Raw genomic sequence first — 113,607 nt, forward strand, 5'->3', positions numbered from 1 at the left:
GGCCGCCGCATGCGACCGGAAGAAATGAACGCCCTGCTGCGGCAGATGGAAAACACACCGGGCTCCGGCCAGTGCAACCACGGTCGCCCGACCTATATCGAGCTGAAGCTCGCAGATATCGAAAGACTGTTCGGCAGAAGCTGAAGAAAACGTGCTGGCATTTTTCAGGCGGCATCAGTAAAAAGACAGGCGTCAGGAGAGCACAGAGATGAACAGATTTGAAGGCGGCGGCAACCGCGAGGCGAAGGTGGAATACCTCGATGGTGATATGCGCATCGTCCAGACCGGCTCCCACGTCATCTGTGCCATGACTGGCAAACACATCCCAATCGATGAGCTGCGCTATTGGAGCGTGTTGCGTCAGGAACCCTACGTCGATGCGGCAGCGTCGGTGGAAGCCGAAAAACGCGCGGGGGCTTTGCCCAATCAGAAGCGGAATGCCTGAGACGTCGTAAACAAGTTTGGGCGGTGGTCTGGAGGTGGTTGATTACTCTTCGGAACGCACCGAGAATATCTCTTTGGCGTCTTCTTCGGAAATGACATGGGCTTCACGTTCATTTTCTTGCCAGTATCCCCCGCATCTCTGGCATCGCCTTAAGTGCGAATGAGCCACAAGGCTAGTCGCGATGCGTTGTGGCTGATCAACGCTTCCAGACAATATTCCTTGGCGACACACCTCGCAGCCGCCTTCGCCCCAATCACTCATGCCTCAGTCTCATGCTCACACCGTTTTTCGCAAACGTCGTAATAAGACGGCCTCGAAGGTCGAGATAGCCTACGATTGAACATCGAGCAAACAAAAGCGCTTCCCTAAACGGGAAACGCTTGGAACGGCTCATCAAGGGGCGGGTGTATTCGTCGAGCTAGGGTTTCTGTCCGTGCCTTCGGTAGGGGGCGTGGTGCCGGATGGCGTGTTGTTGTCGAAGGTCTGGCCACCCTGTGCACCGGGGTTCGCCGTTGGCGCGGATGTCGCTGGGCCAGGTGCTGGCTGTGTCTCAGTGGTCGCAGGTGCGGTGCTTTCACCCCAGGTTTCGGCGACGATCCAGACAGCGCCAGCCAACAAAAGGCTGATGACAAGAATGATCAGCACCGGGCTGCCTTTAAAACCCTGTCGGCTTTCGCGCGGTGTAAACACCTTCTTTTCCGTATTTTCCTGCGGCATTGGATCCTCCTGAAACCAGAGAACGCACAAATGTGACGCTCATCTCTCATCAGGAAAGTGTGCAAAAGCCATATAGTTCCTTCGCCGTGCGATATTCGCGCTCTGCGCGCAAGTCTAGGCCTGCGCCAGTTTCCGCTGACGGCAGTTGCGGATCGCTGTGTCGATGATGGCGCCTGCTGCATTGGGGTCATCGAAGACCATGTCGATATCGATGACCAGTGTGCTCGAAAGCAGTTCGGAAGCACTGCCGTGATGGCCTTTCAGGCGAACGGCATCCTTGGCGGTGGTAACCAGCATGAGGTTGAGCCGGTTGGCCTCATCCGTCAGATCGCGGATTTCCTCATCGCTGAAATTGTGGTGATCCGGGAAAGAACGGCGCGCAGCGATCTGCCCGCCCAGTTCTTCGACCGTGCGATAAAACTTGGTAGGATCGGCGATACCAGCATAGGCTAGCACGCGTTTATCCGCGAAATCCGGCTGCGGCCTTGGCTTGATGGAGGAGACGAAGATGGGCTTTCCGGCGCGTGCGGCGGTGCGAACGATGGCTTCCGCCGCCTGCCCGCTGCCGACTTTCAAAATTGCGGTCAGTTGCCGCATCTGTTCGGCAAGCGGTGCGCGGACCGGTCCACCCGGCACCAGATGGCCGTTGCCAATGCCACGTTGGGTGTCGATCACCACCAGCGCATAGTCCAGCGTCAGCCGCGCACTTTGAAAGCCGTCATCCATGATGATGAGATCGACGCCTTCCGCCACCAGACGGCGCGCGCCCTCCACCCGCCTGCGGGAAATGACGGTGATGGCCTCACGGGCCAGCAACAGCGGTTCATCGCCAACATCCACGGAGCGGTGATGATCGGCATCGACCAGCGTGGTGACATCCAGTGTGCCGCCATAACCGCGGCTGAGAAAGCCGGGCTTCAGCCCTTTCGCAAGAGCGGCTCTGGCAATGGCAATGGCGGTGGGCGTCTTGCCCGCACCACCGACGGTGAAGTTACCGATGCAGATGACCGGGACCGGAACGGAGGCACGCCTGGCCTTTTTCATCGTGCGTCCGGCAACTTTGCCGTATACGAACGAAAACGGTGCCAGAGCCCACGCCTGCCAACCAGCCTTTTCCCACCAGAATGGCGGCGCTTCCGAAACCATCAGTCCCCCGAACTCCTGCGTTCCTGTCCAAGCACGTCGCAGCGCAGATTTTGCGCGACAAGCTTTGGATCAGACCAGCTATCTGCCAGAAAGGTAAGGATTTTGCAAAGAATGGCGGCGCGCGTGGGTCGCCGCTAAACCGTGACCTGCTGCGGCAGCAGGGTCTCGAGACCGGTGATGTCGTCTAAACAATAATCACAATCTGCAGCAAGGCTTTCTCTTGAGCCCGTGCCCGTGAGCACGGCGATGCACAGGCCAGCACCCGCGTGCCTGCCCATGTGGAGATCGTGATTGTTATCGCCCACCACGGCCACGCGTTCCGGCGGCAGGCCGGTGGCAGCGCAGAAGCCCAGGACCATGCCGGGCTGCGGCTTGGTGCCATGGCTGCTGTCATAGCCCGCGACGAAATCGAGATCGGCATCGAAGCCGAAACGTTTGGCGAGTTCGCGGATGGAAGCTTCATTGTCACTGGATGCTATGCCGAGCTTGTACCCCCTGCCCTTCAACCGCGCGAACAGGGCCTTGAGATCGGTCACCGCGACGGACTTTCCCGCCGCCTGCGTGAACAGCAGATCGAGACGCTGGGTAAGGTCCACGATTTCGCAGGGCGAACCGGCGGCAACGAGGCCCTCGGCAATTTGCACCGTGTTTCCAGCGGCCAGCAGGCTATCGGGTTTGACGTGTCCAGTGACGGGGTCCATTCCACAGGCGAAAAGCAACCGGTCTGCCAGCGCGGCATCCCCCTGCGAGGCAATGGCCGCCAGCTCCCGGTTGACCGGCCCCCAGCTCGCATCATAACCGATCAGCGTTCCATCCTTGTCGAACAGAATGGCCGCTATCGCAGCGGGCGATCTTACGGCACTGCCTGCCTGCATCATCAGCCAACCGCGCTGCGGGGCTGGAGTTTCGCTGTTACCGTCAATGGGTTGATGTAGGGTTCCAGAGCCTTCACAGTGCATGACAGCGCGCCGCGCATGTCCTGAATGACCCTGCCGCCAGCATCGATCATCTTGTAGCGTTCATTGTCGTTGACCAGCAGGTAATGCACGGCCTTCGCCAGCATTTCCACATCGCGGATAATGCGCCCGCCACCGGACCGCAGCAATTTCTGATAGGCTTCGCGGAAGTTTTGCACATGCGCACCTGACAGTACCGCGCAGCCCAGCATGGCTGGTTCCAGCGGGTTCTGCCCACCTTCGGCCAGCAGGGAGCGACCGACAAAGGCCAGTTCGGTCAGGCGCAGATAAAGCCCCATTTCACCGATGCTGTCGCCCAGAAACACATCCGTCTGCGGCGTGATCACATCGTTGCGGCTGCGGCGTGCGACGTTGAGGTTCATGCCTTTCAGCATGGCCTCGATATCATCGCACCGTTCCGGGTGACGCGGCACGATGATCGTCAACTGTCCATCGCGGGATTTGATCGCGTTGTGAACGGTGGCCGCCGCCTTCTCTTCCCCTTCGAAGGTGGAGATGGCTGCCCATGTCTTGCGGTTGCCGATCTGGCGGCGATAGGTGTCCAGCACTGTGGCATCACACGGCGGAGGATCGGTGTCGCCCTTGAGGTTGCCCGATACGACGACAGGCCACGAGCCGAGATCACGGAAACGTTCGGCATCGAGATCGGACTGGGCGACGACGAGAGCCAGCTTGCTGAACAAGGCCTCGGCAAAATCGGACCGATTGTGCCAACGCCCAAAGGAGCGATCCGAAAGGCGCGCATTGACGCGGATTTGCGGAATGTGGCGGCGTTCGAGCTCCATCATCGTCACCGGCCATATCTCAGACTCGGCAGTGATGGCCGCATCCGGCATCCAGTAGGTGAGGAAGCGATTGATGGAAATCTTGATATCGAGCGGGACATACTGGTGGATGACATCGTCGCCGAGGCGGGTCTTGCTCAACTCCGCGGACGTCACTGTGCCCGTGGTCAAAAGAACGTGAATATCGCGCTTGCGTATCTCGCGAATGAGCGGCACGAGCGCCAGCGTTTCACCGACACTGGCTGCGTGGAACCAGACAAGAGGTCCGCGCGGACGATCGGCACTGGCATGACCGAAGCGTTCCATGCGGCGACGCTTGTCTTCCTTGCCCTTGGCGGCGCGGTACATGAGATAAGGCCGGGCGAAGGGATAGGCGGCAATGCCCGCAATTCTATAACCCGAAAGGGCGAAACGTGCGATTCGGCTGTTCATGACATGCTGCCTTCGATCATTTCGCGCAATGCTTTCCCCTGTGAACCCTGCCAGAGCGTAGCGTCAAACAACGGGATGACCCGCGTTGCTCTATCTTTTTGTTTGGCATCGCATCTTTCGAAAACGTCTCTGCGTTTTCCCTTCGATGCCTGAAGGCCTACTTCATATAAAAATGCGTCTTTTTTGTTTCAGAACACAAACGGGCCTGCGAAAAATCCGCCGCGGTCCCAGATGTTGTGCGTACCCTTGAGGGAGCCGCACAACCTTTTGCTCTGTCTGGTATAGTACAAAGGAAGTAGGAAAGCAGCGATTATTTGCTTTGAGGATCAAGCAGACGGTGCATATGCACTATAAAATAACGCATATGGGCGTTATCCACAGTCTGCTGGGCCTTGGACTTCCACGCCGTCAGTGCCGTTGCATAATCCGGGAAGATGCCGACGATATCCAGCGCCTTCAAATCGCGAAACTGAACCTCTTGCAGATTTTCAAGTTCGCCGCCGAATACGAGGTGAAGAAGCTGTTTCTGGTCGCCCACTGCCGTCATTTTGTATCTTCTTTCTAATGGTCAATTGCCCGCAGAGCCCCTCATTTGCGGGATTTCGTCGTGAAAATCAACCTCTGTCAGACAGGTTGAGGGGATTGAGGAGAACAGGCAGCGCATGGTCGGCGGCTGCGCATAATTCGGGATGCGTTACATCACGCTGGTTGTATATCAATGGCTGTCCAGCAAGATCCACCAGACGACCGCCAGCGCGCTCCAGAATGAGATCGGCAGCGGCCAGATCCCAGTCATGGGAATTGGCCTTCACCAGCGTACCGTCAATGCGTCCATCGGCAACCATGACCAGCCGGTAGGCCAGAGATGGCACATGCGCAATGCGGTGCACCCGCGCCTTTACCGTCTGCGGAAGCCGCGCAATCACGTCTTCAGGCGCGGCAAGTCTTATATCCTCGCCAGCTAAGGTGACAGACAGGGGCTGACCATTCTTCATGGCCGGACCGACAGTGAGCGCACTGAACTCTTCGTCAAAGGCAGGTGCTACCAGCGCGGCTGCGACCGGCCTGCCACGATGAACCAAGGCAACGCTGACGCACCATGTGTCCTTGCCGCCAATGAAGGCGCGCGTGCCATCGATGGGGTCCACAACGAAAAGCGTCTCTTTAGACAACCGCTCCTCGTCGTCATCCGTTTCCTCCGAAAGCCAGCCATAATCCGGTCGCGCCTTGCGAAGAACGGTTTCCAGCAATTCGTTGGCAGCGTAATCGGCGGCACTGACGGGAGAGTGGCCTTGTTTCCACCAGACCTCCGGGTCCTTGCGGAAAAACTTCAGCGCCACCTGCCCCGCTTGCCGCGCGGCATCCAGAATGAGGTCAAGGTCGGAGCGCCAGTCGGCTCCCGTTGCATCGGTCATATCGTCTTCGTTTGTCATTCGACCTTTAGAAGGTGCGTTTTCCATGCCAGAACATGCGCATGGCATGGCGGTCAAATCAACCGTCGAATGCCGCTATCAGCGTCCCGCTATCGTCATGCCTTCGATGGCAAGCGTCGGTGCGGCTACACCATACTTGCGGTCTATGTCGTTGGCGGGAGTGACCCGCATGAACATGTCCTTGAGGTTGGAGGCAATCGTGACCTCCGACACCGGGAACGCCTTTTCGCCATTTTCGATCCAGAACCCGCTTGCGCCACAGCTATATTCGCCGGTCAGCAGATTGGCACCATGGCCGATCAGTTCCGTTACGTAAAAGCCTGTGCCGACCTGCGCGATCAAATCCTTTGGCGAGATATCGCCCGGCTCCAGCGCCAGATTGGTGGAGGCCGGAGAGACTAGATTACCGCCACGAACGCCACGGCCATTGGTTTCCAGCCCGATTTCGTGGGCGGTGGATGTGGACAGAAACCAGTGTTTCAGCACGCCGTCTTCGATCATCACGAGCTTTTCGCCCCGCACACCCTCACCATCGAAGGGACGCGACGACGGGCCGCGCACGATCTGTGGATCGTCGGTGATGACGAGGCCTTTTTTCAGCACCTGCTGGCCCATCTTGTCACGCAGGAAGCTGGTCTTGCGGGCAACCGATGCGCCGTTGATGGCACCGGCAATGCTGCCGACGAAGCCGCGTGCGATGCGCGGATCGAACACGACGGTGATATTGCTGCCGGTATCGACCTGACGCGGATTGATACGCTTGACCGCCTTCTCGCCTGCGCGGCGCCCGATATCGTCGGGCGTATCCAGATCGGCGAAGTAGAGACGGCTGTCGAAATCGTAATCGCGCTCCATCTTCGTGCCCTCGCCCGCGATGACGCTGACCGAACGGCTGAAACGGCTGCCCATATAGCTGCCCGAAAATCCGTGCGACGTGACAAGCACAAGACCGCCCATGCCGCTGGACGCGCCCGCACCCGACGAATTGCTGACACCGGCAACCGCAAGCGCCGCTTCTTCCGCAGCCAGTGCCGCCTCGCGCAATTGATCCGTGGAGACCTCCGTTGGGTCGAACAGTTGCAGGTCGTCATAGGAATTGGCGAGACGCTCCTTGTCCGCAAGGCAAGCGAAGGGGTCTTCCGGCGACACTTTCGCCATCGCCACGGCGCGTTCGGCCAGCGTCTTCAAGTCGAAACCGGGATTGGCCGAAACACTGGCAACCCGCTTGCCGACAAAAACGCGCAGGGAAAAGTCGTCGCTCTCAGACGATTCCGTGCTCTCGACCTTGCCCAGGCGCACGCCGACGGATTGCGAGCGTGACCGCACGATCACGGCATCCGCCTCATCTGCACCCGCACGACGCGCGAGGTCTACCAGTTCGCTTGCACGGTCGAGAAGATTGGAGGAATCGATTTCTGAGGACATGGGCTAAGCCTTTCGTTGACCTTCATTTATTGCGGCGCACCTGCCGCATCAAGGCCAAAGCGGCATTTCACCTGGATTTGAGGCGTTTACCTACGCCTCTACCCCATGACCCCTGTGATAAAGCTCCACCTGCATCTCGATCTGCCGCTTGAGATCGTCCTTGCTGACCTCGGATTCGGCCAGCACTTCATGCGCCTTTCTGAAATCCAGCACCCGGAAGCGATTGACCGGTGGCCGCAGGAAAATATGGGGCGGGTGCATACGCAGCTTCAGCGAAATGACCGATTGCATCATCAACTGGCTGGCACCGAACAGGCTTTCGAAGCGGCTGGGCATCGTCGTGCCATCGCCTTCCGGCCCGCCGACGACATCAACACCGATGACGATATCCGCCTTATCCAGCAGATGATCATAGGGAACCGGGTTGAAAATGCCGCCATCGATCATGATCCGGCCATTCATGCGGATGGGCATGAAGAGAGCCGGAATGGCAGACGATGCCGCAAGCGCTTGGCGCAGATCGCCCGTTTCTACGACGACTTCGGACTGGTCGTAATAATCCGTCGCGGTCACCTTGAGCGGAATGGACAGCTCTTCGAAATTCTTTGGCAGTGCTGCGGGCAGGAGAGCGTCGAGGATGAGTTCGAGATTGAACTGGCCCAGACGAAACCCGAAGGCCGTGTGGCGCATAGCAGCGGGCCCGAGGCTCCAGAGCCGGTTGGCGACGCTGCCCTTTTTGCCCATCAGCTCCAGCATGTAATCGCGGATATCGCGCCCGCGCATGCCGGCTGCCATGCCCGCGCCGATGATGGAGCCGATGGAGGACCCGGCGATGGCGGTGGGGCGAATGCCCAACTCGTCCAGTGCTTCCACGATGTTGATATGGCAGATGCCGCGTGCACCGCCGCCGCCCAATGCGAGCGCGAATGTCGGGTCGCGGACCTCTTTGACCAACGCATCGCGTTTGCGCTTCTTTTCGGAAAGTTTCTTTTTCTTAGCAGCCAAGAGAGGGGCCTCTCCTTCATGTCATCAGATGCCCCGCTCTATGACACAAAGACGACAGGAGAGTGACGGCGCGCAGCACAGGCATGCGCGCCGTAAACGAAGACGCGCGTTAAGCGCTGTAGCGATAAAAGTGCATGCGGGAATCGCCAAAGGTGCGGCTTTCCAGATGCGTGAAAGCCGGATCGACCGTCACCAGCACATCGGCACGCTCTTCAAGAATGACGAGTGCACCCGGCGCCAGCCAGCCGCCCAGATGCGCCGCCAGAAGCGCCTTCTCACCGTGACCGAAGCCATAGGGAGGGTCGGCAAACAGCACATTGAAGGGTTCGATATTGTTGACGCTGCCAAGCTTGGTGGCATCGCGGCGCAAAATGCGCGCGCGGCCATGCAGGCCCAGAGCATCGATATTCTCCCACAGGAGACCCCGGCCTTCTACGCCATTTTCAACGAACAGCGCCACGCGGCAACCGCGCGACAGGGCTTCCAGACCCACCGCGCCGGTGCCCGCGAAAACATCGAGAATGCGCGTGCCATCCAGACTCTCGGGATAGGCATGGCTCAGGATGTTGAAGAGGCTTTCCCGCGTACGGTCGATTGTCGGTCTGATTGCATTCGATTTCGGAGCGGCCAAGGAACGGCCGCGAAACTCACCGCCTACGATCCGCATTACGCGTCATTCCCCTAGCGCCAGAAGGTTTGCCACCGGGGCCTTTGCCACCGGGACCATTGCTTGGGCCGTTTCCGCCCGGACCTTTGCCACCAGGTCCCTTATTGCCGGGGCCCTTGCCGGAAAAGCCGCCTTCGGAACGCTCGCCGCGCGGCTTTCCAAATGCAGGCTTGCCGCCGAAGCCACCCGGCTTGCCACCGGAAGGCCTGCCTTCACGCGGCTTGTCGCCAAAAGGTCTTGCACCGCGCGGCTTATCGCCGAACGGGCGGTCGCCACGGGGACGGTCACCCTCCTCGCGTGGCTTGCGATCGCCGTAAGGCCGCTCGCTGCGCTCACCGCTGCGGGCCGGACGATCACCGAATGATCTCTCTGCACGCGCTGGGCGATCACCACGGTCTGGGCGATCCCCGAAGGAACGTTCGCCAGCATCACGCGGCTTGCGGTCGCCATATGGGCGGTCGCTTCGTTCGCCACCACGGGCCGGGCGGTCGCTGAACGGGCGCTCGGAACGGTTGGGGCGGTCTCCAGACGGTCTGTCACTGCGGGCCGGACGGTCACCGAAGGAGCGTTCGCCGCGCGGGCGGTCGGAACGTTCACCCACGACACGCGGTTTGCGGTCGCCGGATGGCCGGTCACCGCGATCACCACCGCGGGCGGGACGATCGCCGAAGGATTTGTCTCCCCGCTCGCCTCTGCCGCGTCCACGGCTTTCGTCCTGCGCAGGCTTATCGGCGCGGATCCATTCGCCGTCCACATCCCTGTGTCTGACGATGGCGCGACGGGCATCGGCTTCTGCCGATGGCTTGAAGACGCTTTCGGCTTCGGCGCGCACGGACTTGCGCTCCTTGCCATCGCGCGTTGGCCGTGCACCCGGCGCCATCCACACATTGGCGGTGCGGTTGCTGCCCATCTGCGGACGCTTGGGGCGGTCGTCGTCGCGCTCTTCTTCACGACCCTTGGCGAAGGGTTTGCCGGGACGTTTTGCGTCTGGCTTGCCCTGCGTGCGGTCGCGGGGATTGTCACGTTTTTCAGCGAAATTGCCGCCGCGCGGGTTCTGCTCCGCATCGCCGCGCTTCGTCCATTCGGACTTCACGGGACGCTGGGCAGGCGCTTCGTCATCATTGGTGACGGCATCGTAGATCGGCGCATCGAAGTTCGCACCGGCGGCCTCGATGAGGCGTGGGCCGAGCTGATCGCGCAGCATGCGACCGCGCACTTCCACGACCTGGCTTTCCGGCAGGTCACCTAGCTGGAACGGACCATAGGAAATGCGGATAAGGCGGTTGACCTCAAGGCCGATGGCGCCCAGCACATTCTTGATTTCGCGGTTCTTGCCCTCGCGAATGCCCATGGTGATCCAGACATTATGGCCCTGGGTGCGGTCGAGCGTTGCCTCGATGGCACCGTAGAGCACGCCATCGACGGCAATGCCGTCCTTGAGCTTGTCGAGAGCAGCCTGATCGACCTCACCATAGGCGCGCACGCGGTAACGGCGCAGCCAGCCGGTTGTCGGCAGTTCCAGAACGCGCGACAGGCCGCCGTCATTGGTTAGCAGCAACAGGCCTTCGGTGTTGATGTCCAGACGTCCGATGGACAGAACGCGGGGAAGCTCCTTCGGCAGATTGTCGAAAACGGTCGGGCGACCCTCGGGATCGGAATTCGTCGTCACCAGGCCGGATGGCTTGTGATAGAGCCAAAGCCGCGTGCGTTCGGCACCACGGATCGGTTCGCCATCGACCTCTATCTTGTCATCCAGGGTGGCGTTGACCGCAGGGCTTTCCAGCTTGACGCCGTTCAGCGAAACGCGACCTTCCATGATCATGCGCTCGACATCGCGGCGCGAGGCCACGCCTGCGCGCGCCATGATCTTGGAGATGCGCTCTGGTTTCGTCGGCGCGGTCTCCGAAACGACGGTCTCCGTCTTCGCGACGAAAGGCTTTTTCTCACGCGCCGCATCGGGCTTGCCAGTGGAATTCGGCTTCCGGTCCCGGTCGAATGTCTTGGCCCCGCCGCGCGGCGGCTTGTCTTTGAATGTCATTTGTTGTTTGCCTGTTGTTTGCCGTGTCCTATCAGTTCGTGCGGCACTGGTTAAGAGGAAATTGCAAGAACGATGGCGGAAACGACGCATTTCATGGACTTTGCCCTCTCGCAGGCGCGTGCTGCTGCCCAGCGCGATGAAGTCCCTATCGGTGCCGTGCTGGCGCTGGATGGTCGCATCATCGCCAGTTCAGGCAACCGCACCCGCGAATTGAACGATGTGACCGCCCACGCCGAAATCGCCGTCATCCGCATGGCCTGTGAAGAACTGGGGCAGGAACGGCTGGCGGGGGCGGACCTTTACGTGACGCTGGAGCCCTGCACCATGTGCGCCGCTGCCATTTCCTTTGCCCGCATCCGCCGCCTGTATTATGGCGCGAACGACGTAAAAGGCGGGGCTGTCGAGAGCGGGGTGCGGTTCTTCAACCAGCCCACCTGTCACCATGCGCCGGAGGTCTATTCCGGCCTTGGCGAGACGGAGAGTGCGGAGATTCTACGGGAGTTTTTTCAGGGGAAGCGTGGGGAGTGACGCTGTGGTCGTTGACCACAGATGCGACGTCACCCTCGGGCTTGTCCCGAGGGTCTGCCCGCGTTGGATGTTGGGGTTCGTCAGATCCTCGGGTCAAGCCCTGATATGACGGAGGTCGGGGCTTGCGCTCCTACGAAGCCAATAGCGTTCAGCGATAAATAATCGCTGCCGTCAGCCCCAACCCTTACTGGAACGGGTTCCACCAGCTCTTGCCGGTGTTGGCCATGGCCGCATTCTTCTTGCGTTCTTTTTCTTTTTTCGCTTCCGGCGTGCCGAGATCAGCCAGCTGATCCTGCGGCACGTTGCGGTATTCGACCGGTGGGTCGGTGAGGAACTTGCGCTGGTTGGTGTTGACGACCGAGCCGCCCTTCGCGTCAGCCTTGGCCTTGCGGAAGGCTTCCCATTTCTGGGTTTCGGTCATCTGACCGTTGGTGCCGTTACCGGCCAGCAATGGTGAACGGTAATTCGGGTTGTCGCGGTTTTCGTCGGCTTCCTTGCGCAGGCGTTCACGCGCCTCTTCCGGTGTCTCGGGCCATTGCGGGTTCGTCTCGCGGTTGGCAAGGCTCTGCTGCGGCTGCGTCAGCTGTTCGCCACGCGCCTGTGCAGGCACGACAAGGCCCGGACGGGGATTGTATTTCACACTACGCTTGGACTGATCGCCGGTAATGGACGTCGCGTTGCCGAGGTCGTCTACCAATTGCTCAGCAGCAGTCTTGCCCGTGCCATAGGTTGGGCTGGTGCACGCGCTCAGTGCCAGGCTGACAGATATTGCGCCCGCAATGGTGCTGTACATGCGAAAACTCTGCGTCATGCTCATTGAAACCCTTCCGCCCTAGCCGTCCCGACGACCGGCAGCCCGCATTGATGCTAAAATTCCGGCCAATTTCAGGCAGGTTTACCGGATGAACGGCCAAAGTGCAATTCACCCGGTACTTTTCTTAGAGCGCCACACCCAATTCGCGAAGCGCAGCGGCGTCGCGCGCCGAAACGTCAGGAAACGCCGCGTCGGAGCCGACATCGGTGGTGATGCGCCAGGAACGGGCGCATTTGCGGCCTTCAGCAAGCTTCTGCTCAACGGAAACCTTCTGCACTTCGTTCAGACGGAAGCCATCTGCCGGGCCTTCACCCGACACAACGGAGATGGCCGAGGTGATGCAGATTTCCGCAAAATCCTGACCATCCAGTGCTGCCATCAACTCGGCATCGGCAATGTGCACGACAGGAGCCGCTTCCAGCGACGAACCGATGCGCTTTTCGCGGCGTTCGACTTCCAGCGCGCCGGTTACCACCGTGCGAACCTTGCGGATCTTGTCCCACTTGGCTTCCAGTGCCTCGTTCTTCCATTCCGCGGGAACCTCCGGGAACTGAACGAGATGAACTGATTCCGCATCAGGGTAACGCGAAAGCCACGCCTCTTCCGTCGTAAACGGCAGCATGGGGGCGAGCCATGTAACGAGGCAATCGAACAGCTTTGCGATGACCGATAGCGAGGCACGGCGCTTCAGCGACGACGGCGCGTCGCAATAAAGCGCATCCTTGCGGATATCGAAGTAGAAGGCCGACAGTTCGACATTGGCGAAATCGATCAGCGCGCGGGTGATCTTCTTGAAGTCGAAGGCGTCGTAACCGTCGCGCACGACCTGGTCCAGCTCGGACAGGCGGTGCAGTACCAGCTTTTCAAGCTCCGGCAGATCGGCATAGGCGATCTCTTCGCCCTTGTCATGCGCCAGCGTGCCTAGCATCCAGCGGATGGTGTTGCGCAGCTTGCGATAGGCATCGATATTGGTCTGGATGATGGCCTTGCCCAGACGCTGGTCTTCCCAGTAATCCGTGGTCATGACCCACAGGCGCAGAATATCCGCGCCGGACTCTTTCATCACATCCTGTGGAGCGACCACGTTGCCAAGCGACTTGGACTGCTTGCGGCCCTGCTCGTCCATGGTGAAACCGTGGGTGACGACGGCGTTGTAAGGCGCACGACCACGCGTCGCGCAGCTTTCCAGCAGCGACGAGTGGAACCAGCCGCGATGCTGGTCTGAGCCTTCGAGATAGACATCCGCAGGCCACTTCATATCGGGGCGGTCTTCCAGCGTGAAGGTGTGCGTGCAGCCCGAGTCGAACCAGACGTCGAGGATATCGCGCACCTGCACCCATGGTTCACCGGCACGGTTGCCAAGGAAGCGCTCGCGTGCGCCATCGGCAAACCACGCATCGGCACCTTCGGCCTCGAAGGCTTCCAGAATGCGGGCATTGACGGCGTCATCCAGCAGCACTTCGCCATGCTCGTCGGCGAACACGGCGATTGGCACGCCCCATGCGCGCTGACGCGAGAGAACCCAGTCCGGGCGGTTCTCGATCATGGCGCGCAGGCGGTTCTGGCCAGCGGCGGGTACGAAACGGGTGTCATCGATGGCCGACAGCGAACGCGAGCGCAGGGTGGTGCCATCGCCCAGTTCCTTATCCATATAGACAAACCATTGCGGCGTGTTGCGGAAGATGACCGGCTTCTTGGAGCGCCAGCTATGCGGATAGCTGTGCTTCAGACGGCCACGGGCAAACAGGTTGTTGGCGCCGATCAGCGCCTTGATGACACGCTCGTTTGCATCACCCTTCTTGCCGTTATCGTCCATGACGCGTGCAGCGCCACCCTCGGCGGATGGGCCGAAACCTGGCGCGTCTTCGGTGTAGAACCCGTCGTCGCCAACCGGGAACGGGATTTTGGACGAGATGCCCCGCGCCTCGATTTCACGAGCCTTGGACGTCCACGCGTCAAAGTCTTCGCGACCGTGGCTTGGTGCGGTGTGCACGAAACCGGTACCGGCGTCATCGGTGACGTGATCGCCATCGAAGAGCGGGACATCGAAGTCATAACCGAGATCGACCAACGGATGAGCGCAGGTGATCGCGCCGAGTTCTTCTGCCGTGACAGGCCGAACCAGCTTGAATGTCAGCTTTGCTTTCTTCGCGGCTTCGTCAGCCAGCTTCGTTGCGAAGATGAGCTTTTCACCGGGCTGCGGGCCGAAGTCGTTCTCTGCCGTTTCAACTTCGAACAGGCCATAAGGGAAGCGCGAGGAGAAGGAGATGGCTCGGTTTCCGGGGATGGTCCAAGGAGTGGTTGTCCAGATTACGACCGAAGCGTCATACAAATCCAAATCCACAAATGGTGCATCTACCTTTTCGACAGGTGCATTTTGCTTGATCTCTGAAACGGCCATATCAGGATTTACAATCGGGAACTTGACCCAGATCATGTCGCTCTCGACATCCGCATACTCGACCTCGGCTTCCGCCAGAGCCGTGCGCTCGACAACCGACCACATGACCGGCTTCGAACCGCGATAAAGCTGGCCGCTCTTGGCGATCTTCAACAGCTCGCCAGCGATGCGCGCTTCCGCGTGGAAATTCATGGTCGTGTAGGGGTTTTCGAAATCGCCCTCGATGCCGAGACGTTTGAATTCCTCAGACTGCTTCGCGATCCAGCCAGCGGCGAACTCACGGCATTCCTGACGGAATTCGTTGATCGGAACCTCGTCCTTGTTCTTGCCCTTGGCGCGGTAGGCTTCCTCGATCTTCCACTCGATGGGAAGGCCGTGGCAGTCCCAGCCGGGGACGTAATTGGAGTCAAACCCGCGCATCTGGAATGAGCGGGTGATGACGTCTTTGAGGATTTTGTTCAGCGCGTGGCCGATGTGGATGTTGCCGTTGGCATAGGGAGGGCCATCATGCAGCACGAATTTTTCGCGGCCAGCGGCGGAGGCGCGCAGCTTCTTGTAAAGGCCCATCTGCTGCCAGCGGGCAACCGTCTCGGGCTCTTTTTGCGGCAGACCGGCGCGCATCGGAAAATCCGTCTGCGGCAGGTACAGCGTGGTGGAGTAGTCGATCGTCTGTGCGGTGTCGTTCATGATCATACCGTTATGCGGCGCCCCCTCATTCACGCTGAGAGGCCGCGCCGTCTTGAGTGCAAGAGGGCAGAAGCGGAAGGCGCTCAAGGCAAGCGCCGAAATCCCGGACCTTTCGGCTGCTTACTGCGCGCGAAAGGCCGGGCCGATAATTCGGGAAATGAACGTCAACCGAAATTGGTACATGGCGGTTGTTTATGCGTTTTTCCGGCAAAAAGGAAGAGGCTTGTCGGCTTGAGTGCGCGTGTCTTTCGACAAATCCGACAACAACCATCAAAAAGCAATGCGCGCATCCAGTTCGCCCAGCGGAGTGACACCCGACAGCAACACCCTCGCCTCCTCCTCATCCCGTTTGATCTGGGCGACGAGCGGCTCGAGGCCGTCGAATTTCAGCTCGTCGCGCAGATGGCCGAAGAAGGAAACCGAGCAAATCTCGCCATAAAGATCGCCGGAAAAATCGAACAGGAAGGTTTCGAGAAGGGCAGCGCCATTGTCCGTGACCGTAGGGCGGTAGCCGAAGCTGGCGACGCCATCATACAGGCTCCCATCCGCCCGGCGGAAACGAACCGCGTAAATACCGGGCTTCAGCTCCGTTTCCGGCGGCAATGCCATGTTGGCGGTGGGATAACCCAGCGTGCGACCCAGCTTCTGCCCGCTGATCACCTCGGCCTCTACCGTATAGCGGTAGCCCAGCAGGCCAGCGGCACCGGCGACATCGCCCTGCGACAACAGTTCCCTGATACGGCTCGATGACACGACCTCGGCCCCCTCATCGCGGAAGGCATCCACCAGCGTGACATCGAAACCGTTGCGGCGACCGGCCTCCATCAGAAACGCCGGGCCGCCTTCACGACCCTTGCCGAAATGGAAATCGAAGCCGGTGACGACAGCACTTGCGCCCAGCCAGTCGACCAGAACCGATGTCACGAAATCCTCGGCAGAGCGCTGCGAGAAATCACGGTCGAAAGGATATTCGATGACGGATTGAAACCCTTCCGCCTCCAGCAACCGCGCCTTGATGGGTGCGGGCGTCAGGCGAAACACCGGCGCCTCCGGGCGAAACACCGTTCTGGGGTGCGGCTCGAATGTCAGTGCGAGAACCGGAATGTTGCGCGCCTGCGCCAGTTCCAGCGCGCGATCCAGCACGGCGCGGTGGCCGCGATGCACGCCATCGAAATTGCCGATGGCGACAACGCCGCCCTTGAGATTGTCGGGCAGCGGCTCTTTCTGCTCATTGCGATGAAAAACGGTCATGGGCAAACCCTGCTTTAAGCCAGACGTGGCATCCACCAGCCGGGAGCGGCGTTCTGACTTTTGAGATAGGCATTCAGCAGCGCCTCGTCCGTCTCACCGTTCAGCGTATATTCCGCCGCATGAATGCCGCCGCTGATATAGAGAAGCTGGAGGCCTGCATTGATGGCACCCTTTACATCCGTCGGCATACCATCGCCGATGGCCAGCACCCGGTCTTTCGCAAAATCGCCGCGCACCTCTTTGGCCGCTGCCATGCAGGCCTCGTAGATCGGCGAATGCGGCTTGCCCGCTATGCGAACCTCACCACCCAATTGCTCGTAGTAAGCGGCGACGGCTCCGGCACAGGGAATGATGCGTTCGCCGCGCTCTACCACGAGATCGGGGTTGGCGCAGATCATCGGCACACCGCGGGCAACGAAGCCTTTGAGCATATCCGTATAATCTTCCGGCGTTTCCGTCTCGTCATCGAAGAAGCCGGTGCAGACGACGGCGGTCGCCTCTGCTTCCGGCGCGATCTCGACATCGAGACCGTCCATCAGCGGCAGGTCGCGCTCCGGCCCCAGAAGGAAGACTTTTTTCGGACCCTGCACAATCAACTCGCGCGTCACATCGCCTGAGGTGATGATGCGGTCATAGGCGCTATCGGGAACACCCAGCGCCCGCAACTGCGGGATGACGCCCGGTGCCGGGCGCGGAGAATTGGTAATGAGGACGACCGTCTTGCCCGCCTTGCGCGCGGCTTCCAATGCAATGGCGGCGTGGGGAAACGCGACAACACCGTTGTGCAACACGCCCCAGACATCGGACAGAACGACATCGAACCGATCCGTGATTTCGCCAAGGGTGGAAATGCGGTGGGCCATGAGCTGCTTCCAGACTTTCAAAAATGCCAGATTTTCCAAAAATGCTTGGGCGTGACATGGCAAACCGGCACGCCGATTACAAGCAAAAAGGTGTCTTAGCGCCCAAGGCGTAAAAACGAAAACTCGCCTTATTGCACTGCAACATATTGCGATCACACGCCTGACGTGTTTTAAAGCAGTGGGGCTGGCTTACTCAACCGAGGAGCCATCGATGAAGAGAATTGACCAACTCGAGGGTCTTCGCGGTCTTTTGGCCGCATGGGTTGTTCTGGTTCACCTGCTGCCTGCGGCTGGTATCGATCCAGACAGCATGGGTGCGCTGAAACCCCTGATCAACGAGAAAATCCGGGTGCAAATCTTCTGCATCATGAGCGGTTTCGTGATTTTCGTCATGATGTCCTCGTTGTCAGAAGACTATTCCACCTACATCACGCGCCGCATCAAACGCATTTATCCCGTTTATATTTTCGCGTTTTTTCTGTCTATCGCTTTTGCCTGGGTCGCCTATCAGGCGCTGCTAACCGCTGATTTCAACAGTGCGCGCAATGCAGGCCGCATCGCCATTCTCGACAGCAGTTTCGACAGCTGGGAAATGCACACGCTTGCTCATATGACCATGCTGCACGGCATCATTCCCGATAGCTGGTTGCCGCTGGGGGCCTATGCATTTCTGGGTCAGGCGTGGAATATTTCCACCGAGTTCCAGTTCTATCTCATCGCGCCGCTGGCCTTCTGGTGCCTTCACCATTCCAGCAATCTTGTACGCGCAGGCTTCGTTGTCGCCTCCGTCATGGGCGTCTGGTATTTCCGCCATTGGCCGAACGGAGCGATCCTCGCCAATTACGCAATCTATTTCGCGGCGGGCATTGCCAGCTATTATCTTTGGAAAATGCGCTGGGACGAACAGCCCTTCATGTCGCCACCCGTGGTCCTGCCACTGGCGGCCATCGTCGGCTATTTCGATCTGGCCATCGGCGCATGGATTTTCGTCTTCACCAGCGCCATCATGGTGCGCGACAAGGGCCGCAAGAAGGGTTTCGTAGCAATGTTCCTCGAGCATCCCGTCATGATGTTCCTCGGTACCGTCTCCTATTCGCTCTATCTGCTGCACATGATCCCGCTCTATGGCTGGATGTATGTGCTGAACGATCAGGGGTTCAGCCAAGGCACCTATTTCGCCATGCTGGCAGCGCTGACCTTCGCCACCGCCATTCCCTTCTCCTACCTTGCGCACAAATATGTGGAGCGGCCCTTTTACACGTCGAAAAGCCAGCGCACGTCATCCAACGCCGGTGGCAAGGCGACGATGAGGCCTGCTGTCGAGGGCAAATAATCGTTGGTGCCGCCGTGCTCGCGGCGGCACATCACATCAGCCAGAGGCGAAGAACGCCGCCTGCGATGCCAAGTGCCAGCACCGGCACCATGCCGACTTTCCAGCGCATCAACATCAGCAGAGACAAGGCGAGAAGCCCGGTCGCGAAGGGATCGAGCGTATTCCAGACCGGCCAGGACATGCCGGGGCCGAAGCTCGGCACGATGGAGAGGCGGATGACCTCGCCAAACAGCACGTGCAGCCCAAACCAGATGGACAGGTTGAGGATGACACCGACGACGGCTGCCGTGATGGCTGAAAGGGTTGCCGACAGCGCGCGATTGTTGCGCAGCTTTTCGACATAGGGTGCGCCGAGAAAAATGAAGATGAAGCTGGGCACGAATGTCGCCCACGCGGTTACCGTCGCGCCGAGAATACCTGCGACCATCGGGTCCAGCCACTCCGCATGACGGAAACCGGCCAGAAAGCCGATATAGGGCAGTACCAGCACCAAAGGACCGGGCGTGGCTTCGGCCAGCGCCAGACCGTCCAGCATTTCGCCGGGGCTGAGCCACCCATGGGTTTCCACCGCTACCTGCGCGACATAGGCCAGCACCGCATAGGCACCGCCGAAGGTAACCACGGCCATGCGCGAGAAAAAGCTTTGCAGGGTCGCAAGCGTCTCTGGCGCGGAGAAGAGAAAGATCAGGGCCAACGGTATCTGCCAGATCACCAGCCCCAACACGAGACCCCTCACCCGCGACAGCAGCGTGACGGGTGTGGCCTCCGCGTCGTCCTCAGTCTCTGCCTGTTGGCTCTGATTACCCCGTCGCGCTCTCAGAAAACCGAGCAGACCGGCGGCAAAAATGACGAGCGGAAACGGCAGGCCGAACACGAACAGCGCGATGAAGGCAGCAGCGGCGATGGCCGCCAGAAAGCGGCTGACCAGTGCCCGTTTCGCCACCCGGATCAAGGCTTCGATGACGATAGCCAGCACGCAGGCTTTGAGGCCAAACAAAAGGCCGGGCAGCCAATGTGTATCCTGATACAGACAATAGGCGGCGGCGAGCGCCACTATGGCGAAGAAGCCCGGCAGGATGAACAGCGTTCCGGCAATGATGCCACCGCGCACGCCGTGCATGAGCCAGCCGATATAGGTGGCCAGTTGCTGCGCCTCCGGTCCCGGCAGCAACATGCAATAGTTGAGGGCATGCATGAAGCGCGCATCCGACACCCAGCGTTTCTCATCCACGAGAACACGATGCATCATGCCGATCTGGCCTGCAGGTCCGCCAAAGCTGAGGCAACCGATGCGGGCGAAGACCGATGTGAGTTCGGCAAGAGATGGTTTGGCAGTTGATGGCGGGGTTACAAAATCTGTCATGAACCGCTGATAACCATTTTATGTGAAATATTTCCGACAGGCCGTTCTTGACTCGTCACAGCGGCACCCCTATCTCTGCCTCGCTAGCACTCTCCAATGAGGAGTGCTAACAATCATCACGCGGACCTGATATATGGGTCCGTACAGGTCATTTGATCGAGGGATTAGACAATGACAAGCACAACTTTCCGCCCGCTGCATGACCGCGTCGTTGTTCGTCGCGTTGAGTCTGAAGCAAAGACCAAGGGCGGCATCATCATTCCTGACACCGCAAAGGAAAAGCCACAGGAAGGCGAAATCGTCGCTGTTGGCACCGGCGCTCGCGACGATAGCGGCAAGCTCGTTCCTTTGGACGTGAAGGCTGGCGACCGCGTTCTGTTCGGCAAGTGGTCCGGCACAGAAGTCAAGCTCGACGGCGAAGACCTTCTGATCATGAAGGAATCCGACATCATGGGCGTTATCGGCTGATCTAGCCGGTTTTTCTCCATCCTTACATGACAACCAATGGGCATGAGCCCGGGAGTTTTCTACAATGGCAGCTAAAGAAATTAAATTCGGCCGCACAGCGCGCGAAAAGATGCTCAAGGGCGTCGACGTCCTCGCAGACGCAGTGAAGGTTACGCTCGGTCCAAAGGGCCGTAACGTCATCATCGACAAGTCCTTCGGCGCACCGCGCATCACCAAGGACGGCGTTTCTGTCGCCAAGGAAATCGAACTCGAAGACAAGTTCGAAAACATGGGCGCACAGATGGTCCGCGAAGTTGCTTCGAAGACCAACGACATCGCCGGTGACGGCACCACGACTGCGACCGTTCTTGCACAGGCCATCGTTCGCGAAGGCAACAAGGCAGTTGCTGCCGGCATGAACCCGATGGACCTGAAGCGCGGTATCGACCTCGCTGTGTCCGAAGTCGTCAAGGACCTTCAGTCCAAGGCCAAGAAAATCTCCACATCTGAAGAAGTTGCACAGGTCGGCACGATCTCTGCAAACGGCGACACGCAGGTCGGCAAGGACATTGCCGAAGCCATGCAGAAGGTTGGCAACGAAGGCGTTATCACCGTCGAAGAAGCCAAGACCGCAGAAACCGAACTCGAAGTCGTTGAAGGCATGCAGTTCGACCGCGGTTACCTCAGCCCTTACTTCGTCACCAACCCTGAAAAGATGGTTGCTGACCTGGAAGACGCCTACATTCTTCTCCACGAGAAGAAGCTTTCGAACCTTCAGGCCATGCTGCCTGTTCTCGAAGCCGTCGTTCAGACCGGCAAGCCACTCGTCATCATCGCTGAAGACGTTGAAGGCGAAGCTCTTGCAACGCTCGTCGTCAACAAGCTTCGTGGCGGCCTGAAGATTGCTGCTGTCAAGGCTCCTGGCTTCGGCGATCGCCGCAAGGCCATGCTCGAAGACATCGCGATCCTGACCGGCGGCACCGTTATCTCCGAAGATATCGGCATCAAGCTCGAAAACGTCACGCTCGACATGCTCGGCAAGGCGAAGAAGGTTTCGATCTCCAAGGAAAACACGACGATCGTTGACGGCTCCGGCCAGAAGACCGACATCGAAGGCCGCGTTGCCCAGATCAAGGCTCAGATCGAAGAAACATCTTCCGATTACGACCGCGAAAAGCTGCAGGAACGTCTTGCTAAGCTCGCTGGTGGCGTTGCCGTTATCCGCGTTGGCGGCTCGACGGAAATCGAAGTGAAGGAACGCAAGGACCGCATCGACGACGCTCTCAACGCGACGCGCGCTGCTGTTCAGGAAGGCATCGTCCCAGGCGGCGGTACTGCACTTCTGCGCTCTTCCACGAAGATCACCGTCAAGGGTGCAAACGACGACCAGGAAGCCGGCATCAACATCGTTCGCCGTGCTCTTCACTCGCTGGTTCGCCAGATTGCTGAAAACGCAGGCGACGAAGCCTCCATCGTTGTTGGCAAGATCCTCGAAAAGAACGAAGAGAACTGGGGCTACAACGCCCAGACCTCTGAGTATGGCGACATGATTGCCATGGGTATCGTCGACCCGGTCAAGGTTGTTCGCACAGCCCTGCAGAACGCAGCTTCGGTTGCTTCCCTGCTGATCACGACAGAAGCCATGATTGCAGAACTTCCTAAGAAGGAATCTGCAATGCCTCCAATGCCAGGCGGTGGCATGGGCGGTATGGACTTCTAAGAAGTTTTGACCCTCTGGAATACGGAAAGGCGGTCCTCACGGGCCGCTTTTTTGCTTGTAGACGTATTGCGATTAAATCCGTAGTGATGCACCACCGGGGCGCGCATTTTAGACGCACCAGGAGGGACTATGACAAAGGTCGAAGACGTTGCTGAACAAGAGCCATTCCGCCGTTCAGAAGTGGTCCTACGCCTCGTGTGTCTGTGCCTTTGCCTCGTGTTATATAGCTTTGGTTATGCCGCGGGCGTTATCCTATCATTGCCGCTTCCTGTGCCAGATAATATGGTTTCGCTTCTATTCGCTCTCACCAAGGACGCATTCTTCAGCAAACAGACGATGGTTTTGTTTGCGGTCGCAGCGTCCTGCGGCAGGCCACTCGAACGACCGTCGCCATCGAAGGGCCCGTATCTGAAATTTCCCGGCTGGCTTTTAAAACAGCCCTATGCCGGAATAGGCCTTGGCTTGACGATCTTCATCTCACCTTTGCTGATTGCCATCGGCTTTTCCGGCATTTCCTACATACTTGCGGTAGGCTTCATTCTCTATTTCACACCGACACTGCTGTCCCTTAGGCTTGCGGGCGCGGCACCTCTTTTGACCGCATCGGCGTTGGCCGGTTTCTTTCTCGCCAAGCTGGCTTTCTTCATCCCAATCGTCAAAACCTGCGAAGGCGACAAATCAGTCGAACTGTACTCCGGCGCTCTCGTCCCATGCGAAGATTACGTCTATCTCAAGGGAATCGAGGGCTTTGTTATTCGCCATGAGAACGCATCCGTTTTCGTGCCGCAGGAAAATCTTGCGCCATCCGCCTTTGACGTTGTTGAAACGGGTCTTCTAAGCTTAATTGATTGAGCGAGATGGCTTTCAACGACTGTCTTCAAATAGTGAACAATATGTCTTCATTCGTTTATCTTTCTTAGCCCTCTGAAATCCGGCAGAAGTGTTTCCAGAATTTATAACGGGCTTGAGAAACCGCCCGTCAACCGGAGACGCCCCAATGTCCAACACTCAGAACGCACTCGTGCTCGTCGCGCGTATTCTTCTGTCCTTCATCTTTATCTTCTCCGGCTTCGGCAAGCTAACGGATCCTGCCGGTACGGCTGGCATGATCACCGGCGCTGGCCTGCCTGCCGCAACCGCTCTTGCTTATCTCGCTGGCGCATTCGAGTTGGTCACAGGTCTTGCCATTCTCGTCGGCTTCCAGACCAAGATTGCTGCTTGGGCACTGGCCGTATTCTGCGTGTTCACCGGTCTCGTTTTCCACAGCGGCACGGTTGCTGTTCCGGGCTGGCCTGATGCCGCTCTGGGCTGGATCAACACGCTGAACGGCATTATGCTGATGAAGAACATCACGCTGGCTGGCGCTTACATCCTGCTCGCCACCTTCGGCGCCGGTGCTTACTCGCTCGACGCGCGCCGTGGCCTCAGCCTCGCCCGCGCATAAGCTGCTCGTCATTCATAAAAAAGGCCGTCGGAGCAATCCGGCGGCTTTTTTTCATCCTGTGTAGTCTTTCTCATAGGCTGGTAGATGATCGATATTCGATAGCCAGTCCACGGCGGAGCGAGTCCATATCTGCGCCTTGGGAACCAGCGCATCACGCTCATTGATGCTGCCCCAGCGAACGCCCCACATCTTTGCGTCATCGCCCTCGCCGCTGGTGAATAGTGGTGAACCGCATTCGCCACAGAAATACTGGTTGCGCACACGGCCATTATCCGCCGTCTTGCGATAAACCTTCGGCTCGTGGCTGGTGATCTTCAACGCTGACCGTTCCACCATCACAGTAACGCGAAAGGGGGAGCCGGTCAGCCGCTGGCAATCCGTGCAATGGCAGATGCCCACCCGGCCCGGATCGGTCTCCGCCTCGAACTGGACATGCCCGCACTGGCACTGGCCGGTAATACGCATGGTAACGCTCCCTATTGAAGAACGTCATCATAAAGCAATCTCTGATCAAACCAAGGATCAAAGGGCGGCTTGAACCCGCGCGATAATATCGGCCACCACAGCATCGCCCTCGTGCTCCGGCTTGCGCGCCCGCACGAAGCAGGCTTCCGAGCGCAGAATGATGCCGTCGGTAAGGATTTTCAAATGGTTTGCCTTGAGCGTCGAGCCGGTGGAGGTGATATCAACGATGATATCCGCCTGCCCTGCTGCCGGTGCGCCTTCGGTGGCGCCTAAGCTTTCCACGATGCGGTAAAGCTGGATGCCGTGCTGGCGCGAGAAGAACTGCTGGGTCAGCCGCCAGTATTTGGTGGCGATGGCAAGGCGGCGGCCATGGCGGGCGCGGAATTCGGAGGCGACATCACCGAGATCGGCCATGCTGTCCACATCCAGCCAAATCTCGGGCACCGCGACGACAACATCGGCATGGCCGAAGCCCAGGCGGGCGCAGAATTCGACGCGGTTTTCGACATCGCTCAAATCCTCGCGCACGAGGTCTTCGCCGGTGACGCCGAAATCGACCGTGCCATTGCCGATTTCGCGGGCAATTTCGGAGGCCGAGAGGTAAGCGATCTCGATATCGTCACGCCCCTCGACCCGACCGCGATAGGAGCGGTCATTGCCGATGGCGACAACCTTGAGGCCTGCGCGCTCCAGAATAGCGGAGGAATCTTCCTTCATGCGGCCCTTGGAGGGCAATGCGATGGTGATGGTCATGGTTTGGCCCTCACGGCTTCGATACGATCCAGCCAGAGCGAGAACCCGACCGCCGGTATTTTGTCCTTGGCGCCGAGCAAGGTCATCAGCCGGTCGAACCGACCGCCACCGGCCAGAACGGCACTCTCGCCTTCCACGCCGACTTCGAAAACGAGGCCGGTGTAGTAATCCAGCGGGCGACCGAAGGCAGCGCGGTAGTGGACGCTGTCAAGATCGATACCGCCATTGGCAAGTGCTGCGACGCGCGCGTCAAAGGCAGAGAGGGCGCCATCCAGTTTCAACTTTGCCTTATCGGCAAACTCCGACAGCGTCTGCGATGCCTGGGACAGCGGGGCTTGCAGGCTCAAAAACTGTTTCAGCAGTTCGAAGCTCTCATCCGGCAGGCGCGTGGCGGCCAGCGCCAGCTTTTCCCGCAGACGACGAGCGATTTCCTGCGGCGCGCGGCTGGCATTGGTGGAATAGCCGGTGTCCTGCATGACGCTGTCGATGTACTCGACCAGCACCTTTTCCTCACCCGTTGCCAGCAGACCGGCGACGCGCGCGTCGAGCCCTGTCATGGGTTTGGGGCTGACGAGACCTTGCAGCAGTGCTTCCAACTGCTTCGTATCACCAAAGGCCTGCACCAGCCGCTTCTGCCAGCCTTGCGGCAGGCCAAGGGCGGCGACGACTGCTTCGAACACCTGCTGGTCACCCAGCGTGACCGTCAGCTTGCGACTAGGCAGAAGCCGCGCCAGAATTCCGATGGCATCGGAAACGGCGCGCGCATCGGCGCTGGCGACATCGGTATCGCCCAAGTCTTCGATACCGGCCTGATAAAACTCGTTTGCACCTTCCCGGCGCTGGCGAAACACTTCGCCGAGATAGGAGTAGCGCTTGGGCGTGCCGGTGGCGGTTTCGATGTGGCGCAGGCAGACGGGAATGGTGAATTCCGGGCGCAGGCACAGGCTCTCGCCCGTTTCACTCTCCGTCAGAAAAATTCGGCGGCGCAGGTCTTCTCCGGCCATATCCAGAAACGGTTCGGCGGGTTGAATGACCGGCGTGTTGACGCGCGATGTCTTGCGGGACGCGAATTCATCCAGAAGTTCTGCGGAGAAGTCTGGCATATCGATCAGAGGCATGGACGATCTCCTGCGTAGAGTGCGGGATACCCCCCTCTGCCCTGCCGGGCATCTCCCCCACAAGGAGGGAGATCGGCAAGACGTAAGCTCCTTGCCCCTTCCGCAGCGTTAAAGATGGCCGAGACGGCGCTACGGTTCGATCTCCCCACCTGTGGGGGAGATGCCCGGCAGGGCAGAGGGGGGCTGGCTAGGCTCATCGCTTAATTGCCTTGCGCCCGCTGGCGATCTTCCGCCTGCGCCGCCAGAATCTCCTTCACCTTGGCCACAAGATCGGCCTCCGATACGGTTTCCTGTGCCACACGGGCTTCACGCCAGGCAACATTGTCCTCGATCTCACCGGACAGGCGCTTGCCCTCGATGAGGTCCTTGATCTGCACGACGTTCTCGGCACGCTCGTCGCCGCCCTGAATGATGGCGATGGGGGCGCCCATGCGGTCGGCATATTTCAGCTGGTTGCCGAATTTCTTCCAGTTGCCCTGATACATTTCGGCGCGAATGCCTTCCTTGCGCAGTGCCTGCGTGAAGCGCTGGTAGCGTCCCATGCTCTCCACATCACCATCCATGACGGTGACGAGGACGGGTGCAAGCGGCTTGACCTGACCCAGCTTGCCAAGGTTCTTCAACGCCGTCATCAGGCGGGAAACGCCGATGGAAAAGCCCGTGGCCGGAACCGGCTGACCCATGAAGCGCGACACCAGACCATCATAACGACCACCGCCGCCGACAGAGCCGAAGACGACCTTTTCGCCCTTTTCGTTGGTCACGTCGAAGGTGAGTTCGGCTTCGTAGACCATCCCGGTGTAATATTCGAGACCGCGGACAACCGACCTGTCGATAAATATACGATCCGGCCCGTAACCGGCAGCTCCCACCAACTTCTCAAGATCACTCAGCTCATTCATACCGCTCTGGTATGTCTCGTTTTGCCTGCTTCCTCCAAGGACGCCTTGCGAAGGCAAGTTCAGCGACTGTCGGACTTCTTCTGAAGCTTGGGCCTGCCTGATCGATCCGCTTTCGTTTGTTTTCAAAAACAAATTTGTTACGGAATCAATTTGCTTTTGTTCTAGCCCTACACCCTTTGTGAAGTCACCCGACTCGTCTTTACGACCCGGTCCAAGCAGAAGCTTCACACCTTCGATTCCGAACTTATCAAACTTGTCGATGGCGCGCAGCACGTTCAGCCGCCGCCCTGCATTCTCCTCACCACCAAGCCCGATGGCTTCCATCACGCCATCCAGAACCTTGCGGTTGTTGACGCGGATCACATAGTCACCACGCTTGATGCCCAAGGCTTCCAACGTATCCGCCATCATCATGCACATTTCAGCATCGGCCTGTACGCCGGGCGCGCCGACGCTATCAGCATCGAACTGCATGAACTGCCGGAAACGGCCGGGGCCTGGCTTTTCGTTGCGGAAGACGTAACCGGCGCGGTAGGTACGGAAGGGTAGCTGTATCTCGTTGAAATTCTCAGCCACATGGCGGGCAAGCGGGGCGGTGAGGTCGTAGCGCAGGCTCATCCACTGGTCGTCATCGTCGGTCAGCGAAAACACGCCTTCGTTGGGGCGGTCGCTATCGGGCAGGAACTTGCCGAGCGCATCGGTATATTCGAACAGCGGCGTCTCGATGGGGTCGAAACCGTAGAGTTCGTAAACGCCACGGATTTTCTCGATCATCTCGTTGGTGGCATGGATATCGGCGCTCGAGCGGTCCACGAAGCCGCGCGGCAGGCGGGCTTTCAGTTTCTGAGGCTTTTTTGCTTTTTCGCTCATGGGGCCGGTCCAATTATCTCTTGAAATCAAGCCGGTGTCATAGAGGACGAAGCCCTGTGCGGCAAGGCCGCAGCGGTGCAGTTTTACTGGCGTGGCGACGGAAAAGATGCTAGCTGGGATACACGCATCCCACTCCACTGCCGGGAGAAGAACTCAATGAGCAAACAGACCGCCATTCGCCTGCCCGATGACACCTATGAGCGCCTGAAAGCGCTGTCCGAACGCACAGGCCGCACATCCACCTATTACATCCGAGAGGCCATCGAAAAGCATATCGAGGATATGGAGGATTTGTATCTGGCTGAAGAGGCGACGCGGCAGATACAGCGCGGTCAGTCCAAGATCATCAGCGCGGAGGAGATGTGGCGTGACTTGGAAAATTGAGTACCACTCGGATTTCCGAACGAAAGTCGCAAACATCGATCCAAGTCTTCGCCACCGCATCCGCTCGTTTTTGCATGAGCAGGTGGCGGTCTTGGACGACCCGCGCAAAATCGGCGTAAATCTTGGCAACTACTGGCGATATTGGGAAGGCGGCTTGCGTTTCATTTGCGACATTCAAGATCAAAAGCGGTCCATACTCGTCATCGAAATCGGCCACCTGCCCAAGAAGTCTATCGCTGAACCATGATCCTCGAAGCCATCAACTACGCCGCGACATACCGCAAGACGCCGCCTGAATTTCGGCCCTATATCCGCTATTCCGTCAATCTGTGGGCGCGGGCCAACCGGTGTGGAAAAGCCTGGGCCGAGCATGAGGACAACAGCAAGCGCTTCATTTTGTCTGCTGCGGGCAAGCTGAAACAGCGCCGCACGGCTGTCGTGCTGGGTTCCGGCCTGTTGCGGGATGTGCCGTTGCAGCAACTGGCTGCGGCCTTCGATACCGTTGTTCTGGTCGATCTGGTGCATCTCGCCAGCCTTCGCGCCAAGCTTTATGCCCGCCACAGCAGAACCGTGGTTCTGAACCACCGCGATCTCTCCGGCTATGACGATCTGAAGGCAGGCAAACCGCTGGAGCCGTTAGGTTTTCTGCGGCTGGTGCCCTATCTCGACTTCGTCGTATCGGCCAATCTTCTCTCGCAAATCGGCACCGGTATTCGCAACCGGCTGGAAAAGCACCCTGATCCCGCGATGCCGCAGGATGCCTTGCCGCAGTTCATTCAGGCGCATCTGGATGGTCTGTCGAGTCTTCCCTGCAAAGCTTGCATCATCACCGATACCGCCTTTGAGGTCATCGATAAAAACGGCACGCGACATCAGCAGGAAGACCTGTTGCATGGCGTGAGCGTTCCGAAGATTGCACGCGGCTGGGATTGGCCGGTGGTGCCGTTTGGTGAAGAAAGCCGCGATTATCAGATCATTCACACGGTCGTTGCCAGCGAACTGACATGATTGTCCTATTTTCTTGATATTCCGCTGGATTGAACAAGGACCCACGATCACCATGAAGACCCTTTCCCTCGCCGCCGCAATTGTCGTCTCGCTCATCATGCCCGCCTATGCGCAGGACAGCGGCAACCATGCTGGCCACGACATGTCAAAGCCCGCAGCCGCAGAGAGCCCTTCGACGAAAGCCTTCATGGAAGCTAGCAACAAGATGCATGGCGATATGGCCATGGACTATACCGGCGATGCCGACGTGGACTTCGTGCGCGGCATGATCCCGCATCATCAGGGCGCGATTGAAATGGCGAAGGTGCAATTGCAATACGGTAAAGACCCCGAAATCCGCAAGCTGGCGGAAGAGGTCATCAAGGCGCAGGAAGCCGAGATCGCCATGATGAAAGAGTGGCTGAAAGCCAGAGGTCACTAGAGAAAGGACGAGAACAGCTTACGGCTGCCTCTCAACCGTAATCGTATAATTCGCCCCAAGCCCGCGGCGGGATGCGCTGAGAACGAGGATGGGGCGGATCAGCCATTCCGTGTCGGCCTTGGGTGTCAGCACCGCCGTGTTCTTGCCCGCATCGCTGAAGAAGATGGCGTCGTCCTCCGGCTTGGCGAAATCGAAGATCGCCATGACGACGAATTCGCTGCGACTGGTCAGCGTTACCTTCAGCGTTTCGCCCGTCTTGACCTTGACGCGGTAGACATCGCCCCTGCCCTGCCGCGTCCAGCCGTTGAGTACCAGCGGGCCGGAGGCGGGAAGCGCCGCCTGTTTCAGCGCCTCGCCATCGTCAAGCCAGATACCATCGACATTGCGGCCTTCCGCATGGGCGCGAGCCGTCGCCGAGATGATGAGAAGAGACGCCAGAAGAATGTGTAAAAATCGGGTCACGGGCGTGAAAACTCCAGCCGTTGAGCATCGATGCGGGGGCGGCAGTGGCAGCCTTCGATGTGGTCGTTGACCATACCCATGGCCTGCATGAAAGCATAGACGGTCGTTGGACCGACAAAGCTCCAGCCGCGCTTTTTCAGGTCTTTCGACAGGCGAGTGGAGGCGGGCGTGATGGGGTTGGCGCGCAGGGTGGCGTAATCGAACACGGGCGGGCGCTCATCCGGCTGCGGCTCGAAGCGCCAGAAATAGCGGGCGAGCGACCCGAATTCGTCGCGCATCTCTATGGCGCGGCGGGCATTGTTGATGGTGGAGACGATCTTGCCGCGATGGCGGATGATGCCCTTATCGGCGACGCAACGCTCGATATCCGCTTCGTTGAATTCCGCGACCTTTTCGAAATCGAAACCGCAGAATGCGGCGCGAAAGGCTTCACGCTTTCGCAGCACCGTCAGCCAGGACAGGCCGGACTGGAAGCCCTCAAGGCAAATCTTTTCGAACAGGCGTCTGTCGTCATCGACGGGACGGCCCCATTCCTCATCATGGTATCTGGCATAGTCCTCCAGGCCCTGCTGCCAGAAGCAGCGGACCTTGCCATCTTCGCCCGTCATAAGGCCGGTTTCAGTCATGGAGCAGATGCCTTTGTGGTTGGTGACGCGGTGATTACCATTGATTCACTCTGTTTCAAAACCGCGCGCTAACCTTATTAAAAGGTTTCATCCAAATCGCGCCTTTTCATGATGTGCCATTTACCATTCGCTGTCTCCTAGGTGCGAACGTGATGATTATTTTCCGGTGTCATGTAGAGAGTCCACCCGATGTCGATGAAATCCGTTGTTCTGGCGCTGAGCTTTCTCTCCGCCATCTCCGTGCCAGCCCTTGCCAATGACCGTTACCGGGAGCGCCCGCCGGTCGTCGTCAGCCCAGACCTGACCGCGCCATGGGTCATGCAGCTTGGCGGCGGGCAGGTTCGCCCCGTCGTTTATCCGCAGCGCCCAGCATCTCGTTCGCTGTTCCAGCGTCCGGTGGCCCACCCGCGCCCGCAGGCTGCTGCCGCCAGAACCGGGGACCCGCGCCTGCGCATCGCCCCGCAGTTTCTGCCGCAGATGGTGCGATATGATGGCAAGGAAGCGCCCGGCACCATCGTCATCGATACGCCGAACCGCTTTCTTTATCTTGTCATGGCAGACGGCAAAGCGCGTCGCTACGGCGTCGGTGTTGGCAAGCCGGGTTTCGAATGGGCCGGTACGCACAAGATTACCCGCAAGAACGAATGGCCGGATTGGACGCCGCCGAAAGAGATGATCACCCGCGAAGCCGCCAAGGGACACTACCTGCCCGCCTATATGGAAGGTGGTCCGCAGAACCCGATGGGTGCGCGCGCCATGTATCTCGGCTCCACGCTGTACCGCATCCACGGCACCAACCAGCCATGGACCATTGGCAGCAACAATTCCTCAGGTTGTATCCGCATGCGCAATGAAGATGTGACCGATCTCTACGAGCGGGTGAATGTCGGCACCCGCGTGATTGTGATCTGATAGCAACGGTGAAGTCATTCCTTACGCCCAAAAGTAGAAAACGGGCGTAAAGAAAGTTGCTCTCTGAAAAAGATAGGTTAAGGTCCGGCCATCGACTTTGGCGGGGGACGTCAAGGGGGCCGGACGCGCTTTACAGCAGCAGACCGGACATTGAAAAACGGGCGGCTCAAACCGCCCGTTTTTTATGGATCGCTTCGATCACGGCAGGCTTTTCTCCACTATAGGCCCAATCCAGCAGTTGCACCGTGTGCAGAATGGGCATGGCCGTGCCGGTGGCGATCTGCGTCATGCAGCCAATGTTACCGGTGGCAATGATGTCGGCCTTCGTCGCCTCGATATTTTTGACCTTGCGGGCCTTCAATGTCGCCGATATCTCCGGCTGAAGAATATTGTAAGTGCCCGCCGAGCCACAACAGAGATGTCCTTCCGCCGGGTCGCGTACGGTAAAGCCTGCCGCTTTCAGCAACAGCTTGGGAATTGCCGTGATCTTCTGGCCGTGCTGCATGGAGCAAGCGGAATGATAGGCGACCGTCAGACCGTTTCGCTCCAGCGGCGCGAGATCGAGGCTGGCAAGATATTCGGTGATGTCTTTTGCAAGCGCCGAGACCCGCGCTGCCTTTTCCGCATAGGCCGCATCCAGCCGTAGCATGTGGCCGTAATCCTTGATCGTGGTGCCGCAACCGGACGCGGTGATGATGATCGCATCCAGACCGCCGGTCTCGATTTCGCGCATCCAGACATCGACATTGCGCCTTGCAGATGCCAGCGCCTGTTCCTCTCGCCCCATGTGGTGCACCAGCGCGCCGCAACAGCCCTCGCCTTCCGGCAGCACCACCTCCACACCAAGCCGGGTCAAAAGCCGAATGGTCGCGTCATTGATGACGGGATCGAGCACCGGCTGCGCGCAACCGCCCAGAATGGCAACCCGCCCGCGTTTTTCGATCTGGGGTGAATAGGTGCCCGGGTTTGACAGGGCGGAAGCGGCAGGAATTGTTTGAGGCGCGAGTTCCAGCATCGCCGCAAGCGGCTTTAGCGTCGCGGTCTTACGAAACAGGCCAGCGAACGGCCTGCCGAAGCGCGCAAGCTTCAGCGCCAGGCGAAACCGCGACGGGTGCGGCAGCACGAAGGCCAGCAGGCTGCGCATCATCCGATCCACAAGCGGGCGGCGATAGGTCTTTTCGATATGGACGCGGGCGTGATCGACCAGATGCATATAGTCGACACCGGACGGACAGGTGGTGGTGCAGGCCAGACAGGACAAACACCGGTCTATATGCGTTACCACCTGCTTATCCGCCGGGCGGTCGTTTTCCAGCATATCCTTGATGAGATAGATGCGCCCACGCGGGCTATCGAGCTCGTTGCCCAACGTCACATAGGTGGGACAGGTGGCCGTACAGAACCCGCAATGCACGCATTTGCGCAGGATTTTTTCCGATTCCGCGACGTTGGGATCGGCGAGTTGCTGGGGGGTGAAGGAGGTTTGCATCAGGCTGGACCTCGTTGGGCTTGGGTGCGGATGCGCCCCCCTCTGTCCTGCCGGACATCTCCCCCACAGGTGGGGAGATCGGCTAGGCGCACGAACGTCGCTTCACCTTCGACGTCAAAGATGGGCAGGAGATCACCGCAAGTCGATCTCCCTCCTTGTGGGGGAGATGTCCGGCAGGACAGAGGGGGGTAAGCCACGAATTCAACAATCATTATCGCCCCATCCTCCCCGGATTGAATATCCCCGCCGGATCAAGCTTTGCCTTGATGCAACTGGAAAGTGCTGCCTCCACCGGCGAAGGCGGCTCAAACGCCGTAATGCCTTCCCGCACTTGCGAGCGTATTAATGTCGCATGACCGCCACCGACCGCTTTGACGTAGTACCGCAAAAGCTCTGCTTCCGGCTGCGCCTCCATCTGCATCCACACCAACCCGCCCTGCCAATCGTAAAACGCGTCGATCCCCGCCTCCAGCCGCAGCGCCGCCACCAGCTTGTGCCCTTGGGATGGGGCGACCGAGACGCGCCAGAGTGGTTTTGCAAGATTGGCGGCGTAGGGCGTCACGTCGCGGATTTCCCGCCACAGTGTCTTGCTCTCATCCTCAGCGAGAAGGACGGAAGGACCAAGCCCGGAAAGGATCGTCTGCAATTTCTGTGACCGCGCTTTCACCGAAGCGGCAAGACCTTCGAGCCGCAGAACGGTTGCTGCGCCATCCGGCAGCGATCCACCCAGAAACCGCGATGTGACGCTTTCCGGCAGATGCGCAGCACCGGAAACCTCGACGCTGGTCGCCATAGCGGCGGCCATGGCATGGGTTGCAGCCTCGTCTTCAAGACCGGATATGACGAGCGTGGTTTGCGCAGGCGGCACCGGCAGGACGCGGAACGTCACTTCGGTGAGGAAGCCGAGCGTGCCGTAAGAGCCCGCCAGAAGTTTCACCAGATCGAGCCCGGTGACATTCTTCATCACCCGACCGCCCGCCTTGATGGCTTCACCTTGGCCGTTGATGAAGCGGATGCCCAGCAGGCTGTCACGCGCGGCACCTGCCACGAAGCGACGCGGGCCGGAGACATTGGCAGCGAACACGCCCCCGATGGTTGGCTCACCTGCCGTTCCCATTATGGCGCGGTGGTTCATGGGTTCGAAGGCCATCATCTGGTTGGCCGCTGATAAGGAGGCCTCCACCTCTGCCACGCGTGTTCCGGCTCTTACCGTCATCACCATTTCGGCGGGGTTATAAGCGACGATTCCGGTGATGTTGCGTGAAGAAAGCGAAACCTCGGCCTCGATACGATTGCCGAAGCCCGCGCGCGTGTTGCCGCCGAAAATCGCGAGCGCCCGGCTGGCCTGCGCGTGATCGCGGACAATACCGGCAGCTTCGGTTTCATTCGTGGGCAGAAGCATGTCCTTCATGACGCAGGCCGCCCTTCCAGAGGAAAGACCTTGGATGGATTGAGAATCCAGCCCTCGTCAAAGGCCGAGCGCACCGCCATCTGCTGCGCAAGATCGGCATCGGAATATTGGTGTCGCATGAGGTCGCGCTTTTCGATGCCGACGCCGTGTTCCCCCGTCAGGCAACCGCCCGCATCGACGCACAGGCGCAGGATTTGATTGCCCGCCTCCTCTGCTTTCACGGCTTCTTCCGGGTCATTGGCATTAAACAGAATGAGCGGGTGCATGTTGCCGTCGCCTGCGTGGAAGACATTGGCGACGCGAAGGCCGAGGCTATCGATGATTTCGCCGGTCTTCTTTAGAACATAAGACAACTGGCTGAGCGGCACCGTGCCATCCATGCAAATGTAATCGGCAATGCGCCCCGTCGCGCCGAAGGCGGATTTGCGGCCTTTCCAGATGGCGGCGGCTTCCGTGGCGGATTGACATTCGCGCACCGTTTTCACCGCATGCCTGCGGGCAATGGCGACGATGTCGGCCAGCATGGCGTCCATCTCTTCCTCGGACCCTTCCACTTCAACGATCAGCAGCGCCCCGACATCCAGCGGATAACCCGCCTTGGCGAAGGCTTCGCAAATCTCGATGGCGGGCTTGTCCATGAACTCGATGGCAACGGGAATGATGCCCGCCGCGATGATATCCGCCACGCAGGAACCTGCCTGATCGGAGGTCTCGAACCCGAAGAGCACAGGTCGTGCACCTTCCGGCTTGGCGATCAATCGGACTGTGGCTTCGGTGACGATCCCAAGCTGGCCTTCCGAACCGCAGATCAGGCCGAGCAGATCGTAACCCGCCGCATCCAGATGTTTGCCGCCCACTTCCAGCACCGTGCCATCCACCAGCACCATCTTCACGCCCAGCAGATTGTTGGTGGTGACGCCGTATTTCAGGCAATGCGCCCCGCCGGAGTTCATGCCGATGTTGCCGCCGATGGTGCACGCAAGCTGAGAGCTGGGGTCGGGCGCATAGAAAAAGCCTTCCGGGCCAGCCGCATCGGAAATCGAAAGATTGGTGACGCCCGCCTGCACCGTGGCGGTGCGGTTGAAGAAGTCGAGGTCGAGAATGGCGGACATTTTCGACAGGCCGATAACCACCGCATCTTCCTGCGGTATCGCACCACCGGACAGAGACGTCCCTGCCCCACGCGGCACGACGGGAATTCCATAGCGGTGACAATATTTCATGACGGCGGAAACCTGCTCCGTCGTTTTTGGCAAGACCACGGCAAGCGGCACACGCCGATAGGAGACGAAGGCATCCGTCTCGAACGGCACCAGTTCGCGCGGCTCGTGGACCAGACAGTCCGGCGGCAAAAGGTCGGCAAGATCGGCGATGATCCGGTCCCTGCTTTCAAGCACGGAAGCGCGAGGTTTCAGAAACTCTATGGGTTGGGACATGGTTGCGCCACAGGCCTCCTCCCTTGCGATGCGTAGGGCAAAGTCTATGGGTGTTTCGCATTATGATGCAAGCCACTCCATCGCCGTGTCCGTCGCGAGTGGTCGCTAATATGCTTTGAAAAACAAAATTCAGCGACTTATCGGGATAACTCCGAAAGGTTCCATCACATCAAAAACTGAAAATTTTATCGCCTCTTGATGGAACTTTTTCCGCAGAGGGAGATTGTCATGAGGTTAATTAGAAATTTTTACTACGATGGGACGCTATGATTACCACGAGCGAAACTGAACGCTATCCCCGGATAGCACTCATATCGACACATGGCTACGTAGCCGCACAACCGCCTCTCGGCGCAGCAGATACCGGCGGACAGGTCGTTTATGTCCTCGAACTTGCCAAGAAATTGGGCCAGCTCGGATATACCGTCGATCTCTATACCCGCCAGTTCGAGGACCAGCCTGAGTTTGACGAGGTGGACGACCGCGTGCGCGTCGTGCGCATTCCCTGCGGCGGCAAGGATTTCATTCCTAAGGAATATCTCCACCGCCATCTGATGGAATGGTGCGAGAACGCCTTGCGGTTCATCAAGAAGAACAATCTCAACTACTCCTTCATCAACAGCCACTACTGGGATGCCGGTGTCGCCGGACAACGCCTGTCCGAAGCGCTGAAAGTGCCGCATCTGCACACGCCACACTCCATCGGCATCTGGAAAAAGCGCCAGATGGAAACGGATTATCCTGAGAAGGCCGATACGTTCGAGCTGGAGTTCAACTTCAAGGAACGCATTCAGCACGAGTTGATCATTTACCGCAGCTGCGACATGGTCATCGCGACGACTCCAGTGCAGCTGGACGTGCTGATCGAGGACTACGGCCTCAAGCGCAAGCACATCCACATGATCCCGCCGGGTTATGACGATAACCGCTTCTTCCCCGTGTCGGAAGGCTCCCGCCAGATGCTGCGCCAGCGCTTCGGCTTCGAGGGCAAAACGGTGCTTGCGTTGGGGCGTCTGGCCACCAACAAAGGCTACGATCTCTTGATCGACGGCTTCTCGGTTCTGGCCGAGCGCGAGCCGGAAGCGCGCCTGCATCTCGCCGTCGGTGGCGAGAACATGGATGAGCAGGAAACGACGATCCTCAACCAGTTGAAGGACCGGGTGAAAGCCCTGAAGCTCGGGGACAAGGTCGTCTTCTCTGGTTACGTGGCCGATGAAGACCTGCCGGATATCTACCGTGCGGCTGACCTTTTCGTGCTCTCCAGCCGATACGAGCCCTTCGGCATGACCGCTATCGAAGCGATGGCCAGCGGCACGCCGACTGTCGTCACCATTCACGGCGGCCTGTTCCGAGCCGTCAGCTATGGCCGTCATGCACTGTTTGCCGATCCGTTCGACAAGGAAGATCTCGGCATCACCATGATGAAGCCGTTCAAGCATGAGCGGCTCTATGGTCGCCTGTCGCGCATGGGCGCCCACAAGGCCCGCAGCCTGTTCACATGGACCGGCATTGCCCAGCAGCTTCTGGCCGTCGTTGAAGGACGTCCGATGATGCCTGTGTTGGAAGAGTCCGATTGGGCCGAACCATGGAATGATGGCGATTGAAACAGGTTCGCCTCTTTTCCACCGATCTGGATGGAACCGTCGTCGGCGATGACGCCGCGACGGCCCGTTTTCGTGACTTCTGGCAGTCGCTGCCAGAGGAAAGCCGCCCCCTGCTGGTGCTTAACAGTGGGCGCCTTCTGGATGACCAGTTCGAATTGATGGACGCCGTGCCGCTGCCGACACCCGACTACGTCATCGGCGGCGTAGGCACCATGCTGTCCTGCCGTGACCAGCCCTCACTGCGACAGGCCTATAGCGCCTCGCTCGGCAAGGCCTTCGACACGGCAAAAATCACCGCGCTGGTATCGGGTATACCCGGCATTAGTATCCAGCCGGAACGTTACCAGCATGGCATGAAATCGAGCTGGTACCTGCACGATGCCTCGTCGGACGACATTGAAGGCATCGAGACCTTACTTCGCAACGATGGTATCGACGCCCGCATAGTCTATTCAAGCAATCGTGATCTCGACATTCTGCCAAGCGCTGCCGACAAGGGTGCGGCGCTGACATGGCTTTGCGACCACCTGGACATCGGTCTGGATGAAGTGGTCGTGGCAGGCGATACGGACAACGACCGCGCCATGTTCGAACTCCCTGGCGTGCGGGGCATTACGCCTGCAAATGCGCTGCCTGAACTGAAGGCTCTGGCGCAGGGTCGGGACACCATCTATAGTGCTACCCAAGCAGAAGCCGATGGGATCATTTCCGGGTTGAAGCACTGGCTGTCATTATAAAGCCATCTGTTTCGTTCACAGGTGATGTCTGCTTAACATCAAAAATGCGTGTGCGCCGAGTGCCTACGCATTGACCTAGGTCCGCGACATCAGGACAATTAAGCGAATCATTCAATACTGGTGCCAGCTGCAGCATATCGCGGCTGGCTTATACATTAGGTATATCGTATATTAAACATCCATAACAAGGACGCCCGGAACTTTGAACATTATCACCCGACTTGCAACTGATGTCTGCCTGATGCTGCGCCGCCCACCGCGCCAGCAATATGCAGCGCTTTGCTATCGTCGCAAAAAGAAGACGAACGAGCTGGAAGTCCTGCTGCTGACCAGCCGGGACACTGGACGCTGGGTCATTCCCAAGGGCTGGCCTATGAATGGCAAGAAAGCCCACGCCGTTGCAGCGCAGGAGGCTTTCGAGGAAGCTGGGGTGCGCGGCGATGTCGATAAAAATCATTTCGGATTTTTCGATTACGAAAAAAAGCTGCGCAACGGCGTGAAGGTCATGTGCCGCGTGCAGGTGCATCTGCTCGAGGTGACCGATCTGGTCAAGAATTTTCCCGAGCGGGAAAGTCGCAGGCTGGAATGGGTCACCCCGCAGGAAGCATCGTTGCGCGTCAACGAGCCTGAACTGAAGGAACTTTTCCTTTCTTTCGGCAAGCAAATGGCGCAAACACAACAGCAGCCGGTTCAAAAAGCCGTAAACCTGTAATCCCCACAAAACACCGCTCCTGCGCCTGCAAACGCGGTAACAGCCGCGATTGAAAGCAGACCTGATGGCGCAACCTCCGTCCAACCGCATGAAGCCGACGCTGGACAAGGATCTGGATAAGCTCACGCGCGTGGAGGAAGCTACGTTTCACATTACCGACCGCCTGTCGGCACCGGCTGCGGGTCTGCTTTTCCTCATCGTCACCGCCATCTTCGCCAGCGCCTATGTCGTCGGCAAGCCGGGCGGCATGATCGTGGTAGCCGCTGCCATTCTCGGCGCTTATATGGCCCTCAACATCGGGGCGAAGGACGTCGCCAACAATGTCGGCCCGGCTGTCGGCGCAAAGGCTATTCCCCTGACCGCGGCGTTGGTCCTCGCTGCCATATGCGAAGTCTCAGGCGCACTGATCACCGGCGGCAATGTGGTGGAAACCATCTCGCGCGGCATCATCAGCGTCGATACCATTCCAGACAAGGCCATTTTCGCCTGGGCCATGCTGGCGGCGCTGATCACGGCGGGCCTGTTGGTCAACCTGTCCAACCTCGTAAAAGCCCCCATCTCCACCACGCACACCATTGTCGGCGGTGTTGCAGGTGCGGGAACGGCGGCCTATGGTTTTGGTGCGGTCGACTGGTTTTCGCTGTCGAAGATCGCACTGGCATGGATGACGACGCCCTTCATCAGTGCCTTCTTCGCGGTCGTCTTCCTCGCCTTCATCAAGGAAAAGATCATCTACCGCGACGACAAGATCGCGGCGGCGCGGCTGTGGGTTCCGGTCCTGATCGGCGTCATGAGCGGGGTTTTCACCGCCTATCTCATCTGGGTCGGCCTGCACAATGTGGTGACGGTTTCCATGGGCACGGCAAGCCTTTTGGGCCTTGCCGTCGGGCTTCTCGGCTGGCGGCTCAGCGTGCCGCTCATCCGCCGCCAGTCCGAAGGGCTGGAAAATCGCAACCAATCTCTGCGCAGGCTGTTTCAATGGCCCCTGATTTTCGCGGCGGCGATGATGTCCTTTGCGCATGGTGCCAATGACGTGTCCAACGCCATCGGCCCCGTGGTCGCCATCGTGCGCGCCATGCAGGGCCAGGTTGTCGGCGATACCGCGCGCGCACCGGAATGGGTGATGCTGATCGGCGCCTTCGGCCTGTCCTGCGGCATTCTGCTGTTCGGCCCCCGTCTCATCCGGCTGGTGGGTGAGCAGATCACAAAGCTCAATCCCATGCGCGCCTTTTGCGTGTCGGTGTCCACCGCACTCACCGTGCTGGTCGCTTCACGCCTTGGCCTGCCCGTCAGCACCACCCACACGGCCATCGGCGCCGTCTTCGGGGTCGGCTTTTTCCGTGAATGGTATACCCAGCGTTCCCGCAGCCGCCTGGAAGCCGCACGACAGGACGAGGGCGATGCGCGCCAGACCGGCGGGGATGACGACAATGAGAACTCGTCTGAAGTGCGCCGCCGTTATCTGGTGCGACGGTCTCACTTCATGACGATCGTTGCCGCATGGGTTATTACCGTTCCCACCAGCGCGACATTGGCGGCAGGGCTTTATGGAATCCTGTATCTGCTGTTTGCGTAACGATTGACATAGAAGAGAAACATGCGCGCCAATTTTCGAATGCAGCGGCTTTTCGTCACCCACGTCCTTGTGATGAACGGCGCGGTGGAGGCCGATAGCGATCAGTTCAACTATCTCGCCAACGTGCTGCGGATGACCGATGGTGCCGACATATTGCTGTTCAACGGGCGTGATGGCGAATGGAAGGCAACGCTGTCCTATCCCACCCGCAAGAAAATTCTGCTGACACCGAGTGAGCAAACGCGGGCACAGCCGCAGAAGCCTGACCTTCACTACCTCTTTGCACCCTTGAAAACAGGTCGCATGGATTATCTGGTGCAAAAGGCTGTGGAAATGGGTGCAGGCGTCCTGCAACCTGTGATGACCCAGCATGTGCAGGGAAAAATCACCAATCTGGACAAGCTACGCGCCAATGTGACCGAGGCCGCCGAGCAATGTGGCATTCTGGCCGTTCCCGATGTGGAAGAACCGGTCAAGCTGAGAGACTTGCTGGAGACATGGTCTGCCACCCGCCGCATCATCTATTGCGATGAAGGCGACGAAGGCCAGAACCCGCTGCCCATTCTAGGTCGCATCACTGAAAAGCAGATTGCCCTTCTGGTTGGGCCGGAAGGCGGTTTTTCCGAGGAGGAACGGGGCATGCTGCGCAACCATCCCTCGGTCACGCCCATTCCGCTGGGCCCACGCATTCTGCGGGCGGATACCGCAGCGGTTGCGGCGCTCGCGGTCATTCAGGCCACGCTTGGCGACTGGAAATAGAGCTTGATCGGACACGGCAACGGCACAAAATAAATCTGCTGTACCATGCTTGAAAGAAATTCATTTGCGCGCGGCCCTGCCGCGCCCTATCAGCGAATTCAAAGCCTCAAAGGCACCATCGACCACAAGGTAATTTCATGGCCCGCGATACCACCGACCAGACACCCATTTCCTCCGCACAGGAATTGACAGACTATCTGGCGGAGGGTTGCAAACCGGTGGAGAAGTTCCGCATCGGGACGGAGCACGAGAAGTTCGCCTTCTTCAAGGGCGACAACACGCCTGTTCCCTATTTCGGCGATGCCAGCATTTCCGCTTTGCTCAAGGGCATGCAGGACAAGCTCGGCTGGGAACCGATCATCGATGAGGGCAACATCATCGGTCTTGGCGAGCCCAATGGCATGGGTGCCATTTCCATCGAGCCCGGCGGCCAGTTCGAGCTCTCAGGCGCGCCGCTGGGAACGCTGCACGAGACCTGCAAGGAATCCAACCGGCATCTGGCAATGCTGCGCGAGATTGCCGAGCCAATGGGGATCCGCTTCCTCGGTATCGGCGGAAGCCCGCTGTGGACGCTCGATGAAACCCCGCAGATGCCGAAATCCCGCTACGCCATCATGACCCGCTACATGCCCAAGGTCGGCACGCAGGGTCTGGATATGATGTACCGCACTTGCACCATTCAGGTTAACCTCGATTTTTCGTCGGAAGACGATATGCGCCGCAAGATGCGCGTGTCGATGAAGCTGCAATCGCTCGCCACCGCGCTGTTTGCCTCCTCCCCCTTCACCGAGGGCAAGCCTAACGGGCTCCTGTCCTGGCGCGGCGATATCTGGCGTGACACCGACAACCGCCGCTCCGGCGTGCTGCCCTTCACCTTCGATGCGGATTTCGGGTTCCGCCATTATGTCGAATGGGCCCTGGACGCGCCGATGTATTTCATCGTTCGCGATGGCAAATACCGCGACTGTACCGACATCACCTTCCGCCAGTTCATGGCTGGCGCGTTGAAGGGCCAGATTGCCGAATGGCAGCCCAATCTGGGTGACTGGACCAACCATCTATCAACGCTGTTCCCCGATGTGCGCCTAAAGCGCTTTCTGGAAATGCGCGGTGCCGATGGCGGCCCATGGCGCCGCATCTGTGCGCTGCCTGCCTTCTGGGTCGGCCTGCTCTATGACGATGCGGCCTTGACCGCCGCCGATGAATTGACCGCAAACTGGACCGTGGAAGACGTCATCGCCATGCGCGATACCGTGCCTGCACAGGGATTGAAGGCGAAAGTGGCGGGCCACGACCTGCTCGACATCGCCCGTGAGACGATGTCCATCTCCCGCACGGGCCTGCAGAACCGCAAGCGCCTGAACGACGACGGGCAGGACGAGAGCGTCTTCCTCAACCCGCTGGACGAGGTTCTGGCCAAGAAGACGACGATGGCGGAAGATCTGCTGGCGCTCTACAACGGTCGCTGGAATGGCTCGGTGCTGCCGGTGTTCGAGGAATATCAGTACTAACATCGAGACGTAAAAAAGCCCGGTGCGGCTTGGGGCCGAACACCGGGCAAAAGGCAGGGCTAATTGGCAATCACCCTGCGGGGAAACTGATTGGCAGATGGCGACTACAAAGCGCGCGCCGCTGCCATTCTGGCGCAACGTGCAAGCTGAGTCGTGGGGTCATCCATGAGGCCGGTGTCCAGCGCGTTCTTGAGCTCACCCCGCGTCAGACCAATATCCGCGAGTTGATGGTCATCCATCTCGAGAAGACGATTGGCCTGCACGCGATTGCCAATGCGGCGCAGAAACGTCACGAAACCTTTCACCGCGCCCATCGTCGCTGCCTCGAAGGAGGTAGCCCGTGGTGCGAGAAAACCCAGTTCCATTTTCCGTTCTGCCGTGCGCATGACACTATCCCTTCATTCAGGCACGATGAGGCACCGCTTTCACACCCATGCATGAAAGCCGCCAGTTCGGTCATCGGCGGATGACCATTTGGTTATTTGCTGTTCCGAGCGTCAAAATGTCGCAAGACCATTGATCAGTCCAACGAATGTTTCTAATGTCACGCATCAATCATTCTTATGGATGGCCCGCCATGTCCGCACCACTCGACATCGATCAGTTGCATACCTTCATCGCCATCGTCGACACGGGAAGCTTTACCAAAGCGGCAGACCGGGTCTTCAAGACGCAGTCTGCGGTCTCCATGCAGATGCGACGGCTGGAGGAGCGGCTGGGCAAGCAGCTTTTCGCCAAGGACGGGCGCGGCAACCGGCTGACGGCAGAGGGCGAAAAGCTGATGCATTATGCCCGCCGCATCATCCGCCTCAACAATGAAGCGGTCGCCGCCTTCGATGACAACCGGCTGGAAGGCACGCTGCGCATCGGCACGCCGGATGATTATGCGGACCGCTACATGCCCGAGATCATCGGTCGTTTCGCCAAGACCCATCCGAATGTCGAGCTCTATATCGTCTGCGAGCCATCGGTCAGCCTTGCGGAAAAGATGGGTCGTGGCGAACTCGATATCGCACTGGTGACACATAATCCCCGCGCCCGCGCCTCCGATATCGTCCGCACGGAGCCTCTCTGCTGGGTGGCCTCCGCCAACCATCCACTGCGCGACGATGTGCCCGTACCGCTTGCGGTGGGACGGCGCGATTGCCAGTGGCGTCAACTGGCCGCCTCTGCGCTCGATGCAGATGGACGCGATTATCAGGTTCTGTTCACGAGCTGGTCGTCCACCGTCATCGCCGCTGCCGTTCTGGCGGGCATGGCGGTTTCGGTCCTGCCGGAATCGACCCTTCGAACCGGCATGAAGGTGCTGACATCGGCAGACGGCTTCCCACCCTTGCCGCCGGTGCAGATCGGTTTGATGAAGCGCCCCGGCCTGTCGCCGTCGCTCATCAACGCCATCACCGACCACATCACCGCCTGCCTGGACAACATCTCGCTGGCATCACCACCGGATGAGTTGGATGAGGATATCAAACAGTTTCCGAAACTGGCGCGGGTGAGGACGGGACAGTTGGCGCCGGGGTGGTGATGGGTGTTTGGTCGCTAGACAATAGGTGACGGTGGGTGGGGCTACCCCCCTCTGTCCTGCCGGACATCTCCCCCTCAGGTGGGGAGATCGGCAAAACGCATGCTCACCGCTCCATCAGCAGCCTTCAAGATGGGCGAGAGCTCTCAACGAGTCTATCTCCCCCCTTGAGGGGGAGATGTCCGGCAGGACAGAGGGGGGTGAACCACACCCACCGCCCCATCCATCCCCGACCACCGATCACCCCTCACCCGATCACCCCAAATTCTTCCGAAAGAAATCCACCGTCCGGCCCCACGCTAGGTCCGCAGCCTTCTTGTCATACCGCGCACTGGACGTATCATTGTTGAAAGCGTGGTTGACGCCGTCGTAGACGAAGATTTCAAACGTCTTGCCATTGGTTTCCAGCGCCTTGCGATAGGCGTCGATCCCAGCATTGATGCGCTCGTCCAGACCGGCATAGTGCAAAAGCAGGGGCGCCTTGATGGCGGGGACGTCTTCTGCCGGGGGCTGGGCGCCGTAATAGGCGACACCGGCATTGAGGCTTTCCGACTTGGTGGCGAGGCGGTTGACGAGACCGCCGCCCCAGCAGAAGCCAACAGCGCCGACCTTGCTATTGGCACCTTCACGCTTGGATAACCAAACGCGCGTGGCCTCCGCGTCGGCAACGGTGGCCGCCATATCCAGACCACTGAACATTTCACGTGCCTTGTCTTCGTCGGCTGGCGTGCCGCCCTGCGGCGACAGGAAATCAGGCGCAAGCGCTATAAAACCGTCCAGAGCCATCCGGCGTGCGACATCGCGAATATGCGCGTTGAGCCCGCGGTTTTCGTGGATGACGATGACGGAGCCGAGCGGCGCAGAAGCGTTTTTAGGCGTGACGAGATAACCTTTCATCTCACCCTTTGCGCCGGGATAGGTGACATTTTCCGCCGTCAGGCGTTCATCTGTTTCGGGCACGATGGCCGCTTGGGCACCGCTTGCGGCCAGCATCGGCGCGATAACGGCGGCAGCAGCCCCGGAGCCTGCCAGCAGTGACAGCTTTTCCATGAATTTGCGGCGGTCGAGGCTGAGATGGGTGTATTCGTCATAGGCATCGATCATTGCCTGCGTAATCTTCGGCTTATCGGTCATCATCTTCTCCCATGTGAACGGCCATGGGCGAGACTAGCTGAAACGAAAGCAAAGGGATGCAGGGCTTTGGGATCGGCGAAACAATTTTTCGCGATCCCAAAGCACGCGCTGAGACCTACTCCAGTGCCAACCAGACGATCATCCAGCCCCACATCAGGATCAGCGACGCGAGGCTGATGGCGAAGGCAGGCGCGCGGTAACGCAGGCGGTTGCTGGTGACGTGAACGTAGGAATGCGCATAACGCCCCGCCACGAAAATCCATGCCAGAATGATGGTGGCGATATTGTCGGCATCGGTGATGTAGAGCAGCAGGCACACCGCATGAAACAACATCGGCATTTCGAACTGGTTGGCGAGGTTCTTGTTGACCAGCTTGCTCTGCTCGGACTCCTCACCCGCGTCGCGAAAACGCTGGATGGCTTCGCGGCTGGTGAAGGTGAATTTCTTACGGCGCAGGAAAAGCAGCACGTAGAGACCGAAAACCAGGAAAGCGTGGGCAATCATGGGCCAGAACATCGCGGTCGTCGGTGACATCGTCTCTTCCTTTCAGCAAAACGCTCCCCGAACCAGTCTGTTCGGAGAGCGTGTATCTTTTGGCATGTTCCGTATCTGGACGAAAGATCAAACAGCGCCGGGGTAATTCGGGCTTTCGCGGGTGATCGTTACGTCATGGGCGTGGCTTTCGCGCAGGCCTGCACCGGAGATGCGCACGAAGGTGGCGCGCTCTTGGAAGTCCTTGATCGTGCTGCCGCCGACATAACCCATGGCTGCCTTCAGGCCGCCTGCCAGTTGGTGCAGAACGCCTGCAACCGGACCCTTGTAGGGAACCTGGCCTTCGATGCCTTCAGGAACCAGCTTCAGCGTATCGCGCACTTCCGCCTGGAAGTAACGGTCTGCCGAACCGCGCGCCATGGCGCCAACAGAACCCATACCGCGATAGGCCTTGAAGGAGCGGCCCTGATAGAGGAACACTTCGCCCGGGCTTTCATCCGTGCCTGCCAGCAACGAGCCGATCATGACGGCGGATGCACCGGCGGCAATGGCCTTGGCCAGATCGCCCGAGAACTTGATGCCGCCATCGGCGATAACGGGAATATCCGCTGCCTGTGCTGCCTCGACCGCCGACATGATGGCGGCAAGCTGTGGAACGCCAACGCCTGCGACGATGCGCGTGGTGCAGATCGAGCCTGGGCCGATACCGACCTTCACGCCATCCGCGCCCGCATCGATCAGTGCCTTCGTGCCGTCCGCTGTTGCGACGTTACCGGCGATGATGCGAACCGAATTCGACATCTTCTTGACCTGCGTTACGGCATCGAGAACGCGCTGCGAATGGCCATGGGCCGTATCGACCACCAGAAGGTCGACACCGGCTGCAATCAGGCGTTCTGCGCGCTCGATGGCATCGGCACCCACGCTGATGGCGGCAGCCGCGCGAAGGCGTCCCTGCGCGTCCTTGGTCGCGTTGGGGTTCAGCTGCGACTTTTCGATATCCTTGACAGTGATAAGGCCAACGCAATTGCCAGCCGCATCGACAACCACCAGCTTTTCAATGCGGTGCTTATGCAAAAGGCGGCGGGCTTCCTGCTGATCGACGCTGCTTTCCTTGACCGTCACGAGGTTTTCGCGGGTCATCAGCTCGTAGATTTTCTGGGCAGGGTCGGAGGCAAAACGCACGTCACGGTTGGTGAGGATGCCGACGAGGCGTCCCGATTTGTGACCACCGGAACCGCCATTTTCAACGACGGGAATACCGGAAATGCTGTAAGTCTTCATCAGCGCCTGCGCTTCGGCAAGCGTGGCATCGGGGCCGATGGTGACAGGGTTGACGACCATGCCGCTTTCGAACTTCTTGACCTGACGCACTTCCTCGGCCTGCTCGACGGGGGTGAGGTTGCGGTGAATGACGCCGATGCCACCCGCCTGCGCCATGGCGATTGCGAGGCGACCTTCTGTCACCGTGTCCATGGCGGAAGAGAGGATCGGCAGGTTCAGATCGATATCGCGGGCGATGCGCGTGGCGATATTCGTCTGGCCGGGCATGACTTCGGAGTGCCCTGGCTGAAGCAGCACATCGTCGAACGTCAGGGCGTCAAGACCGGTTGGGGTTTGGATAATACGTGCCATGGCCAAATTCCTGTTTTGAAAATGCATAGCCGTTCCGGAACGATACGTTCACCCCGGCGGCCCTTGCAAAGGATTGCTTGGAAGTTGGCGAGGGCTCGTAACACGTTCATGACAGGAAGGGAACAGAAAAAACCCGGACGCATAATCCGGGTTCTCGCTGTTGCTGCGTTGCAGCAGATATCAGATGTCGAACTGATAGGATTTGGGTACGAAACGGTAACCGACATCCTGCTTTTCCGCGTAACCGACCGCCGGGAATGGCATGTGATAGCCCAGGAACGGCAGGCGATCCGTGGCGATCATGTCGAACACCTTCTTGCGGCTGGCAGCGGCTGCTGCCTTGTCCATGTCGAACTTCACTTCCCATTCCGGGCGCTGAAGCGAAAGGACGAAGTGGTTAGCCGTATCGGCGGTCAGCACCAGTTGCTTGCCTTCCGACTCGACACGGAAGATCATGTGGCCCGGCGAGTGACCGAAGGCCGCAACGCTGGTGATGCCAGGCACGACGGTTGCGCCATCGCCGATGAAAGTTGCCTTTTCCGCCAGCGGCTTGACGTTGGCCAGTACACCCTTCTGGCCGCCTTCCGCAGGTGTGCCCACCCGCTTGGCATCCGTCCAGAAATCATACTCGACTTGGCCCATGACGTATCTGGCCTTCGGAAACGCCGGAGTGCCCTTTTCCATCAGCCCGCCAATATGGTCGCCGTGCATATGTGTGAGTACGACCACGGTCACGTCTTCCGGCTTGTAACCGGCGGCAGCCAGACCTTCCAGCAGACGCCCGTTGCCAGCCTCGCGACCGCTTTCGCCAAAGCCCGTATCGAACAGCACGAGGTCGGAACCGGTGTTGATCAGCGCAGGCGAGAAGCTGTTGACGAACTGGTCCTTGGGCAGGAAATTCTTTTCCAGCAGTTCGCCTACCGCATCGGCGCTCTGGTTGGTGCCGAAGGTCTCGTTGGGCTTGCCGGAAGGCCGCGCGCCGTCCTTCACGACGAGAATTTCAAAGTTTCCGAGTTTGAAGCGGTTTGTTTCTGGTGGCATGGCGTGATCGACCTTCATGGAAGTTTGTGGCTGGGTTGCCTGTGCAAATGCGGTGCCGCGCAGCAGAAAGGGTGCCGCAAGGGCGCCAAGCCCTGCGGTGGCGAAGAGGCCACGCCTGTTCATCTTTAAAAAATTGCTCATGAAACCCTCCAATATATTATTAGCGATGCTCAACGCACTATCACCCGTAAAGTGCCGAGAATGTGTAGAAAAAAGCGGCCTCACACAGACGTGATGGAAAGCTGAATATTGCGTAATGTTTAGTTGGCAAAGGCGAAACATGGGCGTAGGTAGGGCTTATCAATGTCTCAGGATGCGGCCAGCCGCAATCGATCCATGAACCGCATCATTCCGCTGATCCTCGCCGTCGCTCTCTTCATGGAGCAAATGGACTCGACCGTCATCGCGACGTCGCTTCCAGCGATTGCTGCCGACCTTCATGTCGGGCCGATCACGCTCAAGCTCGCACTGACCGCCTACATGGTGGCGCTGGCCATCTTCATTCCCATCAGCGGCTGGATGGCGGATAAATACGGCGCCAAGAAAATCTTCCGCATCGCCATCGCCATCTTCGTCGTCGGCTCCATCTGCTGTGCGATATCCTCCTCTGTGGTCGAGTTCGTCGTGTCGCGCTTCCTGCAGGGCATGGGCGGCGCCATGATGACGCCGGTCGGCAGGCTGGTGCTGTTGCGCACCACAAAGCGTAGCGATCTGGTCTCTGCCATGGCGCTGTTGACGATACCTGGCCTCGTCGGGCCCCTCACCGGCCCGCCCATCGGCGGCTTCATCACCACCTATTTTTCCTGGCACTGGATTTTCCTCATCAACGTGCCCATCGGCGTCATCGGCATCTGGCTGGCGACCATCTTCCTGCCGGAAATCGAGACGACCAGCCCACCGCCAATGGATACCAAGGGCTTCATCTTGTCGGGCATCGCTGCATCGGGCGTCGTCTTCGGCGTGTCCGTCGTCAGCCTGCCCGCACTGCCTCCATGGATCGGCATAGCGGCGACGTTGATCGGTTTCATCTGCGGCTTCCTGTATGTCCGGCACGCCAAGGGGCATCCGTCGCCCATCCTCGACTTCCGTATTTTCCGCAACGCAACGTTCCGCGCGGCTTCCGTCAGCGGAACGATCTTTCGCATTTCGACCGGTGCCATCCCGTTCCTGATGCCGCTGATGTTGCAGATCGGGTTCGGGCTAAACCCGTTCCAGTCGGGCATGATCACCTTTGCGGGCGCCATCGGTGCCATCACCACCAAGTTCATGGCGCGGCGGGTGTTTGCAGCAACCGGTTTCAAGACCATTTTGATCGGCGCGGGCATCGTCGGAGCCTTCACGACGCTGGCCAACTCCTTCTTTACCCAGCAGACCCCCTACCCGCTGATCATGATCTTTCTGGTCACGGCAGGTTTCGCGCGCTCGTTTTTCTTCACCGGAACGAACGCGCTCAGCTATTCGGATATCGACGATTCACAGGCGAGCCAGGCGACATCCATGGCGTCGGTCCTGCAACAGATCAGCCTCGCGCTCGGCGTCGCCTTTGCCGCCACCATCCTCGAAGTCAGCAGCTATATCTCAGGGTCGCATCTGCAACTCGCAGACTTCCATATGGCTTTCATGATCGTGGCCGTCGTATCGCTTGTCGCCATCGCGCCGCTGATCGCCATGGACCGAAGCGCCGGTGCCGCCGTCTCTGGCCACCGGGGCAAGGCCTCGCCAGCGGAATAGATCATGCCGCGCAGTGGGCGCGGCATGATGCCAATATTCTCTACTGCTCTAGGGCGTTCTATCTGTTCTATTCGGCGTCTTCGGCAGCAACCGGCGCTGGCTTGCGGCCCTTGAAGTGCTTGGCCAGCAAGAACATTTCGACGGACTCGGAGCGTGACGAAGCAGGCTTGATGTGAATGACCTGCTTGAAGTTCTGCTTGAGCATGTCAAGCAACGTTTTCTCCGTACCACCCTGGAAGGTCTTGGCCAGGAAGTGACCGCCTTCAGCCAAAACCTGCACGGCAAAATCCGCTGCCACTTCGCACAGATGCATCGTGCGAATATGGTCGGTCTTCTGGTGACCGGTGGTCGGCGCTGCCATATCCGACAGAACGAGATCCGGCGTGCCCCCGACGGATTCGATCAGCAAATCTGGCGCGCTGGGGTCGAGAAAGTCGAGATGCAGAATTTTGACGCCGGGAATGGGGTCAAGCTCAAGGAAGTCGATGGCGGCGACGCGGATGTCGTCTTCGGTCGAATCCGTCACCTTGGCCGCTATCTGCGACCAGCTGCCGGGAGCAGCACCCAGATCGATGATGCGGCGCGCATCCTTCAAAATCTGGTGCTTGTCGTTGATTTCCAGCAACTTGAAAGCCGCGCGGGCACGGTAGCCCTCCAGCTTTGCCCGCTGCACATAGGGGTCGTTGATGTGACGCTCGATCCAGCGGCGGGACGAAGGCTTCAGCTTTGCCTTCTTCACCTTCTGCCCGATCTTGCGTCCGGTACGGTTGGTACTCGTGGGCGCCTTGCTCATATCAACTCTTTCGTTCCGGTTTGCCCTGCATTTGCGCACGGCGAATCTTGTTGCGGCGCCACGCGCCATCGTCTGCCATCATATCCGTCAAAAGCCCCTCGCGAAGCCCCCTGTCGGCCACGCGCATGCGCCGGGATGGCCAACGCTTGCGGATCGCCTCAAGGATGGCGCAACCGGCCAGAACCAGATCGGCACGATCCGGCCCGATGCAGGCATTAGCGGCGCGGCCTTCGAAATCCCAAGCCAGCAACTTGTCCTGCATGGCGGTGACCTCGTCGTCCGATAGCCAAAGACCATCGACCTTTCTGCGATCATAGCGCGGCAAGTCGAGATGAACACCAGCCAGCGTCGTCACCGTGCCAGAGGTTCCGATCAGGTGAAAGTCCTCATGCGATGCCTGCGCGCCCAGCGGTGGGCAATGGAACCCGTCCAGCAGGCCCTCGACCTCACCCACCATGGCCGCGAAGACATCCGGCGTCACATCGCGCCCGCCATGCCGCTCGGACAACGTCACGACACCCACCGGCAGCGACGTCCAGTGCGTAATGTGGTTGGCAAGCCGACTGGACCTGTTTTCACCAACGCTGATCACCGCGATCTCCGACGAGCCGCCGCCAATATCGAACAGCACGACAGAGCGCGCCTCGCGACCGACGAGCGACGAGCAGCCGGAAACCGCCAGACGGGCCTCCGTCTCGCGGCTGATGATCTCAAGAACGAGCCCCGTCTCACGCGTGACACGCGACAGAAACTCTTCGCCGTTGACCGCCTGGCGGCAGGCCTCCGTCGCAATCAGCCGCATGCGGCGAATGGAGCGTCCGGCAAGTTTGGCCGCGCAAACCTTCAGCGCCTCGACCGCGCGATCCATGGCATCGTCGGAAAGCCGTCCCGTCGACACCAGCCCCTCGCCCAGTCGCACGATGCGCGAAAACGCATCCACCACCCGGAACTGTCCGGGGCGGGTAGGCTGTGCAATCAGGAGACGGCAATTGTTGGTGCCGAGATCGAGCGCGGCATACATATCCGCATTGGTATCAGCGTTGCCGTCACGGTAATGCACCTGCGACCGCCCATGGCCGCGGTGCTGCTGATCTATTGGTGTGGGGGCATGCGCAGGTGCCGCCGCACCATTCTGACGCGCAGACGTCTTGGGCGCATGGGTGGGCATGAGCGGCCTGCCCTGCGGTCCGCGTTGCGTACGCTTTCCGCCACGCGACTTGCGTTTGCCCTGCGATGGTTGCTGTTGACCTGATGTCTCGGTGGCCGGGCTAGTAGCGCCTGTTTCCTGCGATGCCTGAGCACCGCTCTGGCCACCCTCTTGGCCGCCTCCCTGTCCGCGCGCACGCCTGCGTCGCTTACGCTTTCGCGGTTCGGAGTCACGCTCCGCATTGCCAGTGTTTGGGGAATCCGTGCGGGAATCGGCATGATGTAGCTGCGGCAAAGCCTGCGCATCACGGGGCTTACCGCTGCGCCTGCTCTTGCCACGACGGGAACGCTTCGCATTCCCCTTTTCCACCGCCGACGCCCCTGATTCCGACGGCTTTGCGCCGTTACCGGGGTCAGTCACTGTTCTATCCATATCCGCCGCGCGAAAGCGTAAAGCGATGCTGCTGGCGTTCATAAGTTACGTTGACGCAACCATACCAGCGCCCGGCATTTTAGCCAACCGATTTTTGGGTGGGGCGTTGCAGCCCTCTGCTGTCGTAGGACGCGAAGCGGAATCGGGCTAATCCGCCGCTTGACGAGAGAGCCCTTCTTTTGAAGAAAATCCGGTTATCAGCGCCGATTGCCGCCCGACTCCCGTCTTCGACAATATGCGCTTCACAACTGAATCGTCTCGCCAAGACACATTGACCACGCCACTCGGCTTTCCGGTGCTGTCAGGTCGTAAGTTCCGGCTGGCTGCGATTGCAGAATATCCCGCCCCACAGGTGAAAATAGACCCGGCGTAAATACCATCGACAATATCTGCACCTCCAAACATGGATAAACGTGATCTTCCGCGCCGTTGCGACGCCAACTCAAGGTTTAGGCAAGAAACGTTTGCCAAGAGTGCAAACATAAGTAGCCCACCAAATTCTAGACGCGATGGAAGGTACAAAATGCTTTTGGAAATGTCATATCCTGCGGCGTCAGTGACTAATGCGACAACCCTCGCAGTTCTCACCTATGACGACCCGGATGGCTACGCCAATGCACAGTCAACCTACGAACGATGGCGCGAACATCTTCCAGCGACAGCATTTGCGATTGTGCCACTCCCGCACGCACCAGAGCTTCCGGCACGATTGGCAGTTCTGGAAAAGCAATTCGGACTTCCCAAACAGCGCATGGCACTCATCGGGTTTGGCTCAGCCGCCGACAAAATACTGTGTGAAGCCCTAAAAAGCGAAGACAAGTTCGCGGCCATCATCAGCTTCAACATGCATCTTGAAAACTTCGCGATGGATTGCAAAAGCTTACCGCCGGTCTTTCTTGTTCATGGGGGGCTCAATCCTCACGCGCCACCTGCGAACTTTCTGAAAATGTTCCATACCTTGTCAGAAACCGGCATTCCTGTTTCGATCTGCTTCCGTCCAGAAGCTGGTCTGGAACTGACATCTTCCGGCCTTCTAGCGGCGATGTATTTTTTGCAAGGAGCCTTTGCGGCACAGGGGCCCTTCAAGGCTGCTGAAGCTCAACAATCACGAGAGAATCTGGCTGATCGCGCAAAAAGTATCAAAGCGATTATCTGGGATCTTGACGATACGCTGTGGGACGGGACACTGGATGATGTCGGCGCCCTGGCACTCAAAGCGTTTCGGGTCGACACCATCAAGCGCCTTAACAAATGCGGACTGATTTCCGCCATATGTTCCAAAAATGACTTCGACACCGCAAAGGCCAAACTGATCGAACTCGGCATATGGGATGAATTCGTCTTTCCTCGGATTGCTTTTGTCCCAAAGGGCGATGCCTTGAAATCCATGATTTCAGACATGCAGTTGCGACCGAAAAACTGCCTGTTCATCGATGATAACGCCGTTAATCTGGCAGAGGCTTGCGCCGCTCTCCCCGACCTTCAAGTCCTTGATGCAACGGCGGCAGATTGCGACGTGTTCCTGCAGACCCTGCTCGATGCGCATGGCCATGTCACCAAGTCGCGACTGGAGGATTACCGGGCACTGGAGAATCGCGTCAGTGAAGACCAACTGCATGGGGGAAGCAGGGAAGAGTTTCTGAAATCCTGCGACATTCGTGTCGCCATCGCCAGAGAATCCGACGTGGTCGACTTTGCACATCGGATTGAAGAACTCATCAATCGAACGAACCAGTTGAACTTCCTGAAGACGCGCGTCGAACCTGGAAGCATGGCCAGATTCCTGTCGGAGTCGTCCTTGCGCATGTCCTTTGCCTTGTTTGCTTGGGACAAATTCGGCTATCACGGTCTTGTCGGATTTATAGCAGTCGACGTTCGAGAAAACACCTTGCTGCACATGACGTTTTCTTGCCGCATCATGCACATGGGCATGGAAAATCTGTTTTTGGCGCACGTTATGGAACACTATCCAAATCTTAAAGTTCCGCCTACCTTGACGATAGAGCCAACCATTCCATCGTGGATTACGCAGGAAAACTATAACGCAGCCCCGATTCGAGCCCTGATTCTGGATAGGGAAAAAAACATTGAGGTCGACCCCGCCAAGGTAAAAATCCGGTTCATGGCGCATTGCCATTCCGGCACCTTCGCGCATTTTTCAGGCTTGAGGGATATTGCGGAGATCGACAATTATCCGCGCGTATTCGCTCTGCCGCTCATGCTCCGTCTTGATCCCAGCGTGCAGAATTTCCCGGACTTTCTCGTGTACCATACCGGTATCGACTATATGGATATGCCTTGGCCGGAAGAAGAACGAGCGGAGCTGGAAACCAAGCTCTATCCGTTTTGCGCGGAAAAGCTTGCGCAGTTTCTTCAGGAGAACGGCAAGCGAATGCTTGTCGTCTGCTCTGCAGCTCCGGACGGCGAAGAGTTCTACTCGGAGACTAATGGCATAACCAAAAGGCGTTTGAAGGGTGTCAGTGACGCTTGGGCGGCCATCGCAGAAAAATTCGACTGCGTCGATCTAATGGACGTCGATAGCCTGGTTGGCGCTGACGGGATGGTCGACGTTCTTCACTTCAAGGTGGAATCCAGCGAAAAAATCGCAAAGGAAATCGCCCGTTGGTACTGGGAGTTGAACGCGGATCAGGCAACGCAAAAGATTGCCGCATGTTAAGCGACAGACCGCTCAAACATCGGCATCTTTTAAACAAAAAGCTTTTTGTGAAAAAATGGTACGGTTGGGGGGAATTGAACCTCCGACCTCAGGTGCCACAAACCTGCGCTCTAACCAACTGAGCTACAACCGCATAGAAACGCCGCGTCGGCGTCACGGAGGCTCACATACGGGGAGTTTTTCCGTTTTGCAAGTCCTTCGGTGATATTTGCGAAAAAAGCTTGGGAAAGCAAGCGCGTTCGGGCCGCATGGTCAAACGCTTGCAAAAAGGCTTGGATTGAACGCTTCGCTGCGTGATTGGCGATTGCAAAAGGTGGCCTGCCAACACACATTCTACGTGATGTGCAGAACTTTTTCGTGGGCCTAGCGAATTAACTGTAATTGGCAATTCCCGAGAGAGATGATGGACCTATTGGGCCTGTGAAGTTATTTAAGATTCTGTTAACATCGAGCCGATGCAGGCTGTGTGGTTCCTCATGATGAGGTCTAGCGGTTGCGTGAGGTCAGGTCGTGCCCAGAATAGGTTACCCATGCCCGCCGTACAATATCCATTTATAGACATTGCAGTTCATGAGCGTGTTCGCGACCATTTCGGTCGCGGCGAAGCCATGGCCCTGTTTTCGATGGATCTGCAAAGTGCGCTCTGGGCAAACGGTCGCGGTGCTGCGCTGTTCGGCACGCCGATGATCTATGATTTTCTGGAGCGCGGACCACGACAGCAGGACGTGACCTTCCGCCAGTTTTCCGCAACGGCAGGACGCCTTGTGAAGACCGGCGATAGCGGTCAGTTCACGATCCGCATTCATTCTGGCTTCAGAAGCGTTTCGGTCATCGCAACCGCCGAGATCATTGAGGTGGAAGCGGGCGAGCAGGCCCTGCTGTTCACCGCCCCTATCGATGCTGCCATCCCTTCATTGCAGGAACGTGCGCGCCGGATGATAGAGGGTTTCGACGACCCCGACATTCACATGGCCGTGCTGGATGCAAACAGCAAAATCCTGGCGGCATCCACCGGGTTTGCCGGGCTCGGCATCACACCTGTCACCACGCGCACCCTTGTTTCCATGGCGTCCGGCCAGCAGGGCAAGCTGGTGAAGCGACCTGTGCCCGCAGGCAAAGGCTATTTGCCCGCCGCCGCCGGACAGCTATCGCAGGACCCGGAACTCAATTTGTTGTTCGTGGTCGAGACGGTCATCGGTACACTCGATCCTTCCGCCGAATTCACGCAGACGAAGCCGGAGCCACAAGTACAGCCGGAACCGCAGGCTCAGCAGGAACCTGAGCCAACCGCTCCCGTCGAAATGGCCGATGAAACAGCGCAGACCATTGCCGAGGTACCGGACGTCGTGGCGGATATAGATTATATCTCCGAGCCGCAGGACGCTGATGATGATGCCGAGGTGATTGCGGACGCGGTTGCCGTGGAAGCGGCAGAGCCGGAGGTTGCGAACGAGGCTCTGGCCGAAGACGAGATCGAACAACCAGCAGAACCGATGCCGATCATTGACGAAGACCCAGAAGCGCAGATGGTCGAGGCTGAGCCCGAATTGCCGCTGCTGGCAGAGCCCGCCGTCGCCACCGTTGAAAACGCGGAACCTGACACGACGCAGGCTGACGAAGACGCGCCCTTCGTGTTCGATCCAAACCGTCGCGCGTCCCGCTTTGTCTGGAAGATCGATGCGGCCGGGCGTTTTACCTCGATCTCGCGTGAATTTTCCGACGCTGTCGGACCGAAGGCTGCCAATGTCGAGGGCATGAGCTTTTCCGATCTCGCTGCCCTGTTCAATCTGGATCCTGATGGCAAGATCACCGAGCTTTTGAACCGGCGCGATACATGGTCCGGCAAGACGATTTTCTGGCCGGTCGAGGGCACATCGCTGACCGTTCCTATCGATCTGGCCGCGCTGCCGACCTATACCCGCTCGCGCGAATTCGACGGCTTCCGGGGCTTTGGCATCGTGCGCATTGGCGACGCGGTGGAAGACCCGAATGCGGTTGGCCTGTCTCTGGCTGCCGGACCGCTGTCTGCCGAAGAGGTGCAGCCGGAGACCGCCGAGCCAGCGCCTGTTGACGAGGAAACGCTCTTTTCCCTGCCGCAGGAGGATGAAGAAGCCGAGGTTCAACCCACTTCCATTCCTGACGCGGTGAATGAAAACGTAGCGGAAGACGAGCCGCGCAGCTACGAGCCGCCCGACCATGAAGTGCCTGCGCTCAGGATTACCGAGACGCCGAACCGCCGTTATTCCGACAAGGTGGTGCAGTTCGAAGACCGGCGCGCCAAAAGCCGCGAGCAATTGACCATCAGCGAGCGTGCGGCCTTTCAGGAAATCGCCCGCACATTGAAGCCTGTGGTCAGCGATGAAGATGGTAGCGACGAGCATCAGGAAATCGCTGCGACAGAGGCGGTGGAGATCATCACCCCTGAGCCCGAAATCGTGGCCGATGTGCAGCCGCAGGATGAGGCTTCCACCCCGGAAGCGACAGTCGCAGCGCCGCAGGCCGAAGAAGACGACTTTGCAGATTACACGCGGGGCGATGAGCCGGTCAGCTTCGTTGTGCCACTCGCCTCCGCCCGCGGTGCGGATGCTGAAGAGGCGACCGACGCACTTTCCGGGCAGCGCGCGCCGCTGCGTCCCGCCGCGACCTTGACGGCAGAGACGATAGACCAGATGCCGCTCGCGCTTCTCATCCACAGCGGTGACCGGTTGATCCACGCCAACCCGGAGTTTCTACGTTTGACGGGTTATGCGACAGCCGAAGACTTGGCCGAGGTCGGCGGGCTCGATGCGCTGTTGCAACGGGACGAACTGGACGCCGTATCGGAACGCTCAGGCGGTATGGTTGCCGTCAGTGCCGATAACGAGCTGATCCCGGTCAAGGCACGGCTACAATCCATTCGCTGGGAAGATGCGGGCGCGTTGATGCTGTCGCTGATCCCAACGGATGAGCAAGCCGCGCATCCCCTGCCCGCCAACAGCAATAGCGAAGCACCTGTTGGAGAAACGGATGCCGAAGTCACCGACCTGAAAGGCCAGGTCGAGGAGCTGCATTCCATTCTGGAAACAGCGACGGACGGCGTTGTGCTGCTGGGTGAAGACGGTACCATTCGCTCGCTCAACCGTTCGGCCAGCGCGCTGTTCAATTACGATCATGACGAACTTTCCGCCAAGCCGTTCGTGACCCTGTTTGCGCATGAAAGCCAGCGGGCCGTGCTGGATTACCTTTCCGGGCTTGCCAACAACGGCGTTGCCAGCGTTCTGAACGATGGCCGCGAGGTGATCGGTCGTGAAGCGTCTGGCGGTTTCCTGCCATTGTTCATGACCATCGGCCGGTTGAAATCCTCCAACGGCTACTGCGCGGTCATCCGCGACATTACCCAATGGAAGCGCACCGAGGAAGATTTGCGCAACGCCAAACGCGCCGCAGAAACCGCAAATGCCCACAAGACGGATTTCCTTGCCCGCGTCAGTCATGAAATCCGCACGCCGTTGAATGCGATCATCGGCTTTGCGGACATGATGGCGACGGAGCGGTTCGGCCCGGTCGGTCATCCACGCTACGTCGAATATTCCAACGATATCGTCCGCTCTGGCCGCCATGTTCTCGACATCGTCAACGACCTTCTCGACATCTCGAAGATCGAGGCGGGGCAGATGGATGTGGACTTCAAAGCCGTTGCCTTGAACGACACGATTGCCGAGGCCGTTTCCATCGTGCAGCCGCAGGCCAACAATCAGCGCGTCATCATCCGCACTGCATTGTCGCAGTCCGTGCCGCCGATCGTTGCCGATCTGCGCTCCATCAAGCAGATCATGCTCAATGTGCTGTCGAACGCCATCAAGTTCACACCTTCAGGCGGACAGATCGTGGTGTCCACGGCCTATGAGGCAAACGGCAGTGTCGTGCTGCGCATTCGCGACACCGGCATCGGCATGACCCGGGCGGAGTTGGAACAGGCGATGAAACCGTTCCGTCAGGTTGCAGCCTCTAGCAGCCGTGTGCGGGGCGATGGCACCGGCCTTGGCCTGCCGCTGACCAAGGCGATGGTGGATGCGAACCGCGCCAACTTCTCGATCACATCGGCCCCCAATGAGGGAACGCTGGTGGAAATCAGCTTTCCTTCGCAGCGCGTGCTTGCGAACTAGCCCTTTGCGGTATTAGCAATGTGGGAGAGCGGTATTCGCTCTCTCGCATTTTAATCTGCGCATCGGCCTGCCGGTGCCGGAAGGATCAGAGCTTGCCGCTGTCCCATGCTTCCCCTACCCGCACGGTTGCCCGAAGCCTGAAACCTTCGGGGCTTTCACTCGGCACGCTGGTTCTTGCGGTGGCGGTAGCCATGCCGCTGATCGCAATCTTTTCCATTGCGGCCACGGGCGGCACCGATGGCTGGCGCCATCTGCTGGTCAATGTGTTGCCTCGCGCGGGCGGCCAGACGCTGATGCTGCTCGCCATGACCGGTTTTGCCGCCGCCGTCTTCGGCATCATTACCGCATGGCTGGTCAGCACTTTCCAGTTTCCGCTTCGCCGTGCCCTTTCGGTCGCGCTGGTGCTGCCGCTCGCCATTCCGTCCTATCTTGCTGCCTATGCGTTCGGCGAGTTTCTGGATTTTACCGGGCCGGTGCAGAGTGCCCTCCGCACGCTGTTCGGCTATCATTCCATCAGGGATTACTGGTTTCCCGATATCCGTTCTCTCGGCGGCTCGGTGCTGGTACTCAGCTCCGTCCTTTACCCTTATGTTTATCTTTCGGTCAGAGCGGCGTTTGGCCTGCAGGGCCGCTATGCAACGGAAGCCGCCAGAACACTCGGCGCGAGCCCGCTGCGCATATTCCTGTCCGTGCAGTTGCCTATGGCACGACCCGCCATCATCATCGGCCTTGCCTTGGTGATGATGGAAACGCTGAATGACATCGGGGCCGTGGAATATCTCGGTGTGCGTACGCTGACCTTTGCCATTTACGAGACATGGCTGAACCGCGGCAATCTGGCAGGCGCGACACAGATCGCCTCGGTCCTCATCCTCATCGTAGCGGCGCTCATCATCACCGAAAGGCGGGCACGCAGCCGCCAGCGGTTTTCAGCCGCCAAGTCCACGGCAATGACGCAGCGCTTTGCCCTGAAGCCTCTGCCAGCCGCAAGGGGTTGGGCTGCCACGGTGTTTTGTCTGCTGCCGATCTTCTCGGGCTTTGCAATCCCGGTGCTGGTTCTGGGCGGTTATGCGTTGAAACGGCTTGGTGCGCTGTCGAACCCCAAACTGCTCAAGGCGCTCGCCCACAGTCTGGAAGTTTCGCTGTCTGCGGCGCTGATCACTCTCATCTGCGGCTTTATCTTTGCCTATGTGCAGCGGGTCAATGCTTCGCCACTGGCGCGGTCGGCAAGCCGCATCGGCTCGCTTGGCTACGGCATACCGGGCACCGTGCTGGCCATCGGCGTGCTGCTGCCGCTATCGGCGCTCGACAATGCGATGGATGGATTTCTGCGACTGCACCTGAATTACTCGACCGGACTTCTGTTGTCCGGCACCGCCTTTGCGATCATCTACGCACACAGCGTCCGCTTCATGACGCTGGCGGAAGGCACAATCGATGCCGGGTTCCAAAAGCTCTCGCCTCACATCGACATGGCGGCAAGGACGCTGGGACGCACCCGTGCGCAAACCCTCATCACCGTTCTCTTACCCAACATCCGCCCTGCTGCCATCACGGCGGCGTTGCTGGTTTTTATCGAATCCCTGAAAGAACTGCCCGCCACCATCATGCTGCGGCCCTTCAACTTCAACACGCTGGCAACCCTCGTCTACGAAGACGCGTCACGCTCCAAGGTTCAGGACGCCTCCATCCCCGCCCTCATCATCATCGCTGCCGGTTTGATACCCGTGCTGCTGGTGTCGCGATCGCTGGATTATAGAGGCGAGGCGGGCAGGCAGTAATCCATCCATCTGCACCAGCCTGAAGAAAGCCTTGGCGGATATGTTTGCCGAGGAAAGTAATGCTGCTCATTCCTCAAGCCCTTCCTTTCCGACGTGGATAGAGAAGAGGCATGAAGGATACGCATGAGTATCGCGAAAACAGATTCCGCAAACGCTGAGCTTGGCTCCCACCCATATAGTGCGCTCCCCGACCGGGCGATCTGGCGCAAAGCGGTGGCCGAGACCCATGCGTTGCAGTTGGAAAATCTGTACAAGAAGAAATTCGACATCTCCCCCCAGACGGCAATTGCGACAGCCGGCAGCTGCTTTGCGCAGCATGTTGCCACATCGCTGAAAAAGAACGGTTTTGCCTTCACGGACTTCGAACCCGCGCCACCTCTTTTTCCGCCAGCGCAGGCCAAGAGCTACAATTATGGGGTCTATTCCGCCCGCTATTGCAACATTTACAGCGCACGGCAGTTGCTCCAGACGTTTGACCGGGCATTTGGCCGGTTCACGCCCGGTGAGCAAGCGTGGCGCAAGGGCGAAGGCGTGGTCGATCCATTTCGTCCGCTCCTGGAGCCTGAGCCGTTTTCAAGCATTGCCGAACTGGAGCGCTCCCGCCAGTCCCATTTCGCGGCGATACGAGAGCTCTTTACAAAGACCGAAGTCTTCGTCTTCACGCTGGGCCTGACCGAAGCCTGGATTTCCAAAAGCGATGGCGCCGTTTTTCCGCTTTGCCCCGGCACAGTGGCCGGCCGATTTGACGAGAGCGATTACGAATTCAAAAACTTCAACTACTTCGAGATTTTCGAAGACCTCGTTGCCATCATCACGCGGTGGCGTGAGGTCAATACCGATATAAAATTCGTGCTGACCGTCTCCCCCGTTCCGCTGACTGCGACCAAGAGCGATGATCACGTTCTCGCGGCATCGCTGTATTCCAAGTCCGTGCTGCGTGCGGTTGCAGGCCATCTTTCGAATGAAGCCGATTTCGTCGATTACTTCCCCTCCTATGAGATCATCGCAGCGCCGAGCGGGCGCGGTATTTTCTACGATCCCAACCTGCGCACAGTAACGCCCGCAGGTGTCGATTACGTCATGTCACATTTTTTCAAAGAGCACCGGGGCGGCACGTCCGCACCCTCCACGATGACAAGCAGGCCAATCGATATTGGCGACCATGAGATCGTCTGCGAGGAAATGATGCAGGCGCAGGAGCTTGGCTATGCTTGAAATTGTCGGAGATTCGCACATCATCGCGCTGGCGGAAGCGGTCAAGCATGTCTCCTTCAACAGCCGGCACGGGCAATTGCGCATCGCCCAGATGGGGCACGGCTATAACTTTCTGGAGCCTTTCTTTTCCGTCGACAACGATACCGTCGCGTTTACCCAGGCGCCTGCGAAGGCGATATTCGAGAAAATCAACCCGGATCATCCGACCGTCATTTGCCGAAACGATCCTCGACGCTTCGTCTTCATGTTCGGGCTCTATCCAAGCTTTGGTTTCGATCAAAAGCACTGGACGACACACACCGCCGCAATCTGGTCTCAGGACCGACAGTTCGTCTCAAAGAGCGGCTTTGACGCGATCATCGATCACACGCTGAAAGAACCCATGTCGTTCTTCCGCACACTGCGTGGCATGAACATTGAGTTCTCAGTTGCTTCCTGTTGCCCTGTACCATCAAGCTATCAGAGACTGGCCGGGAAAACCCAATTCGCTGACGGCGAGATCGCTTTTATCTACAATCGGTTCCGCGACCGCGCGACGGCACAACTAAAAGACATGGGCATCGCCTATCACCATCCACCTACGTCGGTTTACGATGCAGATGGCGCGATGCTCGACGTCTTTGCAAAACAACCGGGCGACTATCACGCCAATGTCGAATACGGACGCCTTATGCTGGAAAAAATTCTTCAGGACGTGGAGCAGTCCTGACTTGTCATCAGGCGCATCCGTCGAAAAGAAAAGGCAGCCGAGGCTGCCTTGAGAGTTTGTGCTTATTAACGAGAGTCGGAATAAAACAACATCATGTCTTTGAGCCACCGGCCCGGTCACCCTCTCATTGAGTGCACCCACGTTGCCTACCATTTGGAACATGGCCATTTAACAAAGAGTTAAAGGGCGACTACACCATTTAGGGACAACAAAATCCTAAGGCCATCTGCCGGATTTCGCGACGCGACGCGTAGGCTCCCCGTTCATCCTTTTGCCGCGGCATGTTCATCGCGCATGCGCTGCAATTCGCCGCGCTTGGACGCAATGGAAGCGCAGATGACGCCGACTGTGACGAGCGCGATCAGGATGGTGCAGATGGCGTTGATCTCAGGCGTGACACCGAGACGCACCTGCGAGTAGATCTTGATCGGCAACGTCGTGGCGCCCGGCCCGGTGGTGAAGCTGGCGATCACGAGATCGTCCAGCGACAGCGAAAAGGCCAGCATCCAACCGGCGACGACGGCGGGCAGGATGAGCGGTAGCGTGATGCGGAAGAAGGTTTTGACTGGTGGGCAACCGAGATCGAGTGCCGCTTCTTCCAGACTGCGGTCGAAGGTCAGCAGGCGTGACTGCACGACGATGGCCACGTAGCACATGGTGAAAGTCGTATGCGCGATGACCACGGTCCAGAAACTGCGGTCCACGCCGACGGCCACAAACAGCAGCAGCAGCGATAGCCCGGTGATGACCTCAGGCATGACCAGTGGCGCATAGATCATGCCGGAAAACAGAATGCGGCCCGGAAAGCGGGAGAACCGCGTGAGCGACAGTGCCGCCAGCGTGCCGAGAATGGTGCCGATGGTGGCGCTGAGAACGGCGACGCGCGCGGTGATCCATGCTGCATCCATCAAGCCCTGGTTGGACCACATGGAACTGTACCATTGCAGCGAAAAGCCGCCCCATACCGTGACCAGCTTGGAGGCATTGAAGGAATAGACCACCAGAATGATGATGGGGATGTAGAGAAAGGCAAAACAGAAGGTGAGAATGGTCGTATCGAACTTGCCGCGCTTCATCGCTATGCCACCTTCTTCTGCTGGTTCTGGAAGATGGCAATGGGCACGACAAGCAACAGCAGCAACAGCACGGCAACGGCGGACGCCAACGGCCAGTCACGATTGCCGAAGAATTCCGTCCACAACGTCTTGCCGATCATCAGCGTTTCCGCCCCGCCCAGCAGATCGGGGATGACGAACTCGCCGGTAATGGGAATGAAGCAGATCATCGATCCGGCGATGACGCCAGGCAGCGACAACGGGAAGGTGATTTTCCAGAAGGCTTTCCAGGGCGGGCAACCGAGATCGTTGGCTGCTTCCAACAGTGTCGCATCCAGCTTTTCCAGCGCAGCGTAAAGCGGCAGCACCATGAAGGGCAGGTAGGAATAGACGATGCCGATGAAGACGGCGGTATCCGTGCGGAAGATATTGACCTGCTCGTCCGGCCCGAGAAGTCCGATGGTCTGGAACAGCAGCGTCAACAAGCCCTCCGGTTTCAGAATGCCGATCCACGCGTAAACGCGAATGAGGAACGATGTCCAGAACGGCAGGATGACCAGCATGACCAGCGTGGGGCGGATGGTGCTCGGCGCACGCGCCATGGCCAGCGCCATGGGATAGCCGATCAACAGCAGAAGGAAGGTCGAGATGAAGGCGATGCGCAGCGACGACAGATAGGCTTCGATGTAAAGCGGGTCTTCCGTCAGAAACAGATAGTTCTCGAAATCCAGCTGCGAAAAGAAATCGCCGATCCTCGCAAAGCCTTCGAAGACCGGCGTATAAGGCGGCATGGCGATGGCGGTGTCTGAAAAGGAGATTTTCAGAATGATGAGGAAGGGTGCTGCGAAGAACAGCAGCAGCCAGAGATAGGGTATGGCCACCACCAGCCAACGGGTGGGGCTTTGCCGGTTTTCCGGAGACGAAATCGCCATGTTCAACCCTCCCTCAGCGTGTGAGAACCAGACCGGAATCGGCTTTCCAGTTGAGCCAGACCATATCCCCGAAGGTGATGGGTCGGTCGACCAGACGCGAAACATTGGCCTGCGCGGCACGAATGACGCGTCCATCATCCAGCTTGACGATGAACACCGAGAAATCGCCGAGATAACCGATATCCCAGACCTCGCCATGCGCGACGTTCGGCGATGTCTCCGTCGGTGCATCCAGCGAGATGCCGACCTTTTCCGGGCGGACGGCGAAGGCCACCCTGTCACCGATTGCGGCGGCGCAGTCCTGCTCCACGGTGACATCAAGACCATCGCAATCCAGCTGCACGGCAGGGCCTGTCTTGGACGTGACCGTGGCGTCGAAGATATTGATGTCGCCGATGAAATCCGCCACATAGCGGCTGTTGGGGGCTTCGTAAATTTCAGCCGGTGTGGCCACCTGCGCGACAATCCCCTTGTCCATCACGGCAATGCGGTCCGAGACCGTCATCGCCTCTTCCTGATCGTGCGTCACGATAAGGAAGGTGGTGCCTAGCGTTTGCTGAAGGTCCATCAGTTCGAATTGCGTTTCCTCGCGCAGCTTCTTGTCCAGCGCGCCGAGAGGCTCATCCAGCAACAGCACCTTGGGGCGTTTGGCAAGCGACCGGGCCAGCGCTACGCGTTGCCGTTGACCGCCGGAAAGCTGGCTTGGCTTGCGTTTGGCAAACTCGGTGAGCTTGACCATGCGCAGCATTTCCTCGACGCGAAGCTTGATATCGGCCTTGGGCAGACCATCCTGCTCCAGCCCGAAGGCGATGTTCTTTTCCACCGACATATGCGGAAACAGCGCGTAGGACTGGAACATCATATTCGTGGGCCGCTTATAGGGCGGTACGCCGGAGATGTCCTTGCCCTGCAAGAGGATACGACCTTCCGTCGGCTCCTCGAAACCGGCCAGCATGCGCATCAGCGTGGTCTTGCCGCAGCCGGAAGGGCCGAGCAGCGAGAAGAATTCGCGCTCGTAAATATCCAGCGTCAGATTGTCGACAGCGACGAAATCCCCAAACCTCTTGGTGACATTCTCAAACCGGATGAACGGCGCCGCCGCCGGATCAGTCCATGGAGAGAATTTGCGTTTAACCGGGCCAAGAGATTTCGCCATGAACTGTCCCATCTGCTGTATGAAGAGGCTGAACGAGAAAGGGGCAGGAGTTTCCACCCGCCCCTTTTGAAAACCCGGTCAGCTGCCGGTTTTTATCTGGGTCCAGACGCGGTTGAGAACGCGTTGTTCTTTCGGTCCATAAGGCGAGATGGTGAAGAGCTTCTTCATCGTCTCCGCATCCGGGTAAACGCCCGGGTTCTTGGACACGGCCTCATCCATCAGCGGCTGGGATGCGAGGTTTCCGTTGGCATATTGGACGTAATCCGAAGCCTTGGCGGCAACATCAGGCTTCATCATGAAGTTGATGAAGGCGTGCGCTGCATCGACATTCTTGGCATCTGCCGGAATGGCGAAGGAATCCATCCAGATATAGGTGCCTTCCTTGGGAATGACGTAGTTCACTTCCACGCCGTTCTTGGCTTCCTCAGCGCGGGTCTTGGCCTGAAGAATGTCGCCGGACCAGCCGATGGTGATGCAGCTGTCGCCATTGGCAAGCTCATCGATATAGGCAGAGGAATTGAAGGTTTTGACCGAAGGGCGGATCGCCTTGTAGACATCGCCACCGGCTTCCAGATCAACGGTTTCCTTGCTATCGGGGTTCTTGCCGATGTAGTTCATGGCGATGGCGAAGGTTTCGTCGGATGCATCGAGAATGTTGATGCCGCAGGACTTCAGCTTGGCCGCGTTTTCCGGCTTGAACAGAATATCCCAGCTGTCGACCTTAACGTCAGCGCCGAGTGCGGCCTTGATCTTGGCCACGTTGTAGCCGATGCCGGTGGTGCCCCACATGTAGTTGACGGCATATTCATTGCCGGGATCATACTGCGACAGGCGCGTGGTGATTTCCGGCCACATGTTCTTGAGGTTCGGAAGCTTGGACTTGTCCAGCTTCTGGTAGACCCCAGCCTTGATCTGACGCGCCAGGAACGGCGATGTCGGCGCAACCACATCATAACCGGAATTGCCGGCCAGCAGCTTGGTTTCCAGCACTTCGTTGCCATCATAAACGTCGTAAACGACCTTGATGCCGGTTTCCTTGGTGAATTCTTCCAGAAGGGCAGGATCGATATAGTCGGACCAGTTGTAGACGTGGACGACCTTTTCCTGCGCAAATGCGGTGCCAGCGGCCAGAACGGCTGCGGCAACGGCGAGGCTGAAACGAAGCGAACGATGTTTCATGATATCTCCTGTTTGAACGCGCCGTGGGAAGGCGCGTGATCCCCTTGTTTTGCCAGAGACTAGAAAGGAAAAGTTGCGGCGGCAAGCGGGAAATGTGCAGCGCGGCAATTTCAAACAATTGTGTTGAAAGCCACTACTGAAAATCGAAAACGCTGAGGCCCGTCACCATTTCATCCAGCCCCAGCGGACGTGTTAGCGGTGCCTCCGCCCGCGACAGACAACCCTGCCGCTCACACAGCCGACAGGACGGGCCGATGGCGATGGTACCGGCCTTGATGCCAACGACATCACCATAAACCGTCTCTTTCGCCAGCGCCGCATCGCAGGCGACCATAATGGCCGTGCGACGAATGCGCTCTCCAAACCCCGCCTGCGGGCCATCCAGCGAGCGGGCGATGGTGAGATAGACCCCGCCATCCGGCATCTCAACCTGTTCGGCCAGCACCTGCCCCGGTTGAGAAAAGGCGGCGTGGACATTGAGCTTCACGCACTGCCCACCGAACCGCGCCTGCGGGAAACCCTGTGCGCCCGCCCTGCGGAAGCGGTTTCCGGCGCTGTCGATTTCCATCAGGAAAAATGGAATGCCGGAAACACCCGGACGCGCCAGCGTGACGAGGCGGTTTGCCGCCTGCTCGAAGGAGACATTGAAGCGCCCGCGCAGGATATCGATATCGTATCGCGCACGCTGCGCGGCGGCCAGATATGCGCCATAGGGCATCATCAGCGCGTGGGCTGCGTAACGGGCAAGCTCGAACCGGGCGATGCGCTTTGCCTCTTCGCCTGAGAGAGCCAGGGCTTGCAGCTCAGTGTCGATCTCGTCCGTCAGCGCCAGAAGACAGGCCTCCATCGCCATTTCGCGTAACTGGTCCTGCGGGGACAGGCGCTCCGACAGAAACAGCCGCATGGAGTGGCGGTCATAACGGCGGCGCAGGTTGGGCATGGCGTGAACCGGCATGGAGCGCACGACGATGCCGTGGTTTTTCTGGAGCCAGCTTTTCAGCGCGGCGGCCAGATCATCACCGGGAGACAGCGCCGTATGAAAAGCTTCTGCCGCCACATCCAATTGCGCGAAATGCGCCGCGCGCCGCTCGAAGATTTCCCGGACTTCATCGATTGGTAGGCGAGTGGCCGACAGTGTTGTCTGGTGCCCTTCCCGCGCAAGAAGGTCTGAGAGATCGCTGAGGCGCTGCGCTTGCTCCTTATAAGCGCGGTAGAGCTTGGTAATGCCGCTGGCCGCATTGGGTGCAGCTTCCGCCACCTCGACTAGCTCCTGCCCCGATGGCACCTCGCCCGCCAGCAGTGGATCGGCAAAGACTTCGCGCAACTGGCTGGCAATGCCGCCGCTTTCGCCCTGCAAATCATCCAGATCCACCTTATAAACGGAGCTCAGTTTCAACAGCAGTTGCACGGTCAGCGGGCGCTGGTTGCGCTCGATGAGATTGAGATAGGACGGCGAGATCGACAGCGCCTCTGCCATGGCCGTCTGCGTCAAGCCCAACCCGTTGCGCACACGCCGAACGCGCGGCCCCGCAAATATCTTGGCCTCCACCAGACCCTCCTCCCTTTACAAAATCCACACAAGATTAGTCGCGCACGATTTTTACAAAATTTACAATTTTACAACTCCAGCATGTCAAAGACGATACAGCATAACCTCTTTCAAGTCACTGATTTTCCTTTTTATCTGGCGTAAAAATCCTCGAAACTGTAAATTCAGTCACATCGGAGCACACATCATATCGGAGTAAGGATGTGTGGAAAGATTTACGGTTCTGACAAGGGAGAGAGACATGACTGATTTTTACAAGCTGGTTCCAAACGCACCACATGGACGTTTCGATGGTATCGAGCGCACGTACACGGCAGCGGATGTGGAGAAGCTGCGCGGCTCTGTCGATATCCGTTATTCGCTGGCGGAAATGGGCGCGAACCGATTGTGGAAGCTGATCAACGAGGAAAGCTACATCAATGCGCTCGGCGCGCTTTCCGGCAATCAGGCCATGCAGATGGTTCGCGCCGGTCTGAAGGCGATCTATCTCTCGGGCTGGCAGGTTGCGGCGGACGCCAACACGGCATCTTCCATGTACCCGGACCAGTCGCTTTACCCGGCCAATGCAGCGCCGGAACTGGCAAAGCGCATCAACAAGACATTGCAGCGCGCCGACCAGATCGAAACTGCCGAGGGCAAGGGCCTATCCGTCGATACGTGGTTTGCGCCCATTGTTGCCGATGCCGAGGCCGGTTTCGGTGGCCCGCTGAATGCGTTTGAAATCATGAAGGCGTTCATCGAGGCTGGTGCTGCCGGTGTTCACTATGAAGACCAATTGGCATCGGAAAAGAAATGCGGACATCTGGGCGGCAAGGTTCTGATCCCGACAGCGGCCCATATCCGCAACCTGACGGCGGCGCGTCTGGCGGCCGACGTGATGGGCACACCGACGCTGGTCATCGCCCGCACCGATGCCGAAGCCGCCAAGCTTCTGACGTCTGATATCGATGAGCGCGACCGTCCCTTCGTGGATTACGATGCCGGGCGTACCGTCGAGGGCTTCTATCAGGTCAAGAACGGTCTAGAACCCTGCATTGCGCGCGCCAATGCCTATGCGCCCTATTGCGATCTGATCTGGTGCGAAACGTCCAAGCCGGATCTGGAGCAGGCGAAGAGATTTGCGGAAGGCGTGCACAAGGTACATCCGGGCAAGAAGCTGGCTTACAATTGCTCGCCATCCTTCAACTGGAAGAAACACTTGGATGATGCGACAATTGCCAAGTTCCAGCGCGAACTCGGTGCCATGGGTTACAAGTTCCAGTTCATCACCCTTGCCGGGTTCCACCAACTCAACTACGGCATGTTCGAACTGGCACGCGGCTACAAGGACCGGCAGATGGCAGCCTATTCGGAGCTTCAGGAAGCGGAATTCGCCGCCGAAATCAACGGCTACACCGCCACCAAGCACCAGCGCGAAGTCGGCACCGGCTATTTCGATGCGGTCTCGCTCGCCATATCCGGCGGCACCTCATCCACCACGGCGATGAAGGAATCGACCGAACACGACCAGTTCCGCCCCGCTGCGGAATAAGTAAGCAAGCCCATTGAACGGAGGAAAACCAATGGCTTCGATTTCAAGAGTTAAGGAACGCACCGAGGAGCAATCCTCATCCATGAGCCAGGATCAGCAAAACGCCATCCGCATGCTGGCCAACGACCTGCACCGCCTCAACCAGGCGGTCATGAATGCGGTCGAGGCCGGTGTCTCGGTAGAACTCGTCCGCTCCGCCCGCCACCATGGCGGCGACGGAAACTGGGGTGATCTGCTGATCCCCGTCATCGTCGCGCAGGGCAAGGCGGCGGCATAACCACAATCTCAAGCCGGGCGGTTGTGCCGTCCGGCGAAGAGATCGGAATGCCCCTTGATAAGCTTCACCATACGATCCGCCACCGTCCTGATATCGCGACGGTGGCGGTCCACTTTTGTGTGGGGCGATGCGAGGTTGATGCAGCAGAAGGTTTTTGAAGTTAGTCTCTGGCCAATTTGTAAGCAGAAAAAGCAAATACCAGCCCCAATGTACCGTCTATCCAACGCCGCAGCCGACTATAGACAGACACCATTTTCGGTGTCGAAAACAGAATAGCAATTAACGTGTAGAACACGACGGAAAATAAAATCGTGCCTGAAAGGACGGCAAGTATTGTCCAGGCAGGAGCATTCGGTTCGATGGCAAGAGCGATGATCGCCACCCAAGTCAGCACTGCTTTTGGATTGGCAAGATTGAGAGCACAGCCACGTAAAAATACGTTGATCGTGTTGTATTCCTTTTTGCCAGTGAGGCTCACGTCGATATCGTATTTTGAGAACGCCGAAGCAAATGCCTTCCAAGCAAGGTACAAGAGATAGAAACATCCAAGGATGCGGATGATGTCGAGAATACCGGCATAGGCGACGAGCAAAGTGGACAGACCGAGAAACGCAAGAATTCCCCACACCAACGCACTAGCCGCAATACCCAGCCCCATCGCGATACCGGCTTTCCGACCCGACTCCATGGCAGTTCCCATCGTTGCTAGCATCGCAGGCCCCGGACTAACTGCCGAAACAACATATGTTGTGAAAGCGAGCATAATGCCGGGCCAATAGGAATGAATTGAACTCATATCGCTTTCCTTGAAATTAAAAAAGCCAATTGAGTCAGCCTAACGCTCTCAGATTTGACGTGAAATTCCCCGCACAACAAGCGCCCAAATTGCAGTATTTACAAGTTTGACGTCAGCAAAACTTAAATTGATGAATCCATATGACGCTCGCTATCCTAAGTCACCTTTGACGAAGATAGCGGCAACAAAAACCGGGACGAGTCGCTGAGACGGGTCATCGTGGCGCAGGGAAAGGCGTCGGTTCGATTATAATCTAAGGACGAGTGGTTTTGCCGCCCGGATTTGCCGGATCACAAGTTGCAGCAATCTGCGACGTCATCCTTGGGCTTGTCCCAAGGATCTAATCACGTCGAATAAAATTATGACGTTGCAGATACTCGGGACAAGCCCGAGCATGACGGAAAAGGGCTCTCAGCGCGTCTTCAGCAAATCAAAACAACAGCACGAGAAACGCAGCAATCGCACCCGCCGAAATCAAGGTCAGGCGGAAGGCGTAGACAGTGGTGTCATTGGCGGCGCGAGCAATTGCGATGGCGCGGGCGGGTTTTCTGGACATCATCATGAGCGGCTTCCTGAACGAGAAACATAACCGATCGATGCCGGGTTCCGGCGTCCAGCGGGACATCATGTATCAACTTGCGTTGTGCTGGCATTCGATCAGCATGACTCCGCGTCTCTTAATAAGGCATTAAGATGTCGAGGCTTTACACAGATTCCCCGGCAGCGTGGCCGGATGCCCATGCCCATTGGAAATTATAGCCGCCGAGCCAGCCCGTGACATCCACACATTCGCCGATGAAATAGAGGCCCGGCACGGGTTTGGCCTGCATGGATTTGGAGTCGAGATGGGTGGTATCAACACCGCCGAGCGTGACTTCCGCCGTGCGATATCCTTCCGAGCCGGAGGGTTTTATCGACCACTCCTGTACGGCGGCAGTCAAAACGCCCAACGTCTTGTCGGACATATCGCCAATGTTGCCGGTAACCCCTGCCCGCTCCACCACATGCTGCGCCAGTCGCTTCGGAAGGATTTCGCCCAGCACGGTCTGCGCAGACTGGCGGCCATTGGTCTTTTTTGCCGCTTTCAGATGGCCAAGAATGTCCAGATCGGGCTCCATTTTCAGGCTGATCTCATCACCCTCGCGCCAGTAGGATGAGATTTGCAGGATAGATGGACCGCTTAGCCCTCGGTGGGTGAACAGCAGCGCCTCATTGAACGAGGTCTTGCCGTGGGAAATTTCAGCTGGGACGGCGATGCCGGAGAGAGCCGAGAGCTTTTCAAGCTGCGTCGGCTCAAGGGTCAAAGGCACGAGGCCAGGGCGGGTTTCGATGATGCCAAGGCCGAATTGCTCGGCAATGCGATAGGCAAAGCCGGTTGCGCCCATTTTGGGAATGGATTTTCCACCGGTCGCAAGAACCAGACTGTCGGTCTCAATGATGCTGGATGAGGTCGCGACGCGAAAGCCGCCAGTCGGAATGGCTTCCACTGAAGTAATCTCCGTTTGCAGCCGTAGTTTCACGCCCACCGCCTGCATTTCGGCCAGCAGCATACGGATGATATCCTTGGCACTGTCATCGCAGAACAGTTGCCCGAGCGTCTTTTCGTGAAACGGGATGCGGTGCTTCTCCACAAGCGATATGAAATCACGTGGCGTGTAGCGCGCGAGTGCCGATTTGGCGAAATGCGGATTGCTGGAGAGGTAGTTTTTCGGGGCCGCATGGACATTGGTGAAATTGCAGCGACCACCGCCGGAAATGCGGATTTTCTCGCCCGGTGCCTTGGCGTGATCGATGATAATGACAGAACGGCCGCGCTGACCGGCACGGATGGCGCACATCATGCCAGCGGCGCCTACGCCTAAAATCAGCACGTTACATTTTTCCGTCATGGAGTTTCCCTAGTTTCGGTGTACTTCCTCTTTTCGAAGTCAGGTCTGTTGTCAATGGCGCTTCCCCCCTCGCCAATTGCCAAAGTCTGACTATGATAGTGCCAATCGAAACGCAAAGCCGGTGATTTATGCCTCCCAAGAAAACCATGCTCCATCCGAAAAAACCGGCAAACATGGCGAAGAAAATACAAGTTGACGTCTCTCCGACACGCGGTTGCTCTACATGGCGCGAAGCTGCGCAGTGGCTGAAAGCCCGCGGCATCGAAGACATCGAGTGCATTACCCCCGACCTTGCAGGCGTTCCCCGCGGCAAGATGATGCCGACCTCCAAATTCACCGGCGATACTTCGCTGGCGCTGCCATCCGCACTTTATCGCCACACGATTTCTGGCGAATACCCGGATGAGACGGCAAACTTCCGTTATGAGCCGCGCGATAGCGACCTGAAGCTGGTTCCCGATCTCTCCACGCTTTGCGTCGTGCCGTGGGAGAGCGACCCTACCGCGCAGGTCATCTGCGATGTCGTGGATCAGGAAGGCAAGTTCGTTCCCTATACGCCACGCAACGTGCTGCGAAACGTGCTTGATCTCTACAAGGAGAAGGGCTGGAAGCCGGTCGTTGCCCCTGAGATAGAATTCTATCTCGTCGCCATGAATGACGACCCGGATTATCCGCTACATCCGCCAAAGGGCCGCTCAGGTCGGTCCATCGTTGGTGGGCAGAGCTATTCGATTGCCGGCATCAACGAATTCGACGAGCTGATCGACGACATCTATCACTTCTCGGAAAAGCAGGGTCTGGAGATCGACACGCTGATCCACGAAGAGGGTCCGGCGCAGCTGGAAATCAACCTTCGCCATGGCGACCCGATCGAGCTGGCCGATCAGGTGTTCCTGTTCAAGCGCACCATCCGCGAGGCGGCACTGAAACACGGCATCTATGCAACCTTCATGGCAAAGCCCATGCAGGGCATGCCGGGTTCGGCCATGCATATTCACCAGTCGGTGGTGGATATCGAGACTGGCGATAACGTGTTTTCCAACAAGGATGGCAGCCCCTCCAAGGAATTCTTCTCCTTTGTCGGCGGTATGCAGCGCTATGTGCCGAATGCCTTGGTGATGCTGGCACCTTACGTGAATTCCTACCGTCGCCTGACGCCGGATATGGCATGCCCGGTCAACAATGCCTGGGGTTATGACAACCGCACGACGGCCTTCCGCGTGCCGATCTCTGGCCCTTCGGCACGGCGTGTGGAAAACCGCCTGCCAAGTTCTGACGCCAACCCTTATCTCGCCATCGCGGCATCTCTCGCCTGCGGCTGGCTTGGCATTATGAACAATATCGAACCGACCGAGCCGACCTACGAGACGGCGAATGAAGGTTCCATCGAGCTGCCGCGCGGCCTGCTGGAAGCCGTGGCGCTGCTGGAAGGCGAACCGCAGCTGGAGCGTGTCTTTGGGCACGAATTCGTCGGCCTCTACGCCGGCTTGAAGCGTGGCGAGTTCGAGACCTTCATGCAGGTGATCAGCCCGTGGGAGCGGGAATTCCTGCTTTTGAACGTGTGAGGGCATACCCATGACATGGCAAAGCCCGATAGCGCCCGGCATGTCCTGGTATCAGGACAGTCTGAGCGAGCGGCCCGAATATGCGGCGATGGATGGTTCGCGCACGGTGGACGTGGCCGTCATCGGCGGTGGCTTCACCGGTTTGCAGGCGGCCTATAATCTTGCCAAGGCGGGCGTTTCGGTCGCGCTGGTCGAAGGTTACAGGTTTGGCGACGGGGCGTCCGGTCGCAATGGGGGGCAATTCGGCACTGGCCAGCGGGCATGGCCGGATGATCTGGAGAAAGACATCGGCTTCGAGCGCTCCAAGGCGCTGTTCGACATCGCCGAGAGCGCCAAGCACTATGTGCTGGACTTCGCCCGCGAGCACGCCATCGACATGGAGTTTCTGCCGGGCCAGTTGAACGTTCTGCACAAGGCGTCCTACGAGAGGGACTATCGTAAAAGCGTCGAGGCGATGCGCACTCGTTATGGCTACAGCCATGTTTCCTTCATGGAGAAGGCTGAAACGGCGCAGCGGCTGGGCTCCGACCATTATCACTTCGGCGTTCGCGACACCGGCACCGGCCATATTCATCCGCTGAAACTCGTCATTGGGCTGGCGAAGGCGGCGAAAGCGGCTGGCGCGCAAATCTTTGAAATGACACCTGCCAAATCCATTGCGCAGTCGGGCGGCAAGACGCTGATCGAAACGCCATCCGGCACCATCACCGCCAACCGCGTGCTGATTGCCACCAATGCGCATATCGGCAATCTGGAGCCGGTCACGGCAGCGCATGTCATGCCCATCCGCTCCTTCATCGGCGCGACTGTGCCACTGGATGATTTTCCTGATATCATTCCGGGGAAGGAAGCGGTTGCCGACAGCCGTTTTGTGGTGCGCTATTTCCGCAAGACGCCGGACAACCGGCTGCTGTTTGGCGGGCGCGAGGCCTATACGGCGGATTCACCGCGTGACATTTCCAAACATATCCGCAAGCAGATCGCGGAGATATATCCCGCCCTGAATGCCATCGAGATGACCCATGCCTGGGGTGGATCGGTGGGCATTACGCTGACGCGCCAGCCCTTCGTGCGAGAAGTGATGCCGGGTGTCATGTCCATTGGCGGTTATTCCGGCCATGGCGTGATGCTGGCGAACTATTGCGGCAAGCTTTATGCGGATATGGTCGTTGCCAAGGACAAGGCACTGGATCAGTTCGCTTCTCTGGATGTGCCGTCTTTTCCGGGCGGTACGACATTGCGCGCACCCCTGCTGTTTCTGGCGCTTTCATGGTACGCATTGCGCGACAGGTTTTAATTGAGCGTTTGGAGCAGATGTTCGTGAGACATCCTCATAGTGAACAGAAACAACGGCTTGCACGCAAAATTCATAAATTCTTACAACACGTCTGGCATTTTTAAATCGATTAGATTATGGATGCCCTCAACATGGAAAGATCGAGAGAATCGGTATGAGCAGTCAAATCATTCCAGTAGAGCCCTTCGATTGCGTCGTCTTCGGCGGCACTGGCGATCTGGCCGAGCGCAAGCTTCTGCCAGCCCTTTACCACCGCCAGGTGGAAAACCAGCTGTCTGAACCGACACGCATCATTGGCGCCTCCCGTTCGGTCATGACCCATGAGGAATATCGCAAATTCGCTCAGGATGCTCTGAAAGAGCATCTCAAGAAGGGCGAATATGACGATGAACAGGTCGCAAAGTTCTGCGCCCGCCTCTTTTACATTCCTGTTGATGCAAAGTCTGATGGCGGCTGGGACAAGCTCAAGAAGCTTCTGGACGAAGGCAAGGATCGCATTCGTGCCTTTTATCTGGCCGTTGCTCCCGGCATTTTCGGCGACATCGCCTTCAAAATCCGCGACCACAAGCTCATCACCAAATCCACCCGTATCGTCGTGGAAAAGCCGATTGGCCGCGATCTGGCCTCTGCGCTGGAACTCAACGACACGCTGGGCAATGTCTTCAAGGAAGAGCAGATCTTCCGTATCGACCACTACCTCGGCAAGGAAACCGTGCAGAACCTGATGGTGCTGCGCTTTGCCAATGCGCTTTACGAGCCGCTGTGGAACTCCGCCCATATCGACCACGTGCAGATCACCGTTGCCGAATCCGTCGGTCTGGAAGGCCGCGCCGGATATTACGATAAGGCCGGTGCGCTGCGCGACATGGTGCAGAACCATATTCTGCAATTGCTGTGCCTGGTTGCCATGGAACCCCCCTCTTCCATGGACGCGGAAGCGGTGCGTGACGAGAAGGTCAAGGTTCTGCGTTCGCTGAAGCTGATCGATGAATCCAATGTCGAGAAGCTGACGGTGCGCGGCCAGTACCGCGCTGGCGCGTCTGCCGGAGGCCCGGTCAAAGGCTATCTGGAAGAACTCGAAGGCGGCGTTTCCAACACCGAGACCTTTGTTGCCATCAAGGCTGAAATCGCCAACTGGCGCTGGGCTGGCGTGCCGTTCTACATCCGCACCGGCAAGCGTCTTGCGACCCGCGTGTCCGAGATCGTCGTCACCTTCAAGCAGATCCCGCATTCGATCTTCGATGATGCCGCTGGCAAGGTCGAGGCCAACAAGCTGGTCATTCGCCTGCAGCCGGACGAAGGCGTCAAGCAATCGCTGCTCATCAAGGACCCGGGTCCAGGCGGCATGCGCCTGCGTCAGGTTTCGCTGGATATGAGCTTTGCCCAGGCCTTCAATGTGCGCAGCCCCGATGCCTATGAGCGTCTGTTGATGGACACCATCCGCTCCAACCAGGCCCTGTTCATGCGCCGCGACGAGGTCGAGGCTGCGTGGAAGTGGGTCGACCCTATTCTGAAAAGCTGGGAAGCCGTGGGCCAGGGCGTTCAGGGTTATACATCCGGTACATGGGGCCCGAGCGGTTCGATCGCACTGATCGAACGCGATGGCCGCACATGGCACGAAGCCGATTAAGGGGGATATGCAGATGATTGGGCAGGAGCATATCTTCGCAAACGGCCAGGAACTGGCGCAAACGCTGGCAAAGGACGTCGCCAAGCGTCTTGAAGACGCGGTTTCCGAGCGCGGCACGGCAAGCATCGCCGTCTCTGGCGGCTCGACACCGAAGCGCTTCTTTCAGGAGCTTTCGAAACATCAACTGGACTGGAAGAACGTCAGCGTAACGCTGGTAGACGAGCGTTTCGTGCCGCCGGAAAGTGATCGTTCCAACCACAAGCTGGTGGCCGACAATCTGTTGCAGAACGCCGCGACCTACGCGTATTTCGTGCCGCTCTACCAGTTCTTCGCCACCACAGAAGATGCCGCAACGCTGGCAACCGTCAAGACGGAAGCGATCTGCGATCCCTTCGATGTCGTCATTCTGGGCATGGGCACGGACGGTCATACCGCTTCGTTCTTCCCCGGCGGCGACAATCTCGAAGAAGCTCTCGATCTCGATGAAGAGCGCGCCGTGTTGCCGATGACGGCGGAGACTGCGGGCGAAGATCGTTTGACCTTCAATCTTTCCGCCCTCCACGACGCCCGTTTTCTGGTGCTGCACATCGAAGGTGTGGCCAAGAAAGAGACGCTCGATCAGGCGAAATCCGATCTGGACGAGGAAGAGATGCCAATCCGGGCCGTCCTCAACCGCGCGGAATCGCCGGTGAATATCTACTGGGCGCCCTAAGGCCCAGGCTTTAAACAGCAACAGGATCACCGGCCAACGTCCCAAGCGTCTGGCCGATGATCTACAGAAGGACAGGATGAACGCCCATGGCTGCCGACCCGCGTATTCAGGCTATCACGGCCCGTATCGTCGAGCGCTCGAAACCTTATCGCGAGATTTATCTCGAAAGGCTTCGGCTTCAGGTAACCAAGGGTGTGCATCGCTCCGTTCTGTCCTGCGCCAATCTGGCGCACGGTTTTGCGGTCTGTTCCCCCGCCGACAAGGACATCCTTGCCGGCGACCGGGTCGGAAATCTCGGCATCATCACGTCCTATAACGACATGCTCTCGGCGCATCAGCCGTTTGAGGTTTACCCGAACATGATCCGGGAAGCCGCCAAGGAAGCGGGCGGCATTGCGCAGGTGGCGGGTGCGGTTCCCGCCATGTGTGATGGCGTGACGCAAGGGCAGCCGGGCATGGAGCTCTCGCTGTTCTCGCGCGATGCAATTGCCATGGCGGCTGGCATCGGCCTGTCGCATAATATGTTCGATGCAGCCCTGTTCCTCGGCGTCTGCGACAAGATCGTACCGGGTCTGGTGATCGCGGCGCTGTCCTTCGGCCATCTGCCCTCGATCTTCATTCCCGCAGGGCCGATGACGTCGGGCCTGCCCAATGACGAAAAGTCCCGCATTCGCCAGCTCTATGCCGAAGGCAAGGTTGGGCGCGCCGAACTGCTGGAAGCCGAATCCAAATCCTACCACGGCCCTGGCACCTGCACGTTCTATGGCACCGCCAATTCCAACCAGATGCTGATGGAAATCATGGGCTTCCATATGCCCGGTTCCTCCTTCATCAACCCCAACACGCCATTGCGCGATGCGATGACGCGGGAGGCGACCAAGCGGGCGCTGGCGATCACCGCGCAGGGCAACGAGTTTACGCCAGCGGGCGAGATGATCGACGAGCGCTCCGTCGTCAACGGCGTCGTTGGTCTGCACGCTACGGGTGGCTCCACCAATCACACGATGCACCTTATCGCCATGGCGCGCGCGGCAGGCATCGTGCTGACATGGCAGGACATCTCCGATCTGTCGGACGTCGTGCCGCTTCTGGCCCGCGTCTATCCGAACGGCATGGCGGATGTGAACCATTTCCACGCCGCAGGTGGCATGGGCTTCCTCATCAAGCAGCTTCTGAAGCAGGGTCTCGTGCATGATGACGTGCGCACCGTGTTCGGCCATGGGCTTGAAGCCTACACCATCGAGCCGACACTGGATGAAGACGGTGCGATAGCCCGCACGGCCGCGCCGGAAGTCAGCCATGACCCGAAGGTTCTCGCTGGCATCGAAACGCCGTTCCAGCCAACCGGCGGCGTGAAGATGCTGAGCGGCAATCTTGGCAAGGCCGTCATCAAGATTTCTGCGGTCAAGCCAGAGCGCCATATCATCGAGGCCCCGGCCATCATCTTCCACGATCAGGACAGCCTCCAGGCCGCCTTCAAGGAAGGCAAGCTGAACCGCGATTTCGTGGCCGTGGTCCGCTTCCAGGGTCCGAAGGCCAATGGCATGCCCGAATTGCACCAGCTTACGCCACCGCTTGGTGTGTTGCAGGATCGTGGTTTTAATGTCGCACTGGTCACCGATGGTCGTATGTCCGGCGCATCCGGCAAGGTCCCAGCCGCCATCCACGTCACGCCTGAAGCGGTCGATTGCGGCCCGATCTCGCTCATCCGCGATGGCGATATCGTCCGTCTTGACGCCATTTCCGGCACGCTGGAAATTCTGGTTTCGGCTGCCGAGCTGTCCAAGCGCGAACCTGCCACGGCAGATCTTTCCGGCAACGAATGGGGCATGGGCCGCGAACTCTTCGCTCCCTTCCGACGCAGCGTCGGTGCCGCAGATCACGGCGCGAGCGTGTTTTCCCATTGAGCGACAGCATGGGGCCAGACGACGCAGCCCACCCGGTGCAGATGTAGCTGGAAGCCTATAATGCCCGCGACGCGTTCATGCCGTGGTGGGCTGATGATTGCGAGTATTATGTTTTCCCCGATCAACTGGTCGCCAGCACTGCCGGAGAGATTCGCGAGAGACACGTCGAGCGGTTCAAAGAGCCAAACCTGCACGGCAAGCTGCTGCATCGCATCGTGATGGGCAACACCGTGGTTGACCATGAAACCGTCACACGCACCTTCGCGAACGGTCCCGGGGAGTTGGACGTCATCTGCATCTATGAGATCGTGGATGGCAAGATTGCCAAGGCGTGGTTCAAAATCAGCACGCCCAGGCTTCACGGCTGAGCTTAAGGACTACCAGGCCCGGATATCGAGCTTGCGGTCGCGGTGCGCGGGGTGTGTGCTGAACACGAAAATGCGGTCCATGTCCTTCTTGCTCAGAAGGTGCAGGAAGCGAACGTGGATCGTGTTGTTGGGATTGACCTTCAACAACACGCAACCAATCTTGGTGATGCGGGCGTCTGGAATATCCAGATAGAATTGCTTCGGCAGATTGTATTGCGTCATCAGCGCAAGGATCGCTTCCGAATACGAAATCTTGATGACGTCACAGCGGCGCGACGCCATGTTCATCACGGCCTTTTCGGTATATTCGATGCGCGCGGCATTCATCGTATCTTCCATTTTGAAACGACCTTCCCGGTCGTACATGAAAGATTCTTCCTTGCTGAGATAGGTGGGTTTACCGATGTCCGCCCGGGCGTTCACTGCCGTCATCCTTTTTGTTATTTTTCACGGATAAAGACTAGCCAGAACTCCTTAAGAATTCCTGTCGCCGTTTCGATATGAAACACATGCGAAATCTTGCTGTGGATAATTCAACTTCATCACCGCCTACGCAACGTCACGCGGCTTAACCTGCTGATAAAATTCAATTTTGTACAAATGTTATGGATAATAGCAATTTGGAACGGCTCATCTTTATGGTTAACAAGCCGTTCCGCAAGCGTTTTTAGCGGCGATATGTCTGCCCGTTCGCATCAAAGAGATGCAGCTTTTCAGCGGGTGCGGAGAAGCGCAAAGTCTGACCTTTTTTGGCCTGCGCGATGCCCGGTATCTTGACGATGATCGGCTCCTGCCCGGCAGGTGCCTCGAGGTACAAAAGCGTCACTTCGCCCAGCGCCTCCACGATGGAAACCTTGCCCTCGAACAGATAATCGTCACCCGTCGAAATGGACAGGTCTTCGGGCCTCACGCCAAAGGCTGCGGCCTTGCTTTCTTCGCCCGCAGCCGTCGCAATCGGGACGATGAGCGACTTGCCATCGGCAAGCTCCAGCGCCGTCTGCGCACCTGTGGTCTTCACCTTGCCGGAGATGATGTTCATGGCCGGAGAGCCTATAAACTTCGCCACGAACAGATTGGCGGGGTTTTCGTAAAGGTCGAGCGGTGCACCGACCTGTTCCACACGACCACCGTTCAGCACGACGATGCGGTCCGCCAACGTCATGGCCTCGACCTGATCGTGGGTTACGTAGATCATGGTGGTATCTGCCATCTGCTCAGACAGCTTGGCGATCTCGATGCGCGTTGCGACACGCAGGGCGGCATCGAGGTTGGACAGCGGCTCGTCGAACAGGAACACCTTCGGGTTGCGGCAGATGGCACGACCGATGGCAACACGCTGGCGCTGACCGCCGGAGAGCGCCTTCGGCAGGCGCTCCAGATATTGCGTCAATTGCAGAATATCGGCAGCGGCGCGCACGCGGCGGTCGATCTCCTGCTTGTTTTCCTTGGCGATCTTCATGCCGAAGGCCATGTTGTCGTAGACCGTCATGTGCGGGTAGAGCGCATAGGACTGGAACACCATGGCAATGCCGCGCCGCGAAGGCGGGATTTCGTTGACCAGCTGGCCATCGATATACATCTCGCCGCCGGTGATCTCTTCCAGCCCGGCAATCATGCGCAGCAGTGTGGACTTGCCGCAGCCGGACGGGCCGACGAAGACGATGAATTCGCCCTGTTTGATGTCGAGATCGATACCGTGCAGGACTTTGACCTGCCCGTAGGATTTGCGGATATCCTTCAGAATAACGCCAGTCATGCGGTGTCCTCCCTCAATCTTCAGGCGTGGCGGGCGAAGAAAGCGCCCCATGCCGGTAATGTAACATCGTTGCCGCTCTGCTCTGCGGTAAAGCCGTGACCATCCAGAACCTGCCAGTCACCATCCGGCAGCGTCGCCACAGAGGGTTCAGCCGACAGGTTGAAGAGGCACAGCACCGTCTCGTTGCCCAGCGTGCGGGTATAGCTCGAGACAGTACCGACCACCGGCTGGAACTCGATCTTGCCCTTTGCAAAGGCTGGATGCAGTTTGCGGAACGTCAGGAAGCGGCGGTAATGCTCCAGCACCGATGTCTCGTCGCCTTGTTGGGCACTGACAGCACGCTGCTTGTGTTCCGGCGGAATGGGAAGCCAGCCCTTTTCGGCGGTCGAGAAGCCTGCCAGCGCATGGCCCGCATCCCAGACCATCGGCGTGCGGCAACCATCGCGACCCTTGAATTCCGGCCAGAACTGAATGCCGTAGGGGTCCTGCAAATCTTCAAAAGCGATATCGGCCTCAGTCAGGCCAAGCTCTTCGCCTTCATAGATGCAGACAGAGCCGCGCTGCGTCATCAGCAGTGCCGCCAGAACCTTGGCGAAGGCATCCTTGTCCTCCACCACATCGCCCCAACGGCTGATATGGCGCACGACATCGTGGTTGGAAAAGGCCCAGCAGGCCCATCCCTCGGGCGCAGCTTGCGCGAATTCCGCCTGTACATCGGCCACGCGCTGCGGGGTCAGCGCATCCGGGGCCAGGAATTCGAAGGCGTAGCACATCTGCATCTTGTCATCGCCGGACGTGTATTCGCCTACAATCTCGAGACCGCGCTGGCTGTCGCCCACTTCACCTACAGCGGCGATATCCGGGAACTCATCCAGCACGGCACGGAAGCGCTTGAGGAAGGCGATATTCTCTGGGCGGTTCTTGTCGTAGATGTGCTCCTGGAAATTATAGGGGTTCACGGCAGGTGCTGTGGAGGCATTCCGGCGCTCCGGGGCAAGCGCCGGGTTGTTGCGCAGTTCCTTGTCGTGGAAGTAAAAGTTGATGGTATCTAGACGGAAGCCATCGACGCCGCGCTCCAGCCAGAAGCGGGTGATGTTCAACAGTTCCTGCTGCACTTCCTCGTTATGCAGGTTGAGGTCCGGCTGCGAGGTGAGGAAGTTGTGCATGTAATATTGCATGCGGGTCGGGTCCCACTGCCAGCCGGAACCGCCGAAGATGGACAGCCAATTGTTGGGTGGCGTGCCATCCGGCTTGCCATCGCTCCACACATACCAGTCCGCCTTGGGGTTCTGGCGGCTGGAGCGGCTTTGGACGAACCATGGATGCTGATCCGACGTGTGCGACAGCACGAGGTCGATCATGACCCGAATGCCGAGGCGATGCGCTTCGGCAATCAGGCCATCGAAATCCGCCAGCGTGCCGAACATGGGATCGACATCGACGTAGTTGGAGACGTCGTAGCCGAAGTCTTTCATCGGCGAGGTGAAGAAGGGCGAAATCCAGATCGCGTCCGCACCCAGCTTGGCGATGTGTTCCAGGCGCGAGGTGATACCCTTGAGATCGCCGATGCCATCGCCGTTGGAATCCTGATAGGAGCGCGGATAGATCTGGTAGATCACGGCACCGCGCCACCAATCCTTATCGCGCACGAGAGCAGAAGACGTCATTGCAGTATCCTGTGTGGTATGGGCATTCATGGATGTATCAGCCTCCCTTGACCGAGCCCGTCAGCAGCCCGCGCACAAGGTAACGTTGGAGGGCAAAGAAAACGCAGAGCGGCACGATAATGGTGACGAAGGCCGATGCGGTGAGGATTTCCCAGTTGCCGCCGCGCGAACCGAGCAGCGCGTTCAGGGCACCCGTCAGCACCAGCTCGTCCTTCTGCGTGCCGAGGAAAACCATGGCGACCAGAAGGTCGTTCCATGTCCACAGGAACTGGAAGATCGAGAAGGATGCGAGTGCCGGGAACGACAGCGGCAGAATGATCTTGACGAAGATTTCGAAATCGCTGGCACCATCGACCCGCGCGCTTTCGATGATCTCTTTGGGAAGACCGGCAATGTAGTTGCGCAGCAGATAGATGGCGAGCGGCAGACCGAATGCAGTGTGCGCCAACCAGATGCCTGCATATGTCTTGGATGGCACGCCAAACACATTGCCGATCCAGTTGTAGAGCTGCAACAGCGGGATGAGCGACATCTGTAACGGCACCACGATGAGGCCGACGACCATGGCAATCATCAACGAGCGACCGGTAAACTTCATCCACGAGAGCGCGTAAGCCGCAAAGGCTGCGATGAGGATCGGGATCACCGTCGCGGGAATGGCGACCGTCAGCGAGTTGACGAAGGATTGGCCGATGCCTTCGGATGTCAGCACGGTGCGATAGTTATCGAGCGTGAAAATCGGCGGCGTGGCAACGGCCAGATAGACGCGCTTGGCACGCGAGCCTTCGAAGCTCGCATTCTTGCTATATTGATAGGTGCCGTCTTCGTTGATGACGAGGCTTTCGCCATCGCCCAGATCAGCCGTTGTGCCAGCCTCGAAAGCAGCCGGTTCCTGCACGCGCACTCCGAAGGCCGAAATCTTGCCACCGGCACCATTCTCGAAGACGTTGCCAGCGATGACGAAACGATCGCCTTCCTGTTTTTGCGTTGCGGGGTCGGCCAAGCGTGATGCCTGCGTCTGGCTGGAACTGGAAAAGGCCGTCCACCAGCCGGAAACCACGAGCTGGTCCTTGTCACGCAGCGAGCTGACGAGAATGCCGAGCGTCGGCAAAAGCCAGAGCAGCACGACAAAGAGAACACTGATATGAACGATGAGGCGTGGCAGGCCGACGCGGCGAATGCGGGTTGCGATGCTCATATCAGCGGCCCTCCATTTCGCTGTTGGCCTGGCGGATGTTCCAGATCATGATCGGCGTGACCGCTGCCATGATGACGAGTGCAATGACGGCGCTGCGTCCGCTATCGCCACCACCACGGAACATCCAGTCGAACATGAGGTTGGCGAGAACCATAGTGTTCCATTGCCCGTTGGTCATGGTCAGCACGATATCGAAGACCTTGAGAACGAGAATGGTGATGGTCGTCCAGACCACAGCGATGGTGCCCCAGATCTGCGGCACGAGGATTTTCCAGAAGATTTGCCAGCCATTGGCACCATCGATGACAGCGGCCTCTACGGTTTCCTCTGGAATGCCGCGCAGGGCCGCTGATAGGATGACCATGGCAAAGCCGGTCTGAATCCAAATGAGGATGACCATCAAAAAGAAATTGTTCCAGAAGGGCATGGAAATCCACACTTCCGGGTTGCCGCCGAAGAACTCGACGATGGCGTTCAGAAGGCCGATCTGAACCTGCCCCTCGCCACGATATTCGTAGATGAACTTCCAGATGACCGATGCGCCGACGAAGGAAATGGCCATCGGCATGAAGACAATGGATTTGGCGATATTGCCCCACCAGATGCGGTCGGTCATGACCGCGATGACGAGGCCGAAGAATGTGCAGGCGGCGGGCACGACGGCAAGCCAGAGGATGTTGTTGAAAATCGACTGGCGGAAACCGGCATCGAAAAACGCCCAGCGATAGTTCGCGAGACCAACGAAATTATCGCCGGTTCTGTCATGGAAAGACAGGATGAAGGTCGCGATGACGGGATAAACGAGATAGACGGTGAGCAGCAGCAGCGCCGGACCGACGAAGAGCCAAGGCCGAACGGCTGCCCGCCGGTTCAGGTTGCGGGAGGCGTGAATGACGTCTCCGTCCTTCAGCGGGAAGATGAATTGCAGCGCCTTGTCCGAAAGCCAGTAATAGGCGGCGCAGGCGAAGACGCCGACGATCATCACGCCGAGCGCCGAAACGATCTGGGTAATCATGTTCCCTCCCCGTTATTCCGTCTGTGCCCGAAGCGGCGCAATGGCCGCCATGCAGGCACCTGCAAAGAACGGCCCGGCAATGACTTCCCACTGCCGGGCGGAGCATCTGTTTATTTCAGTCCGTCCCAGGCCTTTTGAATATCGTCGCCCACCTGCTGCGCAGACTTGCCGCCGACGAAATCGACCATGCCGGTCCAGAAGGCGCCAGCACCGATCTTGCCGGGCATCAGGTCAGAACCATCGAAGCCGAAGCTCGTCGCGCCGGTCAGAATTTGTCCCTGACGCTTGGTCTGCTCGCTGGCATAGGTATCAAGGTTGACGTTCTTGTAGGGCGTCAGGAAGCCGGATTGTGCCATCCAGACTTCATGGGCAATCGGCGTCTTCAGGAACCCGACGAAGGCGCGCGCAGCCTTGGAATCCTTGGTGATAGTGAACAGCGTTCCCGCACCCAGAACCGGCTTTCCAAGCTCTGGCTTGGAGGCAAATGTCGGCATGTAGAAGAAATCAACGTCCGTTCCGACCTTCGTGCCCTCAGGAAAGAAGGATGGAATGAACGATGCCTGGCGATGCAGGTAGCACTTCGGCGGAATGTCGAAGAGGCCCTTGGGGCTATCGCGGAAGTCCGTGGAGGCAACGGCTGCAACGCCACCGGAGACATATTTATCGTTCTTGGCGAATTTGCCGAATTCCTCGATGGCGGCAACGACGCGTGGATCGTTGAACTTCACCTCGTTCGTCGTCCACTTCAGGTAGACATCCAGCGGCTGGGTGCGCAGCATGAAGTCTTCGACCCAGTCGGTGCCGGGCCAACCCGTCGCACCGCCGGAACCCAGACCGATGCACCAAGGCGTGCCGCCGTCTTTTACAATCTGGTCGCTGAGCTTGATGAGGTCTTCAACGCTTTCTGGAACCTTGTAGCCTGCTTCTTCGAAGTTTTCAGGCACGTACCAGACCAGCGATTTCACGTCGGCTTTGAATGGAAATGCGAAATAGGCCTTCTGGCCATCCTTGCCGGGGTACATGCCCAGATCGACCCAGGACTGGCCCGCGCCGTAGTTTTCCTTGACCCAATTGGCCGTCTCATCGCCCAGCGGCGTCAGCAGACCCTTGGCAGCGAGGTCGGCCAGAAGGCCCGGCTGCGGCAGGATCGCGACATTGGGAGGGGAGCCGGCCTGCGTATCGATGACGATCTGCTGCTCGTAGTTCTCTGAGGAGGAGTAGCGGACGTTGACGCCGGTCGCTTCGCCGAAATAGGCCAGAACCGACTGGAACAGCGCTTCGTCTTCACCACGCCATGGGCCGAAGATCGTCAGCGTTTCGCCCTTCAGGCTGGCATTTGCGGTTTTGAAGTCTTCGTAGCTTTTCCAGTTGAACTTGGCGTCTTCGCCGGGCTTGAATTTGAGCTCCGCCGCAAAGGCTGCTCCCGACAGAAATGTGGCGATGGCCACGGTCGTCCAGAAAGTCTTTTTCATGTGATTTTCCTCCCATCACATTGTCAGGCTATCACCCGCAAAAAATCTTCAAAGCGCTTTGGCTACCTATTCATCTCACTGAGATGGAACAGGAGTCAAGACCTCTGCGCAACTATGACGGCTTGTGTCCGCCTACCGCAGTGCAATAAAACGATTGTGGGGCAGAAAATATCACTTTACAATTGTGACCATCCATAAGAATTGCTAATCTCCAAAGCGGTTTGGGAACTCCCTTAGCGAATAAAGGTTCCATGGGTGGAGAATGAAAAAGGAGGGCTGCGCACCATGAACCTGAAGCAATTGTCGCAGCTGCTCGGCATTTCCCAGACCACCATCAGCCGTGCGCTCAATGGCTATCCCGAAGTCAACGCCGAGACACGGCGCAGGATCATCGAGGCCGCGCAGAAAACCGGTTACAGACCCAATGCCGCAGCCCAGCGCTTGGCAACCGGCAAGATGGGCTCCATCGGTCTGGTCATGCCGACCGGGCCGGAGCATCAATCCGACGTGCATTTCGGTGAGTTTTTGAGCGGGCTTGGCGAGGCATCCGCCCGCAACGGCTTCCATCTCGTGATCATGCCGACCGATCCGGCTGATGAGGAAGAGGCATTGCGGGAGCTTGCCGCAAGCGGCAGCGTCGATGGCATCTATCTCGCCTATATGAAGAAGAACGATCCGCGCATCGCGATGATGCAGAACCTGTCGATCCCCTTCATGGTGCATGGTCGTTCCTGGGGCGTGGAAACGGACTACCCCTATCTCGACGTCGACAATGAGACGGCGTTTCGCGATGCGACCTCGCTTCTCTTACAACTCGGCCATCGCAATATTGCGCTGCTGAATGGGCCTGAAGGTTACGACTTCACCTTTCGCCGTCAGCGCGGCGTGGCGGCGGCGCTTGGCGAACATGGTGGCACGCTCAACCCTGACAATATCAGCCACAGTTTCATGAGCGATGAGGCCGGTTACGTGAAGATGGAGGCGCTGCTGTCGCGCACAGATCGGCCCACTGCCGTCATCTGTGCCTCAACGGCTCTGGCACTGGGTGCTGTCAGGGCACTCAATCAACGGGGGCTGAAACCCGGCAAGGATATATCGGTCATCGCCCATGACGACGTGTTGCCGCTGCTGAAACCCGTCAATTTCTCCGTTCCGCTGACCACCACTCGGTCATCGCTGCGGGCGGCAGGCGCGCGGATTGCCGAGCGGCTGATCGGGCAGATCAAGAGCGGCGAAAAGGACAGCCTTCAGGAGTTGTGGAAGGCGGAACTCGTGGTGCGCGGATCAACTGGCCCAGCACAAGGCTGAGCCTTATTCTGCCATCTCATCAGAATGTCGGTGCGGGTTTTCCAAACGCGCGGTGTGCGGCAATGACCGTATTGGCCATCAGCATCGCGATCGTCATCGGCCCGACACCACCCGGAACGGGCGTGATGGCTGCGGCGACAGTGCTCGCCTCATCATAGGCGACATCCCCCACCAGCCGCGATTTGCCCTCGCCCTTTTCAGGTGCGGGAATACGGTTGATGCCGACATCGATAACCGTCGCACCTGGCTTGATCCAATCGGCCTTGACCATCTGCGGACGGCCAACGGCAGCGACCAGAATATCTGCGTTGCGGCAAACGGCGGCCAGATCCTTGGTGCGCGAATGGGCCATCGTCACGGTCGCATTGGCGTTGAGCAGCAATTGCCCCATCGGCTTGCCGAACAGGTTGGAACGACCGACGACCACGGCGTTGAGGGCGGAAAGGTCGTCTCCGTGAATGCTGCGAACCAGAAGCATGGAGCCTGCTGGAGTGCAGGAAATCAGTCCCGTTGCCATATCGCCGGTTGCCAGCTTTCCGGCGTTGACGAAGCTCAGCCCGTCCACATCCTTTTCCGGCAGAATGGACTGGATGACGGGATCTGCATCAAGATGTTTCGGCAGCGGTAGTTGCACCAGAATGCCGTGGATGGACGCATCCGCATTCAAGGTGGCGACCAGCGCTTCAAGCTCAGCCTGCGTGGTGTCTTCCGCCAGCGTGTGCTGGATGGAATTGAAGCCGCATTCCTTGGCCGTCTTGCTCTTGGAATTCACATAAGCATGGCTGGCCGGGTCGTTGCCAACGATCACAACGGCAAGTCCGGGTTTGACGCCCGTCTGTTGTTCCAGACGTTCCGCCGCCTCGCGAACGGTTGCCGTAACAGATGCCGCCTTCGCCTTGCCGTCGATTACCACTGCCATATGCCTGCCTCCTTAGAACAAGATAGCTGTCTATCGCCCTAATGCTGCGGGGCCTGTGGGAATGCAAGGGAAAAGATGAAATCAGGCGTGGCCGCGGTCGCGCTCTTCCTGCGCAAGTTCATGAAGACGTTCGCGAAGGACAACCAGTTCCTGACGCAATGCCCGCAGTTCTGCCGTCTCGGCTTGCGGATGCTCAGCCTTGCCTGCCACAGCCGCAGCCAGCAACGGCGGCAGTTTGAAGACCGGCGCGGCACTTTCGGTGGGTGTCGCAGGCACGGCGTTGCGCATCAACACCTGCCGCACCCGCTGGTCGAGCGGCATGTCATTTGCGGGCTGATCATGATCCGTATCTAAGGCTGGCAGCTCGTGTTCCATGGTCTCGGCGACGTCCTCGACCAAGACAAGCTGTTCGGGCTCGATTTCACCCTTGGAAGGTGCCAAATCCTCGAAGATGCCGGGCTCGATCGCTGCAACGGGTGCCGCCTCGACTTCGATCTCGTCAGCAATGGCAACGACATCAGGCTCGAACGCCACGATGGTTTCGACCTGCTCTTCGCTGTCTTGCCTGCGCTTGAAGCTGAGGACCAGAAGCGCCATCAGCAGACCGGCGGCACCGCCAGCCAGAGCCATGGCGGTTGCGGTAAAGCTGTCGTAGTTGGCCACGCCGGGCTGCGCTGCGTCGGAAACGGCGGCGCTGATGCGGGGAGCGGGCGAGAAGGTGCCCGCCGCCTGGCTAGAGATGATGTAATTGCTGCGTGCCTTTTCCAGCGCCGTTTCAAGCCGTGCGAGATCAGCGGGCGCGTCACCCATGGCCTGCAACTGATTATCTAGATCAGCACGGACGCTGGCATGCGCATCGAGTGCGGCTTTCACCGTCGTTTTTTCCTGCGCCAGCGATTCACGCACCCGGCGCAAGGCAGGCATCGCTGTGGCGCGCGCGGCATCCAGCGTGGTCTGGGCCGCAATGGTGCGCGGATGTTTCGGGCCGTGATCGACGCTTACGTCGGCCAAGGCCAGCTTTGCCGTCGTGTAGCTCTGGCGGATGGTTTCCAGCGGCATAAACTCCGCCATTGCAGGCAAAGTGCGGCTCAACACATCGTCAAGTTTCATCGAGGTCGCCGACGACAGGACGTCGCCAAGCTCGCGGTCGCGGGCTGCAAGCGTCGCGGTTGTCGCTTCCTCTTCACGTATGCTCTGCTGCAAGCCCTGAATGCGGGATACGGCATCATTGCCATGCCGCATCTGGAAGCCGGTCAGCGCCGCCTCGGCACTGTCGAGGGCCACGCGCGCCGTTTCGACGGCCTGAAGCTGCGGATCGTGCCGCTCTGCGCCGATTTCCCTAACGACGCGGATGGCAAGATAGTCGGCAATCCGCTGCGATGCGTCCGGCGTGGCTGCGGTGACGTCGATGTCGATCTCGTCGCTGGAAGGCGCAGACGAAATCCTCACTGCGTTCTTCAATGCCGTTTCGGTGGCACCGGCAAGTGTGGTGATGTCCTGTCCACCGCCTGCCAAGAGGTCCATGATGATGGAGAGGTAGCCCGGCGTTTGAGTGCCGGTCAGGTCCTGCGGCTGCAGTTTCATCTCCGACACCATCAAGCCGAGCGTCATCGGCGACAGTAATGTCTCCTGCAAATGAACCGCAAGGCGCTGTATGCCCGGTGCGTTGGCGCGCGGGTTGGAAACCTTGACGCTGGCCTCCGAGACATAGCCCTGAAGTCCTGGGTTGAGCAGCATGCCCGGCAAGAGAAGACCGGACGCCGTCAGCGAGACGGCAACCCCCGCAGACAGCAAAGAGTGGCGCAGGGACGCTGGCCCCAGCTTGCTGCGAAGCACAGTCCAATTTGGCAGGCCGAGTCTTTTGCTCTCAAAAACCATTGCAAACCCATGGGGTTACAGCGTGTCCAGGCCGGAATTCCGCTGGTGTAAATATAAACGAACCCTAAAGCGACAAGGCAAACAAATGGTTAATAGCGGCCAAAACAGCACAGACAGGTCGCATTTCCGAACCTGCTCAAGAAAGCCATCGCCGGTAAGTCCCGCGCAAGATTGTCGACCTAAACCGGGGACAAGTTAAACACGGAGAATTGTCATGCAGCCGATTCAGCTCTTCTCGCTGGCATCCCGGCAGGCCGAATGGCTTTCTGTGCGTCAAGAAGTCGTCGCCAGCAACATTGCAAATGCCAACACGCCAAAGTTCCGTGCCAAGGACATCGTTCCTTTCGACACGGAATTGCAGTCGGTCGGCATGCAGATGGCACGTACCAATGCAGCGCACATGGAACTGGCAGTTACCGGTGCTGGCAAGATCGGCCTGACGGATGCGCCTCTGGCCAATGAAATCGGCATGCAGGAATCCGGCAACTCCGTTTCCCTTTCGACCGAAATGGCGAAAACGGGCGAGATCAAGCGTCAGTATGACCTGAACACGCAGCTCGTTCGCTCCTTTCACAACATGATGTTGACCGCGGTGGGCAAATAAAAATGGATAGTCTTTCGTCTTCAATGAAGATCGCAGGCAGCGGGATGGAAGCCCAGGCAACGCGCCTGCGCATCGTCTCGGAAAATATCGCCAACTCTCGCACCACAGGCGACACCCCCGGTGCCGATCCTTATCGCCGCAAGACGATTACCTTCGCAACGGAAATGGACCGCGCCACCCAGACGAACCTCGTAGAGGTCAAGAAGCTGGGCGTCGACCGTTCCGATTTCACGCAGGAATACGATCCAGACAGCCCGGCCGCCGATGCAAAAGGCATGGTCAAGCTTCCGAACGTCAACATGCTGATCGAGATGGCCGACCTTCGCGAAGCCAACCGCAGCTATGACGCCAATCTTCAGGTCATCAAGCAGACCCGCGACCTGATCAGCTCCACCATCGACTTACTGAAGGGTTAGTGATGATCGACTCAATTAGCAGCCTGAAATCACTGACGGGCAATTCCGCAATGGACAGCATCAAAGGTGTGTCGTCCAGCCTCGGCTCGCTCGCCGAAAGCGCCGTCTCCACCGCCGCAACCGTTGCCACCGGCCCGACCTTTGCCAGCGTGCTGGGCGGCGTGGCAACCGATGCCATCGATTCCTTGAAAAAGGGTGAAGCGATGTCCTTTGCCGGCATTCAGGGCAAGGCCGACACGCGCGAAGTGGTGGATGCCGTGATGCAGGCGGACCAGACACTCAAGACCGCGGTTGCGCTGCGAGACAAGATCGTCTCGGCCTATCTCGACATCGTGAAAATGCAGATTTGACGCTGAAGGACATAAAAAATGAGAGCACTAGCCATCGCAGCGACGGGCATGGACGCCCAGCAGACAAACCTTGAGGTCATCGCGAACAACATCGCGAACATCAACACGACCGCGTTCAAGCGCGGCCGCGCCGAGTTTACCGACCTTTTGTACCAGACGGAACGCGCACAGGGCGTGATGAACCGTGCCAACCAGTCCGTGGTGCCGGAAGGCGCCAATATCGGTCTGGGTGTGCAGACATCCGCCGTGCGCAAGCTGCACATTCAGGGCGAAATTTCCCAGACCAGCAACGACCTCGACGTCGCAATCGTCGGCAAGGGCTGGCTTCAGGTCGATGGTCCCGATGGCAACACGCTCTACACACGTGCTGGCGCCCTGAACAAGGATTCGACCGGACGTCTGGTCACGATCGACGGTTACGGCGTTCAGCCCAACATCACCATTCCAACCGACGCGACGCAGGTCACGATCAGCACGGATGGTATCGTGTCGGCCCGCATCGGCACGGCTGAAACCCTGACGGAACTCGGCCAGTTGAACCTCAGCAACTTCGCCAACGAAGCGGGTCTGAAGCCACTGGGCGACAATCTGTTTTCGCAGACTGAAGCATCCGGCAATCCTGTAACGGCAACACCGCAGACCGTAGGCTTCGGTTACATCAAGCAGGGTTACCTCGAAAGCTCGAATGTCGACTCCGTCAAGGAAATCACCGACCTCATTTCCGCGCAGCGCGCCTATGAAATGAACTCCAAGGTCATCACCACCGCCGACGAGATGGCAACGATCGTCAGCCAGAACCTGAAGTAACGCAAAGGTAGGGTAACATGAAGTTTCGCCCGAAAATCGTGCCTGGCAGTCTCTGCACACCGGCGCTGGCGCTCATGGTCGGTCTGATGGCGCTTGCGCCCCAAGCCGCACTTTCGCAGCAAGGACACGCCGTTGTACCGACTGGCACCATTTTCCCCGGCGACACCATCACCCGCGAACGCGTGACGGAAGTTCTGGTGACCAACCCCAATCTCGCGCCCGGCTATGCCGAAAGCATCCAGACCGTGGTGGGCAAGGTTTCCAAACGCACACTGGTTGCCGGCCGGACCATTCAGGTCGGCGACCTTCGTGACCCCTTCGCCATCCAGCGCGGGGCCACCATCCGTATCGTCTACAGCATGGGCGGCATGAACCTCTCAGCATCCGGCACCGCAGTCGAAGACGGCATGGCAGGCGAAATCGTCCGCGTTCGTAACCGCGATACGGGCGTCACCATCAGCGGAACGGCGATGCAGGATGGAACTGTGGAGGTTTTCCAAAAATGAGTTTCCGTCAGGGCATCATCTCTGCCGCCTTGATCGTCGCCACGCTGTTCGGGTCGGCGCCAGAGGCCTATTCCGAAGCGAATGCGCGCATCAAGGATATCGCGTCCCTCCAGGCCGGTCGTGAAAACCAGTTGATCGGTTACGGCCTCGTCGTCGGTCTTCAGGGCTCGGGCGACAGCATGCGCTCATCTCCCTTCACCGAACAGTCCATGCGCGCCATGTTGCAAAATCTCGGCATTTCCATGCAGGGCAACCAGACCGGCTCCAAGAATGTCGCCGCCGTCATGGTCACGGCCAATCTTCCACCCTTTGCCAGCCCCGGCAGCAGGCTCGATGTCAATGTCAGCTCGCTCGGCGACGCATCGTCGCTGCGTGGCGGCACGTTGATCATGACGTCCATGTCCGGCGCCGATGGCCAGATCTACGCCGTCGCACAGGGCTCCGTCATCGTATCCGGTTTCAATGCCGAGGGACAGGCTGCACAGGTGACTCAGGGCGTGACGACCGCAGGGCGCGTGCCCAGCGGCGCGATCATCGAGCGCGAGCTGCCATCCCAGTTCAAGGACTCCGTCAATCTCGTGCTGCAACTGCGCAACCCGGATTTCTCGACATCGACCCGCATCGCAGACGCCATCAACGGCTATGCCCGCACGGCTTTCGGTGAACCGATTGCCGAAGCGCGTGACAGCCAGGTCGTTTTCATCCAGAAGCCCCGCACCGCAGACCTTACACGGTTGATGGCCAGCATCGAAAACCTTGCTGTCATCACCGACACACCCGCCAAGGTCGTGATCAACGAGCGCACGGGCACCATCGTGATCGGCGCCGACGTCCGCATTTCGCAGGTCGCCGTCAGCTACGGCACGCTCACCGTTCAGGTTACCGAGACGCCGCAGGTCATCCAGCCGCAGCCATTCAGCCGCGGACAGACTGCCGTGCAGCCGCAAACGGATATCTCTGTTATCGACAAGGGCGGCCCGGTTGCCGTTCTCAACGGCCCGAACCTTCGCTCGCTGGTGGCCGGTCTCAACAATATCGGCGTCAAGCCCGATGGTATCATCGCCATTCTTCAGGGCATCAAGTCAGCCGGTGCGCTGCAAGCAGAACTGGTGCTACAATGATGGCTAAATTCGCAGACATCCTCACCCCTCGCCGCACGCTGATCGCGCTGTTTCTTCTGACAGCCGCCCTTCCCTCCGCACGCGCGCAGGAACAGGTGCGCGTCACCACCGGCGACACCAGTGGGCAGGAAATTCAGCAATATTGCACCAACGTCATCGATCAGGCCCGCGACCAGCGCTATGTTCTGCAAAAGCAGGATCTGGAAAAGCTGCAAGCGGACGTGGACAACCGCATTGCCGTCATGGAAGCGCGCAAGGCCGAGTATGAAGACTGGCTGAAACGCCGCAACGACTTCATGGCGCAGGCCGACGCGAACCTCGTCAACGTCTACAAGACGATGAAGGCGGATGCCGCCGCACCGCAGCTCGCCGAGGTCAATCCCATCCTTGCGGCAGCCATCATCATGAAGCTACCGCCACGACAATCCGGCCTGATACTGGCCGAAATGGATGCCAAGAAGGCAGCCATGGTCGCCGGGATCATGTCCAGCGCGTCCGACAAAACCACATCAAGAGATCCGTCATGAACAAAGCGCTCATTCTTGTCCTTTCCGCTGCAAGCGTTCTTTCCGGTTGCTCCAGCATCACCCAGAACCAGACGCTGAAGGAAATCGGCAACGCACCCGCCATGAGCCCGATCGGCAGCGGATTGCAGTTTAGCCAGGCGCCGCAGCTTGCCTCCTATCCCAAGCAGCCATTGCGCGCGGCCAGCGGCTACTCGCTGTGGAGCGACAGCAAGGCGGCCCTGTTCAAGGATGCACGCGCCCTCAACATCGGCGACATCCTGACGGTCAACATCCAGATCAACGACAAGGCGTCGTTCGACAACGAGACCGACCGCACGAAGAAGAACAACCGTGAGACCGGCTGGAAAGCGAATGCCGAAATTCTCGGCTGGAAGCCGCAGGCGGATTCCACGCTCAGCTTCGACAACACCAGCGAGTCCAACGGCAAAGGCACCATCAGCCGTGCTGAAAAGCTGACGCTTCTGGTGGCAGCCGTCGTCACCGGCATTCTGGAAAACGGCAATCTTCTGATCAGCGGTTCGCAGGAAGTGCGCGTCAACCACGAAGTTCGCATTCTGAACGTCGCCGGTATCGTGCGTCCTCAGGACGTCAATTCCGAAAACACCATTTCCTACGAGAAGATCGCGGAAGCCCGTATTTCCTACGGTGGCCGTGGCCGCATCACGGAAATCCAGCAGCCACCGGTGGGCCAGCAGATCGCGGATATGTTCTCGCCGATCTGATCGACGCAGCGATACAAGTGCATCCGGCCCCTTGCATTCCGCAGGGGCTGTCATCCAAGACAGACGTTAGAAGCGATCATGAGCCTCACGACAACCGAACCTGCCGCACCGAAGAAGCCGTCCATCGTAGTGACGGCGGGGGCCATTGCCGTGCTCTCGCTTCTGGGTATCGGCGGTGGCTGGTTCGTGGGCAACACGCTGCTAGTTCCGGCGGCCCCGGTTGCCGCAACACCGGTGGTCCCGCCTGCTACGGAACACGCCCCGGCTGCTGCCGCAGAGGGTGGTCATGCAGCTCCTGCTGCCGGTGGCGAGCATGGCGCGGCGGGTGCTGCTGGACCCAGCCTGATCGCGCTCGATCCCATCGTCACCAATCTCGGTTACCCCACCGACAACTGGATCAGGCTCGAACTTGCGCTGCAATTCAACGGCCCCGGCGACACCGGCATGGCTCAGGATTTGCACCAGGAACTGATGGCCTACCTCAGAACCGTTTCTCTCCAGCAGCTTCAGGGCCCGCGCGGCTTTCAATATCTTAGGGATGACCTGAGAGAAATCGTTGACCTCAGATCAAAAGGGCGCGTATCCAAGGTTCTCTTCAGAACCTTTGTGATAGAATGATTCGAAAACTTTTCCTTCTGCTGGTCATAGTCCTTACACCGGGACTTGCGCTCGCCCAACAAACGCCGGCGGATTTGCTCAATCTGCCGCTTGATGGGTCTGCGGCCTCGTGGATCATTCGGACCTTCGGGCTGCTGACGGTTCTGTCCATCGCGCCCGGCATCCTCATCATGGTGACGAGCTTTCCGCGCTTCATCATCGCATTCTCCATTCTGCGTTCCGGCATGGGTCTGGGCACCACCCCATCCACCATGATCCTGACCAGCATGGCGATGTTCATGACCTTCTACGTCATGGCACCGACATTCGAGCGGTCCTGGCAGGATGGCATCCAGCCGCTTTTGCAAAACCAGATTACCGAGGCCGTGGCTATAGAGCGCGGTGCTGAGCCGTTTCGCACCTTCATGGTCGCCAATACCCGCCCCAAGGATCTTGCGCTTTTCGTGGACCTCGCAAATGAGCGCGGGCAGGAAACGATGAACGGCACCGTGCCGCAATATCGCGTCCTCATCCCCGCCTTCATGCTGTCGGAAATCCGTCGCGGCTTCGAAATCGGCTTCCTCATAATCCTCCCGTTCCTCGTCATCGACATGGTGGTCGCCACCATCACCATGGCCATGGGGATGATGATGCTGCCGCCAACCTCGATCTCGCTGCCGTTCAAGATTCTGTTCTTCGTGCTGATCGACGGCTGGAACCTGCTGGTCGGCTCGCTGGTCAGATCGTTCTACTGACGAAGCGCGCGCCACGAAACCGTGTTAGCGCCGGGCTTCCGACCTCATCTTTTTCATGATCAACCATCCAGATGAAACAAAACCGCCCGAACTGACATGACGCAGTTCGGGCGACTGAATTCGCATGGATGAAGATCGATTGATCAGTGGCCGGAACTGGCAGCACCGGCGGGCTTCGGCGGCTCGGGGTCGGTATCGACAACGATCTTCTTCGGCTTGGCATTGGGGTTTCTCGCCTCGATCTCTTCCTTCGAGATGAAATCCATCTGCTCGATGAGGACCTGCTTGACGAGCGGCTTTTCCATCCGCGCGTTGAGACCGTCCTTGATCCTTGCCTTGAAACCGTTGACGTCGAACTTATCGGCGTCCTTGACGTTCACCAGCTTGTCGCCGACCAGAAGCGTATAGAGCTCATCGGTCAGAAAGGTCGGAACCGGAACCTTGAGGTCCTTCAGCGCTTCGTCATCGACCTGAAGGCTGGCGCGCACGAGGAAGTAGCCGGACACTTTGCCATCGGCCACCACGGGCAATGTCACCGTTTCGCTTTGCACGAAATGCGGCGGCTGAACGACTTCGGCGCTCTTGTCTGCTCCACCCTTATTACCGAATGTCACGGCGGCATAAACGCCGCCGAGTGTTACGACGAGAATCCATATCCCGGTCGCGATCAGCTTGATCATTGCGCCCCACTTGCGAACTGTTGCAGCGAGTAGGTGCCGTCGTCTTCAGCACGCTTGGCAGCGGTCTTCAACAGATCGACCACGGCCTTGACGGCGAAGAGATTGGCTTCGACACGACGGGTGTTGATGGCAAGCTTTGCCTTGATGTCGAGAATCTGACGCTTGTGCGCCGCAGCGATCTTGGCACCGTCGACATCGCGCAGCAGCATGCTGAGTTCGTAGAGGCAGCGGCTCTTATGGGCGTTGGACGTCTTGAAGTCGAAATCCGGATCCTTGCCAATCCGCTGGTTCTCGTTGTCGATCACCGTTTCGAGGCGGCCGAGAATAGCCTGTGTTCTGTAGTCGTTGTTTACAATTTCCATGATATTTCAGCGCTCCGCCGCTTAGCTTTCAGTCTTGTTGGTTTCGGCTACAGAAAATGTGCGCCGCTGGAAGTCAGTCACCATGCTGACGGCAAGGCTCTTGTCGTCCTCGTTCATCTTGGTGGGTGCTTCGGCATTGCGCACCTTCTGCATGGCCTGATTATAAGCCTGCTCGGCAATGCCGATGCCGCCGCGCTTGGAAACGGCATCCGCCATCTGCTCGGCCATCATGCTTTTCCAGAAGTCACCGGCAGAACCTTTGCCGTAAACCTCTTCGCTTTCCTTCGGCATCATATTCTGAAGCATCGTGGACAGAACGCTTGCCTCGAACTTGCGATAGGTCTCAGGTATCTTTTCGTCGGACTTGACGTGGTGGATGTTGCCGACGCCCGCCTTGCCCGCTGCCGTGTCGATGCTGTTGATGGCAGACTCGAAGCCCGCATTGCTGGCCGTCAGCACCGACGCTTGACGCGCAGCACCGAGCGAACTCAGTTTTTCCCGCGCAGCGACCAGCTGTGTAGGGTCCGCCGCATTCACGACATCAAGCACGAGATCGCTTGGAGGAGAAATGGCCACGTCGTCATCCTTTCCGTTTTAATCGGATGACGATACCTGCCTAACCTTGCTGGAGGCTGGTGTCTTTCAGGCTCATCTGGAGATCGATCATCTCATAGACGCTGTTGTCTTCGCGCACGCGCTGCTCGTCGGCGCGGGCAGCATCGCGCTTGTCTTCCAGACGCTCGCCCTTTTTCGTCTCTTTCAGAACGTGCTGTTCCTGCGCCTTTTCGATCGCCTCAAGGCGCACATCACGCGACATCAGCCTGCCGTGGCGGGTGGCGTAATGCTTGAGCATCTGCTGGTGCATCGGGTCGAGCGAGGTCAGATAACCGCTCAGCGCATCGATCTTCTCGGCGATCTCGTTGCGCTCGCGGGTGGTGATGGCAAGCTCGTTTTCAGCCATCTGTTTCAGGTGCCCCTGCACCTTGACCAGACGGTTGAGCTTCTTGGATTTCGAATCGTCCATCACCGACCTCACATATTGCCAAAGACACGGAAGAAGCCGGTGACGAACTGGTTCACCAGCGCCCCGATGCCGAAGTAGAGCAGCAGCAGCCCCCCGCCCAGCGCATAGGGCGTGGAGATGAAGTAGACAGGGATCTGCGGCGCCAGCTTGTTGATCAGGCCGATCGCCACGTTGAAGAGGAAACCATAGAGAATAAACGGGCTCGCCACGCGCAAAGCCACATTCATCGAGGCGACCAGCGTGTCCGTCAGCGAGATCAGCATGCGCTGCACGCTCATGGCACCGCCCAGCGGAATGGTCACGTAGGACTCGACGATGGCGCGGAAGACGACATGGTGGAAATCGAGAATGAACAGAAGCAGCAGCACGCCGTAGGACAGCATGCTCGCCAGCTGGTTTTCCGAGGTATCTTCCAACACATCCTGAGCCGGCGGGCCGGTAAACGAGATGGCCGTGCCCATGGCCGTTGCGGCGAACTGCATTCCCAGCACATAGAGATGGGCGATCATGCCGAAGGTGGCGCCGACCATGAATTCGAAGAAAATGAATTTGAGGATCGTCACGGGATCGGACTTCACCACCGGGTAGATCGTGTCCCACAGCAATGGCAAAATCGCCATGGCGAGGGCCATGGCGAGCAGTAGGCGGATTTGCATGGGAACGCGCGCCGAGGAGAACCCCGGCATCACCATCAAGCAGGCACCGATCCGGCAAAATGCCAAAAACAATGCCACAACCGTTCCCTGCGGGTCTGAGATCATGAGATCGAGCCGAGTATCTTTATTTCCGTGCCCTTGGCGAGTTCGACGTGGGACAGCACCGGCAGCGTGCTGAAGAGTCGTTCGGTAATCATGCGCACATATGACCGGGTTTCCGGCAAGGTGACAAGTACGAATGGCAGGCCGACATCCATGTATTCACGGATTACTTTGCTGGCTTCGTTGGAGAACTCTTCCACCTGACGCGGATCGATGTCGAACTCGATGACTTCGCCCTTCGGATCGCGCTTGATGGCCTGTTGGAACACCACGTCCCACTTCGTGCCCAGTCGCAGCACGCGCAACACGCCATTGTCGGAAAGATCGCCGCAAATCTGCTGTGCCATGCGGATGCGAACGTGTTCGACGATCTGCTCCGTGCGGCGAAGATGCGGCGCAAGTTCCGCGACCGCTTCGAGAATGAGGTGAAGATTGCGGATCGACACGCGCTCGGCCAGCAGCAGCTTCAAGATGGCCTGCAGACCGGAATAGGACATATGCGAGGAGCAGATTTCGTCGGCGAGCTTCTTGTATTCCGGGTCCAGACGATCGATCAGCACCTTGACGTCCTTGTAGGACAGCAGCATCGGCAGGTTGTTGCGGATGACTTCGCTGACGTGGGTCAAAAGGGCTGAAATATTGTCGATGGGGTGGAAGCCCTCGCGCTTGAGGTCTTCCACGAAGTTTTCCAGCACCGAGACCGCTGGCATGCCGAAAGCGGGTTCGCGAACCTCGTCACCCGGCACCGAGGGCCTGCGACCCTTGCCGGTGATGACGAGAACTTCACCGACGCGCAAGGTGCTTGCGGCAACCGTCGTGCCGTGAATTCTGATCTGATAGGATTTGTCGGGAATGGCGATATCGTCAGTGACCTTGATTTCCGGCACGACGAAACCGTATTGCGTGGCAAACTTCTTGCGCATCTTGCCGACACGGAATCCCAGTTCCTGATGCGCACCCAGCAGGCGTGGCGAGACCTGCTTGCCCAGCGCCAGTTCGATTTCGGTGGTGCGCAGGGAGTTCTTGACGGTGTCCTTTTCCGCTTCCTCGGTCTTGGTCGTCTGCTGTTCTTCGGCAATGCGCTCTGCGTTCTTGGCTTCCGCCAACTGCCGGGGAATGAACCATGCGCCGAAGGCCAGCATGCCGCCCAGGAAACAGAACGGTATGAAGGGCAGGCCCGGAATGAGCGACAGAACGAACATCAGGCCTGCGGCAACGCCGAGGGCCTTTGGATATCCGCTCAACTGGTTGATGACGGCCGTGTCGGTGGAGCCCTGCGCGCCACCACGAGTGATGATCAAACCTGCGGCCAGCGAGACGATCAGCGCCGGAACCTGCGAGACGATACCATCACCGACCGACAGTTTGACGAACACGTCGGCAGCTTCACCGATCGGCATGCCGTGACGGAAAACACCGATGATGATGCCGCCGCAGATGTTGATGGCGGTGATGAGAAGGCCCGCGACCGCATCACCACGAACGAACTTGGACGCACCGTCCATCGCACCGTAGAAGGCGCTTTCTTCTTCGAGTTCGCGGCGGCGAAGCTGGGCTTCTTTTTCGTTGATGATACCGGCAGACAAGTCAGCATCGATCGACATCTGCTTGCCGGGAATGGCGTCGAGGGTGAAGCGCGCGCCGACTTCCGCGATACGCGTCGCACCCTTGGTGATGACGATGAAGTTCACCACGATGAGGATGAGGAAGACGATCAAACCGATGACGAAGTCGCCGGACATGACGAGGCTGGAGAAGCCCGCAATGACCCCACCCGCAGCACTGTGACCCTCATTGCCGTGAGACAAGATGACGCGCGTGGTCGCGATGTTGAGCGCCAGACGGATCATGGTCGAAATCAGAAGGATCGTCGGGAAGGACGAGAAGTCCAGCGGGCGCTGAATCCACAACGACACCATCAGGATAAGGACGGAAAACGCAATCGAGAACGCCAGTCCCATATCGATCATAAAGACCGGAATCGGCAGGAAGAGAATACACAGAATGGACACGATGCCGACGGCAAACCCGATGTCGCGACCGCGTGCGGCGACTTTGGGAAGGGGCAATATGCTCGAAGGCGCAGCCATTCTAACTCCATCTCTTCATGAGAACTTGTAGAAGCGTCACGGCTTTTCTCTCATGGAAAAGCCTGCCGACCCATTGGACAGAGATCGACGCCCGACATTTAAGCATCCAAGCTTGCGCGAGAGTGGATGGATTGGCGGATGCCACCTTGTGAGCAAACATACCCCTTCACCCCAAATTTAGGCTTTGGTTCACACCAATTTTGTAATATCTTATGTGAAGTTATTCGCGCGATGAGAGCGTGCACGCTGGCCATGACGTAAGGCCTAACCCTGCAAGGCTACCGATGGCGATTTCCACCTATGCAAGTTATCTGACCGTAAACCGGGATCTGAAGTCATCGCTTGCAACGGTGGCCAGTCAGTCCTCGGTGGCGAAGGACACGGCGTATTACAAGGAAAACATCGGCAAGGTCACGACGGTCGATGAGTTTCTCGGCGACTACAAGCTCTATTCCTATGCGATGAAGGCCTATGGCCTTGAAGACATGACCTACGGCAAAGCCTTCATGCGCAAGGTTCTGGAGAGCGATCTTACCGATAGCGCCAGCTTTGCCAATTCGCTAACCGACAAGCGTTATGTGCAGTTCGCCGAGGTCTTCAACTTCGCCGGTGACAAGAAGGCCGCGCAGAATTCCGCCCAGGCCACCAGCCTGACCGATGCCTACACCGCCTCGTTTGCGGCAGAAGAAAAGTCGATCAAGGATGAATCGACCTATTTCGCCAGCAAGATCGGCACGATCACCAGCGTGGATGACCTGCTTAAAAACAGCAGGCTTCAGTCCTACATGCTCGATGCGGTCGGCCTGGATTCCGAGTTCGTTTCCAAAAGCTATCTGAAACAGGTCCTGACCAGCGATCTTGATGACGAAAACAGTGTCGCCAATCAGGCGAAGAATAAGGCCTGGAAGACGCTTGCGGAAGCCTTCAACTTCAATGCCGATGGCACACTCGATAGCGGCATCACGGCCCAGACGGCAGACCAGACCGAAGATTTGAAGCTGGACTATGTCTTCAATAATTCGACATTCAATTCGAAGACTCTGTCCGATGCGAACAATCGGTATTTCGAAAAGAGCGTTGCGAAGGCGACCACCGCGACCGAACTGGTGTCAGACAGCCGTGTTCTGGCCTACGTCAAGACGGCCTTCAGTCTGAGTTCCACAATGCTGTCCAGCAGTGTCGCCAGCCTGATGTCGAGCGAGAATTTCGCGACCACTTACGGCAACACCGCGTTGCTCGACCAGTTCAATTTCCAGACCGATGGCACGCTGGCCGCTGGCGACACGGCGCAAACGGCAACGCAGACCAGTGCCGTTGCCAAACTCTACAACACGGCATTTTCCGCCAACGAATCCGCGGCACGCACCGCCGCAGTTGCCAACTACGAGGCACGGATTTCCAGCTACGAGAATATCGATGACTTCTTCGTCTCCAACAAAAAGGACGACGACCAGAAGAATAACAACGTCACCGAGGTATGGGACGTGGCGCTGAGAGCGTTCGGCATCGACCCCGATGAGGTCAGTCAGTCCGAATTGAAACGTGTTCTGACCAGCGACGTGTCTGACAAGAAAAGTTACGTCAACTCGTTGAAAGACGAGCGCTTCGTGGAGCTCAACAAGGCTTTCAACTTCACCAGCGATGGAGAATTGAAGGCACCGCTGCTGGCGCAATCCGAAAGCATGACCAACAAGCTGGCTGACGATTACAAGGCCAGCATGGTGCGAACTCTATCAGGCCAGGCCAAGCAGGCGGCGAATACGAAGGCCGAGACGGAAGTCGAGTATTACAAGGACAAGATGAAGTCCATCAAGACGGTGGACGAACTTCTGGCCGACAGCCGTTTGACGAACTTCATGCTTGTGGGCAGCGGAGTAGACCCCAAAAGTGTCGAGCCTGCCGACCTCAAGAGAATGTTCGCTTCCGATCTTTCCGATCCGAAGAGCTTCGTCAACACGCAGGAAAACAACAGGTTGGCCGAGCTTGTCAGCTCCTTCAACTTCGATGACAAGGGAAAGCTGAACGCCGATGCCTCGATCGGCGGGCAGCAACGTGGCGCCCTTCTGGAAACGACCAATCATTATTTCCAGCAGACGCTGGAAGAGCAGCAGGGCGCAAGCAATGCAGGCGTGCGGCTGGCCATGTATTTCGAGCGCGCAGCGCCCACCATTACCAGCGCCTACAGCTTCCTCAGCGACGACGCCTTGTTCCAGTTCTTCAAAACCACCTTCAGCCTGCCCAGCTCCATCGCCAACATGGACGTGACCAAACAGGCCGAGATGGTCAACAAGTTCGTTGACCTGACGCAGCTTCAAGACCCTGAATATGTGAACAAGCTTCTCAAGCGCTTCACCGCGCTCTACGATCTCCAGAACAGCAATTCGACATCGTCGTCCCTGTCGATCCTGACGAGCAATACCGGTACGTCGATCAGCGCGGACACGCTTCTGGCGGTCGCTCAGCTGTCAGCCAGATAAGCATTAAAAAAGCCCGGGACGCCATCTGGTGTCCGGGCTTCTTCCAAGCGCTTCAATGATGCTGCTGTGTGAGCTTAATAATCCTCATCACCCGGGCGGCGGTCGTCGGTTCCATCCACCTGGCTCTCGTCGTCGGCCACCGGAATGGCATAGGAACCTTTCAGCCAGCGCGACAGATCGAGCGAGCGACAGCGGTCGGAGCAGAACGGATAATCCTCACGCGTGGACGGCCGTTTGCATTCCGGGCAGGGCTGCGCCTTGCGCAGCGGCGTGACCGTGGATTTGTTGTCGTCTGTCATGGAAATCAACCCTCCTGCCAGGCGGATGCCACCTCGAAACCTTCACCTGTCAGCAGCGATACCGTTTCATACAGCGGCAAGCCGACGACATTGGTGTAGGAGCCGGTCAGCTTCTGCACGAAGCAGCTGGCAATGCCCTGAATGCCATAGGCGCCCGCCTTGCCGCGCCATTGGCCCGAGGCGATGTAGTTTTCGATCTCGTGCTGGGAAAGTCGCTTGAAGCGCACCTTGGTCTCGACGACCTTCTGGCGCACCTTGCCGCCGGGGGTAATCAGGCAGACGCCCGTATAGACCCAGTGGCTGCGGCCCGACAGAAGATGAAGTGCGGCAGACGCGTCTTCGATATATTCCGCCTTGCCGACGATGCGACGACCGACGGCAACCACGGTGTCGGAGCCGAGCACATAGGCACCCTTCCAGGCAAGCTCACCCTTCACAGCCTTATAGGCGGCGTCGGCCTTTGCCATGGAAAGCCTGCGGCAAAGCGTGCGCGGATGCTCCAGTCGTGCGGGTGTCTCGTCGATATCCATCGGCATCAGACGTGCAGGCTCGATGCCCACCTGATGCAAAAGCTCAAGACGGCGTGGCGACCCGGAAGCCAGAATCAGCTTTTGTTTTGCGTCTGTCATGCTCTGCCAGTCGTCCGATCAGCCGGTCGATTACTTGAAACGATAGGTGATGCGACCCTTGGTCAGGTCGTATGGCGTCATTTCGACAAGCACCTTGTCGCCCGCCAGAACGCGGATACGGTTCTTGCGCATGCGGCCAGCCGTGTGGGCAATGATTTCGTGTTCGTTTTCCAGCTTCACGCGGAACGTGGCATTCGGCAAAAGTTCGGTAACGACGCCCGGAAACTCGAGGACTTCTTCTTTGGTCATATAGGGTTTTTCTTCCTGTTGATATTACCGGGCTGAACAGTCCGGGAAAATTGCGCGGAAACTACACAATCGCCGCACATTTGTGAACCTAAATTGTCAATCGTTTTAAAGTGTCTCGGAAAATGGCCTGGCGCGTTGCGGAAGGCGCTCCGAAATCAGCTTTTTCAGGTGCTCCCGCACCTCACGGTAAGCTTCCAGTATCTGCTCTCGCGTGCCCGTGGCCACCGTTGGGTCCATGGTGGGCCAGTAGACGACATCGAGCGCGTTGGACCGCGTCAGTTCCAGTGCGGCGTGGTGCGCCTCCGGGGTCAGTGTGATGATGAGGTCGAAGAAGTCGTCCTCGATCTCGTCCAGCGTGCGTGGCTTGTGCTTTCCAAGCGTCAGCCCCGCCTCATCCAGTACCGCATCCACGAAAGTGTCGCGCTCACCTGCGCGCACGCCAGCCGACTGGATGTAGATACCCGGTGCAATCACCTGTTTTGCAATGACTTCGGCCATGGGAGAGCGGATGGAATTCATGCCGCACATGAACAATATGGCGCGCGGCGCCTTGTCTTTCAAGTCGACAGCCGCCGGGTCCTGCATCTCTAGCCCCGCCAATACAGCACACACACCAGCGTAAACAAACGCCGCGCAGTATCGAAATCCACCTTTATCTTGCCCGACAGACGGTCCATCAATGTCTGCGAGCCATCATTGTGAATACCGCGCCTGCCCATGTCGATGGCTTCGATCTGGCTTGGCGTGGAGGACCGGATGGCTTCATAATAGCTTTCGCAGATCATGAAATAGTCTTTGATGATGCGGCGAAACGGCGTGAGCGACAGGATATGGGTCGCAACGGCCTCATCGCTCTCGGTCTTGATCGTAAAGACGAGCTTTGCATCCACCAGCGAAATATTCAGCCGATAGGGACCGCCCGAATGGCCCACGGGCTCGAACGAGTTTTCCTCGATGAGGTCGAAGATGGCAACGGCACGTTCATGCTCCACGTCAGGCGTGGACCGGCCGATGCTCTCGTCCAGAACCACATCGCAGAGCCTGAAATCCCCTGCCCCCATGTCTCACCCTTCCAGATTGAGACGAATGGCGACGGAGCGCGCATGCGCATCCAGCCCTTCGGAATGGGCGAGCGTAATCGCAGCCGGAGCCAGTTGCCGCAACTGCTCCGCGCCCAGCCGCAGGATCGACGTGCGCTTGACGAAATCCAGAACCGACAGGCCAGACGAGAAACGGGCAGACCGCGCCGTTGGCAGAACATGGTTAGAGCCGCCGACATAATCACCGATCACTTCAGGCGTATGGCGACCGACGAAGATCGCACCTGCATTTCGGATGCCAGCCATCAGGGCGTCGGGTTCATCGACCGCCAGTTCCAGATGTTCGGCAGCGATGCGGTTGGCCAAGGGGACAGATTTCGCAAGATCATCCACCAGGATGATTGCGCCGAAATCGCGCCAGCTGGCGGTCGCCGTCTTTTCGCGTGACAGCAGCTTCAACTGTCTTTCCACTGCCTGCTCCACCGCTTTGCCCAACTCGGCATCGTCGGTGATCAAAATGGACTGTGCACCCTCGTCATGCTCGGCCTGCGCAAGCAAGTCGGCGGCCAGCCATTCAGGATTGTTGTTCTTGTCGGCAATGACAAGCACTTCGGATGGTCCGGCGATCATGTCGATGCCGACAGCGCCGAAAACATGCCGCTTGGCGGCTGCGACATAGGCATTGCCGGGGCCGACGATCTTGGCAACAGGCGCAATGCTGCTCGTGCCATAGGCCAGAGCGGCAACCGCCTGCGCACCACCGATGCGGTAGATTTCTTCCACGCCCGCAATGCGCGCCGCCGCCAGAACCGCCGGGTTGATGACACCACCATTCGCCGGCACCACCATGACCACACGCTCGACGCCCGCGACTTTGGCCGGAACCGCATTCATCAGCACCGAGCTTGGATAACTCGCCGTGCCGCCCGGCACATAAAGCCCGACCGCCTCGATCGCCGTCCAGCGGGACCCCAGGCCCACGCCGATATCGTCTTCGTAGATGTCGTCTTTCGGCATCTGCCGAGCGTGGTGCTTTTCGATGCGCTCGGCTGCGAGCTTCAATGCATCCAGAACGGCGGGATCGACCTGTGCAATGGCCTCGTCTATTTCCTGCGCGGTAACCCGCATGGAAATCTTGGAGAAATCCAGCTTGTCGAACTTCAAAGAGTAATGGGCTAGCGCTTCATCGCCCCGGCTGCGGACATCGTCGATAATCTCGCGCACGACAGCATTGACGTCTTCGGACACTTCTCTCTTGGTCGTCAAAAACGCTGCGAAAGCCTGTTCGAAATCCTGAGACGCCTGCTCCAGCCAGATTGCCACGTAACCTACCCTCTTGCGGCCCCGTCCAATGGGCGGGGCAAAATGCTTGTCCTGCATGCTGACGCATGCGCTCTTGGGTATGTGGCATAAATTAAAACAGGCGGGCAAGGCAATTCCTGTCCGCTTGGATGATAAGAAATGGATTGGTTCAGTCTTCCGGGTGGTGCGGCTTGGACGCCGTTTCCCAACCACCGCTAACATCGGCCAATTGCGCCTCGATGCATTCCACATCAAGCGCTATCGCGCCACCGCCGGAAAGCGTCAATTCCACCGTCCCGTCAGGTCCTTCACCGTTCTGGCTGAACTGCACCGCCAGCAGCGAATGTACTTCTTCGCGGTTGTCGCGGTTGAACCCGTTGGACCGGACATTGCCGACCCGCTTCAGCGCCAGCACGCTACGGCAGCGTTCCGGCGCTTGACCCTTTTTGGCCACGCTTTCCCACACGAAACGGTTGGCGGAGAGAAGAAACTGACCGTGCTTGCGGTCGAAGGACACGTCTTTCAGCTTGAAGACGCTGTCCTGCATGTGCGTCGAAATAACGGAGAGGTCTTCCCCATCCAGCGCCATCAATTTAAGGCCACTCATCGTGTCTATGCCCTCCTTGCGCGGAGTCCTCTGCACAAGAGGGCCGCCTATATCCAAATATGACTTGGAGATAGGCAGTCGAGGCCCGATCTGCAACCAGCGGGCCTCGATGAAAGGACAGTATTAGTCGCTGACGCGCTCGACCTGCGCGCCGCAGCGGTTGAGCTTTTCTTCCAGCCGCTCGAAGCCACGGTCAAGGTGGTAGACGCGCGACACCATCGTCTCGCCTTCCGCAACCAGACCGGCAATGACCAGCGATACCGAGGCGCGTAAATCTGTTGCCATGACCGGTGCACCCTTGAGGCGAGATACGCCTTCGATGCGGGCCATCTGACCAGAGAGAGAAATCTTCGCGCCCAGACGCGCCAGTTCCTGCACATGCATGAAGCGGTTTTCGAAAATCGTCTCGGTAATATGCGAAACACCCTGCGCCATCGTCATCAGCGCCATGAACTGCGCCTGAAGGTCTGTCGGGAAACCGGGGAACGGCTCCGTCACCACATCCACGGGGTGGATGCCATTGCCATTGCGCACCACGCGCAAGCCGGACTCCGTTTCCGTGATGGTCGCACCGGCAAGCTTCAGCGTGTCGAGCGCATTGTCGAGCAGCGACGCGCGCGTGCCTTCCAAGAGAACATCGCCACCCGTCATGGCAACCGCCATGGCATAGGTGCCGGTTTCAATACGGTCGGGCAGCACGCGGTGGCGGGCGCCGGACAGCGAGGTGACACCTTCGATGGTGATGGTGGAGGTCCCGGCACCTTCGATTTTCGCACCCATGGCCTTGAGGCAATCGGCAAGATCGACCACTTCAGGCTCACGAGCCGCGTTGTGAATGACCGTGGTCCCGCGTGCCAGCGATGCCGCCATCAACATTACATGCGTTGCGCCGACCGAGACTTTCGGGAATGTGTAGGTCGCGCCGATAAGACCGCCTGATGGAGCCGTCGCATTGATATAGCCGCCGTCGATTTCCATCTTGGCACCAAGTGCCTCGAGGCCTTCGATAAACAGATCCACCGGGCGGGTGCCGATGGCGCAGCCGCCGGGCAGGGAGACACGTGCTTGGCCGTTACGCGCCAGAAGCGGGCCGATAACCCAGAAGCTTGCGCGCATCTTCGACACGAGCTCATAGGGAGCCGTGGTGTCTACGATGGTGCGGCAGGTGAAATGCACGGTGCGGGAATAGCCCTCGCCCTGGCTTTCGCGACGGCCATTGACCGAAATATCGACACCGTGGTTGCCCAGAATGCGGATGAGCTGCTCGACGTCTGCCAGATGCGGCACGTTTTCCAGCGTCAGCGTATCGCTCGTCATCAATGACGCAATCATCAGAGGCAAAGCCGCGTTCTTTGCGCCTGAAATGGGGATAATGCCGTTGAGTTCGTTCCCGCCGGTTATTCTGATGCGATCCATACGTCCCTACGGGCATTGCGCCCGCCTTTCCTGAGTGCTTGCAACGAACGAGCGTTCGTTCGAGATATCTAGCTGAAATGGCTTTAGCGGCGGGTCTGCCGCGTGATCCCTTGGATTATGCAGTAGAGGAAACGCAATTCCATTTCAAATTTCTGATGCATATTTCTTGTCAGCACGATTCGTCCGTTTTTGCGGCAGGCAGACCGATTGTCTCATCCGCTTCGCCTGCCCGGCGCGCCCGCGCTTGGCTTTTGCGGCGCGCAAGGTTTTCGCGCAGCTTCTTCGCCGCCCGCGCCTTGCGCTCAGCCTCCTGCCGCTTCGCTCGGTCGCCGGGACCGTTCCGGCCGGAAGGCACCGCCGCATTATCCGCTAAAACATCGTGATCCTTATCCATATCCGCATCCCTAGCCGAATTTCCGCCTTTTCAATAGCCCCCACCGGCTTTTGGCTCACCATCGATTTTTACTGAATGGAATGACGAAGTCTCAAATTGCGGCTTGCGCTCGTCATAAACCTATGGCAATAGGCCCCAACTTGATGTGAAGCACCTGCTTCGGCATCGGATGCTGCGGTAGCTCAGTGGTAGAGCACTCCCTTGGTAAGGGAGAGGTCGAGAGTTCAATCCTCTTTCGCAGCACCATTTTACTGTAAAGAAATCAATGATTTATCAAGGTGCGGCTTAGCGCTCTCCGTCTCTTGCGTACGGAACAAAGCATGAAAATGCACCGAAAAACACTCGGTTTCGTACAAAATCTGTACAGCGTTTTTGGGCTGCAGATAAAGAAAAACCCCGCCGTCGTTAGTGGCAGGGTTTTGGTGTTAGCGACGTGGTCGATTCGACGCTTCTTTTCTCGCTGCGTCCCTCATGACAGACATCTCGTATTCAGTGGCGTCTACGAATAGCATTGTGCCGCATGCGGAAATTACAGCTCTTTCCAGGCCATCGAAGTTCTGCTCCCTGAAATATCGAGCGGCCCTTTGTGCTGTCTCGCGCAAGTGAATGCTTCGCGGATATGTCACGCCGCCGCCTTCAACCGCTCAACAGCCTCACTAGCTGACGCGCACTTTGGCCGGTCATCGATCAGCGTTCCTGCCGCCTTAGCATCCAGCAGAATGCCCATACAGGCCCGAACATGCGCTAGGTGTGACGCGCCGCTCTCTGGATCGATATCCTCACCTGAGAACCATTGCAGTAAATGGCGGATCGCCGCGCTGTAGTAGGTGGTGGCATCGACAGGATCGTTTTGCCAATTGAATGCGCCGTATTTGGCAGCGCCGAGTGCCATGACAACGCTTTCCTCAATTATGGCCACCGGTGGGATGAATTGTGCCGACGGCTTCTTCACGCCGAAAACACGCTTCGGGTTTGATGATGGCAGTTTGCCGATCGCTTCGGCCAGAGGTACGAGCTCTACCGGAACCACAGCGTTATCATTCGCCGGAACGGCTGTGAGGCAGCCGGTGTCTTTGGACGTGATGGTCATGCCGTCTCCTTCAGTGCTGCTTTCCGAATCGCTTCCGGCAGCTCGCTGCCAGTCCAGCCCATACCGATGTATTGATCCGCTATCTTCGCAGCCTCCTTAAAAGCCTCACGCCGCGCATACGCCTTTGCCTCGCCAACCTCATAGCGAAGTCGTGCGGTAGTGTATCGCGGCCGGTTGTCTTCTGCCGTGCTCTC

The 113,607-nt window shown here is 58.5% G+C and carries 109 protein-coding genes, 2 tRNA genes and 2 pseudogenes (2 of these 113 only partly in view); 47 read left to right on the forward strand and 66 right to left on the reverse strand.

All coding sequences use genetic code 11. From position 1 onward, the window contains the following. Together mutL and QRN55_RS12860 are read left to right on the forward strand one after the other, a co-directional pair. Window positions 1-144: the 3' portion of a DNA mismatch repair endonuclease MutL gene (gene mutL, locus QRN55_RS12855; protein WP_284776975.1), read on the forward strand. Its footprint begins 1,671 nt before the window's first position; only the last 144 of its 1,815 coding nucleotides appear in the window; the start codon falls outside the window, past its left edge; its stop codon occupies window positions 142-144. A gap of 64 nt (window positions 145-208) precedes the next feature. Further along, complete coding sequence (locus QRN55_RS12860; RefSeq protein WP_284776976.1) at window positions 209-445, forward strand: DUF2093 domain-containing protein; 237 nt, start codon at window positions 209-211, stop codon at window positions 443-445. A gap of 393 nt (window positions 446-838) precedes the next feature. On the opposite strand, the gene QRN55_RS12865 is transcribed toward QRN55_RS12860, so the two are convergent. From QRN55_RS12865 to QRN55_RS12910, 10 genes are all read right to left on the reverse strand, one after another. Continuing rightward, on the reverse strand, window positions 839-1,162 hold the full coding sequence (locus QRN55_RS12865; protein WP_112501187.1) for a hypothetical protein: 324 nt from the start codon (window positions 1,160-1,162) through the stop codon (window positions 839-841). A gap of 114 nt (window positions 1,163-1,276) precedes the next feature. Next, window positions 1,277-2,308: a tetraacyldisaccharide 4'-kinase gene (gene lpxK, locus QRN55_RS12870; RefSeq protein WP_284776977.1), complete on the reverse strand. Its 1,032-nt coding sequence runs from the start codon at window positions 2,306-2,308 to the stop codon at window positions 1,277-1,279. 134 nt (window positions 2,309-2,442) lie between these two features. After that, complete coding sequence (locus QRN55_RS12875) at window positions 2,443-3,183, reverse strand: HAD family hydrolase (RefSeq protein WP_284777176.1); 741 nt, start codon at window positions 3,181-3,183, stop codon at window positions 2,443-2,445. A 2-nt stretch (window positions 3,184-3,185) separates the two neighbouring features. After that, a complete protein-coding gene (gene waaA, locus QRN55_RS12880; RefSeq protein WP_284776978.1) occupies window positions 3,186-4,502 on the reverse strand; it encodes a lipid IV(A) 3-deoxy-D-manno-octulosonic acid transferase in 1,317 nt (438 codons plus the stop codon). Between the two features lie 310 nt (window positions 4,503-4,812). Then, a complete protein-coding gene (locus tag QRN55_RS12885; RefSeq protein ID WP_111840944.1) occupies window positions 4,813-5,049 on the reverse strand; it encodes a DUF4170 domain-containing protein in 237 nt (78 codons plus the stop codon). A 67-nt stretch (window positions 5,050-5,116) separates the two neighbouring features. Further along, window positions 5,117-5,917, reverse strand: coding sequence for a 3'(2'),5'-bisphosphate nucleotidase CysQ (locus tag QRN55_RS12890; protein WP_284776979.1), 801 nt, complete (start codon window positions 5,915-5,917; stop codon window positions 5,117-5,119). Window positions 5,918-6,013: 96 nt separating this feature from the next. Continuing rightward, window positions 6,014-7,360 carry a TldD/PmbA family protein gene (locus QRN55_RS12895; RefSeq protein WP_284776980.1) on the reverse strand — a complete coding sequence of 449 codons (1,347 nt, stop codon included), beginning with the start codon at window positions 7,358-7,360 and terminating at the stop codon, window positions 6,014-6,016. Window positions 7,361-7,450: 90 nt separating this feature from the next. Beyond that, window positions 7,451-8,314 (reverse strand): patatin-like phospholipase family protein, encoded by an 864-nt coding sequence (locus tag QRN55_RS12900; RefSeq protein ID WP_284777177.1) that lies wholly within the window; start codon window positions 8,312-8,314, stop codon window positions 7,451-7,453. A gap of 160 nt (window positions 8,315-8,474) precedes the next feature. Beyond that, complete coding sequence (gene rsmD / locus QRN55_RS12905) at window positions 8,475-9,032, reverse strand: 16S rRNA (guanine(966)-N(2))-methyltransferase RsmD (RefSeq protein WP_111840940.1); 558 nt, start codon at window positions 9,030-9,032, stop codon at window positions 8,475-8,477. Beyond that, window positions 9,013-11,070: a pseudouridine synthase gene (locus QRN55_RS12910; protein ID WP_284776981.1), complete on the reverse strand. Its 2,058-nt coding sequence runs from the start codon at window positions 11,068-11,070 to the stop codon at window positions 9,013-9,015. Before QRN55_RS12910 ends, rsmD begins: the two co-directional genes overlap by 20 nt. Window positions 11,071-11,142: 72 nt before the next feature. Here QRN55_RS12910 and QRN55_RS12915 point away from each other — a divergent pair, with 72 nt between their 5' ends. Continuing rightward, complete coding sequence (locus QRN55_RS12915) at window positions 11,143-11,598, forward strand: nucleoside deaminase (protein ID WP_284776982.1); 456 nt, start codon at window positions 11,143-11,145, stop codon at window positions 11,596-11,598. Window positions 11,599-11,782: 184 nt separating this feature from the next. Here the strand turns inward: QRN55_RS12915 and QRN55_RS12920 are convergent, their stop codons facing one another. The 4 genes from QRN55_RS12920 to QRN55_RS12935 form a co-directional block, all read right to left on the reverse strand. Then, window positions 11,783-12,409, reverse strand: coding sequence for a hypothetical protein (locus tag QRN55_RS12920; RefSeq protein WP_431355676.1), 627 nt, complete (start codon window positions 12,407-12,409; stop codon window positions 11,783-11,785). Window positions 12,410-12,536: 127 nt separating this feature from the next. Next, a complete protein-coding gene (gene ileS / locus QRN55_RS12925) occupies window positions 12,537-15,500 on the reverse strand; it encodes an isoleucine--tRNA ligase (RefSeq protein ID WP_284776983.1) in 2,964 nt (987 codons plus the stop codon). A gap of 270 nt (window positions 15,501-15,770) precedes the next feature. After that, complete coding sequence (locus tag QRN55_RS12930; RefSeq protein ID WP_284776984.1) at window positions 15,771-16,751, reverse strand: bifunctional riboflavin kinase/FAD synthetase; 981 nt, start codon at window positions 16,749-16,751, stop codon at window positions 15,771-15,773. Between the two features lie 14 nt (window positions 16,752-16,765). Next, complete coding sequence (locus tag QRN55_RS12935) at window positions 16,766-17,614, reverse strand: TIGR01459 family HAD-type hydrolase (RefSeq protein ID WP_284776985.1); 849 nt, start codon at window positions 17,612-17,614, stop codon at window positions 16,766-16,768. Window positions 17,615-17,825: 211 nt separating this feature from the next. Here QRN55_RS12935 and QRN55_RS12940 point away from each other — a divergent pair, with 211 nt between their 5' ends. Then, the gene (locus QRN55_RS12940; protein WP_284776986.1) at window positions 17,826-18,947 is read left to right on the forward strand and encodes an acyltransferase family protein; all 1,122 of its coding nucleotides are present in this window, start codon (window positions 17,826-17,828) and stop codon (window positions 18,945-18,947) included. Window positions 18,948-18,978: 31 nt separating this feature from the next. Here the strand turns inward: QRN55_RS12940 and chrA are convergent, their stop codons facing one another. Next, complete coding sequence (chrA, locus tag QRN55_RS12945) at window positions 18,979-20,310, reverse strand: chromate efflux transporter (RefSeq protein ID WP_284776987.1); 1,332 nt, start codon at window positions 20,308-20,310, stop codon at window positions 18,979-18,981. Between the two features lie 171 nt (window positions 20,311-20,481). Here chrA and groES point away from each other — a divergent pair, with 171 nt between their 5' ends. The 4 genes from groES (at window position 20,482) to QRN55_RS12965 (ending at window position 23,921) form a co-directional block, all read left to right on the forward strand. Then, window positions 20,482-20,778, forward strand: coding sequence for a co-chaperone GroES (gene groES / locus QRN55_RS12950; RefSeq protein ID WP_045229730.1), 297 nt, complete (start codon window positions 20,482-20,484; stop codon window positions 20,776-20,778). 64 nt (window positions 20,779-20,842) lie between these two features. Further along, window positions 20,843-22,477, forward strand: a complete 1,635-nt coding sequence (groL, locus tag QRN55_RS12955; RefSeq protein ID WP_284776988.1) for a chaperonin GroEL — start codon at window positions 20,843-20,845, stop codon at window positions 22,475-22,477. Between the two features lie 282 nt (window positions 22,478-22,759). Next, window positions 22,760-23,329, forward strand: a complete 570-nt coding sequence (locus QRN55_RS12960; RefSeq protein ID WP_284776989.1) for a hypothetical protein — start codon at window positions 22,760-22,762, stop codon at window positions 23,327-23,329. 145 nt (window positions 23,330-23,474) lie between these two features. Continuing rightward, the gene (locus QRN55_RS12965; RefSeq protein ID WP_233135962.1) at window positions 23,475-23,921 is read left to right on the forward strand and encodes a DoxX family protein; all 447 of its coding nucleotides are present in this window, start codon (window positions 23,475-23,477) and stop codon (window positions 23,919-23,921) included. A gap of 51 nt (window positions 23,922-23,972) precedes the next feature. On the opposite strand, the gene QRN55_RS12970 is transcribed toward QRN55_RS12965, so the two are convergent. From QRN55_RS12970 to hisS, 4 genes are all read right to left on the reverse strand, one after another. Then, complete coding sequence (locus tag QRN55_RS12970) at window positions 23,973-24,386, reverse strand: GFA family protein (RefSeq protein ID WP_284776990.1); 414 nt, start codon at window positions 24,384-24,386, stop codon at window positions 23,973-23,975. 57 nt (window positions 24,387-24,443) lie between these two features. Further along, a complete protein-coding gene (gene hisG, locus QRN55_RS12975; RefSeq protein WP_284776991.1) occupies window positions 24,444-25,139 on the reverse strand; it encodes an ATP phosphoribosyltransferase in 696 nt (231 codons plus the stop codon). Beyond that, the gene (locus tag QRN55_RS12980) at window positions 25,136-26,257 is read right to left on the reverse strand and encodes an ATP phosphoribosyltransferase regulatory subunit (protein ID WP_284776992.1); all 1,122 of its coding nucleotides are present in this window, start codon (window positions 26,255-26,257) and stop codon (window positions 25,136-25,138) included. The genes hisG and QRN55_RS12980 overlap by 4 nt, the downstream gene beginning before the upstream one ends. 200 nt (window positions 26,258-26,457) lie before the next feature. Continuing rightward, a complete protein-coding gene (hisS, locus tag QRN55_RS12985; RefSeq protein ID WP_284776993.1) occupies window positions 26,458-28,029 on the reverse strand; it encodes a histidine--tRNA ligase in 1,572 nt (523 codons plus the stop codon). Between the two features lie 156 nt (window positions 28,030-28,185). Here hisS and relB point away from each other — a divergent pair, with 156 nt between their 5' ends. The 4 genes from relB to copM are packed head-to-tail and all read left to right on the forward strand — an operon-like array spanning window position 28,186 to window position 29,842. Continuing rightward, window positions 28,186-28,413 (forward strand): type II toxin-antitoxin system RelB family antitoxin, encoded by a 228-nt coding sequence (gene relB / locus QRN55_RS12990; protein WP_284776994.1) that lies wholly within the window; start codon window positions 28,186-28,188, stop codon window positions 28,411-28,413. Next, window positions 28,397-28,660 (forward strand): type II toxin-antitoxin system RelE family toxin, encoded by a 264-nt coding sequence (locus QRN55_RS12995; protein WP_284776995.1) that lies wholly within the window; start codon window positions 28,397-28,399, stop codon window positions 28,658-28,660. Before relB ends, QRN55_RS12995 begins: the two co-directional genes overlap by 17 nt. Then, window positions 28,657-29,421: a hypothetical protein gene (locus QRN55_RS13000; protein ID WP_284776996.1), complete on the forward strand. Its 765-nt coding sequence runs from the start codon at window positions 28,657-28,659 to the stop codon at window positions 29,419-29,421. Before QRN55_RS12995 ends, QRN55_RS13000 begins: the two co-directional genes overlap by 4 nt. A 52-nt stretch (window positions 29,422-29,473) precedes the next feature. Beyond that, complete coding sequence (gene copM / locus QRN55_RS13005; RefSeq protein ID WP_502871315.1) at window positions 29,474-29,842, forward strand: CopM family metallochaperone; 369 nt, start codon at window positions 29,474-29,476, stop codon at window positions 29,840-29,842. A gap of 18 nt (window positions 29,843-29,860) precedes the next feature. On the opposite strand, the gene QRN55_RS13010 is transcribed toward copM, so the two are convergent. Beyond that, on the reverse strand, window positions 29,861-30,304 hold the full coding sequence (locus QRN55_RS13010) for a hypothetical protein (protein WP_284776997.1): 444 nt from the start codon (window positions 30,302-30,304) through the stop codon (window positions 29,861-29,863). Next, on the reverse strand, window positions 30,301-30,930 hold the full coding sequence (locus QRN55_RS13015) for a DNA-3-methyladenine glycosylase I (protein WP_284776998.1): 630 nt from the start codon (window positions 30,928-30,930) through the stop codon (window positions 30,301-30,303). Before QRN55_RS13015 ends, QRN55_RS13010 begins: the two co-directional genes overlap by 4 nt. Window positions 30,931-31,119: 189 nt before the next feature. On the opposite strand from QRN55_RS13015, the gene QRN55_RS13020 reads away from it, so the two are divergent. Continuing rightward, window positions 31,120-31,842 carry a L,D-transpeptidase gene (locus tag QRN55_RS13020; protein WP_284776999.1) on the forward strand — a complete coding sequence of 241 codons (723 nt, stop codon included), beginning with the start codon at window positions 31,120-31,122 and terminating at the stop codon, window positions 31,840-31,842. 166 nt (window positions 31,843-32,008) lie between these two features. Here the strand turns inward: QRN55_RS13020 and glcF are convergent, their stop codons facing one another. The 3 genes from glcF to QRN55_RS13035 all read right to left on the reverse strand — a co-directional run bounded on the left by glcF (window position 32,009) and on the right by QRN55_RS13035 (window position 36,178). After that, on the reverse strand, window positions 32,009-33,331 hold the full coding sequence (glcF, locus tag QRN55_RS13025) for a glycolate oxidase subunit GlcF (protein ID WP_284777000.1): 1,323 nt from the start codon (window positions 33,329-33,331) through the stop codon (window positions 32,009-32,011). Window positions 33,332-33,542: 211 nt separating this feature from the next. Next, window positions 33,543-34,733: a glycolate oxidase subunit GlcE gene (glcE, locus tag QRN55_RS13030; RefSeq protein ID WP_284777179.1), complete on the reverse strand. Its 1,191-nt coding sequence runs from the start codon at window positions 34,731-34,733 to the stop codon at window positions 33,543-33,545. 5 nt (window positions 34,734-34,738) lie between these two features. Further along, window positions 34,739-36,178, reverse strand: coding sequence for an FAD-binding oxidoreductase (locus tag QRN55_RS13035; RefSeq protein WP_284777001.1), 1,440 nt, complete (start codon window positions 36,176-36,178; stop codon window positions 34,739-34,741). Between the two features lie 266 nt (window positions 36,179-36,444). Between QRN55_RS13035 and QRN55_RS13040 the strand changes: the two genes are divergently transcribed. The 6 genes from QRN55_RS13040 to QRN55_RS13065 all read left to right on the forward strand — a co-directional run bounded on the left by QRN55_RS13040 (window position 36,445) and on the right by QRN55_RS13065 (window position 43,077). Then, a complete protein-coding gene (locus tag QRN55_RS13040) occupies window positions 36,445-37,782 on the forward strand; it encodes a glycosyltransferase family 4 protein (RefSeq protein WP_284777002.1) in 1,338 nt (445 codons plus the stop codon). Continuing rightward, window positions 37,779-38,519 (forward strand): HAD-IIB family hydrolase, encoded by a 741-nt coding sequence (locus QRN55_RS13045; protein ID WP_284777003.1) that lies wholly within the window; start codon window positions 37,779-37,781, stop codon window positions 38,517-38,519. Before QRN55_RS13040 ends, QRN55_RS13045 begins: the two co-directional genes overlap by 4 nt. Window positions 38,520-38,721: 202 nt before the next feature. Next, window positions 38,722-39,231 carry an NUDIX hydrolase gene (locus QRN55_RS13050; protein WP_284777004.1) on the forward strand — a complete coding sequence of 170 codons (510 nt, stop codon included), beginning with the start codon at window positions 38,722-38,724 and terminating at the stop codon, window positions 39,229-39,231. A 64-nt stretch (window positions 39,232-39,295) separates the two neighbouring features. Beyond that, the gene (locus tag QRN55_RS13055) at window positions 39,296-40,807 is read left to right on the forward strand and encodes an inorganic phosphate transporter (RefSeq protein WP_502871316.1); all 1,512 of its coding nucleotides are present in this window, start codon (window positions 39,296-39,298) and stop codon (window positions 40,805-40,807) included. Window positions 40,808-40,828: 21 nt separating this feature from the next. Further along, window positions 40,829-41,566, forward strand: coding sequence for a 16S rRNA (uracil(1498)-N(3))-methyltransferase (locus tag QRN55_RS13060; protein WP_284777005.1), 738 nt, complete (start codon window positions 40,829-40,831; stop codon window positions 41,564-41,566). Window positions 41,567-41,703: 137 nt separating this feature from the next. After that, complete coding sequence (locus QRN55_RS13065; protein ID WP_284777006.1) at window positions 41,704-43,077, forward strand: glutamate--cysteine ligase; 1,374 nt, start codon at window positions 41,704-41,706, stop codon at window positions 43,075-43,077. A 104-nt stretch (window positions 43,078-43,181) separates the two neighbouring features. Here QRN55_RS13065 and QRN55_RS13070 read toward each other — a convergent pair whose 3' ends face one another. Beyond that, window positions 43,182-43,463, reverse strand: a complete 282-nt coding sequence (locus tag QRN55_RS13070; RefSeq protein WP_111840912.1) for a DUF1127 domain-containing protein — start codon at window positions 43,461-43,463, stop codon at window positions 43,182-43,184. Window positions 43,464-43,654: 191 nt separating this feature from the next. Between QRN55_RS13070 and QRN55_RS13075 the strand changes: the two genes are divergently transcribed. Then, window positions 43,655-44,605 (forward strand): LysR substrate-binding domain-containing protein, encoded by a 951-nt coding sequence (locus QRN55_RS13075; RefSeq protein ID WP_111840988.1) that lies wholly within the window; start codon window positions 43,655-43,657, stop codon window positions 44,603-44,605. Between the two features lie 252 nt (window positions 44,606-44,857). Here QRN55_RS13075 and QRN55_RS13080 read toward each other — a convergent pair whose 3' ends face one another. The 4 genes from QRN55_RS13080 to QRN55_RS13095 form a co-directional block, all read right to left on the reverse strand. Further along, window positions 44,858-45,736, reverse strand: a complete 879-nt coding sequence (locus QRN55_RS13080) for a dienelactone hydrolase family protein (protein WP_284777007.1) — start codon at window positions 45,734-45,736, stop codon at window positions 44,858-44,860. Between the two features lie 115 nt (window positions 45,737-45,851). After that, entirely contained in the window at window positions 45,852-46,271 is a 420-nt protein-coding gene (locus QRN55_RS13085) for an MAPEG family protein (RefSeq protein WP_111840910.1), read from the reverse strand. An 87-nt stretch (window positions 46,272-46,358) separates the two neighbouring features. Then, on the reverse strand, window positions 46,359-47,864 hold the full coding sequence (gene guaB, locus QRN55_RS13090; RefSeq protein WP_284777008.1) for an IMP dehydrogenase: 1,506 nt from the start codon (window positions 47,862-47,864) through the stop codon (window positions 46,359-46,361). Between the two features lie 180 nt (window positions 47,865-48,044). Beyond that, window positions 48,045-49,028 (reverse strand): MBL fold metallo-hydrolase, encoded by a 984-nt coding sequence (locus QRN55_RS13095; RefSeq protein WP_502871325.1) that lies wholly within the window; start codon window positions 49,026-49,028, stop codon window positions 48,045-48,047. 213 nt (window positions 49,029-49,241) lie between these two features. Between QRN55_RS13095 and QRN55_RS13100 the strand changes: the two genes are divergently transcribed. Beyond that, window positions 49,242-50,636, forward strand: coding sequence for an MFS transporter (locus QRN55_RS13100; RefSeq protein WP_111840985.1), 1,395 nt, complete (start codon window positions 49,242-49,244; stop codon window positions 50,634-50,636). 67 nt (window positions 50,637-50,703) lie between these two features. Here the strand turns inward: QRN55_RS13100 and QRN55_RS13105 are convergent, their stop codons facing one another. Together QRN55_RS13105 and QRN55_RS13110 are read right to left on the reverse strand one after the other, a co-directional pair. Continuing rightward, a complete protein-coding gene (locus QRN55_RS13105; RefSeq protein WP_111840909.1) occupies window positions 50,704-51,429 on the reverse strand; it encodes an RlmE family RNA methyltransferase in 726 nt (241 codons plus the stop codon). A gap of 1 nt (window position 51,430) precedes the next feature. Then, window positions 51,431-53,050: a Ppx/GppA phosphatase family protein gene (locus QRN55_RS13110; protein ID WP_284777010.1), complete on the reverse strand. Its 1,620-nt coding sequence runs from the start codon at window positions 53,048-53,050 to the stop codon at window positions 51,431-51,433. A gap of 481 nt (window positions 53,051-53,531) precedes the next feature. Between QRN55_RS13110 and QRN55_RS13115 the strand changes: the two genes are divergently transcribed. Next, window positions 53,532-55,685 (forward strand): hypothetical protein, encoded by a 2,154-nt coding sequence (locus tag QRN55_RS13115; protein ID WP_284777011.1) that lies wholly within the window; start codon window positions 53,532-53,534, stop codon window positions 55,683-55,685. 56 nt (window positions 55,686-55,741) lie between these two features. Here the strand turns inward: QRN55_RS13115 and QRN55_RS13120 are convergent. After that, window positions 55,742-55,818, reverse strand: a tRNA-His gene (locus tag QRN55_RS13120). 397 nt (window positions 55,819-56,215) lie between these two features. Here QRN55_RS13120 and QRN55_RS13125 point away from each other — a divergent pair. The 4 genes from QRN55_RS13125 to QRN55_RS13140 all read left to right on the forward strand — a co-directional run bounded on the left by QRN55_RS13125 (window position 56,216) and on the right by QRN55_RS13140 (window position 63,535). Beyond that, window positions 56,216-59,830, forward strand: a complete 3,615-nt coding sequence (locus QRN55_RS13125; RefSeq protein WP_284777012.1) for an ATP-binding protein — start codon at window positions 56,216-56,218, stop codon at window positions 59,828-59,830. A gap of 191 nt (window positions 59,831-60,021) precedes the next feature. After that, the gene (locus QRN55_RS13130) at window positions 60,022-61,611 is read left to right on the forward strand and encodes an ABC transporter permease (protein ID WP_284777181.1); all 1,590 of its coding nucleotides are present in this window, start codon (window positions 60,022-60,024) and stop codon (window positions 61,609-61,611) included. Window positions 61,612-61,734: 123 nt separating this feature from the next. Then, window positions 61,735-62,826 (forward strand): GSCFA domain-containing protein, encoded by a 1,092-nt coding sequence (locus QRN55_RS13135; RefSeq protein ID WP_284777013.1) that lies wholly within the window; start codon window positions 61,735-61,737, stop codon window positions 62,824-62,826. Further along, complete coding sequence (locus QRN55_RS13140; RefSeq protein ID WP_284777014.1) at window positions 62,819-63,535, forward strand: hypothetical protein; 717 nt, start codon at window positions 62,819-62,821, stop codon at window positions 63,533-63,535. The genes QRN55_RS13135 and QRN55_RS13140 overlap by 8 nt, the downstream gene beginning before the upstream one ends. A 263-nt stretch (window positions 63,536-63,798) precedes the next feature. Here the strand turns inward: QRN55_RS13140 and QRN55_RS13145 are convergent, their stop codons facing one another. The 5 genes from QRN55_RS13145 to QRN55_RS13165 all read right to left on the reverse strand — a co-directional run bounded on the left by QRN55_RS13145 (window position 63,799) and on the right by QRN55_RS13165 (window position 69,409). Then, window positions 63,799-64,611 carry an ABC transporter permease gene (locus QRN55_RS13145; RefSeq protein WP_284777015.1) on the reverse strand — a complete coding sequence of 271 codons (813 nt, stop codon included), beginning with the start codon at window positions 64,609-64,611 and terminating at the stop codon, window positions 63,799-63,801. A 2-nt stretch (window positions 64,612-64,613) separates the two neighbouring features. Next, window positions 64,614-65,522, reverse strand: coding sequence for an ABC transporter permease subunit (locus tag QRN55_RS13150; protein WP_065699756.1), 909 nt, complete (start codon window positions 65,520-65,522; stop codon window positions 64,614-64,616). Between the two features lie 13 nt (window positions 65,523-65,535). Beyond that, a complete protein-coding gene (locus tag QRN55_RS13155; RefSeq protein WP_284777016.1) occupies window positions 65,536-66,678 on the reverse strand; it encodes an ABC transporter ATP-binding protein in 1,143 nt (380 codons plus the stop codon). A 78-nt stretch (window positions 66,679-66,756) separates the two neighbouring features. Next, a complete protein-coding gene (locus QRN55_RS13160) occupies window positions 66,757-67,857 on the reverse strand; it encodes a polyamine ABC transporter substrate-binding protein (RefSeq protein ID WP_284777017.1) in 1,101 nt (366 codons plus the stop codon). A gap of 133 nt (window positions 67,858-67,990) precedes the next feature. Beyond that, window positions 67,991-69,409, reverse strand: a complete 1,419-nt coding sequence (locus QRN55_RS13165) for a helix-turn-helix domain-containing protein (protein ID WP_284777182.1) — start codon at window positions 69,407-69,409, stop codon at window positions 67,991-67,993. A gap of 238 nt (window positions 69,410-69,647) precedes the next feature. Between QRN55_RS13165 and aceA the strand changes: the two genes are divergently transcribed. Beyond that, a complete protein-coding gene (aceA, locus tag QRN55_RS13170) occupies window positions 69,648-70,937 on the forward strand; it encodes an isocitrate lyase (RefSeq protein ID WP_284777018.1) in 1,290 nt (429 codons plus the stop codon). A 31-nt stretch (window positions 70,938-70,968) separates the two neighbouring features. Next, window positions 70,969-71,214, forward strand: coding sequence for an SMc00767 family acetate metabolism repressor (locus tag QRN55_RS13175; RefSeq protein ID WP_284777019.1), 246 nt, complete (start codon window positions 70,969-70,971; stop codon window positions 71,212-71,214). Window positions 71,215-71,222: 8 nt separating this feature from the next. Here QRN55_RS13175 and QRN55_RS13180 read toward each other — a convergent pair. The 4 genes and pseudogenes from QRN55_RS13180 to QRN55_RS13195 all read right to left on the reverse strand — a co-directional run. Beyond that, a pseudogene (locus QRN55_RS13180) lies at window positions 71,223-71,324 on the reverse strand (LysR family transcriptional regulator); the annotation flags it as partial. A 50-nt stretch (window positions 71,325-71,374) separates the two neighbouring features. Then, window positions 71,375-72,010 (reverse strand): LysE family translocator, encoded by a 636-nt coding sequence (locus tag QRN55_RS13185; protein WP_111840899.1) that lies wholly within the window; start codon window positions 72,008-72,010, stop codon window positions 71,375-71,377. Between the two features lie 430 nt (window positions 72,011-72,440). Continuing rightward, window positions 72,441-72,572 (reverse strand): hypothetical protein, encoded by a 132-nt coding sequence (locus QRN55_RS13190; RefSeq protein WP_284777020.1) that lies wholly within the window; start codon window positions 72,570-72,572, stop codon window positions 72,441-72,443. Between the two features lie 142 nt (window positions 72,573-72,714). Beyond that, window positions 72,715-73,899, reverse strand: a complete 1,185-nt coding sequence (locus QRN55_RS13195; RefSeq protein ID WP_284777021.1) for a BaiN/RdsA family NAD(P)/FAD-dependent oxidoreductase — start codon at window positions 73,897-73,899, stop codon at window positions 72,715-72,717. 128 nt (window positions 73,900-74,027) lie between these two features. Between QRN55_RS13195 and QRN55_RS13200 the strand changes: the two genes are divergently transcribed. The 6 genes from QRN55_RS13200 to QRN55_RS13225 all read left to right on the forward strand — a co-directional run bounded on the left by QRN55_RS13200 (window position 74,028) and on the right by QRN55_RS13225 (window position 81,378). Next, window positions 74,028-75,464: a glutamine synthetase family protein gene (locus tag QRN55_RS13200; RefSeq protein WP_065699765.1), complete on the forward strand. Its 1,437-nt coding sequence runs from the start codon at window positions 74,028-74,030 to the stop codon at window positions 75,462-75,464. Between the two features lie 10 nt (window positions 75,465-75,474). Continuing rightward, window positions 75,475-76,761 carry an NAD(P)/FAD-dependent oxidoreductase gene (locus QRN55_RS13205; protein ID WP_284777022.1) on the forward strand — a complete coding sequence of 429 codons (1,287 nt, stop codon included), beginning with the start codon at window positions 75,475-75,477 and terminating at the stop codon, window positions 76,759-76,761. Window positions 76,762-76,915: 154 nt separating this feature from the next. Beyond that, complete coding sequence (gene zwf / locus QRN55_RS13210) at window positions 76,916-78,391, forward strand: glucose-6-phosphate dehydrogenase (protein WP_045229777.1); 1,476 nt, start codon at window positions 76,916-76,918, stop codon at window positions 78,389-78,391. A gap of 13 nt (window positions 78,392-78,404) precedes the next feature. Next, a complete protein-coding gene (gene pgl, locus QRN55_RS13215; RefSeq protein WP_284777023.1) occupies window positions 78,405-79,103 on the forward strand; it encodes a 6-phosphogluconolactonase in 699 nt (232 codons plus the stop codon). A gap of 86 nt (window positions 79,104-79,189) precedes the next feature. Beyond that, entirely contained in the window at window positions 79,190-81,010 is a 1,821-nt protein-coding gene (gene edd / locus QRN55_RS13220; protein ID WP_284777024.1) for a phosphogluconate dehydratase, read from the forward strand. A gap of 47 nt (window positions 81,011-81,057) precedes the next feature. After that, a complete protein-coding gene (locus tag QRN55_RS13225) occupies window positions 81,058-81,378 on the forward strand; it encodes a nuclear transport factor 2 family protein (RefSeq protein ID WP_284777183.1) in 321 nt (106 codons plus the stop codon). Window positions 81,379-81,387: 9 nt separating this feature from the next. Here QRN55_RS13225 and QRN55_RS13230 read toward each other — a convergent pair whose 3' ends face one another. From QRN55_RS13230 to QRN55_RS13255, 6 genes are all read right to left on the reverse strand, one after another. Continuing rightward, window positions 81,388-81,744, reverse strand: coding sequence for a hypothetical protein (locus tag QRN55_RS13230; protein ID WP_162694688.1), 357 nt, complete (start codon window positions 81,742-81,744; stop codon window positions 81,388-81,390). A 301-nt stretch (window positions 81,745-82,045) separates the two neighbouring features. After that, window positions 82,046-83,134, reverse strand: coding sequence for an ABC transporter ATP-binding protein (locus QRN55_RS13235; protein WP_284777025.1), 1,089 nt, complete (start codon window positions 83,132-83,134; stop codon window positions 82,046-82,048). Window positions 83,135-83,154: 20 nt separating this feature from the next. Continuing rightward, complete coding sequence (gene bglA, locus QRN55_RS13240) at window positions 83,155-84,831, reverse strand: beta-galactosidase BglA (RefSeq protein ID WP_233135923.1); 1,677 nt, start codon at window positions 84,829-84,831, stop codon at window positions 83,155-83,157. 7 nt (window positions 84,832-84,838) lie between these two features. Continuing rightward, window positions 84,839-85,999: a carbohydrate ABC transporter permease gene (locus QRN55_RS13245; protein ID WP_111840888.1), complete on the reverse strand. Its 1,161-nt coding sequence runs from the start codon at window positions 85,997-85,999 to the stop codon at window positions 84,839-84,841. A 1-nt stretch (window position 86,000) separates the two neighbouring features. Further along, window positions 86,001-87,014, reverse strand: a complete 1,014-nt coding sequence (locus QRN55_RS13250; protein WP_173996084.1) for a carbohydrate ABC transporter permease — start codon at window positions 87,012-87,014, stop codon at window positions 86,001-86,003. 110 nt (window positions 87,015-87,124) lie between these two features. Beyond that, a complete protein-coding gene (locus QRN55_RS13255; RefSeq protein ID WP_284777026.1) occupies window positions 87,125-88,486 on the reverse strand; it encodes an ABC transporter substrate-binding protein in 1,362 nt (453 codons plus the stop codon). A 285-nt stretch (window positions 88,487-88,771) separates the two neighbouring features. Here QRN55_RS13255 and QRN55_RS13260 point away from each other — a divergent pair, with 285 nt between their 5' ends. After that, entirely contained in the window at window positions 88,772-89,794 is a 1,023-nt protein-coding gene (locus tag QRN55_RS13260; RefSeq protein WP_284777027.1) for a substrate-binding domain-containing protein, read from the forward strand. A 19-nt stretch (window positions 89,795-89,813) separates the two neighbouring features. Here the strand turns inward: QRN55_RS13260 and folD are convergent, their stop codons facing one another. Together folD and QRN55_RS13270 are read right to left on the reverse strand one after the other, a co-directional pair. Next, window positions 89,814-90,713, reverse strand: a complete 900-nt coding sequence (gene folD / locus QRN55_RS13265; RefSeq protein WP_284777028.1) for a bifunctional methylenetetrahydrofolate dehydrogenase/methenyltetrahydrofolate cyclohydrolase FolD — start codon at window positions 90,711-90,713, stop codon at window positions 89,814-89,816. Between the two features lie 81 nt (window positions 90,714-90,794). Further along, window positions 90,795-92,591, reverse strand: coding sequence for a GumC domain-containing protein (locus QRN55_RS13270; protein WP_284777029.1), 1,797 nt, complete (start codon window positions 92,589-92,591; stop codon window positions 90,795-90,797). Between the two features lie 214 nt (window positions 92,592-92,805). On the opposite strand from QRN55_RS13270, the gene flgB reads away from it, so the two are divergent. The 10 genes and pseudogenes from flgB to fliP all read left to right on the forward strand — a co-directional run bounded on the left by flgB (window position 92,806) and on the right by fliP (window position 98,996). Further along, window positions 92,806-93,195, forward strand: coding sequence for a flagellar basal body rod protein FlgB (flgB, locus tag QRN55_RS13275; RefSeq protein WP_111840883.1), 390 nt, complete (start codon window positions 92,806-92,808; stop codon window positions 93,193-93,195). A 2-nt stretch (window positions 93,196-93,197) separates the two neighbouring features. Next, the gene (flgC, locus tag QRN55_RS13280; protein ID WP_111840882.1) at window positions 93,198-93,611 is read left to right on the forward strand and encodes a flagellar basal body rod protein FlgC; all 414 of its coding nucleotides are present in this window, start codon (window positions 93,198-93,200) and stop codon (window positions 93,609-93,611) included. 2 nt (window positions 93,612-93,613) lie between these two features. Continuing rightward, complete coding sequence (gene fliE, locus QRN55_RS13285; protein ID WP_111840881.1) at window positions 93,614-93,961, forward strand: flagellar hook-basal body complex protein FliE; 348 nt, start codon at window positions 93,614-93,616, stop codon at window positions 93,959-93,961. A gap of 18 nt (window positions 93,962-93,979) precedes the next feature. After that, a complete protein-coding gene (gene flgG / locus QRN55_RS13290) occupies window positions 93,980-94,768 on the forward strand; it encodes a flagellar basal-body rod protein FlgG (RefSeq protein WP_111840880.1) in 789 nt (262 codons plus the stop codon). Between the two features lie 17 nt (window positions 94,769-94,785). Beyond that, on the forward strand, window positions 94,786-95,274 hold the full coding sequence (flgA, locus tag QRN55_RS13295) for a flagellar basal body P-ring formation chaperone FlgA (RefSeq protein WP_284777030.1): 489 nt from the start codon (window positions 94,786-94,788) through the stop codon (window positions 95,272-95,274). A gap of 83 nt (window positions 95,275-95,357) precedes the next feature. Then, a pseudogene (locus tag QRN55_RS13300) lies at window positions 95,358-96,395 on the forward strand (flagellar basal body P-ring protein FlgI); the annotation flags it as partial. Beyond that, window positions 96,395-96,922 carry a MotE family protein gene (locus tag QRN55_RS13305; RefSeq protein ID WP_284777032.1) on the forward strand — a complete coding sequence of 176 codons (528 nt, stop codon included), beginning with the start codon at window positions 96,395-96,397 and terminating at the stop codon, window positions 96,920-96,922. The pseudogene QRN55_RS13300 and the gene QRN55_RS13305, both read left to right, overlap by 1 nt. After that, window positions 96,919-97,644, forward strand: a complete 726-nt coding sequence (gene flgH, locus QRN55_RS13310; RefSeq protein ID WP_111840876.1) for a flagellar basal body L-ring protein FlgH — start codon at window positions 96,919-96,921, stop codon at window positions 97,642-97,644. Before QRN55_RS13305 ends, flgH begins: the two co-directional genes overlap by 4 nt. Window positions 97,645-97,722: 78 nt before the next feature. Further along, on the forward strand, window positions 97,723-98,262 hold the full coding sequence (locus QRN55_RS13315; protein WP_284777033.1) for a flagellar basal body-associated FliL family protein: 540 nt from the start codon (window positions 97,723-97,725) through the stop codon (window positions 98,260-98,262). Continuing rightward, window positions 98,259-98,996: a flagellar type III secretion system pore protein FliP gene (gene fliP / locus QRN55_RS13320; RefSeq protein WP_111840874.1), complete on the forward strand. Its 738-nt coding sequence runs from the start codon at window positions 98,259-98,261 to the stop codon at window positions 98,994-98,996. Before QRN55_RS13315 ends, fliP begins: the two co-directional genes overlap by 4 nt. A 143-nt stretch (window positions 98,997-99,139) precedes the next feature. On the opposite strand, the gene QRN55_RS13325 is transcribed toward fliP, so the two are convergent. The 6 genes from QRN55_RS13325 to flhA are packed head-to-tail and all read right to left on the reverse strand — an operon-like array spanning window position 99,140 to window position 103,910. After that, window positions 99,140-99,676, reverse strand: a complete 537-nt coding sequence (locus QRN55_RS13325) for a hypothetical protein (protein WP_112498874.1) — start codon at window positions 99,674-99,676, stop codon at window positions 99,140-99,142. Next, window positions 99,673-100,038, reverse strand: coding sequence for a hypothetical protein (locus QRN55_RS13330; RefSeq protein ID WP_111840872.1), 366 nt, complete (start codon window positions 100,036-100,038; stop codon window positions 99,673-99,675). The genes QRN55_RS13325 and QRN55_RS13330 overlap by 4 nt, the downstream gene beginning before the upstream one ends. A gap of 21 nt (window positions 100,039-100,059) precedes the next feature. Further along, window positions 100,060-100,614 carry a rod-binding protein gene (locus QRN55_RS13335; RefSeq protein ID WP_112498875.1) on the reverse strand — a complete coding sequence of 185 codons (555 nt, stop codon included), beginning with the start codon at window positions 100,612-100,614 and terminating at the stop codon, window positions 100,060-100,062. 40 nt (window positions 100,615-100,654) lie between these two features. After that, entirely contained in the window at window positions 100,655-101,062 is a 408-nt protein-coding gene (locus QRN55_RS13340) for a hypothetical protein (protein ID WP_111840870.1), read from the reverse strand. Window positions 101,063-101,070: 8 nt separating this feature from the next. Then, window positions 101,071-101,823 carry a flagellar biosynthetic protein FliR gene (fliR, locus tag QRN55_RS13345; RefSeq protein ID WP_284777034.1) on the reverse strand — a complete coding sequence of 251 codons (753 nt, stop codon included), beginning with the start codon at window positions 101,821-101,823 and terminating at the stop codon, window positions 101,071-101,073. After that, on the reverse strand, window positions 101,820-103,910 hold the full coding sequence (flhA, locus tag QRN55_RS13350) for a flagellar biosynthesis protein FlhA (protein WP_233122550.1): 2,091 nt from the start codon (window positions 103,908-103,910) through the stop codon (window positions 101,820-101,822). Before flhA ends, fliR begins: the two co-directional genes overlap by 4 nt. A 284-nt stretch (window positions 103,911-104,194) precedes the next feature. Here flhA and QRN55_RS13355 point away from each other — a divergent pair, with 284 nt between their 5' ends. Then, window positions 104,195-106,387, forward strand: a complete 2,193-nt coding sequence (locus QRN55_RS13355; protein ID WP_284777035.1) for a DUF1217 domain-containing protein — start codon at window positions 104,195-104,197, stop codon at window positions 106,385-106,387. A gap of 74 nt (window positions 106,388-106,461) precedes the next feature. Here the strand turns inward: QRN55_RS13355 and yacG are convergent, their stop codons facing one another. The 9 genes from yacG to QRN55_RS13400 all read right to left on the reverse strand — a co-directional run bounded on the left by yacG (window position 106,462) and on the right by QRN55_RS13400 (window position 112,323). Continuing rightward, on the reverse strand, window positions 106,462-106,686 hold the full coding sequence (gene yacG, locus QRN55_RS13360) for a DNA gyrase inhibitor YacG (protein ID WP_111840866.1): 225 nt from the start codon (window positions 106,684-106,686) through the stop codon (window positions 106,462-106,464). 5 nt (window positions 106,687-106,691) lie between these two features. After that, complete coding sequence (locus QRN55_RS13365) at window positions 106,692-107,315, reverse strand: Maf-like protein (protein ID WP_111840865.1); 624 nt, start codon at window positions 107,313-107,315, stop codon at window positions 106,692-106,694. Window positions 107,316-107,345: 30 nt separating this feature from the next. Then, window positions 107,346-107,564, reverse strand: coding sequence for a translation initiation factor IF-1 (infA, locus tag QRN55_RS13370; RefSeq protein WP_027673809.1), 219 nt, complete (start codon window positions 107,562-107,564; stop codon window positions 107,346-107,348). A 105-nt stretch (window positions 107,565-107,669) separates the two neighbouring features. Beyond that, window positions 107,670-108,149 carry an arsenate-mycothiol transferase ArsC gene (locus QRN55_RS13375; protein ID WP_284777037.1) on the reverse strand — a complete coding sequence of 160 codons (480 nt, stop codon included), beginning with the start codon at window positions 108,147-108,149 and terminating at the stop codon, window positions 107,670-107,672. 2 nt (window positions 108,150-108,151) lie between these two features. Next, complete coding sequence (locus QRN55_RS13380) at window positions 108,152-108,625, reverse strand: UPF0262 family protein (RefSeq protein WP_284777038.1); 474 nt, start codon at window positions 108,623-108,625, stop codon at window positions 108,152-108,154. A gap of 3 nt (window positions 108,626-108,628) precedes the next feature. Next, entirely contained in the window at window positions 108,629-109,927 is a 1,299-nt protein-coding gene (gene hisD / locus QRN55_RS13385) for a histidinol dehydrogenase (protein ID WP_284777039.1), read from the reverse strand. Between the two features lie 148 nt (window positions 109,928-110,075). After that, window positions 110,076-110,513, reverse strand: a complete 438-nt coding sequence (locus QRN55_RS13390; protein WP_284777040.1) for a DUF2948 family protein — start codon at window positions 110,511-110,513, stop codon at window positions 110,076-110,078. A gap of 123 nt (window positions 110,514-110,636) precedes the next feature. Continuing rightward, entirely contained in the window at window positions 110,637-111,929 is a 1,293-nt protein-coding gene (gene murA / locus QRN55_RS13395) for a UDP-N-acetylglucosamine 1-carboxyvinyltransferase (protein ID WP_111840861.1), read from the reverse strand. A 169-nt stretch (window positions 111,930-112,098) separates the two neighbouring features. Next, window positions 112,099-112,323 carry a hypothetical protein gene (locus QRN55_RS13400; RefSeq protein WP_284777041.1) on the reverse strand — a complete coding sequence of 75 codons (225 nt, stop codon included), beginning with the start codon at window positions 112,321-112,323 and terminating at the stop codon, window positions 112,099-112,101. 171 nt (window positions 112,324-112,494) lie between these two features. On the opposite strand from QRN55_RS13400, the gene QRN55_RS13405 reads away from it, so the two are divergent. Further along, a tRNA-Thr gene (locus tag QRN55_RS13405) sits at window positions 112,495-112,569 on the forward strand. 376 nt (window positions 112,570-112,945) lie between these two features. Here the strand turns inward: QRN55_RS13405 and QRN55_RS13410 are convergent. Then, window positions 112,946-113,413, reverse strand: a complete 468-nt coding sequence (locus tag QRN55_RS13410; protein WP_284777042.1) for a dATP/dGTP diphosphohydrolase domain-containing protein — start codon at window positions 113,411-113,413, stop codon at window positions 112,946-112,948. Continuing rightward, window positions 113,410-113,607: the final stretch of a hypothetical protein gene (locus QRN55_RS13415; RefSeq protein WP_284777043.1), read on the reverse strand. Its footprint extends 267 nt past the window's final position; 198 of the gene's 465 nt are visible here — the last part of the coding sequence; its start codon lies off the right edge, out of view; its stop codon occupies window positions 113,410-113,412. Before QRN55_RS13415 ends, QRN55_RS13410 begins: the two co-directional genes overlap by 4 nt.

The organism is Agrobacterium sp. lyk4-40-TYG-31, assembly GCF_030209855.1.
GTDB lineage: Bacteria > Pseudomonadota > Alphaproteobacteria > Rhizobiales > Rhizobiaceae > Agrobacterium > Agrobacterium vaccinii.

Coding starts and splice junctions, on each gene's coding strand:
- QRN55_RS12860 (WP_284776976.1), top strand. CDS start 209: ATGAACAGATTTGAAGGCGGCGGCAACCGCGAGGCGAAGGTGGAATAC.
- QRN55_RS12865 (WP_112501187.1), bottom strand. CDS start 1,162: ATGCCGCAGGAAAATACGGAAAAGAAGGTGTTTACACCGCGCGAAAGC.
- lpxK (WP_284776977.1), bottom strand. CDS start 2,308: ATGGTTTCGGAAGCGCCGCCATTCTGGTGGGAAAAGGCTGGTTGGCAG.
- QRN55_RS12875 (WP_284777176.1), bottom strand. CDS start 3,183: ATGCAGGCAGGCAGTGCCGTAAGATCGCCCGCTGCGATAGCGGCCATT.
- waaA (WP_284776978.1), bottom strand. CDS start 4,502: ATGAACAGCCGAATCGCACGTTTCGCCCTTTCGGGTTATAGAATTGCG.
- QRN55_RS12885 (WP_111840944.1), bottom strand. CDS start 5,049: ATGACGGCAGTGGGCGACCAGAAACAGCTTCTTCACCTCGTATTCGGC.
- QRN55_RS12890 (WP_284776979.1), bottom strand. CDS start 5,917: ATGACCGATGCAACGGGAGCCGACTGGCGCTCCGACCTTGACCTCATT.
- QRN55_RS12895 (WP_284776980.1), bottom strand. CDS start 7,360: ATGTCCTCAGAAATCGATTCCTCCAATCTTCTCGACCGTGCAAGCGAA.
- rsmD (WP_111840940.1), bottom strand. CDS start 9,032: ATGCGGATCGTAGGCGGTGAGTTTCGCGGCCGTTCCTTGGCCGCTCCG.
- QRN55_RS12910 (WP_284776981.1), bottom strand. CDS start 11,070: ATGACATTCAAAGACAAGCCGCCGCGCGGCGGGGCCAAGACATTCGAC.
- QRN55_RS12915 (WP_284776982.1), top strand. CDS start 11,143: ATGGCGGAAACGACGCATTTCATGGACTTTGCCCTCTCGCAGGCGCGT.
- QRN55_RS12920 (WP_431355676.1), bottom strand. CDS start 12,409: ATGACGCAGAGTTTTCGCATGTACAGCACCATTGCGGGCGCAATATCT.
- ileS (WP_284776983.1), bottom strand. CDS start 15,500: ATGAACGACACCGCACAGACGATCGACTACTCCACCACGCTGTACCTG.
- QRN55_RS12930 (WP_284776984.1), bottom strand. CDS start 16,751: ATGACCGTTTTTCATCGCAATGAGCAGAAAGAGCCGCTGCCCGACAAT.
- QRN55_RS12935 (WP_284776985.1), bottom strand. CDS start 17,614: ATGGCCCACCGCATTTCCACCCTTGGCGAAATCACGGATCGGTTCGAT.
- QRN55_RS12940 (WP_284776986.1), top strand. CDS start 17,826: ATGAAGAGAATTGACCAACTCGAGGGTCTTCGCGGTCTTTTGGCCGCA.
- chrA (WP_284776987.1), bottom strand. CDS start 20,310: ATGACAGATTTTGTAACCCCGCCATCAACTGCCAAACCATCTCTTGCC.
- groES (WP_045229730.1), top strand. CDS start 20,482: ATGACAAGCACAACTTTCCGCCCGCTGCATGACCGCGTCGTTGTTCGT.
- groL (WP_284776988.1), top strand. CDS start 20,843: ATGGCAGCTAAAGAAATTAAATTCGGCCGCACAGCGCGCGAAAAGATG.
- QRN55_RS12960 (WP_284776989.1), top strand. CDS start 22,760: ATGGTTTCGCTTCTATTCGCTCTCACCAAGGACGCATTCTTCAGCAAA.
- QRN55_RS12965 (WP_233135962.1), top strand. CDS start 23,475: ATGTCCAACACTCAGAACGCACTCGTGCTCGTCGCGCGTATTCTTCTG.
- QRN55_RS12970 (WP_284776990.1), bottom strand. CDS start 24,386: ATGCGTATTACCGGCCAGTGCCAGTGCGGGCATGTCCAGTTCGAGGCG.
- hisG (WP_284776991.1), bottom strand. CDS start 25,139: ATGACCATCACCATCGCATTGCCCTCCAAGGGCCGCATGAAGGAAGAT.
- QRN55_RS12980 (WP_284776992.1), bottom strand. CDS start 26,257: ATGCCTCTGATCGATATGCCAGACTTCTCCGCAGAACTTCTGGATGAA.
- hisS (WP_284776993.1), bottom strand. CDS start 28,029: ATGAGCGAAAAAGCAAAAAAGCCTCAGAAACTGAAAGCCCGCCTGCCG.
- relB (WP_284776994.1), top strand. CDS start 28,186: ATGAGCAAACAGACCGCCATTCGCCTGCCCGATGACACCTATGAGCGC.
- QRN55_RS13000 (WP_284776996.1), top strand. CDS start 28,657: ATGATCCTCGAAGCCATCAACTACGCCGCGACATACCGCAAGACGCCG.
- copM (WP_502871315.1), top strand. CDS start 29,474: ATGAAGACCCTTTCCCTCGCCGCCGCAATTGTCGTCTCGCTCATCATG.
- QRN55_RS13015 (WP_284776998.1), bottom strand. CDS start 30,930: ATGACTGAAACCGGCCTTATGACGGGCGAAGATGGCAAGGTCCGCTGC.
- QRN55_RS13020 (WP_284776999.1), top strand. CDS start 31,120: ATGTCGATGAAATCCGTTGTTCTGGCGCTGAGCTTTCTCTCCGCCATC.
- glcF (WP_284777000.1), bottom strand. CDS start 33,331: ATGCAAACCTCCTTCACCCCCCAGCAACTCGCCGATCCCAACGTCGCG.
- glcE (WP_284777179.1), bottom strand. CDS start 34,733: ATGCTTCTGCCCACGAATGAAACCGAAGCTGCCGGTATTGTCCGCGAT.
- QRN55_RS13035 (WP_284777001.1), bottom strand. CDS start 36,178: ATGTCCCAACCCATAGAGTTTCTGAAACCTCGCGCTTCCGTGCTTGAA.
- QRN55_RS13040 (WP_284777002.1), top strand. CDS start 36,445: ATGATTACCACGAGCGAAACTGAACGCTATCCCCGGATAGCACTCATA.
- QRN55_RS13055 (WP_502871316.1), top strand. CDS start 39,296: ATGGCGCAACCTCCGTCCAACCGCATGAAGCCGACGCTGGACAAGGAT.
- QRN55_RS13060 (WP_284777005.1), top strand. CDS start 40,829: ATGCGCGCCAATTTTCGAATGCAGCGGCTTTTCGTCACCCACGTCCTT.
- QRN55_RS13065 (WP_284777006.1), top strand. CDS start 41,704: ATGGCCCGCGATACCACCGACCAGACACCCATTTCCTCCGCACAGGAA.
- QRN55_RS13070 (WP_111840912.1), bottom strand. CDS start 43,463: ATGCGCACGGCAGAACGGAAAATGGAACTGGGTTTTCTCGCACCACGG.
- QRN55_RS13075 (WP_111840988.1), top strand. CDS start 43,655: ATGTCCGCACCACTCGACATCGATCAGTTGCATACCTTCATCGCCATC.
- QRN55_RS13080 (WP_284777007.1), bottom strand. CDS start 45,736: ATGACCGATAAGCCGAAGATTACGCAGGCAATGATCGATGCCTATGAC.
- QRN55_RS13085 (WP_111840910.1), bottom strand. CDS start 46,271: ATGTCACCGACGACCGCGATGTTCTGGCCCATGATTGCCCACGCTTTC.
- guaB (WP_284777008.1), bottom strand. CDS start 47,864: ATGGCACGTATTATCCAAACCCCAACCGGTCTTGACGCCCTGACGTTC.
- QRN55_RS13095 (WP_502871325.1), bottom strand. CDS start 49,028: ATGAACAGGCGTGGCCTCTTCGCCACCGCAGGGCTTGGCGCCCTTGCG.
- QRN55_RS13100 (WP_111840985.1), top strand. CDS start 49,242: ATGAACCGCATCATTCCGCTGATCCTCGCCGTCGCTCTCTTCATGGAG.
- QRN55_RS13105 (WP_111840909.1), bottom strand. CDS start 51,429: ATGAGCAAGGCGCCCACGAGTACCAACCGTACCGGACGCAAGATCGGG.
- QRN55_RS13110 (WP_284777010.1), bottom strand. CDS start 53,050: ATGAACGCCAGCAGCATCGCTTTACGCTTTCGCGCGGCGGATATGGAT.
- QRN55_RS13115 (WP_284777011.1), top strand. CDS start 53,532: ATGCTTTTGGAAATGTCATATCCTGCGGCGTCAGTGACTAATGCGACA.
- QRN55_RS13125 (WP_284777012.1), top strand. CDS start 56,216: ATGCCCGCCGTACAATATCCATTTATAGACATTGCAGTTCATGAGCGT.
- QRN55_RS13130 (WP_284777181.1), top strand. CDS start 60,022: ATGCCGCTGATCGCAATCTTTTCCATTGCGGCCACGGGCGGCACCGAT.
- QRN55_RS13135 (WP_284777013.1), top strand. CDS start 61,735: ATGAGTATCGCGAAAACAGATTCCGCAAACGCTGAGCTTGGCTCCCAC.
- QRN55_RS13140 (WP_284777014.1), top strand. CDS start 62,819: ATGCTTGAAATTGTCGGAGATTCGCACATCATCGCGCTGGCGGAAGCG.
- QRN55_RS13145 (WP_284777015.1), bottom strand. CDS start 64,611: ATGAAGCGCGGCAAGTTCGATACGACCATTCTCACCTTCTGTTTTGCC.
- QRN55_RS13150 (WP_065699756.1), bottom strand. CDS start 65,522: ATGGCGATTTCGTCTCCGGAAAACCGGCAAAGCCCCACCCGTTGGCTG.
- QRN55_RS13155 (WP_284777016.1), bottom strand. CDS start 66,678: ATGGCGAAATCTCTTGGCCCGGTTAAACGCAAATTCTCTCCATGGACT.
- QRN55_RS13160 (WP_284777017.1), bottom strand. CDS start 67,857: ATGAAACATCGTTCGCTTCGTTTCAGCCTCGCCGTTGCCGCAGCCGTT.
- aceA (WP_284777018.1), top strand. CDS start 69,648: ATGACTGATTTTTACAAGCTGGTTCCAAACGCACCACATGGACGTTTC.
- QRN55_RS13175 (WP_284777019.1), top strand. CDS start 70,969: ATGGCTTCGATTTCAAGAGTTAAGGAACGCACCGAGGAGCAATCCTCA.
- QRN55_RS13185 (WP_111840899.1), bottom strand. CDS start 72,010: ATGAGTTCAATTCATTCCTATTGGCCCGGCATTATGCTCGCTTTCACA.
- QRN55_RS13190 (WP_284777020.1), bottom strand. CDS start 72,572: ATGATGATGTCCAGAAAACCCGCCCGCGCCATCGCAATTGCTCGCGCC.
- QRN55_RS13195 (WP_284777021.1), bottom strand. CDS start 73,899: ATGACGGAAAAATGTAACGTGCTGATTTTAGGCGTAGGCGCCGCTGGC.
- QRN55_RS13200 (WP_065699765.1), top strand. CDS start 74,028: ATGCCTCCCAAGAAAACCATGCTCCATCCGAAAAAACCGGCAAACATG.
- QRN55_RS13205 (WP_284777022.1), top strand. CDS start 75,475: ATGACATGGCAAAGCCCGATAGCGCCCGGCATGTCCTGGTATCAGGAC.
- zwf (WP_045229777.1), top strand. CDS start 76,916: ATGAGCAGTCAAATCATTCCAGTAGAGCCCTTCGATTGCGTCGTCTTC.
- pgl (WP_284777023.1), top strand. CDS start 78,405: ATGATTGGGCAGGAGCATATCTTCGCAAACGGCCAGGAACTGGCGCAA.
- edd (WP_284777024.1), top strand. CDS start 79,190: ATGGCTGCCGACCCGCGTATTCAGGCTATCACGGCCCGTATCGTCGAG.
- QRN55_RS13230 (WP_162694688.1), bottom strand. CDS start 81,744: ATGTACGACCGGGAAGGTCGTTTCAAAATGGAAGATACGATGAATGCC.
- QRN55_RS13235 (WP_284777025.1), bottom strand. CDS start 83,134: ATGACTGGCGTTATTCTGAAGGATATCCGCAAATCCTACGGGCAGGTC.
- bglA (WP_233135923.1), bottom strand. CDS start 84,831: ATGAATGCCCATACCACACAGGATACTGCAATGACGTCTTCTGCTCTC.
- QRN55_RS13245 (WP_111840888.1), bottom strand. CDS start 85,999: ATGAGCATCGCAACCCGCATTCGCCGCGTCGGCCTGCCACGCCTCATC.
- QRN55_RS13250 (WP_173996084.1), bottom strand. CDS start 87,014: ATGATTACCCAGATCGTTTCGGCGCTCGGCGTGATGATCGTCGGCGTC.
- QRN55_RS13255 (WP_284777026.1), bottom strand. CDS start 88,486: ATGAAAAAGACTTTCTGGACGACCGTGGCCATCGCCACATTTCTGTCG.
- QRN55_RS13260 (WP_284777027.1), top strand. CDS start 88,772: ATGAACCTGAAGCAATTGTCGCAGCTGCTCGGCATTTCCCAGACCACC.
- folD (WP_284777028.1), bottom strand. CDS start 90,713: ATGGCAGTGGTAATCGACGGCAAGGCGAAGGCGGCATCTGTTACGGCA.
- QRN55_RS13270 (WP_284777029.1), bottom strand. CDS start 92,591: ATGGTTTTTGAGAGCAAAAGACTCGGCCTGCCAAATTGGACTGTGCTT.
- flgB (WP_111840883.1), top strand. CDS start 92,806: ATGCAGCCGATTCAGCTCTTCTCGCTGGCATCCCGGCAGGCCGAATGG.
- flgC (WP_111840882.1), top strand. CDS start 93,198: ATGGATAGTCTTTCGTCTTCAATGAAGATCGCAGGCAGCGGGATGGAA.
- fliE (WP_111840881.1), top strand. CDS start 93,614: ATGATCGACTCAATTAGCAGCCTGAAATCACTGACGGGCAATTCCGCA.
- flgG (WP_111840880.1), top strand. CDS start 93,980: ATGAGAGCACTAGCCATCGCAGCGACGGGCATGGACGCCCAGCAGACA.
- flgA (WP_284777030.1), top strand. CDS start 94,786: ATGAAGTTTCGCCCGAAAATCGTGCCTGGCAGTCTCTGCACACCGGCG.
- QRN55_RS13305 (WP_284777032.1), top strand. CDS start 96,395: ATGGCTAAATTCGCAGACATCCTCACCCCTCGCCGCACGCTGATCGCG.
- flgH (WP_111840876.1), top strand. CDS start 96,919: ATGAACAAAGCGCTCATTCTTGTCCTTTCCGCTGCAAGCGTTCTTTCC.
- QRN55_RS13315 (WP_284777033.1), top strand. CDS start 97,723: ATGAGCCTCACGACAACCGAACCTGCCGCACCGAAGAAGCCGTCCATC.
- fliP (WP_111840874.1), top strand. CDS start 98,259: ATGATTCGAAAACTTTTCCTTCTGCTGGTCATAGTCCTTACACCGGGA.
- QRN55_RS13325 (WP_112498874.1), bottom strand. CDS start 99,676: ATGATCAAGCTGATCGCGACCGGGATATGGATTCTCGTCGTAACACTC.
- QRN55_RS13330 (WP_111840872.1), bottom strand. CDS start 100,038: ATGGAAATTGTAAACAACGACTACAGAACACAGGCTATTCTCGGCCGC.
- QRN55_RS13340 (WP_111840870.1), bottom strand. CDS start 101,062: ATGGACGATTCGAAATCCAAGAAGCTCAACCGTCTGGTCAAGGTGCAG.
- fliR (WP_284777034.1), bottom strand. CDS start 101,823: ATGATCTCAGACCCGCAGGGAACGGTTGTGGCATTGTTTTTGGCATTT.
- flhA (WP_233122550.1), bottom strand. CDS start 103,910: ATGGCTGCGCCTTCGAGCATATTGCCCCTTCCCAAAGTCGCCGCACGC.
- QRN55_RS13355 (WP_284777035.1), top strand. CDS start 104,195: ATGGCGATTTCCACCTATGCAAGTTATCTGACCGTAAACCGGGATCTG.
- yacG (WP_111840866.1), bottom strand. CDS start 106,686: ATGACAGACGACAACAAATCCACGGTCACGCCGCTGCGCAAGGCGCAG.
- QRN55_RS13365 (WP_111840865.1), bottom strand. CDS start 107,315: ATGACAGACGCAAAACAAAAGCTGATTCTGGCTTCCGGGTCGCCACGC.
- infA (WP_027673809.1), bottom strand. CDS start 107,564: ATGACCAAAGAAGAAGTCCTCGAGTTTCCGGGCGTCGTTACCGAACTT.
- QRN55_RS13375 (WP_284777037.1), bottom strand. CDS start 108,149: ATGCAGGACCCGGCGGCTGTCGACTTGAAAGACAAGGCGCCGCGCGCC.
- QRN55_RS13380 (WP_284777038.1), bottom strand. CDS start 108,625: ATGGGGGCAGGGGATTTCAGGCTCTGCGATGTGGTTCTGGACGAGAGC.
- QRN55_RS13390 (WP_284777040.1), bottom strand. CDS start 110,513: ATGAGTGGCCTTAAATTGATGGCGCTGGATGGGGAAGACCTCTCCGTT.
- murA (WP_111840861.1), bottom strand. CDS start 111,929: ATGGATCGCATCAGAATAACCGGCGGGAACGAACTCAACGGCATTATC.
- QRN55_RS13400 (WP_284777041.1), bottom strand. CDS start 112,323: ATGGATAAGGATCACGATGTTTTAGCGGATAATGCGGCGGTGCCTTCC.
- QRN55_RS13410 (WP_284777042.1), bottom strand. CDS start 113,413: ATGACCATCACGTCCAAAGACACCGGCTGCCTCACAGCCGTTCCGGCG.